The organism is Kitasatospora sp. NPDC057965 (assembly GCF_042887135.1).
Lineage (GTDB): Bacteria > Actinomycetota > Actinomycetes > Streptomycetales > Streptomycetaceae > Kitasatospora.
Window position 1 is genome coordinate 1 of the sequence record NZ_JBHVPZ010000014.1, and the last position, 113601, is coordinate 113601.

The 113601-nt window shown below is 73.8% G+C and carries 94 protein-coding genes, 1 tRNA gene, 2 rRNA genes, 1 other RNA gene, 2 pseudogenes and 1 riboswitch; of the genes and pseudogenes, 72 read left to right on the forward strand and 28 right to left on the reverse strand.

Annotated elements, in window-relative coordinates; translation table 11 throughout:
• Positions 1-93, forward strand: a 23S ribosomal RNA gene (locus ACFVVU_RS19250); the annotation flags it as partial.
• Positions 94-170: 77 nt separating this feature from the next.
• Positions 171-287, forward strand: a 5S ribosomal RNA gene (rrf, locus tag ACFVVU_RS19255).
• A 63-nt stretch (positions 288-350) separates the two neighbouring features.
• Here the strand turns inward: rrf and ACFVVU_RS19260 are convergent.
• Positions 351-485, reverse strand: coding sequence for a hypothetical protein (locus ACFVVU_RS19260; RefSeq protein ID WP_380683077.1), 135 nt, complete (start codon positions 483-485; stop codon positions 351-353).
• Between ACFVVU_RS19260 and ACFVVU_RS19265 the strand changes: the two are divergent.
• Positions 447-677, forward strand: a pseudogene (locus ACFVVU_RS19265) (TetR family transcriptional regulator); the annotation flags it as partial. The gene ACFVVU_RS19260 and the pseudogene ACFVVU_RS19265 sit on opposite strands and share 39 nt — an antisense overlap.
• A gap of 33 nt (positions 678-710) precedes the next feature.
• Here the strand turns inward: ACFVVU_RS19265 and ACFVVU_RS19270 are convergent.
• The 5 genes from ACFVVU_RS19270 to ACFVVU_RS19290 all read right to left on the reverse strand — a co-directional run bounded on the left by ACFVVU_RS19270 (position 711) and on the right by ACFVVU_RS19290 (position 6321).
• Entirely contained in the window at positions 711-2021 is a 1311-nt protein-coding gene (locus ACFVVU_RS19270; RefSeq protein ID WP_387791121.1) for a DUF58 domain-containing protein, read from the reverse strand.
• Between the two features lie 79 nt (positions 2022-2100).
• A complete protein-coding gene (locus tag ACFVVU_RS19275) occupies positions 2101-3021 on the reverse strand; it encodes an AAA family ATPase (protein WP_380683078.1) in 921 nt (306 codons plus the stop codon).
• Positions 3022-3164: 143 nt separating this feature from the next.
• Positions 3165-4430 carry a DUF4350 domain-containing protein gene (locus ACFVVU_RS19280; protein WP_387791123.1) on the reverse strand — a complete coding sequence of 422 codons (1266 nt, stop codon included), beginning with the start codon at positions 4428-4430 and terminating at the stop codon, positions 3165-3167.
• The gene (locus tag ACFVVU_RS19285; protein ID WP_380683074.1) at positions 4427-5098 is read right to left on the reverse strand and encodes a DUF4129 domain-containing protein; all 672 of its coding nucleotides are present in this window, start codon (positions 5096-5098) and stop codon (positions 4427-4429) included. The genes ACFVVU_RS19280 and ACFVVU_RS19285 overlap by 4 nt, the downstream gene beginning before the upstream one ends.
• A 5-nt stretch (positions 5099-5103) precedes the next feature.
• Positions 5104-6321 carry a hypothetical protein gene (locus ACFVVU_RS19290; protein WP_387791125.1) on the reverse strand — a complete coding sequence of 406 codons (1218 nt, stop codon included), beginning with the start codon at positions 6319-6321 and terminating at the stop codon, positions 5104-5106.
• 286 nt (positions 6322-6607) lie between these two features.
• On the opposite strand from ACFVVU_RS19290, the gene mtrA reads away from it, so the two are divergent.
• From mtrA to ACFVVU_RS19305, 3 genes are read left to right on the forward strand one after another with little or no spacing between them, the layout of a single operon-like run.
• Positions 6608-7285 (forward strand): MtrAB system response regulator MtrA, encoded by a 678-nt coding sequence (gene mtrA, locus ACFVVU_RS19295; RefSeq protein WP_380683072.1) that lies wholly within the window; start codon positions 6608-6610, stop codon positions 7283-7285.
• A 1-nt stretch (position 7286) separates the two neighbouring features.
• The gene (gene mtrB, locus ACFVVU_RS19300) at positions 7287-9440 is read left to right on the forward strand and encodes an MtrAB system histidine kinase MtrB (protein ID WP_380683071.1); all 2154 of its coding nucleotides are present in this window, start codon (positions 7287-7289) and stop codon (positions 9438-9440) included.
• Positions 9415-11322, forward strand: a complete 1908-nt coding sequence (locus ACFVVU_RS19305; protein ID WP_387791127.1) for an LpqB family beta-propeller domain-containing protein — start codon at positions 9415-9417, stop codon at positions 11320-11322. The genes mtrB and ACFVVU_RS19305 overlap by 26 nt, the downstream gene beginning before the upstream one ends.
• Before the next feature lie 37 nt (positions 11323-11359).
• On the opposite strand, the gene ACFVVU_RS19310 is transcribed toward ACFVVU_RS19305, so the two are convergent.
• Positions 11360-12127: a ComF family protein gene (locus ACFVVU_RS19310; protein WP_387791129.1), complete on the reverse strand. Its 768-nt coding sequence runs from the start codon at positions 12125-12127 to the stop codon at positions 11360-11362.
• Positions 12128-12493: 366 nt separating this feature from the next.
• Here ACFVVU_RS19310 and hpf point away from each other — a divergent pair, with 366 nt between their 5' ends.
• Both hpf and ACFVVU_RS19320 read left to right on the forward strand, forming a co-directional pair.
• Entirely contained in the window at positions 12494-13186 is a 693-nt protein-coding gene (gene hpf, locus ACFVVU_RS19315) for a ribosome hibernation-promoting factor, HPF/YfiA family (RefSeq protein WP_380683068.1), read from the forward strand.
• 195 nt (positions 13187-13381) lie between these two features.
• Positions 13382-14140: a response regulator gene (locus ACFVVU_RS19320; RefSeq protein WP_387791131.1), complete on the forward strand. Its 759-nt coding sequence runs from the start codon at positions 13382-13384 to the stop codon at positions 14138-14140.
• A 23-nt stretch (positions 14141-14163) separates the two neighbouring features.
• Here the strand turns inward: ACFVVU_RS19320 and ACFVVU_RS19325 are convergent, their stop codons facing one another.
• Both ACFVVU_RS19325 and ACFVVU_RS19330 read right to left on the reverse strand, forming a co-directional pair.
• Positions 14164-15381 carry a winged helix-turn-helix domain-containing protein gene (locus ACFVVU_RS19325; RefSeq protein WP_387791132.1) on the reverse strand — a complete coding sequence of 406 codons (1218 nt, stop codon included), beginning with the start codon at positions 15379-15381 and terminating at the stop codon, positions 14164-14166.
• Positions 15382-15436: 55 nt separating this feature from the next.
• Positions 15437-16030 (reverse strand): GNAT family N-acetyltransferase, encoded by a 594-nt coding sequence (locus tag ACFVVU_RS19330; RefSeq protein WP_380683065.1) that lies wholly within the window; start codon positions 16028-16030, stop codon positions 15437-15439.
• Between the two features lie 251 nt (positions 16031-16281).
• Between ACFVVU_RS19330 and secA the strand changes: the two genes are divergently transcribed.
• The gene (gene secA, locus ACFVVU_RS19335; protein ID WP_355372856.1) at positions 16282-19044 is read left to right on the forward strand and encodes a preprotein translocase subunit SecA; all 2763 of its coding nucleotides are present in this window, start codon (positions 16282-16284) and stop codon (positions 19042-19044) included.
• Between the two features lie 161 nt (positions 19045-19205).
• Here the strand turns inward: secA and ACFVVU_RS19340 are convergent, their stop codons facing one another.
• On the reverse strand, positions 19206-19691 hold the full coding sequence (locus ACFVVU_RS19340) for an Rv3235 family protein (RefSeq protein WP_380685107.1): 486 nt from the start codon (positions 19689-19691) through the stop codon (positions 19206-19208).
• Between the two features lie 427 nt (positions 19692-20118).
• Between ACFVVU_RS19340 and ACFVVU_RS19345 the strand changes: the two genes are divergently transcribed.
• From ACFVVU_RS19345 to ACFVVU_RS19400, 12 genes are all read left to right on the forward strand, one after another.
• The gene (locus tag ACFVVU_RS19345) at positions 20119-21243 is read left to right on the forward strand and encodes a patatin-like phospholipase family protein (RefSeq protein ID WP_387791135.1); all 1125 of its coding nucleotides are present in this window, start codon (positions 20119-20121) and stop codon (positions 21241-21243) included.
• Positions 21244-21363: 120 nt separating this feature from the next.
• A complete protein-coding gene (locus tag ACFVVU_RS19350; RefSeq protein WP_387791137.1) occupies positions 21364-21873 on the forward strand; it encodes a DUF6912 family protein in 510 nt (169 codons plus the stop codon).
• 129 nt (positions 21874-22002) lie between these two features.
• On the forward strand, positions 22003-22659 hold the full coding sequence (locus ACFVVU_RS19355; protein ID WP_380685110.1) for an HAD family hydrolase: 657 nt from the start codon (positions 22003-22005) through the stop codon (positions 22657-22659).
• 166 nt (positions 22660-22825) lie between these two features.
• Entirely contained in the window at positions 22826-24451 is a 1626-nt protein-coding gene (pruA, locus tag ACFVVU_RS19360) for an L-glutamate gamma-semialdehyde dehydrogenase (RefSeq protein WP_380685112.1), read from the forward strand.
• A gap of 346 nt (positions 24452-24797) precedes the next feature.
• Positions 24798-29744: an NAD-glutamate dehydrogenase gene (locus ACFVVU_RS19365; RefSeq protein WP_387791139.1), complete on the forward strand. Its 4947-nt coding sequence runs from the start codon at positions 24798-24800 to the stop codon at positions 29742-29744.
• A 109-nt stretch (positions 29745-29853) separates the two neighbouring features.
• Positions 29854-30483, forward strand: a complete 630-nt coding sequence (locus tag ACFVVU_RS19370) for an RNA polymerase sigma factor (protein WP_380686744.1) — start codon at positions 29854-29856, stop codon at positions 30481-30483.
• Positions 30480-31556 carry a CU044_5270 family protein gene (locus ACFVVU_RS19375; protein ID WP_387791141.1) on the forward strand — a complete coding sequence of 359 codons (1077 nt, stop codon included), beginning with the start codon at positions 30480-30482 and terminating at the stop codon, positions 31554-31556. Before ACFVVU_RS19370 ends, ACFVVU_RS19375 begins: the two co-directional genes overlap by 4 nt.
• A 188-nt stretch (positions 31557-31744) precedes the next feature.
• Positions 31745-31918: a hypothetical protein gene (locus ACFVVU_RS19380; RefSeq protein ID WP_380686749.1), complete on the forward strand. Its 174-nt coding sequence runs from the start codon at positions 31745-31747 to the stop codon at positions 31916-31918.
• 93 nt (positions 31919-32011) lie between these two features.
• Entirely contained in the window at positions 32012-34051 is a 2040-nt protein-coding gene (locus ACFVVU_RS19385) for a B12-binding domain-containing radical SAM protein (RefSeq protein WP_387791143.1), read from the forward strand.
• Positions 34052-34413: 362 nt separating this feature from the next.
• Positions 34414-34884, forward strand: coding sequence for a hypothetical protein (locus tag ACFVVU_RS19390; protein WP_387791145.1), 471 nt, complete (start codon positions 34414-34416; stop codon positions 34882-34884).
• Positions 34885-35203: 319 nt separating this feature from the next.
• Entirely contained in the window at positions 35204-36292 is a 1089-nt protein-coding gene (locus ACFVVU_RS19395; protein ID WP_387791146.1) for a radical SAM protein, read from the forward strand.
• The gene (locus ACFVVU_RS19400; protein WP_387791148.1) at positions 36292-37605 is read left to right on the forward strand and encodes a peptide ligase PGM1-related protein; all 1314 of its coding nucleotides are present in this window, start codon (positions 36292-36294) and stop codon (positions 37603-37605) included. Before ACFVVU_RS19395 ends, ACFVVU_RS19400 begins: the two co-directional genes overlap by 1 nt.
• 167 nt (positions 37606-37772) lie before the next feature.
• On the opposite strand, the gene ACFVVU_RS19405 is transcribed toward ACFVVU_RS19400, so the two are convergent.
• A complete protein-coding gene (locus ACFVVU_RS19405) occupies positions 37773-40598 on the reverse strand; it encodes an FtsK/SpoIIIE domain-containing protein (RefSeq protein ID WP_387791150.1) in 2826 nt (941 codons plus the stop codon).
• Between the two features lie 427 nt (positions 40599-41025).
• Here ACFVVU_RS19405 and ACFVVU_RS19410 point away from each other — a divergent pair, with 427 nt between their 5' ends.
• The 3 genes from ACFVVU_RS19410 to prfB all read left to right on the forward strand — a co-directional run bounded on the left by ACFVVU_RS19410 (position 41026) and on the right by prfB (position 45698).
• Positions 41026-42972 carry a protein kinase gene (locus ACFVVU_RS19410; protein ID WP_380715227.1) on the forward strand — a complete coding sequence of 649 codons (1947 nt, stop codon included), beginning with the start codon at positions 41026-41028 and terminating at the stop codon, positions 42970-42972.
• Positions 42973-43183: 211 nt separating this feature from the next.
• Complete coding sequence (locus ACFVVU_RS19415) at positions 43184-44443, forward strand: serine/threonine-protein kinase (RefSeq protein WP_380688298.1); 1260 nt, start codon at positions 43184-43186, stop codon at positions 44441-44443.
• A gap of 139 nt (positions 44444-44582) precedes the next feature.
• Entirely contained in the window at positions 44583-45698 is a 1116-nt protein-coding gene (gene prfB, locus ACFVVU_RS19420; RefSeq protein ID WP_380688300.1) for a peptide chain release factor 2, read from the forward strand.
• Positions 45699-45874: 176 nt separating this feature from the next.
• On the opposite strand, the gene ACFVVU_RS19425 is transcribed toward prfB, so the two are convergent.
• Positions 45875-46069: a hypothetical protein gene (locus tag ACFVVU_RS19425; protein WP_355372902.1), complete on the reverse strand. Its 195-nt coding sequence runs from the start codon at positions 46067-46069 to the stop codon at positions 45875-45877.
• A 350-nt stretch (positions 46070-46419) separates the two neighbouring features.
• On the opposite strand from ACFVVU_RS19425, the gene ftsE reads away from it, so the two are divergent.
• The 8 genes from ftsE (at position 46420) to ACFVVU_RS19465 (ending at position 55545) form a co-directional block, all read left to right on the forward strand.
• Positions 46420-47109 carry a cell division ATP-binding protein FtsE gene (ftsE, locus tag ACFVVU_RS19430; protein WP_350544679.1) on the forward strand — a complete coding sequence of 230 codons (690 nt, stop codon included), beginning with the start codon at positions 46420-46422 and terminating at the stop codon, positions 47107-47109.
• Positions 47110-47185: 76 nt separating this feature from the next.
• Positions 47186-48097: a permease-like cell division protein FtsX gene (gene ftsX / locus ACFVVU_RS19435; protein ID WP_355372904.1), complete on the forward strand. Its 912-nt coding sequence runs from the start codon at positions 47186-47188 to the stop codon at positions 48095-48097.
• A gap of 133 nt (positions 48098-48230) precedes the next feature.
• Positions 48231-49379 (forward strand): S41 family peptidase, encoded by a 1149-nt coding sequence (locus tag ACFVVU_RS19440; protein ID WP_380715229.1) that lies wholly within the window; start codon positions 48231-48233, stop codon positions 49377-49379.
• A gap of 44 nt (positions 49380-49423) precedes the next feature.
• Positions 49424-49900: an SsrA-binding protein SmpB gene (smpB, locus tag ACFVVU_RS19445; protein WP_350544683.1), complete on the forward strand. Its 477-nt coding sequence runs from the start codon at positions 49424-49426 to the stop codon at positions 49898-49900.
• Between the two features lie 88 nt (positions 49901-49988).
• Positions 49989-50370: a transfer-messenger RNA gene (ssrA, locus tag ACFVVU_RS19450) on the forward strand.
• Between the two features lie 128 nt (positions 50371-50498).
• Positions 50499-52814, forward strand: a complete 2316-nt coding sequence (locus ACFVVU_RS19455) for a HelD family protein (RefSeq protein ID WP_380683568.1) — start codon at positions 50499-50501, stop codon at positions 52812-52814.
• Positions 52815-53232: 418 nt separating this feature from the next.
• Complete coding sequence (locus tag ACFVVU_RS19460; RefSeq protein ID WP_380683569.1) at positions 53233-54705, forward strand: NAD-dependent malic enzyme; 1473 nt, start codon at positions 53233-53235, stop codon at positions 54703-54705.
• A 558-nt stretch (positions 54706-55263) separates the two neighbouring features.
• On the forward strand, positions 55264-55545 hold the full coding sequence (locus ACFVVU_RS19465; RefSeq protein ID WP_030308200.1) for an HU family DNA-binding protein: 282 nt from the start codon (positions 55264-55266) through the stop codon (positions 55543-55545).
• A 75-nt stretch (positions 55546-55620) separates the two neighbouring features.
• On the opposite strand, the gene murA is transcribed toward ACFVVU_RS19465, so the two are convergent.
• The gene (gene murA, locus ACFVVU_RS19470) at positions 55621-56973 is read right to left on the reverse strand and encodes a UDP-N-acetylglucosamine 1-carboxyvinyltransferase (RefSeq protein WP_380683570.1); all 1353 of its coding nucleotides are present in this window, start codon (positions 56971-56973) and stop codon (positions 55621-55623) included.
• A gap of 299 nt (positions 56974-57272) precedes the next feature.
• Here murA and ACFVVU_RS19475 point away from each other — a divergent pair, with 299 nt between their 5' ends.
• The 6 genes from ACFVVU_RS19475 to ACFVVU_RS19500 all read left to right on the forward strand — a co-directional run bounded on the left by ACFVVU_RS19475 (position 57273) and on the right by ACFVVU_RS19500 (position 64741).
• Positions 57273-57857: a YqgE/AlgH family protein gene (locus ACFVVU_RS19475; protein WP_380683571.1), complete on the forward strand. Its 585-nt coding sequence runs from the start codon at positions 57273-57275 to the stop codon at positions 57855-57857.
• A gap of 91 nt (positions 57858-57948) precedes the next feature.
• Positions 57949-58230, forward strand: coding sequence for a DUF3039 domain-containing protein (locus ACFVVU_RS19480; RefSeq protein ID WP_380683572.1), 282 nt, complete (start codon positions 57949-57951; stop codon positions 58228-58230).
• A 94-nt stretch (positions 58231-58324) separates the two neighbouring features.
• Positions 58325-59932 (forward strand): beta-N-acetylhexosaminidase, encoded by a 1608-nt coding sequence (locus ACFVVU_RS19485; protein ID WP_380683573.1) that lies wholly within the window; start codon positions 58325-58327, stop codon positions 59930-59932.
• A 323-nt stretch (positions 59933-60255) separates the two neighbouring features.
• Positions 60256-61122 (forward strand): FAD binding domain-containing protein, encoded by an 867-nt coding sequence (locus tag ACFVVU_RS19490; RefSeq protein WP_350545037.1) that lies wholly within the window; start codon positions 60256-60258, stop codon positions 61120-61122.
• Positions 61119-62417 carry a 2Fe-2S iron-sulfur cluster-binding protein gene (locus ACFVVU_RS19495; protein ID WP_380683574.1) on the forward strand — a complete coding sequence of 433 codons (1299 nt, stop codon included), beginning with the start codon at positions 61119-61121 and terminating at the stop codon, positions 62415-62417. The genes ACFVVU_RS19490 and ACFVVU_RS19495 overlap by 4 nt, the downstream gene beginning before the upstream one ends.
• On the forward strand, positions 62414-64741 hold the full coding sequence (locus ACFVVU_RS19500; protein ID WP_387791154.1) for a xanthine dehydrogenase family protein molybdopterin-binding subunit: 2328 nt from the start codon (positions 62414-62416) through the stop codon (positions 64739-64741). The genes ACFVVU_RS19495 and ACFVVU_RS19500 overlap by 4 nt, the downstream gene beginning before the upstream one ends.
• Positions 64742-64844: 103 nt before the next feature.
• Here ACFVVU_RS19500 and ACFVVU_RS19505 read toward each other — a convergent pair.
• Positions 64845-64916: transfer RNA gene (locus tag ACFVVU_RS19505), tRNA-Cys, on the reverse strand.
• A gap of 244 nt (positions 64917-65160) precedes the next feature.
• Positions 65161-65226, forward strand: a riboswitch (guanidine-III (ykkC-III) riboswitch).
• A 45-nt stretch (positions 65227-65271) separates the two neighbouring features.
• Here ACFVVU_RS19505 and ACFVVU_RS19510 point away from each other — a divergent pair.
• A complete protein-coding gene (locus ACFVVU_RS19510) occupies positions 65272-65586 on the forward strand; it encodes a DMT family transporter (RefSeq protein ID WP_380682512.1) in 315 nt (104 codons plus the stop codon).
• A gap of 99 nt (positions 65587-65685) precedes the next feature.
• Positions 65686-67125 (forward strand): MFS transporter, encoded by a 1440-nt coding sequence (locus ACFVVU_RS19515; protein ID WP_380682511.1) that lies wholly within the window; start codon positions 65686-65688, stop codon positions 67123-67125.
• A gap of 4 nt (positions 67126-67129) precedes the next feature.
• Here the strand turns inward: ACFVVU_RS19515 and ACFVVU_RS19520 are convergent, their stop codons facing one another.
• Positions 67130-68419, reverse strand: coding sequence for a hypothetical protein (locus ACFVVU_RS19520; RefSeq protein ID WP_380682510.1), 1290 nt, complete (start codon positions 68417-68419; stop codon positions 67130-67132).
• 480 nt (positions 68420-68899) lie between these two features.
• On the opposite strand from ACFVVU_RS19520, the gene ACFVVU_RS19525 reads away from it, so the two are divergent.
• The 3 genes from ACFVVU_RS19525 to ACFVVU_RS19535 are packed head-to-tail and all read left to right on the forward strand — an operon-like array spanning position 68900 to position 73436.
• Positions 68900-69505: a class F sortase gene (locus tag ACFVVU_RS19525; protein ID WP_387791273.1), complete on the forward strand. Its 606-nt coding sequence runs from the start codon at positions 68900-68902 to the stop codon at positions 69503-69505.
• Positions 69502-70827, forward strand: a complete 1326-nt coding sequence (locus tag ACFVVU_RS19530; RefSeq protein WP_380682509.1) for an alpha/beta hydrolase — start codon at positions 69502-69504, stop codon at positions 70825-70827. The genes ACFVVU_RS19525 and ACFVVU_RS19530 overlap by 4 nt, the downstream gene beginning before the upstream one ends.
• A complete protein-coding gene (locus tag ACFVVU_RS19535) occupies positions 70824-73436 on the forward strand; it encodes a bifunctional lysylphosphatidylglycerol flippase/synthetase MprF (protein WP_387791156.1) in 2613 nt (870 codons plus the stop codon). Before ACFVVU_RS19530 ends, ACFVVU_RS19535 begins: the two co-directional genes overlap by 4 nt.
• Positions 73437-73535: 99 nt before the next feature.
• Here the strand turns inward: ACFVVU_RS19535 and ACFVVU_RS19540 are convergent, their stop codons facing one another.
• On the reverse strand, positions 73536-73967 hold the full coding sequence (locus ACFVVU_RS19540) for an SsgA family sporulation/cell division regulator (protein ID WP_380682506.1): 432 nt from the start codon (positions 73965-73967) through the stop codon (positions 73536-73538).
• A 328-nt stretch (positions 73968-74295) separates the two neighbouring features.
• Here ACFVVU_RS19540 and ACFVVU_RS19545 point away from each other — a divergent pair, with 328 nt between their 5' ends.
• The 5 genes from ACFVVU_RS19545 to ACFVVU_RS19565 all read left to right on the forward strand — a co-directional run bounded on the left by ACFVVU_RS19545 (position 74296) and on the right by ACFVVU_RS19565 (position 78978).
• Positions 74296-76128, forward strand: a complete 1833-nt coding sequence (locus ACFVVU_RS19545; RefSeq protein ID WP_387791274.1) for a DEAD/DEAH box helicase — start codon at positions 74296-74298, stop codon at positions 76126-76128.
• 266 nt (positions 76129-76394) lie between these two features.
• Positions 76395-76640 (forward strand): TM2 domain-containing protein, encoded by a 246-nt coding sequence (locus ACFVVU_RS19550; protein WP_380682505.1) that lies wholly within the window; start codon positions 76395-76397, stop codon positions 76638-76640.
• A 75-nt stretch (positions 76641-76715) separates the two neighbouring features.
• Positions 76716-77087 carry a DUF2752 domain-containing protein gene (locus tag ACFVVU_RS19555; RefSeq protein WP_387791276.1) on the forward strand — a complete coding sequence of 124 codons (372 nt, stop codon included), beginning with the start codon at positions 76716-76718 and terminating at the stop codon, positions 77085-77087.
• 354 nt (positions 77088-77441) lie between these two features.
• A complete protein-coding gene (locus ACFVVU_RS19560; RefSeq protein WP_270146684.1) occupies positions 77442-78092 on the forward strand; it encodes an IclR family transcriptional regulator in 651 nt (216 codons plus the stop codon).
• Between the two features lie 79 nt (positions 78093-78171).
• Positions 78172-78978, forward strand: coding sequence for a S16 family serine protease (locus tag ACFVVU_RS19565; protein WP_380682503.1), 807 nt, complete (start codon positions 78172-78174; stop codon positions 78976-78978).
• A gap of 40 nt (positions 78979-79018) precedes the next feature.
• On the opposite strand, the gene ACFVVU_RS19570 is transcribed toward ACFVVU_RS19565, so the two are convergent.
• Positions 79019-79594, reverse strand: coding sequence for an Lrp/AsnC family transcriptional regulator (locus tag ACFVVU_RS19570; protein WP_380682502.1), 576 nt, complete (start codon positions 79592-79594; stop codon positions 79019-79021).
• Positions 79595-79895: 301 nt separating this feature from the next.
• On the opposite strand from ACFVVU_RS19570, the pseudogene ACFVVU_RS19575 reads away from it, so the two are divergent.
• Positions 79896-80342, forward strand: a pseudogene (locus ACFVVU_RS19575) (VOC family protein); the annotation flags it as partial.
• 27 nt (positions 80343-80369) lie between these two features.
• On the opposite strand, the gene ACFVVU_RS19580 reads toward ACFVVU_RS19575, so the two are convergent.
• Positions 80370-80927: a hypothetical protein gene (locus ACFVVU_RS19580; RefSeq protein WP_380682501.1), complete on the reverse strand. Its 558-nt coding sequence runs from the start codon at positions 80925-80927 to the stop codon at positions 80370-80372.
• 154 nt (positions 80928-81081) lie between these two features.
• On the opposite strand from ACFVVU_RS19580, the gene ACFVVU_RS19585 reads away from it, so the two are divergent.
• The 4 genes from ACFVVU_RS19585 to ACFVVU_RS19600 all read left to right on the forward strand — a co-directional run bounded on the left by ACFVVU_RS19585 (position 81082) and on the right by ACFVVU_RS19600 (position 86894).
• Positions 81082-81807 (forward strand): response regulator transcription factor, encoded by a 726-nt coding sequence (locus ACFVVU_RS19585; RefSeq protein WP_380682500.1) that lies wholly within the window; start codon positions 81082-81084, stop codon positions 81805-81807.
• A complete protein-coding gene (locus tag ACFVVU_RS19590) occupies positions 81804-83402 on the forward strand; it encodes an ATP-binding protein (RefSeq protein WP_387791159.1) in 1599 nt (532 codons plus the stop codon). The genes ACFVVU_RS19585 and ACFVVU_RS19590 overlap by 4 nt, the downstream gene beginning before the upstream one ends.
• A gap of 215 nt (positions 83403-83617) precedes the next feature.
• Positions 83618-85297, forward strand: coding sequence for a cellulose binding domain-containing protein (locus ACFVVU_RS19595; RefSeq protein WP_387791161.1), 1680 nt, complete (start codon positions 83618-83620; stop codon positions 85295-85297).
• 196 nt (positions 85298-85493) lie between these two features.
• Positions 85494-86894, forward strand: a complete 1401-nt coding sequence (locus tag ACFVVU_RS19600) for a glycosyltransferase 87 family protein (RefSeq protein ID WP_387791163.1) — start codon at positions 85494-85496, stop codon at positions 86892-86894.
• A 146-nt stretch (positions 86895-87040) separates the two neighbouring features.
• On the opposite strand, the gene ACFVVU_RS19605 is transcribed toward ACFVVU_RS19600, so the two are convergent.
• On the reverse strand, positions 87041-87457 hold the full coding sequence (locus tag ACFVVU_RS19605) for an SsgA family sporulation/cell division regulator (protein ID WP_380292894.1): 417 nt from the start codon (positions 87455-87457) through the stop codon (positions 87041-87043).
• 403 nt (positions 87458-87860) lie between these two features.
• Between ACFVVU_RS19605 and ACFVVU_RS19610 the strand changes: the two genes are divergently transcribed.
• The 6 genes from ACFVVU_RS19610 (at position 87861) to mycP (ending at position 94504) form a co-directional block, all read left to right on the forward strand.
• On the forward strand, positions 87861-89288 hold the full coding sequence (locus ACFVVU_RS19610) for an RDD family protein (RefSeq protein WP_387791165.1): 1428 nt from the start codon (positions 87861-87863) through the stop codon (positions 89286-89288).
• 91 nt (positions 89289-89379) lie between these two features.
• Entirely contained in the window at positions 89380-90111 is a 732-nt protein-coding gene (locus tag ACFVVU_RS19615; RefSeq protein ID WP_387791167.1) for an RDD family protein, read from the forward strand.
• A gap of 211 nt (positions 90112-90322) precedes the next feature.
• The gene (locus ACFVVU_RS19620) at positions 90323-91042 is read left to right on the forward strand and encodes an endonuclease V (RefSeq protein WP_387791168.1); all 720 of its coding nucleotides are present in this window, start codon (positions 90323-90325) and stop codon (positions 91040-91042) included.
• Between the two features lie 93 nt (positions 91043-91135).
• Positions 91136-91588: a hypothetical protein gene (locus ACFVVU_RS19625; protein ID WP_380683139.1), complete on the forward strand. Its 453-nt coding sequence runs from the start codon at positions 91136-91138 to the stop codon at positions 91586-91588.
• Positions 91585-93135: a hypothetical protein gene (locus ACFVVU_RS19630; RefSeq protein ID WP_387791169.1), complete on the forward strand. Its 1551-nt coding sequence runs from the start codon at positions 91585-91587 to the stop codon at positions 93133-93135. The genes ACFVVU_RS19625 and ACFVVU_RS19630 overlap by 4 nt, the downstream gene beginning before the upstream one ends.
• Positions 93136-93259: 124 nt before the next feature.
• Positions 93260-94504, forward strand: coding sequence for a type VII secretion-associated serine protease mycosin (gene mycP, locus ACFVVU_RS19635; RefSeq protein WP_387791171.1), 1245 nt, complete (start codon positions 93260-93262; stop codon positions 94502-94504).
• Here mycP and ACFVVU_RS19640 read toward each other — a convergent pair.
• The gene (locus ACFVVU_RS19640) at positions 94495-95064 is read right to left on the reverse strand and encodes a GNAT family N-acetyltransferase (protein ID WP_387791173.1); all 570 of its coding nucleotides are present in this window, start codon (positions 95062-95064) and stop codon (positions 94495-94497) included. The genes mycP and ACFVVU_RS19640 overlap by 10 nt on opposite strands.
• A 72-nt stretch (positions 95065-95136) precedes the next feature.
• Positions 95137-95784 (reverse strand): NAD(P)-dependent oxidoreductase, encoded by a 648-nt coding sequence (locus ACFVVU_RS19645; protein ID WP_380683135.1) that lies wholly within the window; start codon positions 95782-95784, stop codon positions 95137-95139.
• 124 nt (positions 95785-95908) lie between these two features.
• Between ACFVVU_RS19645 and ACFVVU_RS19650 the strand changes: the two genes are divergently transcribed.
• Both ACFVVU_RS19650 and ACFVVU_RS19655 read left to right on the forward strand, forming a co-directional pair.
• Positions 95909-96382 carry a winged helix-turn-helix transcriptional regulator gene (locus ACFVVU_RS19650; RefSeq protein ID WP_387791175.1) on the forward strand — a complete coding sequence of 158 codons (474 nt, stop codon included), beginning with the start codon at positions 95909-95911 and terminating at the stop codon, positions 96380-96382.
• The gene (locus ACFVVU_RS19655; protein WP_387791176.1) at positions 96379-96951 is read left to right on the forward strand and encodes a DinB family protein; all 573 of its coding nucleotides are present in this window, start codon (positions 96379-96381) and stop codon (positions 96949-96951) included. The genes ACFVVU_RS19650 and ACFVVU_RS19655 overlap by 4 nt, the downstream gene beginning before the upstream one ends.
• 104 nt (positions 96952-97055) lie before the next feature.
• Here ACFVVU_RS19655 and ACFVVU_RS19660 read toward each other — a convergent pair whose 3' ends face one another.
• Positions 97056-97553, reverse strand: coding sequence for an RNA polymerase sigma factor (locus tag ACFVVU_RS19660; RefSeq protein WP_387791177.1), 498 nt, complete (start codon positions 97551-97553; stop codon positions 97056-97058).
• 552 nt (positions 97554-98105) lie between these two features.
• The gene (locus ACFVVU_RS19665; protein ID WP_380683131.1) at positions 98106-98873 is read right to left on the reverse strand and encodes a hypothetical protein; all 768 of its coding nucleotides are present in this window, start codon (positions 98871-98873) and stop codon (positions 98106-98108) included.
• 256 nt (positions 98874-99129) lie between these two features.
• On the opposite strand from ACFVVU_RS19665, the gene ACFVVU_RS19670 reads away from it, so the two are divergent.
• Positions 99130-100158 (forward strand): hypothetical protein, encoded by a 1029-nt coding sequence (locus tag ACFVVU_RS19670; RefSeq protein ID WP_380683130.1) that lies wholly within the window; start codon positions 99130-99132, stop codon positions 100156-100158.
• A gap of 27 nt (positions 100159-100185) precedes the next feature.
• On the opposite strand, the gene ACFVVU_RS19675 is transcribed toward ACFVVU_RS19670, so the two are convergent.
• Together ACFVVU_RS19675 and ACFVVU_RS19680 are read right to left on the reverse strand one after the other, a co-directional pair.
• Positions 100186-100776, reverse strand: coding sequence for an isochorismatase family protein (locus tag ACFVVU_RS19675; RefSeq protein ID WP_380683129.1), 591 nt, complete (start codon positions 100774-100776; stop codon positions 100186-100188).
• 253 nt (positions 100777-101029) lie between these two features.
• A complete protein-coding gene (locus ACFVVU_RS19680) occupies positions 101030-102346 on the reverse strand; it encodes a nicotinate phosphoribosyltransferase (protein ID WP_380683128.1) in 1317 nt (438 codons plus the stop codon).
• Positions 102347-102546: 200 nt separating this feature from the next.
• Between ACFVVU_RS19680 and clpS the strand changes: the two genes are divergently transcribed.
• The 9 genes from clpS (at position 102547) to ACFVVU_RS19725 (ending at position 108716) form a co-directional block, all read left to right on the forward strand.
• Complete coding sequence (clpS, locus tag ACFVVU_RS19685; protein ID WP_030308112.1) at positions 102547-102840, forward strand: ATP-dependent Clp protease adapter ClpS; 294 nt, start codon at positions 102547-102549, stop codon at positions 102838-102840.
• A gap of 88 nt (positions 102841-102928) precedes the next feature.
• Positions 102929-103513 (forward strand): DUF2017 domain-containing protein, encoded by a 585-nt coding sequence (locus ACFVVU_RS19690; protein WP_380683127.1) that lies wholly within the window; start codon positions 102929-102931, stop codon positions 103511-103513.
• A gap of 230 nt (positions 103514-103743) precedes the next feature.
• Positions 103744-105201 carry an amino acid permease gene (locus tag ACFVVU_RS19695; protein WP_380683126.1) on the forward strand — a complete coding sequence of 486 codons (1458 nt, stop codon included), beginning with the start codon at positions 103744-103746 and terminating at the stop codon, positions 105199-105201.
• A gap of 54 nt (positions 105202-105255) precedes the next feature.
• Positions 105256-105687 carry a Mov34/MPN/PAD-1 family protein gene (locus tag ACFVVU_RS19700; RefSeq protein ID WP_380683125.1) on the forward strand — a complete coding sequence of 144 codons (432 nt, stop codon included), beginning with the start codon at positions 105256-105258 and terminating at the stop codon, positions 105685-105687.
• Between the two features lie 151 nt (positions 105688-105838).
• Positions 105839-105958 carry a putative leader peptide gene (locus tag ACFVVU_RS19705; RefSeq protein ID WP_310593142.1) on the forward strand — a complete coding sequence of 40 codons (120 nt, stop codon included), beginning with the start codon at positions 105839-105841 and terminating at the stop codon, positions 105956-105958.
• 103 nt (positions 105959-106061) lie between these two features.
• Positions 106062-106340 (forward strand): MoaD/ThiS family protein, encoded by a 279-nt coding sequence (locus tag ACFVVU_RS19710; RefSeq protein WP_355370657.1) that lies wholly within the window; start codon positions 106062-106064, stop codon positions 106338-106340.
• Positions 106341-106425: 85 nt separating this feature from the next.
• A complete protein-coding gene (locus ACFVVU_RS19715) occupies positions 106426-107394 on the forward strand; it encodes a PLP-dependent cysteine synthase family protein (protein ID WP_380686794.1) in 969 nt (322 codons plus the stop codon).
• Between the two features lie 186 nt (positions 107395-107580).
• Positions 107581-107772: a MerR family transcriptional regulator gene (locus ACFVVU_RS19720; RefSeq protein ID WP_380686792.1), complete on the forward strand. Its 192-nt coding sequence runs from the start codon at positions 107581-107583 to the stop codon at positions 107770-107772.
• Positions 107773-107969: 197 nt separating this feature from the next.
• The gene (locus ACFVVU_RS19725) at positions 107970-108716 is read left to right on the forward strand and encodes an MBL fold metallo-hydrolase (RefSeq protein WP_380686790.1); all 747 of its coding nucleotides are present in this window, start codon (positions 107970-107972) and stop codon (positions 108714-108716) included.
• Positions 108717-108737: 21 nt separating this feature from the next.
• Here ACFVVU_RS19725 and ACFVVU_RS19730 read toward each other — a convergent pair whose 3' ends face one another.
• Positions 108738-109655 carry a branched-chain amino acid transaminase gene (locus ACFVVU_RS19730; RefSeq protein WP_387791178.1) on the reverse strand — a complete coding sequence of 306 codons (918 nt, stop codon included), beginning with the start codon at positions 109653-109655 and terminating at the stop codon, positions 108738-108740.
• A 142-nt stretch (positions 109656-109797) separates the two neighbouring features.
• Between ACFVVU_RS19730 and ACFVVU_RS19735 the strand changes: the two genes are divergently transcribed.
• Positions 109798-110826, forward strand: a complete 1029-nt coding sequence (locus ACFVVU_RS19735) for a LuxR C-terminal-related transcriptional regulator (protein ID WP_380686786.1) — start codon at positions 109798-109800, stop codon at positions 110824-110826.
• A 19-nt stretch (positions 110827-110845) separates the two neighbouring features.
• Here ACFVVU_RS19735 and ACFVVU_RS19740 read toward each other — a convergent pair whose 3' ends face one another.
• Positions 110846-112135, reverse strand: coding sequence for an NtaA/DmoA family FMN-dependent monooxygenase (locus tag ACFVVU_RS19740; RefSeq protein WP_380686784.1), 1290 nt, complete (start codon positions 112133-112135; stop codon positions 110846-110848).
• A complete protein-coding gene (locus ACFVVU_RS19745) occupies positions 112132-113187 on the reverse strand; it encodes an LLM class flavin-dependent oxidoreductase (protein WP_387791179.1) in 1056 nt (351 codons plus the stop codon). The genes ACFVVU_RS19740 and ACFVVU_RS19745 overlap by 4 nt, the downstream gene beginning before the upstream one ends.
• Between the last annotated feature and the right edge of the window lie 414 nt (positions 113188-113601).

Here is a 113601-nt window from a genome sequence, read left to right on the forward strand (position 1 = left end):
GGCTCCCAGTAGACGACTGGGTTGATAGGCCGGATATGGAAGCCCTGTGAGGGGTGGAGTTGACCGGTACTAATAGGCCGAGGGCTTGTCCTCAGTTGCTCGCGTCCACTGTGTTGTTCTGAAACAACGACCCCCGCCATTGCGTGCGGGCGGTGACAGTTTCATAGTGTTTCGGTGGTCATAGCGTGAGGGAAACGCCCGGTTACATTCCGAACCCGGAAGCTAAGCCTCACAGCGCCGATGGTACTGCAGGGGGGACCCTGTGGGAGAGTAGGACGCCGCCGAACAAATTTTGAGAAGAACCCCCGCCGGATTACCGGCGGGGGTTCTTTGCGTTCAGGACAGGCCGGTCACCTCCGATACCGCTCGGCCACCGCCGTGAAGGCCTCCTTGGGCTCCCAGTCCATGTCGGGGTAGGTCTCTCCCCGGCGTCCTTCGAGGAGGCGGCGGTTCTCGCCGAACGCCTGGGCGATGCCGGAGTGCACACGGCCCGCGTTCTCGCGGCGAGCGTGGCCGCGGCGGTCCGCATCGCCTTGGAGGGCTGGCTCCGGCCGATCGGGAACGCCGGCGCGGCAGGGTTGGTCGTACCGTCCGGTTCCCCGCCGGAGCAGCTCCGCGCGGCGTTGGCGCCGCTCGCGCCGGCCTTCGATGCCGCCGAGCGGCGTACCGGGCCGTGAACCGGCCTCGGGGGCACGGGCGCTGAGTTGCGGTCAGAGCCGGCCGGCGGCCTTGAGGGCGAGGTAGGTGTCGGCCAGGGCGGGGGCGACGGAGGAGGGCGGGGCGTCGATGACCGTGACGCCGGCGCGGGTGAGGCGGTCGGCGGTGAGGCGGCGGTCGGCGCGGGTCTGTTCGGCGGCCGCGGCTCCGTAGACGGCCTCGACGGTGCCGCGGCCGGCGGCGAGCTCGTCGAGGTGGGGGTCGGAGACGGAGGCGAGCACGACCTCGTGCCGCTTGGTGAGCAGGGGCAGCAGCGGGAGCAGGCCGTCCTCGACCGGGGCCGCGTCCAGGCCGGTGAGCAGGACGATCAGCGAGCGGTGCGGCGCCATCTTGAGCGCGGTGGCGACCAGCGAGCGCATGTCGGTCTCGTAGAGGGCGGGCTCCAGGACGGCCATCGCGTTGGTGAAGGCCGGGAGGATCTCGTTCGGGGAGCGGCCGGCCACCGAGACCCGGGCGCGCCGGTCGTGGGCGAGCAGGTCGACCCGGTCGCCGGCCTTGGTGGCGAGGGCGGTGAGCAGCAGTGCGGCGTCCAGGGAGGCGTCCAGGCGGGGAGCGTCGCCGACCCGGCCGGCCGAGGTGCGGCCGGTGTCGAGGACGACGAGGATGTGCCGGTCGCGCTCCGGGCGCCAGGTGCGCACGGCGACGGTGTGGCGGCGGGCGCTGGCCCGCCAGTCGATGGAGCGGACGTCGTCGCCCGGCAGGTACTCGCGCAGCGAGTCGAACTCGGTGCCCTGGCCGCGGGTCAGGACGGAGGTGCGGCCGTCGAGTTCACGCAGCCGGGCGAGCCGGGAGGGCAGGTGCTTGCGGCTGGCGAACGGGGGCAGCGCGCGGACCGTCCAGGGGACGAGGTGCGAGCCCTGACGGCCGGCCAGGCCGAGCGGGCCCAGCGAACGGATCGTCACCTTGTGGGCGTGGTGGTCCCCGCGCCGGGTCGGGGTGAGGACGGTGGTGACGCGGCGCCGTTCGTGGCCGGGCACGGGCAGGGTGTGCCGGGAGGCGGCGGTCTCGGTGCCGGGCCGCCAGGCGGACGGGGCCCAGGCGTCGCGGATCCGGGCGCGCAGGAGGCGTCCGGACGGATTGGTGACAGTCAGTTCGACGCCGGCGGGCTCCCCGAGCCGCACCTTGGTGTCGCCGCCCCGGACGATCCGCAGACTGCGGACGGGGGCGGCGAGCACCAGGTCGACGACGACGGCGAGCAGGACCGCACCGGTGACGGCGCCGATCCCGGCCCAGGAGGGCAGCAGCAGGCCCGTGACGAGGGCGCCGAGCGCGGCGAGCAGGGCGGTTCGCCCGGTGAGGGCCATGCGGTGCGTTCCTTCGTCGGGGCCGGGGGTGAGCCGGCCAGAGGTGCGGGCGGGCGGGGCGGGCCAGCGTGGGGTGGGCTCAGCGTGGGGCGGGCGTCTGGGCGAGCACCGCCTGGATGACGGAGTCGGCGGTGACGCCCTCCATCTCGGCCTCGGCGCGCAGGGCGACGCGGTGCCGCAGGGTGGGCAGGGCGAGGGCCTTGACGTCGTCGGGGGTGACGTAGTCGCGGCCGGCCAGCCAGGCCCAGGCGCGGGAGGCGCCGAGCAGTGCGGTGGCGCCGCGCGGGGAGACGCCGATGGAGAGCGAGGGCGACTGCCGGGTGGCCCGGCAGAGGTCGACGATGTAGGCGAGGACCTCGGGGGAGACGGTCAGCTTGGCGATCTGCGCCCGGGCGGCCGCGATGTGCTCGGGGCCGGCGACGGGGCGCACGCCCGCTGCGGAGAGGTCGCGCGGGTCGAAGCCGGCGGCGTGCCGGGCGAGGACCTGGAACTCCTGGTCGCGGTCGGGCAGCGGAAGGATCAGCTTGAGCAGGAAGCGGTCGAGCTGGGCCTCGGGCAGCGGGTAGGTGCCCTCGTACTCGACCGGGTTCTGGGTCGCGGCGACCAGGAACGGGACCGGCAGGGGGCGCGGTTCGCCGTCGACGGTGACCTGCCGCTCCTCCATGGCCTCCAGCAGGGCGGCCTGGGTCTTCGGCGGGGTGCGGTTGATCTCGTCGGCCAGCAGCAGGTTGGTGAAGACCGGGCCGGGCTGGAAGGAGAACTCGGCGGTGCGGGCGTCGTAGACCAGCGAGCCGGTGACGTCGCCCGGCATGAGGTCGGGGGTGAACTGGATGCGCTTGGTCTCCAGGCTGAGCGCGGTGGAGAGGGTGCGGATCAGCAGGGTCTTGGCGACGCCGGGGACGCCTTCGAGCAGCACGTGGCCGCCGCAGAGCAGGGCGACGACCAGGCCGGTGACGGCGGCGTCCTGGCCGACGACGGCCTTGGCGATCTCGGCGCGCAGGGCGGTGAGGGCCTCGCGCGCGTCGACGGTCGGAGCGTCGACGGGCCGGGCGTCGCCGAGGCGCGGGTCGCCGGGCGCGCCGGCGCCGGGGGTGGCGGGTGCCGTGCCGGGAGTGATGCGGAGCTGGGTGGTGGCCTTCTCGGTCACGGCTTCCGTACCTGCCTTTCGAGGGCGTCGAGGTCGTCGGCGAGCCGCAGCAGCGCGGCGTCGTCGGTCGGGGGCGGGCCGTACAGGAGGGCCCGTACGTCCCCGGCGGGCCGCTCGGGGAGGCGGTCGGCGACGGCCGCGCAGAGAGCGGTGGGGTCGGGCGCGCCGGCCACGGGCGGGACGCCCAGGGCCGGGGCGATGCGGTGCGCGGCGGCGCGGCGCAGGGCGTCGGCGGCGCGGCCGCGGGCCCTGGCACGGCGGTAGAGCCGGGCGCGGCCCTCGGTGGTCTCGGAGGCGCGGACCACCACGGGAAGGTTCTCGCTGACGACCGGGCCGAGGCGGCGGGCGCGCCAGAGCGCGGCGAGCACGACGGCGACGGCGAGCTGGTAGCCGGCCCAGGTCCAGCCCTCCGGGATGAAGTCCTGGAAGCTCTTGCGCCCGCCCTCGGCGACCGGGGCGGTGTAGTCGGGCAGGTGCCAGCCGATGTGCGGCTGGGCGCCGAGCAGGCCGAGTCCGAGGGCGGCGTTGCCGTCCTTCTTGAGCAGCTCGTTGGTGAGGAACTCGCCGCTGCCGAGGACCACGACGTCGGTGCCGCGGCCGGTGGGGACGGCGACCACGGGGTAGCCGTGGCCGCGCGGGTAGCAGCCCTCGCCACGGCTGCCGGAGGTGTAGAGCAGGCCGCCGACGTGGGCGCTGCCGGCCCGGACCGCCTCCGGCAGCGAGCAGCCCGGGTCGGTGCCGCGAACGCGGGCGTACGGGACGCCGCCGTTCTCGTCGGACATCCGGACGCCGGGGGCGAGCGCGCTGAGCGCGGCGGGGCCGGGGGCGATCAGGACCAGTCGGCTGTGCCGGGCGGCGGCGACGGCGGCCAGCTGCTCGGGGGTGAGCAGGTCGGGTTCGGGCAGTACCAGGGTGTCGGCGCCGGTGGGGCGGCCGGTGGGGTCGGTGATGACGTCGACGGTGAGGCCCTGGCGCTCCAGCAGGGCGACCAGGGCGTGGCCGCCGGTGGCGTCGTAGGAGCGCGGGTCCAGCGGCGGGTACTGGCGTTCGTCGTTGGCGGCGGCCAGGACGACGGCGGCGAGCAGGGCGAGGACGACGGTGAGCAGGTACCAGCGGGCGCGCCGCCACAGGCCGCGGCCTGTGGGGGCGAGGCTGGTGCCGGTCGCGACGGGGTCGGCCGCGACGGGATCGGCCGCGACGGGTCCGGGCGCGGGCCCGGTCGGGTGCGGCGGTGCCGTCGGGACGGGGGTGGCGCTGGTCATGCGGCTCCTCCGGCGGCCGGGGCGAGGACCGGGCGGGCGCGTTCGAGGGTCCGGTCGAGGTCGCGCAGCAGCTGGTAGGCGGCCTGGTCGGCGGTGCGCTCGCCGTAGGCGATGTCGTCGAAGGCCCGGGCGGCCGCGAGCAGCGCGCCGGCGTGCTCGGGCAGTGCGCGGCCGGCTTCGACGGCGGCCTCGTCGGCGGTGCGGCCGGGCCGGGGGTCGAGCAGGGTGCGTTCCTCCAGTGCCCGGACCAGGGCGCGCATCTGCTCGCGGACGGCGTCCGCCCACTGGCCGGCCGCGGCGTGCCGCTCGGCGTCGGTCCGGTGCTCGGCGGCGCTGCGCGGGCCGGTGCCGCCGAAGACGCCGAGGTCGGTGCGGGCGGCCCGCTTGGGCGCGCCGAGGCGCCACCAGAGGGCGGCGCCGATCACCAGGGCGACCACCAGGAAGAGGATCAGCCCGGTGGTGCCGGTGGTACCGCCGCCGGCGAGCGCGCCGAGCGCGTCGTCGATCCGGTCCATGACCCAGTTGACGATCCGCTCCTGGATGCTCGGGTCGTGGCGGTGGTAGTCGGCCTTGACCAGCTCGTCGCGGGCCGCTTCGCGCGCCGCGTCACGCGGCGTCGTGACCGGGGCCCCGCCCGCGAGCACGACGATCTCCCCCCAGGTCGGCATCGGGCTCAGAGCCTTGCCGGGGCGGGGCCGCCCTGACCGCCCCAGCCGGTGCCGCCGTACTCGGGCAGGCCGGCGGCGCGGGCGAGCTCGATGTCGAGGGCCTCGCGCCGGATCCGCTGGTCCACGTAGAGCAGCACGCCGATGGTGGCGGTGAAGGGGAGCGTGATGGTGGACGAGAGGATGCCGCCGATGGCGAGGGTGACCAGCATCGCGGTGGGCATGGAGGTGGAGTCACCGGCGTCGAGCTGGCTGGTGAGGTCGCTCCAGCCGAGCATCATGCCGGCGACGGTGAACGGGGTGCTGATCACGCTGGAGACGACCCAGGCGATGACCGTGCTGAGCAGGGTGATGCCGAAGATCCGCCACCAGGAGCCGCGGACCAGGCGCCGGGAGCGGGAGAGGGCGGCGATGACGCCCTGCTTCTCCAGCATGAGCGCGGGCGCGGCCAGGCTGAGCTGGATGCCGAGCCAGCCGGCCACGGGGAGGCTGAGCGTGCCCACGATGACGAGCAGGGCGGTGATCGCCGGTTCGGCGGCGCCGGACAGCGCGTAGCCGATCAGCGGGGTGAAGCCCAGCAGGATGATGCCGCCGAGGATCAGGGCGTTCAGCAGGGTGAGGCCGATGAGCTGGAGTGTCCGGGGCCGGGCGTCGCGCCAGGCCTCCCCGAGCGTGACGGACTGCCCGAGGATGGCGCGGCTGACGACCATGGTCAGCAGGGCCGAGGCGATCACGCTGAGCAGCCCGGCTAGCGGCAGGCTGACCAGGGAGGTCAGCACCGGGGTGAGCTCGCCGGTGTCGCCCTGGACGGCGAGCTGGGCGCCGAGCGCGACGCCCTGCTGGACCACGGCGACGCCGAAGGACAGGCCGAGCGCGACCCGCCAGTGCTTGCGGACGGTGGAGACCGCGCCGTCGAGGATCTCGCCGAGGCCGAGCGGGCGCAGCGGGATGACACCGGGCTTGGGGCTGGGCGGGGCACCCCACCCGAACTGCCCGCCGGGCGGCCCGTACGGCGGCTGCTGGCCGTAGGGGGGCTGCTGGCCGTACGGCGGCTGCTGCCCGTACGGGGGCTGCGGTGCGCCGGGGGCGGTGCCCCAGGCGGGCGGGGCGTCGTGGGGCGGTGCCGACTGGCCGGGCACGGCGGCGGGCGCGTCGGCCGGGGGCCGGGCACCGTCGCGGGGCGGCTCGGACGAGCCGGGCGAGGCCCAGCCCGGAGTGTCGGTCATCACTGCTCCTCGGAGGGCGTCAGAGTTCGCGGCGCCGGGTGGATCTTCACATGGGCGCAGCGCCCATCGTGCCATGGTGGTCGGACGCGCCCCAGGGGGATCCGGTTGCTGAACGGCAACGGCCGCTCCGTGGACGGCCGGTGGTCCTTCCCGGGGCCTCCGGGGCCGGGTCGGGCCGGGGCTTTCGCCCGGTATGGCCGGAATTCGCCGGGCCGCCAGTTGGCCGTTCTGGAGCAATGGGACTGCTGTGCGGCAGGTCACAATCCGGTAATGAGAAGATGGACCCATGAAGGGACGCGTCCTCGTCGTTGATGACGACTCCGCACTGGCCGAGATGCTCGGCATCGTGCTGCGTGGTGAGGGTTTTGAGCCGTTTTTCGTCGCGGATGGGGACAGGGCGCTAGCCGCGTTCCGGGAGACCAAGCCCGACCTGGTCCTGCTCGACCTGATGCTGCCCGGTCGGGACGGCATCGACGTCTGCCGGCAGATCCGGGCGGAGTCCGGGATCCCGATCGTCATGCTGACCGCCAAGACCGACACGGTGGACGTCGTGGTGGGTCTGGAGTCGGGTGCCGACGACTACGTGACCAAGCCGTTCAAGCCCAAGGAACTGGTGGCCCGGGTGCGCGCCCGGCTGCGCCGTGCCGAGGAGCCGACCCCGGAGCAGCTGACCATCGGCGATCTGGTGATCGACGTGGCCGGCCACTCGGTGAAGCGGGAGGGGCGGGGCATCCCGCTGACCCCGCTGGAGTTCGACCTGCTGGTCGCGCTGGCCCGCAAGCCCTGGCAGGTGTTCACCCGCGAGGTGCTGCTGGAGCAGGTGTGGGGCTACCGGCACGCGGCGGACACCCGGCTGGTGAACGTCCATGTGCAGCGTCTGCGCTCCAAGATCGAGAAGGACCCGGAGCGCCCCGAGATCGTGGTGACCGTCCGCGGCGTCGGCTACAAGGCCGGGCCCAGCTGACGTGAGCGACCAGTCCGACGAGACCCCGGCGGCCGGCGCGACCGACGGGGGCGGCTCCGCCGTGCGCGGGGACGTGCTGAGTTCGACCGTCCGCAACCGCCGGCGGCGCGGCCTCGCGGCCCCGTTCGCGCCGGTGGTCCGTCAGCTGCGCCGCCCCGTGCACCGGGTGGCGGCGCTGTACCGGCGGTCGATCCAGCTGCGGGTGGTGGCGGCGACCTTGCTGCTGTCGGTCCTGGTGGTGCTGGTGCTGGGCGTCGTCGTGGTGGCCCAGGTGCGGACCGGGCTGCTGGACACCAAGCGGGCCGCGGCGCGCGACCAGGCGATCGCGGGCTTCCAGACCGAGCTCAAGAAGATCGACGAGGCGAAGGACCTGCGGGTGCGCACCGGCGCGGCCGCCGACCCGGCACCCGAGGAGCCCGGGACCTGGCTGCTGCGGCAGGTCGGCGAGCTGGCGGCCAGCGGGCAGAACGTCTACTCGGTGATCGCGATGCTGCCGGCCACCGGCCAGACCGTGCCGCCGGCGAAGGACCGGCCCAGCTACGGCCCGCGCTACTCGGGCGACATCTCGCCGGACAGCGTCCCGGCCGCCCTGCGGGCCCGGGTCGCGCAGGAGGCCGGTCAGACCTTCAGCCAGCCCACCCGGATCCAGCGCTCCGCGGAGAGCGGCGGGAAGACCGAGCCGGGCCTGGTCTTCGGCCAGCAGTTCACCGGCCCGGACGGCACCAGCGACTACCAGCTGTACTACGTCTTCTCCTTCGGCCAGGAGACCAAGACCCTCAACCTGATCACCGGCACCCTGGCGACCGCCGGCGTGTTCGTGGTGATCATGATGGGCGGCATCGCCTGGCTGGTGGTGCGCCAGGTGGTGACACCGGTCCGGATGGCCGCCGGGATCTCCGAGCGGCTGGCCGCCGGGCACCTGGAAGAACGGATGAAGGTCACCGGCACGGACGACATCGCCAGGCTCGGCGAATCGTTCAACCGGATGGCCAACGCGCTGCAGGCGCAGATCCGCCAGCTGGAGGAGCTGTCCCGGGTGCAGCGGCGCTTCGTCTCGGACGTCTCGCACGAGCTGCGCACCCCGCTGACCACCGTCCGGATGGCCGCCGACCTGATCTACGACAGCCGCGAGGACCTGGACCCGATGGCGGCCCGGTCCGCCGAGCTGCTCCAGGGGCAGCTGGACCGCTTCGAGTCGCTGCTCGCCGACCTGCTGGAGATCAGCCGGTTCGACGCGGGCGCGGCCGTGCTGGACGCCGAGCCGGTGGACCTGCGCGACATCGTCGGCCGGGTGGTCGAGGCCGCGGACCCGCTGGCGCAGGCCAAGGGCAGCGCGGTGGTGATCCGCGGCGACGGCGAGCCGGTGGTGGCCGAGGTCGACTCCCGGCGGATCGAGCGCATCCTGCGCAACCTGGTGGTCAACGCGCTGGAGCACGGCGAGGGCCGGGACGTCGTGGTCCGGCTGGGCTCGCAGGACGGCGCGGTGGCGGTCGGCGTGCGCGACTACGGCATCGGTCTCAAGCCGGGCGAGGCGTCCCGGGTGTTCCACCGGTTCTGGCGGGCCGACCCGTCCCGGGTGCGGACCACCGGCGGCACCGGCCTGGGCCTGTCCATCGCGGTCGAGGACGCGCACCTGCACGGCGGCTGGCTCCAGGCCTGGGGCGAGCCGGGTGGCGGCTCGCACTTCCGGCTCACCCTGCCGCGCACCCGCGGCGGCGAGATCAATCGGGCGCCGTTCCGGCTGGAGCCGGAGGACTCCCGCAACAACCGGGGGCTGGGCACGTACGGGACGCCGTACCGGCGGGCGATCCGCCCGGGCGGATCGACGGCGCTGAGCGCGGCGGAGGAGACGGCCGTCCCGGAGACCCCGGAGGCCTCCGGCAGCGGTTTCGGCAGCGGGCTCGGCGGCGTGCTGAGCATCGGCCCGGGTCTCGGCCGGCGCGCGCCGGACGCCCCGCGGGCCGACCCGTCGGACGTGCTGCCGGCCGGTGCCGGGTACGGTGCGACCGGCGCGCAGGTCATGGTGGACACGGCGCCGGGCCGGCCGTCGGTGGCGCAGCGCACCGCGGGGCCGGACGAGGCCGCCGGGGTGGACGGCACGGGTGGAACCGACACGGAGGGGTCGCGGGGTGCGAAGGACCAGCGGCAGGACTGAGCCTCGGCTGGCCGGGGTGGCCGGCGCCCTGCTGGGCAGCCTGCTGGCCGGCGGCTGCGCGGCGATGCCGGATTCCGGGGGCGTCACCAGGATCGAGCAGTCCAAGAGCTCGGCGGAGAAGAACCTGCAGGTCAGGGTCTTCCCGGTGGAGCCCGCCAAGGGCGCCAAGCCGCAGGAGCTGCTGACCGGGTTCCTGGACGCGCTCACCGCCGACGACAGCTACGGCACGGCCCGCAAGTACCTGACGTCGGCTGCCGCCGCGCGGTGGAACGCCGAGGCGGGCGTCAAGGTGCTCGGCGGCAAGCCGAGCCAGGCCGACGTGAGCGTGACCGACGCCGACACCGACGTCTCCATCCCGGTCAGCGGGCAGCTGGTGGCCGAGGTGGACGAGCGGCACTCGTACCGGATCAAGCCGACGACCCAGCAGCTCCAGTTCAACTTCTCCTTCGTGCGGGAGAAGGGCGAGGAGTGGCGGATCAACGAGCTCCCCGACGGTTTGATCCTCAACGAGGTCAACTTCCGCAACAGCTACCGCCAGGTCGACCGGTTCTTCTACGCCGCGCCCGACCCGTCCGCGCCGACCGCCACGGCGGCGACCAACCAGGACGTGCTGATCGCCGACCCGGTCTACCTGCGGCGCCGAATAAACCCGCTGGGCTCGGCCGCCGACGCTCTGGTCAGCGGGCCGTCGAGCTGGCTGGAGCCGGTGGTGCGCTCGGCCTTCCCGGCCGGGGCGAAGGTGGAGTCGGTCACCGTGGACGACAACCACACCGGGCACGTGGGGGTCACCGGGGTCGACCTGGGCAGTGCCACCGCCTGCCGGCAGATGGCCACCCAGCTGCTCTACACCCTCGCCGACCAGGGCACCGGGCAGGTGGACAAGCTGGAGCTCAAGGGGCAGCACGGCGGCCTGGGCTGCCTGGCGACCCGCAGCGACGAGCCCGCGATCGGGCCCGGCGCGCTGGCCGGCCAGATGGCCACCCGGCAGTTCTACCAGCGGGAGGACAACGGCGTCCTGTACGAGACGCGCGCGGCCGATGACGTCTCCGATCCGGTGCGCGGTCCGCTGGGGCGCCCGCAGCAGAGCGGCCGGCGGCTGGGCGCGATCGCGGTGGCCCGGGACGGTGAGCGCGCCGCGGCGATCAGCGGGGACGGCCACCAGCTCTACACCGTGCCGTTCGCGGAGAACACGGCGGCGGGCGCGATGCCCCAGCCGGTGCTGACCACCACGGCCCGTCCGGGCGCGAAGGTCGAGGACGGGCTGACCTCGCCGACCTGGGACGGGCGGGGCGACCTCTTCGTGGTGGACCGGGACCCGCAGGGCCCGAGGGTGCTGATGGTCCGCGACAAGACGGTCGTCGACGTGCCGGTGGCGAAGCTGGACGGCCGCTCGGTGCAGGGCATCAAGGTCTCCTCGGACGGGGTCCGGGTGGCCCTGCTGCTCAAGGAGGGCAAGGACGGCAAGGAGCAGAAGCTCTGGCTGGGGCTGTTGGTCCACGGAGGCACCAAGGAGGCGCCGACCGCGCGGATCACCGGCCTGCAGGAGGCCAATCCGGCGTTCCAGGAGGTGGCCTCGGTCTCCTGGGCGGAGGCGGACCAACTGCTGGTGCTGGGCAAGGAGAAGGACAAGCTGCAGCAGCTGCACTACATCAGCACGGACGGGTCCCCGAACTCCGACGCGCGGCTGCAGAGCGGCGGCGAGCTGGTCACGGTGGCGGCGTCGGAGGCGCGGGTGAGCGGCGGGAGCGGCAGTACGCCGCTGGTGCCGCCGGTGCTGGCGCTGCAGGGCGCGGGGGGCAAGCCGTACCGGCTGGTCAACAACCAGTGGCGGGAGCTGGGGGGACTGCTCTTCGGGGTCTCCTCGTTCATCTACCCGGGCTGATCCCCGGCTGATCTTCGGGCCGGTGCCCGGGCCGCTCTCAGAGGTGGTCCCCGGCTCGGTGCTCGGGCGTGTGCGGGACGCCGCGGGGGTGCCGGTCCGCGCCGGCCGCCGCGACGGTCGCGGCCGCGCAGGGCGGCAGCCCGGCGGCCGACAGCGCCCGGGCCGCCTCGGCGAGGCTGGCGCCGGTGGTCACCAGGTCGTCCACCAGGACCGGCCGGAGCGCGGGCGGGCGGTGTGCGAGCGGCCGGACGGTGAGCGCGCCGTGCAGGTTGCGCCGGCGCTCGGCGGCCGGGAGCCCGGCCTGGTCGGCGACCGGGCGGGTGTGCAGCAACAGCGGTGCGGCGCGGGCGTCCAGGCCCTCCCGGCGCAGCACGCGGGCGGCTGCGCCCGCCATCCGCAGGGTCGGGTCGTGGCCCCGGGCGCGGACGGCCGCGCGGGCCGAGGGCACCGGGACGAGCAGCAGCGGGGCCTGCCCGGCCCGCGGGCCGAGCGCGGAGCGCACCGCGCGGGCGAGGACCTCGCCGAGCGGGCCGGCCAGCCGGAGCGCGCCGCGCTCCTTGTGCGCGAGCAGCAGCCGGCGGACCGGGCCGTCGTACGGCGCGCAGGCGTGCACCCAGGGCAGGGCGGCGCAGGGCGCGGGCAGGGCGGTGGCGAGGAGGCGCCGACAGTCCGGGCAGAGCTGGCCGCGTTCGGTGCCGCAGCCCGCGCAGGGCGACGGGACCAGCACGTCGAGCAGACCGGCCAGGGCGTGGGCGAACGGCCCTTGGGCGGACGGCGGTCGGGGCGGTGCGGAGGTCGGCGGCACGGCTGCTCCTCCCGGCTTGCGAACGGAGAGTGAGCAAAGAATGCGCCGTACGGGGGGTGTTGTCCAGGTATTTACCTGTGTTTCACTCGCAGGAGGGTAGACAGGGGGCTACGGCTTGACCGCCACGCCCCATTAGTCCGTCATACCCCAACTCTCCGCTGGGGAGGCGAAAACTCCGTGTGAGGTGTTCGATGAGCCCCAGGGGGTTTCAACCGTCCCTGGTGGGGAGGAAGTGAGGTGAGGGCCAGTCGTTCCCACCGTTGCCGGTGGGACGGAGGGCCGGCGGAAGGATTGGCTGGTCCGGCTGGTCTCAGTCCGGTCCGGTAGCACCCGGACCGGCGACAGAACGAGGGATCGGAGTTCTGCGTGGACATCGTTGTCAAGGGCCGCAAGACCGAGGTGCCCAAGAGGTTCCGGGATCACGTGGCCGAGAAGCTGGAGAAGGTCCAGAAGTTCGACACCAAGGCGATCAGCCTCGATGTCGAGGTGTCCAAGGAACACAACCCGCGGCAGGCCGACCGGTCCGACCGCGTGGAGATCACTCTCCGTACCCGTGGCCCGGTGATCCGGGCGGAGGCCGCCGCCGCGGACCCCTATGCGGCGCTCGACCTGGCCTCGGCGAAGCTCGACGCCCAGCTGCGCAAGTCCGCGGACCGGCGTCGGGTCCACAAGGGCGGCAACGGCCGCACCCCGATCAGCGTCGCCGAGGCGACCGCGGCCCTGGCCGCGCTGCCCGAGACGAAGCCGTCGGAGAGCAGCACCAACGGGGCCGTCCGCAAGACCATGATGGGAACCCTGGAAGTGGAGGGCGAAGGCCCGCTGGTGGTCCGGGAGAAGACGCACCCGGCCGCCCCGATGGCGCTCGACCAGGCGCTCTACGAGATGGAGCTGGTCGGCCACGACTTCTACCTCTTCGTGGAGAAGGACAGTGGCCTGCCGAGCGTGGTCTACCGCCGGCACGGCTACCACTACGGCGTGATCCACCTCAAGGCCGACGGCTCGACCGTCGAGGGTGGTGGCGCCGGCGGCGCGATCGGCGCGGGTGACGACGAGGACTGACCGTCCGAGCAGCGTGGGAGGGTGACCCCGGTGGCCGGTGCCGCCGGGGTCACCGGCGTTCCGGGGCGGGTCGGTGTGCCGTCGGGGCGGCCCGCAGGTCACCCGATGCGGGGCGATCGGCGCCGGAGGGTGACCGGAGGGGGCTCCGGCCGTGGAATGATTGGCGCACGACGACCGGCGACGGGGGAGGAGCGGATGGGGGATCACTTCGGGTTGGGGCCCGTGGCGGGGCCGGTCGCGGGGGGGCCGCCGGGCCCGGAGGAGGACCCCGGCTACGGCACCCGCCGGGGGGAGCCGATCCGCGTCCTGGTGGTGGACGACCACGCGCTGTTCCGCCGCGGCCTGGAGATCGTGCTGGCCGAGGAGGAGGACATCACCGTCGTCGGCGAGGCCGGGGACGGCGCCGAGGCGGTGCTCAAGGCCGCCGACCTGCTGCCGGACATCATCCTCATGGACGTCAGGATGCCGCGCCGCAGCGGGATCGAGGCCTGCACCGCGATCAAGGACGTCGCGCCCAGCACCAAGATCATCATGCTGACGATAAGCGACGAGGAGGCCGACCTCTACGAGGCGATCAAGGCGGGCGCCACCGGGTACCTGCTCAAGGAGATCTCCACCGACGAGGTCGCCACCGCGATCCGCGCGGTCGCCGACGGGCAGTCCCAGATCAGCCCCTCGATGGCGTCCAAGCTGCTCACCGAGTTCAAGTCGATGATCCAGCGCCGGTCCGACGAGCGCGAGTTGGTGCCCGCGCCGCGGCTGACCGACCGGGAGCTGGAGGTGCTGAAGCTGGTGGCCACCGGGATGAACAACCGGGAGATCGCCAAGGAGCTGTTCATCAGCGAGAACACCGTGAAGAACCACGTGCGCAACATCCTGGAGAAGCTGCAGCTGCACTCCCGGATGGAGGCCGTGGTCTACGCGATGCGCGAGAAGATCCTCGAAATAGGGTGAGCGGCGGGCCCCTCGGGGTGCGCTCAGCCGAGCAGCTTCTCCAGTGCCGGGCGGAGCGCCTCGTCGTGCAGGGTCTCGATCCGGACGCTGTCGCAGCCCACCCAGGAGGCCGCCTCGCGCAGCGCCCCGGCCAGCGCCTCCAGGTGCTTGGGGGAGTCCAGCGAGATCTGACGGGCCACCAGTGTCCGTCCCTCGCGGGCCGGATCGACCCGGCCGACCAGCTGTCCGCCGGTCAGCAGCGGCATCGCGAAGTAGCCGTGCACCCGCTTGTGCTTGGGCGTGTAGGCCTCCAGCCGGTGGGACATGCCGAAGATCCGCTCGGTGCGCGGGCGGTCCCAGACCAGCGAGTCGAACGGCGAGAGCAGCGTGGTGCGGTGGCGCCCGCGCGGCGCCGCGGCGAGCGCCGCCGGGTCGGCCCAGGCCGCGCCGGGCGAGCCGTCCGGGCCCCAGCCGGCCACCTGGACCGGGACCAGGCCGGATTCGGGCAGCGCCGCGTCCAACTGGTCGGCGCGCAGCCGGTGGTAGTCCAGCAGGTCGGCCCGGGTCGCCACGCCGAGCGCCGCGCCGGACTGCGCGACCAGGGTGCGCAGGCACTCCGCGTCGTCGGGCTCGGCAGCGAACAGCTCGGCGGGGACGGCCTGTTCGGCCAGCGCGTAGACGCGCTTCCAGCTCCGGCGGTCGGTGCAGACCACATCGCCGAAGGCCAGCGCCCGCTCCACCGCGATCTTGGTGTCCGACCAGTCCCACCAGTCGGCGGTCCGCTTGGCGCCGCCCAGCTCGGTGGAGGTGAGCGGGCCTTCGGCGCGCAGCTTGTCGAGCACGGTGCGGTACGTCGCCGCGTCGACCTGCTTGCCCCAGACGTGGGCCTTGGCGCGGTAGCGCCGGCGCCGGAAGGCGAACAGCGGCCACTCCTCGACGGGGAGCACGCAGGCCGCGTGCGACCAGTACTCGAAGCTCGCGCCGGAGCCCCAGAACGCCGTCTCGACCGCCGGGCGGCCGACCGCGCCGAGCCGGGCGTACGGGACCAGTTCGTGCGAGCGGGCCAGCACCGAGATGGTGTCGAGCTGGACGGAGCCGAGTCGGCGCAGCACCCCGCGCACCCCGCCGCGGCGGTCCGGGGCGCCGAGCAGTCCCTGGGCGCGCAGGGCGATCCGGCGGGCGTCGTCGGCACCGAGGACGGTCACCGGGGCGGGGGTCGCGGGGGCGGGGCCGGCAGCCCGGCGCGGGGTCGAGGCGGTCATGCCGGCGAGCCTAGACGGGGGCACCGACAACCGGCCCGGGCCGCGGCCCGCGCGGTCAGTCGGGGAGGTCCTCGGCGAGCAGCGAGGCGATCCAGCAGTCACGGAACAGCCCGCGCTGCTCGGCGTAGGAGCGCAGCAGGCCCTCGCTGCGGAAGCCGACCTTCCGGGCCACCCCGCGCGAGCCCTCGTTGCCCACGTAGGCGAGCCACTCCAGGCGGCGCAGGCCCAGCTCGCGCAGCCCGTAGCGGGCCACCGCGGCGGCGGCCTCGGTGGTGTACCCGCGACCGCGGGACTCCTTGGTCGCCCACCAGCCGACCTCGGCGGTGCCCGGCCGGCCGGGGCAGGCCATCAGCCCCTGGCTGCCGACCAGCGCGCCGGTCTCGCGCTCGAACACGCACCAGACCAGGTTCTCGCCGCTCTGCCAGCCGTTGGCGGCGAGGTCGTGGACGAAGTACTCGGCGTCCTCGCGGCGGTACGGCGACGGGACGACCGTCCAGCGCTGGATCTCCTCGTCCTGGCAGGCGGCGAAGACCGCGTCGACGTCGCCCTCGGCGGGAGCGCGCAGGACCAGGCGGTCGGTGGTGAGGGCGACGGGCGCCGTGGGGCGCGGGCCGGTCTGCTGCTGCGACTGCTTCGGCTGCTCATCCATGGACGGATTATTCCGTGCAGAGATAAAACGGAGCATCCGATTAACGGACCGGCACGTTCAATCAGCCGGACAACCGCCCGGTTTGCCCCGGTGCGAGGGACTATCGTCGGATGTGCTCGCGCGGGTGACACGGGAATACCGTGCTGACGCACCTCCCGGGGCATTGGGCTCCTCGCATACGATGGCCCGTGCGGTGGGGTGGATCCACCGTGCAGTCGTCCAGTGCCAATACAGGCAAGGAGCCCGCTCACGTGTCCGTCTTCGACAAGATCCTGCGCGCCGGCGAAGGCAAGATCCTTCGCAAGCTGCAGCGGATTGCCGCCCAGGTCAACTCCATCGAAGAGGACTTCGTCAACCTCACCGACGCCGAGCTGCGCGCACTGACCGACGAGTACAAGCAGCGGATCGCCGACGGCGAGAGCCTGGACGACATCCTCCCCGAGGCGTTCGCCACCGTCCGCGAGGCCGCCAAGCGCGTGCTGGGCCAGCGGCACTACGACGTCCAGCTCATGGGCGGCGCCGCGCTGCACTTCGGCTACGTCGCCGAGATGCGCACCGGTGAGGGCAAGACCCTGGTCGGCACGCTGCCCGCGTACCTCAACGCGCTCACCGGCAAGGGCGTGCACCTCATCACGGTCAACGACTACCTCGCCGAGCGCGACTCGGAGTGGATGGGCCGGGTGCACCGCTTCCTCGGCCTCGAGGTCGGCGTGATCCTCGGCAACATGACGCCCGCCGAGCGCAAGCGCCAGTACGGGATGGACATCACGTACGGCACCAACAACGAGTTCGGCTTCGACTACCTGCGCGACAACATGGCCTGGTCGAAGGACGAACTCGTCCAGCGCGGCCACTACTTCGCGGTGGTCGACGAGGTCGACTCGATCCTCATCGACGAGGCCCGTACCCCGCTGATCATCTCCGGCCCGGCGGACCAGGCGACCAAGTGGTACGCCGACTTCGCCAAGCTGGTGCTGCGCCTGAAGATCGACCGCGACTACGAGGTCGACGAGAAGAAGCGCACCGTCGGCATCCTGGAGGAGGGCGTCACCCGGGTCGAGGACTACCTCGGCATCGACAACCTCTACGAGTCGGTGAACACCCCGCTGGTCGGCTTCCTGAACAACGCCATCAAGGCGAAGGAGCTCTACAAGGCGGACAAGGACTACGTCGTCATGAACGGCGAAGTCATGATCGTCGACGAGCACACCGGCCGCATCCTGGCCGGCCGCCGCTACAACGAGGGCATGCACCAGGCGATCGAGGCCAAGGAAGGGGTGGAGGTCCAGAACGAGAACCAGACGCTGGCCACCATCACCCTCCAGAACTTCTTCCGCCTGTACGACAAGCTGGCCGGCATGACCGGTACCGGCACCACCGAGGCGGCCGAGTTCCACCAGATCTACAAGCTCGGCGTGGTGCCGATCCCGACCAACAAGACGCCGCTGCGCATCGACCAGCCCGACCTGATCTACAAGTCGGAGCCGGCCAAGTTCGCCGCCGTGGTCGAGGACATCGCCGAGAAGCACGAGAAGGGCCAGCCGGTGCTGGTCGGCACCGTGTCGGTCGAGAAGTCCGAGTACCTGTCGCAGGAACTGCGCAAGCGCGGCATCCCGCACGAGGTGCTGAACGCCAAGCACCACGAGCGCGAGGCGCAGATCGTCGCCCAGGCCGGCCGCAAGGGCGCCGTCACCGTCGCCACCAACATGGCCGGCCGCGGTACCGACATCATGCTCGGTGGCAACGCCGACCACCTCGCGGCCGCCGAGCTGGCCCAGCGCGGGCTCTCCGCGGTGGACACCCCGGAGGAGTACGAGGCCGCGTTCCCGGCCGCGCTGGAGAAGGCCAAGGCCGCGGTCAAGGCGGAGCAGGACGAGGTCAAGGAGGCCGGTGGCCTCTACGTCCTCGGCACCGAGCGCCACGAGTCCCGCCGGATCGACAACCAGCTGCGCGGCCGTTCCGGCCGTCAGGGCGACCCGGGCGAGTCCCGCTTCTACCTGTCGCTGGGCGACGACCTGATGCGCCTGTTCAAGGCCGGCATGGTCGAGCGCGTGCTCTCGATGGCCAACGTGCCCGAGGACGTGCCGATCGAGTCGAAGATGGTCACCCGGGCCATCGCCTCCGCGCAGACCCAGGTCGAGCAGCAGAACTTCGAGATCCGCAAGAACGTCCTCAAGTACGACGAGGTGCTGAACCGCCAGCGCGAGGTCATCTACGGCGAGCGCCGCCGGGTCCTGGAGGGCGAGGACCTGCAGGAGCAGGTCGGCCACTTCATGGACGACACCGTCGAGGCGTACGTCCGGGCCGCCACCGGCGAGGGCTTCGAGGACGACTGGGACCTCGAGAAGCTCTGGACCGCGCTCAAGCAGCTCTACCCGGTCACCCTGGACCTGGAGGAGCTGGAGGAGGAGGCCGGCGGCACCGCGGGCCTCACCCCGGAGTTCCTCACCAAGGTCGTCCAGGAGGACGTCCAGGCGCAGTACGGCGCCCGCGAGGACCAGCTCGGCACCGAGATCATGCGCGAGCTGGAGCGCCGCGTCGTGCTGTCGGTGCTGGACCGCCGCTGGCGCGAGCACCTCTACGAGATGGACTACCTCCAGGAGGGCATCGGCCTGCGGGCCATGGCGCAGCGCGACCCGCTGGTCGAGTACCAGCGCGAGGGCTTCGACATGTTCACCGCGATGATGGAGGGCATCAAGGAGGAGTCCGTCGGCTACCTGTTCAACCTGGAGGTCCAGGTCGAGCAGCAGGTCGAGGAGGTCCCGGTCGAGGACGCCCAGGTCGTGCTCGACAAGCTGGAGAAGGACGCCGCCCGTCCGGAGATCAAGGCCAAGGGCCTGGAGGCCCCCAAGCCGCAGCGGCTGCACTACACGGCCCCCTCGGACGAGGTCGGCGGCGGTGTGGTCGAGGGCGACTTCGAGGACCTCGGTGCGGAGGACGAGGGCGACGGGCTGACCCGCGCCGAGCGCCGCAAGGCCGCCAAGTCGGCCAAGGGCCGCCGCCGCAAGGGCTGAGACGAGGCCGGGGGCCGGTCCGCGCGTCGGACCGGCCCGGCGCAGGGCAGGGCGCCGCTCCCGTACGGGGGCGGCGCCCCGCGCCGTTTCCGGGGGCGTGCCGAGCGGACCGCGGGTCGGTGGCGCGGCGGCGGGCGGCGGCGCGGGGCGGGCGACGGCGGTCACCGGGCCTCCACGGCGGTGCACTGCCACTGGCCGGAGGGGCCGCGCGGCTCCAGCCGGAACGCCACCATGTGGTGCCGGGCGCCGAGGTCGACCCGGACGCAGGCCTCGACGGCGCCCGGCGAGGGGGAGCGGTCGTGCACCGGGCCGAGCCGGGGCCGCTCGCCGGCCCGCGTCCGGCGCAGGGTGCCGGCCCGGACCAGGGCGGAGAGCTGGCCGTAGCAGTCCAGCGTGGTGTGGCGCAGCAACTGGCCGGACGGCCGGGCGCCGGTGAGCACCTCCACCAGCCGGTGGGCGAACCGGGTGCTGAGGCCGTCGAGCGGCTCGCGGTCCGCACCGCCGGTGCACGCGGTCCGGGGGTGACGGGGCCGGCGCGGGGGCGCCGGGTGGTGGTCCCGGGCGGTGCCGCGCGAGCGGTAGGGGCGCGCGGAGAGCACGGCGGGCGGGGTGAGCGGCGGTGCGGCGCGGTTCGGGCACGTGGTCATGGGCCTTCCTCGGGGGCGGTCGGTGCGGGGCCTGGACGGGGCTGGACGGGGCTGCCGGCGAGGCTGCCGGCGGGGGTGGCGACGGGGCCGGGAAGCGGCTGGTGCGGGTACGGACGGGTCCTTGCTAGTGGCCCCCGTGCGGGGCGGCAACGGGTTTCCCGCGGCCTCCCCGACGGCCTCGAAGTTCACCTATCCGGGTGAGTCGGCCCGTGCGGTGGCAGGCTTCCGGGCACCCCCGTCGGCCCGGGGTTGACGCGCCGGGGAGGCCGGGAGGGCCCGAAAGGGGACGGTCCGTTCGCCAGGACGGACGTTGCGCCCCCGGCCGGTCGGCGCGCAGGATCGAAGGCCGGGCCGTACGCCTCGCGAACTCGTGCGGCGTCCGCCCGGCAGCGCACCAGCACCGCCCCGACGAGGACAGGCGGCCGGTATGACGACATGGGTATCGGGGACGCGTCCGGCACCCCCGGGGGCCGGGGGCGTTCCCCGGCGCGGCCTGGTGCTGGGCGGCGGGGGCATGCTCGGCGCGGCGTGGACCGTCGGTGCGCTGCGCGCCGTCGAGGAGACGACCGGGCGGCCGCCGGGCGATGCGGAGGTGCTGCTCGGCACCTCGGCGGGCGCCATCCTCGGTGCGCTGCTGGCGGCTGGGGCGGACACCGGCCAGCTCCGCGACCACCAGCGCGGCCTGCCGATCGGCTCCGGGCCGCTGGCCGGGATCGAGTTCGACTACGACACGGCGGTCGGCGGCGCGCTGCCGCCGCGGCCCCGGGTCGGCATCGGCTCGCCGGGCCTGCTGCGGGACGCCGTCCGGCACCCGCGCACCTACCCCTGGCTCACCATGGTCTCGGCGATGGCGCCGCACGGCCGGGGCTCGCTGGCGTCGGTCGGCGCGCTGGTCGGCGGCCTGTTCGAAGGGGCGGACGGCACGGACGGCACGGGCAACGTGGGCGGCGCGGACGGCTGGCCGGCGGGCTCGGCGCTGCGCGTCGTCGCGGTGGACTACCGCACCGGCCGCCGGGTGGTCTTCGGCGACCCCGGCGCGCCCCCCGCCAGGGTCGACGAGGCGGTGATGGCCTCCTGCGCGATCCCCGGCTGGTTCGCGCCCGTCCCGGTCGGCGGCACCGAGTACGTGGACGGCGGCTGCTGGTCGGCCACCAACGCCGACCTGCTGCTGGACCGGGGCCTCGACGAGGTCTACGTGCTCGCCCCGATGGCGCTGCGCCCCGACCCGCCCGGGCGCCCGGAGCCCGACGACGGCGCGTCCGCCGCCACGCGCGCCCGGCGCGTGCGGGACCGGCTGCACGCCCCGCGCGAGCGGGACCGTCCGAGCGGGGTGCTCGCCCAGCTGGTCGCCCGCTACCGCCGGACGGTGACCCGCCAGCTGCTGCGGGAGGCCGGACTGCTGCGGGCGGGCGGCGTGCGCGTGCACCTGCTCGCTCCCACCCCCGCCGACCTGGCGGTGATGGGCCCGAACATGATGGACCCGGCCCGTCGCGGACCCGTCCTGGAGAGCGCGCTGGACACCTGCCGCCGCACCCTGGAGGCCGCCCGCTGACCGCCTCCGGAGGGGCCGGCGCCCGGGCCGACGGCGTGCGGGTGATCACGGCCCGCCGTCCGGCGCTTATTCTTGGGGCGCTGGAAGCTGTGCCGCTGGACGAACCGGAGAGTGCCACCGATGCGCGTGTACGTGCCCACCACCCTGACCGGCCTGGCGGCGGCGCACTCGGGCGGCGCGCTGGAGCAGTCCGCGGCGTACGCCGTGACGCCCGCGCTGCGCGAGTGGTACGTCAGCGACGACCTGGAGGAGCTGGAGTACGCGGCGCTGAACCGGGCCGCCCAGTCCTCGCTGCGCCTGCTGGCCGCCGAGCCGGACGCCCCGCGCCGCCGCGTCGTCGTGGCGCTCGACGTCGCCGACTCGGCGGTGAAGCCGTTCCCCGGCGACGAGTACCAGGACCAGGCCTCGCTCGGCCGGGTGGTGCTGGCCGGCCCGGTGAAGCTCGCCAAGGCGGCCTCGGTGCACGCGGACGTCGCCGACGTGGACGTGGTGGCCGACGTGGCGGCGGCCGTCGAGGCGGTGACGGCGGCGGACGCGGGCGACCAGGACGCCCAGTTCACCGTGGACGGCGCCGAGGACCACGACCTGCTCTGGTTCGCCACCCAGGAGATCGCCGCCCTGCTGGCCTGAGGCCCCGCCGGTCCGAGGGGCCGCTCGGCCGAGGCCCTGCTCACCGGTCCGTGCGCGGAGGTCCGCGCGCGGACCGGGGGTGAGCCCCGTCCTACCGGTCCGGCACCGCCCGGCGCTACCGTTCAACACGTGCGCACTCATATCGTCTGGGACTGGAACGGAACGCTCTTCCACGACATGGAAGCGGTGCTCGGCGCGAGCAACGCCGCCTTCGCGACCATCGGCGTCGGCCCGATGACGCTGGAGGAGTACCGCGAGCAGTACGAGATCCCGATCCCCCGGTTCTACCAGCGGCTGCTCGGCCGGCTGCCCTCCGACGCCGAGTGGCTGCGCCTGGACGACGCGTTCCACGACAGCTACCGCGAGCTGAGCACCGCCTGCGGCCTCACCGAGGGCGCCCGCGAGCTGCTGGACGGCTGGCGGGCGGCCGGGCGCAGCCAGTCGCTGCTCTCCATGTACGAGCACGACCGGCTGCTGCCGGTGGTCGAGGGCTTCGGCCTGACCCCCCAGTTCCTGCGGGTGGACGGGCGCAGCGGCCCGGCCGGCGGGCAGAAGGCCGAGCACCTGGTCCGGCACCTGGCCGCCCTCGGCGAGCAGGTGGACCCGGCCCGTACGGTGCTGATCGGCGACGCGGCGGACGACGCGCTGGCGGCCCTGAACGCGGGCGCGCACGCTGTGCTGTACACCGGCGGCTCGCACACCAGGGAGAAGCTGGAGCCGGTCGGTGTGCCGGTGGTGGACAGCCTGGCGGAGGCGGTGGAGCTGGCCGGCCGACTGGCCGGCTGACACGCCGCCGGGCCCGCACGCGGCGCCGGGCGTGTCGCGGACCACGTCCACCGTTGGCGTGTCCGGGCGGGCGAAGGGGCCCGCCGCTGGTCAGGCTGGACGGGTGCCGGGTCCGTCGTCGGAACGGGCCGGCCGCCGTGACGAGGAAGCGGAGCCAGCCATGCCCATCGACGCAGTCACCCAGGTCCCGGTCCCGGGCAACGAGCCGGTGCTCGGCTACGCGCCCGGCAGCCCGGAGCGGGAGCGTCTGGTGCGCCGGCTGGACGAGCTGGCGGCCGAGCAGATCCCGCTGCCGATGACCATCGGCGGCGAGCAGCGCTTCGGCGGCGGCGAGCGGATCGACGTCGTCCAGCCGCACCACCACGCGGCCAAGCTGGGCGTGCTCGGCAACGCCACCCGGGAGGACGCCCGGGCCGCGGTGGACGCCGCGCTGGCGGCCGGGCGGGAGTGGCGGGCGCTGTCCTTCGACGACCGGGCGGCGGTGTTCCTGCGCGCCGCCGACCTGCTGGCCGGGCCGTGGCGGGAGACGCTGAACGCGGCGACCATGCTCGGGCAGTCCAAGACGGCGCAGCAGGCCGAGATCGACTCGGCCTGCGAGCTGATCGACTTCTGGCGCTGGAACGTGCACTTCGCCCGGCAGATCCTGGCCGACCAGCCGGTCTCCTCGCCGGGGGTGTGGAACCGTACCGACCACCGCCCGCTGGAAGGTTTCGTCTACGCGATCACCCCGTTCAACTTCACCGCCATCGCCGGCAACCTGCCGACCGCGCCCGCGCTGATGGGCAACACGGTGGTGTGGAAGCCCGCGCCGACGCAGACGCTGGCCGCGCACCACCTGATGCGGCTGCTGGAGGCGGCCGGGCTGCCGCCCGGCGTGGTCAACCTGGTCACCGGCGACGGTCAGCAGCTGTCCGCGGTGGCGCTGGCCGATCCCGCGCTGGCCGGACTGCACTTCACCGGCTCCACCAAGACCTTCCGCTCGCTCTGGCAGACCGTCGGCGCCAACATCGGCGGCTACCGCACGTACCCGCGGATCGTCGGCGAGACCGGCGGCAAGGACTTCCTGCTGGCGCACCGCTCGGCGGACCCGGAGATCCTCAAGGCCGCCCTGATCCGCGGCGCCTTCGAGTACCAGGGCCAGAAGTGCTCGGCGCTCTCCCGCGCCTACCTGCCGCGCAGCCTCTGGCAGCGGATCAAGGACGACTTCCTGGCCGAGGTGGACGCGCTGGCCGTCGGTGACGTCACCGACCTGTCGAACTTCATGGGCGCGCTGATCGACCGGCGCGCGTTCGAGAAGAACCGGGACGCCATCGAGCGGGCCAAGGCCGACCCGACGGTGGAACTGGCGGCCGGCGGCCAGTACGACGACGCGATCGGCTGGTTCGTCCGCCCGACCGTGCTGGTCTCCTCGGACTTCCGCAACGAGATGTTCCGCACCGAGTACTTCGGCCCGATCCTGGCCGTGCACGTCTACGAGGACTCCCGCTGGGACGACGTGCTCGGCCGGGTCGACGCGGGAGCGCCGTACGGGCTGACCGGCTCGGTGGTGGCCCAGGACCGCTACGCCATCGCGCAGGCGGTGGAGGCGCTGCGGTTCGCCGCCGGGAACTTCTACATCAACGACAAGCCGACCGGCGCGGTGGTCGGCCAGCAGCCCTTCGGCGGCGGCCGGGCGTCGGGCACCAACGACAAGGCGGGCGCCGCGCAGAACCTGCTGCGGTGGACCTCCGCGAGGTCGATCAAGGAGACGTTCGTCCCGCCGACCTCGCACGTTCACCCGCACATGGGCTGAGCGTCCACGCTCCGCACACGGATCCCGCACGCCACTCCGTACGAAGTTTCGGCTTTCGGCGCAAACCGGCAGGCTGATTGGACAAGCTGTCCAGGACGGCTTCATCTTCCTGCAGGTTTGCGCCTGGTTGTCCCCTGACACCTTCGATTGATCCCGTTAGGCTGGCTGGCGTCGTCGGGTGACTCCGCAGGCCGAACGTCTCGTCCTACCCGCTGCAGAGGTGTTCCATGCGTGCCATGGAGCCCTTTCAGCAGGACGGTGCGGCAGTATTTTGCGGGAGACCCGGCGGTGTGAAGCGAGACCACCACCGAGTCACGCAACGGCGCGCGACAGGAGCCAAGAAGTCATGCAGACCAAGCTGGACGCAGCCAAGGCCGAACTGCTCAGGAAGGCAGCAGCAGCCGCTGAGAACAGCCAGGTGGGGGGAGCGGCGCCGGGGGAGGGACTGAGCAACGGCGCTCTGTCCGCGTACCTGCACCACTACTACCTCCACACCGCGCCCGAGGACCTGGTCGACCGCGACCCGGTCGACGTCTACGGCGCGGCCGCCTCGCACTACCGCCTGGGCCTCAAGCGGCCGCAGGGCACCGCCGAGGTGCGGGTGCACACCCCCTCGGTCGAGGAGAACGGCTGGTCCTGCGGCCACACCGTGGTCGAGGTCGTCACCGACGACATGCCGTTCCTGGTCGACTCGGTCACCAACGAGCTGTCCCGCCAGGACCGCGCGATCCACATCGTCATCCACCCCCAGCTGGTCGTCCGCCGTGACATCACCGGCAAGCTGCTGGAGATCCTCGACGTCGACGCCTGCGCCCGCAGCCAGGCCGCCGGCACCGAGCTGCCGGCCGACGCGACCGTCGAGTCGTGGATGCACATCGAGGTCGACCGCGAGACCGACCGCGACGACCTGCGCGAGATCGAGACCAACCTGCGCCGCGTGCTCGGCGACGTCCGCGAGGTCGTCGAGGACTGGACCAAGATGCGCGACTCCGCGCTGCGCCTGGCCGACGAGCTGGCCGAGCAGCCGCCCGTCGGGCTGCCCGAGCAGGAGGTCGGCGAGGCCTGGGAGCTGATGCGCTGGCTCGCCGACGACCACTTCACCTTCCTCGGCTACCGCGAGTACGACCTCGTCGAGCACGAGGGCGAGGAGGTCCTGCGGGCCGTCGCCGGCACCGGCCTCGGCATCCTGCGCTCCGACCCGGTCACCCGCGACGAGCAGCACCACGCCGTCAGCGAGGCCTTCGGCCGGCTCTCCGCGCCGGTGCGCGCCAAGGCGCACGAGAAGAAGCTGCTGGTCCTCACCAAGGCCAACAGCCGGGCCACCGTGCACCGCCCCTCCTACCTCGACTACGTCGGCGTGAAGAAGTTCGACGCCAACGGTGAGGTCATCGGCGAGCGCCGCTTCCTCGGCCTGTTCTCGGCCGCCGCCTACACCGAGTCGGTCAGCCGCATCCCGGTGGTCCGCCGCAAGGTCCAGGACGTCATCGCCGACTCCGGCTTCTCCACCGAGAGCCACGACGGCCGCGACCTGCTGCAGATCCTGGAGACCTTCCCCCGGGACGAGATCTTCCAGACCCAGGCCGACGAGCTGCTCCAGATCGCCACCAGCGTCCTCTACCTGCAGGAGCGCCGCCGGCTGCGGCTGTTCCTGCGCCAGGACGAGTACGGGCGCTACTTCTCCGCGCTGGTCTACCTGCCGCGCGACCGCTACACCACCCGCATCCGGCTGCGCCTCATGGACATCCTGATGCAGGAGCTCAACGGCGCCTCGATCGACTACACGGTCTGGTCGACGGAGTCGGTGCTGACCCGTCTGCACTTCGTCGTCCGGGTCACCCCCGGCAGCGAGTTGCCGCACCTGACCGAGGCCGAGGTCGAGCGGATCGAGGCCAAGCTGGCCGAGGCCGCCCGGTTCTGGATGGACGGCTTCAACGACCAGCTGCACGTCGAGCTGGGCGAGGAGAAGGCGGCCGAGCTCTCCCGCAAGTACGCCAACGCCTTCCCCGACGGCTACCGCGCGGACTTCACCGCACGCACCGCCGTGGCCGACCTCAAGCAGATCGAGTCGCTGCACGGCGAGGGCGACTTCCGGCTCAACCTGTACCAGCCGGTCGGCGCGGGCGACGACGAGCGCCGCTTCAAGATCTACCGGGTGGGCGGCCCGATCTCGCTCACCGAGGTGCTGCCGGTCCTCCAGCGCCTGGGCGTCGAGGTGCTCGACGAGCACCCGTACGCGCTGACCCGCTCCGACCAGACCACCGCCTGGGTCTACGACTTCGGCCTGCGGCTGCGCGAGGCCGTCGAGCTGACCGACGAGGCCCGCGACCGCTTCCAGGAGACCTTCGCCGCCACCTGGACCGGCAAGGCCGAGAACGACGGCTTCAACGAGCTGGTCCTGACCGCCGGGCTCACCTGGCGCCAGGCGATGATGCTGCGCGCGTACGCCAAGTACCTGCGCCAGGCGGGCTCCACGTTCTCCCAGGACTACATGGAGGACGCGCTCCGCAACAACACCCACACCACCCGCCTGCTGGTGAACCTCTTCGAGGCCCGGCTGAGCCCCAGCCACCAGCAGGGCGCGCTGGAGCTGACCGAGGGCATCCTGGAGGAGCTGTCCGGCGCGCTGGACGAGGTCGTCTCGCTGGACGAGGACCGCATCCTGCGTTCCTTCCTGCACCTCATCAAGGCCACCCTGCGGACCAACTTCTTCCAGCACGACGGCTCGGGCGTGTGGCACTCCTACGTGTCGATGAAGTTCGACCCGAAGGCCATCCCGGACCTGCCGGCCCCGCGCCCGGCGTTCGAGATCTGGGTCTACTCGCCGCAGGTCGAGGGCGTGCACCTGCGCTTCGGCAAGGTCGCCCGCGGTGGTCTGCGCTGGTCCGACCGGCGTGAGGACTTCCGCACCGAGATCCTCGGCCTGGTCAAGGCGCAGATGGTGAAGAACACCGTCATCGTGCCGGTCGGCTCCAAGGGCGGCTTCGTCGCCAAGCAGCTGCCGGACCCGTCGGTCGACCGCAACGCCTGGCTGGCCGAGGGCATCTCGTCCTACAAGACGTTCATCTCGGCGCTGCTGGACATCACCGACAACCTGGTCGGCGGCGAGGTCGTGCACCCGGCCGACGTGGTCCGCCACGACGAGGACGACACCTACCTCGTCGTCGCCGCCGACAAGGGCACCGCGACCTTCTCCGACATCGCCAACGGTGTCGCCGAGTCCTACGGCTTCTGGCTGGGCGACGCGTTCGCCTCCGGCGGCTCGGCCGGCTACGACCACAAGGGCATGGGCATCACCGCCCGGGGCGCCTGGGAGTCGGTCAAGCGCAACTTCCGCGAGCTGGGCCACGACACCCAGACCGAGGACTTCACCGTCGTCGGCATCGGCGACATGTCCGGTGACGTCTTCGGCAACGGCATGCTGCTCAGCGAGCACATCCGCCTGGTGGCCGCCTTCGACCACCGGCACATCTTCCTCGACCCCAACCCGGACGCGGCCGTCTCCTACGCCGAGCGCCGCCGCCTCTTCGAGCTGCCCCGCAGCTCCTGGGACGACTACGACAAGTCGCTGATCTCGGCGGGCGGCGGCGTCTTCCCGCGCAGCGCCAAGTCGATCCAGCTGTCGCCGCAGGTCCGGGCCGTGCTGGGGGTCTCCGACACCCGGCTCACCCCCGCCGAGCTGATGAAGGCGGTGCTGCAGGCGCCGGTCGACCTGTTCTGGAACGGCGGCATCGGCACCTACGTCAAGGCCTCCTCGGAGACCAACGCCGAGGTGGGCGACAAGGCCAACGACGCCATCCGCGTCAACGGCGAGCAGGTCCGCGCCCGCGTCGTCGGCGAGGGCGGCAACCTCGGCTGCACCCAGCTCGGCCGCATCGAGTACGCGTCCAACGGCGGCCCCGAGGGTGTCGGCGGCTGGATCAACACCGACGCCATCGACAACTCGGCCGGCGTGGACACCTCGGACCACGAGGTCAACATCAAGATCCTGCTCAACCAGGTGGTCGTCGACGGCGACATGACGGTCAAGCAGCGCAACACCCTGCTCGCCGAGATGACCGACGAGGTCGGCCACCTCGTGCTGCGCAACAACTACGCGCAGAACGTGGTGCTGGCCAACGCGGTCGCCCAGGCGCACAGCATGGTCAACGTCCACTCCCGGATGATCAACCGCCTGGAGTCGGACGGGCAGCTCGACCGGGCCCTGGAGTTCCTGCCCACCGAGCGGCAGATCCGCGACCGCCAGCAGAACGGCCGGGGCCTGTCCCAGCCCGAGATGTCGGTGCTGCTCGCCTACACCAAGATCACCCTGGCCGACGAGCTGCTCGCCACCGATCTGCCCGACGACCCGTTCTTCCGCACCGCGCTGCACGAGTACTTCCCGAGCGCGCTGCGGGCCCGGTTCGCCGAGCAGATCGACCGGCACCCGCTGCGCCGCGAGATCATCACCACGCTGATCGTCAACGACACGATCAACCGCGGTGGCTGCACCTTCGCCTTCCGCCTGAAGGAGGAGACCGGCGCGACCTACGAAGAGGTCGCCCGCACCCACGCCGCCGCCCGGGCCGTCTTCGGCCTGGAGGAGATCTGGTCGGAGATCGAGGGCCTGGACAACCGGGTCCCGGCCCGCGCCCAGACCAAGATGCGCCTGCACGCCCGCCGGCTCGTCGAGCGCGCCACCCGGTGGATGCTCAACAACCGGCGCCAGCCTCTCGACATCGCCGGCACCATCGAGTTCTTCCACGACCGGGTCAACCAGGTCTGGGGCTCGCTGCCCAAGCCGCTGCGCGGCGACGACCTCGTCTGGTTCGAGAAGGTCTACAACGAGCTCACCGAGGCCGGCGTGCCGGAGGAGCTCGCCACCCGGATCGCGGGCCTGTCGTCGACCTTCCCGACCCTGGACATCACCGAGGTCGCGGACCGCTCGGGCAAGGACGTCGCCCAGGTCGCCGAGCTCTACTACGACCTGGCCGACCGCCTGCAGATCACCCACCTGCTCGACCGCATCATCGAGCTGCCGCGCACCGACCGCTGGTCGTCGATGGCCCGCGCCGCCATCCGCGAGGACCTCTTCGCGGCCCACGCGGCGCTGACCGCCGACATCCTCGCTTGCGGTCCCGAGGCCGCCGCCCCCGAGGAGCGCTACACGGCCTGGGCGGACCTCAACTCCACCCTGCTGAACCGCGCCAAGAGCACCCTCGACGACATAAGGGGTTCGGACAACTACGAGCTGTCCAGCCTCTCCGTCGCGATGCGCGTCATCCGCACCCTGCTCCGCACGGGCTCGATGCGCTGACCCCCGGCTGACGCTGTGAACGGCGGGCCCGCGTCCCTGGTGGACGCGGGCCCGCCGTCTTACGCCGTCCGGCTCCGGAACTCCTCCGGGCCCGCGGACAGGTGGAGGTGTGGAACTGTCGCAGCGGGGACGGATACGGGATGGCGATCAGTGGGCGTTCGGGGAGCTGTTCGACGAGGCGGCGGGTGACCTGTACCGGTACGCCGTGCGGGCCACCGGGGACTGGGCGGTCGCGGAGGACGTCGTCCAGCTGACCTTCCTGGAGGCGTGGCGGCTGCGGCACAAGCTGCGCGAGGACGGCGGGGCGGTACGGCCCTGGCTGTTCGGGATCGCCGCCAACGTGCTGCGGAACACCGCCCGGGCGGCGCGTCGGCACCGGGCGGCGATGGAGCGGCTGCCGGCCCGGGACGTGGTGCCGGACTTCGCCGACGAGCTGGTGGGCCGGCTGGACGACAGCGCCCAGTTGGCCGCCGCCCGGCGGGCGCTGGGGCGGCTGCGGAAGGCCGAGCGGGAGGTGTTCGGGCTCTGCGTCTGGGGCGGGCTGGACTACGCGGGCGCGGCCGAGGCCCTGGGGGTGCCGATCGGCACGGTGCGTTCACGGCTCTCGCGCGCCCGGACCAAGCTGCGCGCGCTCGCCGACGAGGAACTGCGCAACGGCCGGGAACCGCGCCCGGCCCCCGGACAGGTACGGGGTGGCCGCGTCGACGCGGCCCGGTCGATACGGGAGACGAACCGATGAACGAGGACGAACGTGTCGAGCTGGACCGGCTGGTGCCGGGTCCGGCGAGGCCCGAGCTCTCCGCCGACCGCCACCGGTTGTTGAGGGGACATCTGATGAGCGAGATCCGGGAGACGAAGCCCGCGCGGGCCCGGCGCGGCCGGCTCGGCTGGGTGGCGGTGCCCGCCCTGGCGGGCGGACTGGCGCTGGCGCTGGTGCTGAGCAACGGCGGCACCGACGGCACGCCGGCGCCGCAGCAGCAGGCCCAGCAGGCGCCGCAGCAGGCGCAGCAGCAGGCCGGCGGCACGCTGAACGCCGCCCCCGTGGGCGCCGTCCAGCTGCTCACCCAGGCGGCCGACACCGCCGCCGGCAAGCCCGACCCCAAGCCGGGCAAGCAGCAGTTCGTGTACGTGGACAGCCTGGTGGCCTTCTCCAGCCTCAACATGAGCACCGGGGAGTCGAAGGTCGACCCCGCGCACCGCCGCCAGATCTGGCTCTCGGTGGACGGCAGCCAGCGGGGCGTCCTCAAGGAGGGGCGGGAGCAGGACGGCAAGCCCAACGCCCCGGAGAAGGCGAAGCCCGGGGAACCGGCGCCGCGCGCCGACGGCGGCATGTGGCTCGACCCGAACCCCAAGCCGGGCCTCAACGCCCCGACGTACGCGTACCTGGCCGCGCTGCCGACCGACCCGGAGGCGCTGCTGAAGAAGATCTACGCCGAGACCAAGGGCATGGGCCCGGGCCCCGACCAGGAGGCCTTCGTGACGATCGGCGACCTGCTGCGCGAGCAGATCGCCCCGCCGGCCGTCAGTGCCGCGCTCTACCGGGCCGCCGCGAAGATCCCCGGAGTCACCGTCGTGGACGACTCCGTGGACGCCTCGGGCCGGCACGGCGTGGCCGTGGCACGCGTGGACGGCGGAATCCGCACCGAGTGGATCTTCGACCCGAAGACCCACGAGTTCCTGGGCGAGCGCACCGTCGTCGCCGCCGAGGGCAACGAGTTCGGCAAGCCGGGCACCGTCACCGGCCACTCCGCCATCCTCGCCCGCACCGTCGTCGACCAGCCCGGGGAGGAGCCCCAGCAGAAGAACGCCTGAGCCGGAAGGGCTCGTACGAGAGACAGGTGACGCTGTGGGGCCCGGTACGAGCGGGCCCCACAGCCGTTTCCGGGCGCCTCGATGCCAGGGGCGTGTCCCGGGGGTGGGCGCGCAACCCGAACGCTACGTTGAGTGGCGGACCGCATGCGAACAGTTAGGATGGGCCTCACCTCGAAAGGAGGCCCGCCATGACGAGTCCCGTCAGTGAGATGAATCTGAAGATCGCGCAACTCCTCAAGGAAGCGCAACCCAGTGACATCGTTGACATCCTGACGAATCCCGATGAGCAAGGACTGCTCAAGGCCGACAACAACCACAACAACGGAACCAACAACAACAACCCCAAGAAGTTGGCGCAGTAACCTCCGGAATGCCCGGGCGTGTCTGCCCCGAAGTGCCGATGGCTCCTGTGCGGTATTCGCGCAGGGGCCGCTCTCGTGAAGGGATCGAAATACGTGCTGGACACGCTCCTCGTCTTCCCGCCGCAGTGGAGTGCCTTTCAGCCCTCCCTTTCCCTGCCGTCGCTCTCCGCCTGGCTGAGGCGCGCGGGCTACGGCGTCCACTCCCTCGACCTGAACGTCCTCTTCTACGACTGGCTGCTCTCCGAGCGGTGCGCCGACCTGCTCGCCAGGGAGGTTGCCGGGCTGGACCAGCCGTCCGACATCAAGGACGCCTACCTGGCGGTGTTCGCCAGTTCCGCGGACTTCCGCGCCGACCTCGCGAGGTTGAGGGGCGCCGACGCCGGCGCCGACGGGGAGGGGGGAGACGAGTACTTCGACCGCCACTACCTGGCAGTGAGGTCCCTGGGGACCTACCTGTACGCGGTCTCCCAGGTCTGCGAGCAGTTCGCGGTCGGGCCGTACAGTTTCCAGCTCGCCGAGGGGAACCTGTCGTCGGCGGCACTGGAGCGGATGGTGGAATCCCCTCCGCCACTGCTCCTGGAATTCGCCCGCGAGATGGTCGAGGAGCACATCCTCGCCCGGCCGGCCCGTTCCATCGGACTTTCCTGTATCGGGCAGGAACAGCTCTACTTCACGCTGCTCCTCGGATCCGTCCTGAAACAGCGGACGGACGTGCCGATCCTCGTCGGCGGCACGATCTTCTCCCGGATCTTCGAGCGTGGCGTCCTCAAGCCGGAGTGGTTCGAGCGGTTCTTCGACGTGGTCGTCCGCAACGAGGGTGAGCGGCCGGCGGAGCACATCCTGCGCAACCTGCGCGACGGACTGCCGCTGACCGAGGGCGTGCCGGGCGTGGTGTACCGCAGCAGCGACGGGCGCGTCGTCTCCGCGAAGCCGAGCGCTCCGCTCCGGCCGCAGGAGATCCCGGTGCCGGACTTCGACGACCTGCCGCTCACCCGGTACCTGTCGGCGGAGACCACCCTGCCGCTGCTCTCCTCGCGCGGCTGCTACTGGGGGAAGTGCGAGTTCTGCCATCACGGGATGGTCTACGGCGAGAAGTACGCCGGTTACCAGGTCGACACGGTCATCGATACCCTCAGGAGCCTCTCCGACCGGTACGGCGTGCGGCACTTCTCGTTCAACGACGAGGCGGTCCCGCCGAAGCTCGCCCGCCTCCTCGGGGAGCGGACCCCGGCCCGGGACACCACCGGATGGCACTTTACCGGGCTCATGAAGTTCGAGGACTTCTTCCAGCGGGAGGACTTCGCCAACCTCCACCGGATGGGCTTCCGGTCGCTCTACGTCGGGCTGGAGTCCGCGTCCGAGCGGGTGCTGGCGCTGATGCGCAAGAACACCCGCCGGGAGGTGATGGTCCGCAACCTCTCCGACGCCACCCTCGCCGGGATCTGGATGCACTGCTTCCTGTTCTTCGGCTTCCCCGGGGAGACCGAGGCGGAGGCCAAGGAGACCTTCGACTTCGTCCTGGAGAACCCGGAGATCATCGGCTCCTTCGGGGCCGGCACCTTCTCCCTGGAGCACAACGCGCCGATCTTCCGCCATCTGGAGGACTTCGGCCTGAGTCTCAAGCGGGCCGCCGGAGAGGACATCGACGTCTACTACGACTACGAGGTCGCCGAGGGGCTGACCCCGGAACGTGCGGCGGATTGGGCCCAGGAGTTGAACGACGCGGCGGCCGACATCCCCGGGTACTACAGCGCGGGCTGGGTGCCGCGGGAACTGCTGCTCGGCCTGCTGTCCCGGATGAGTCCGGCCGAACTCGTCGAGCGGGGGACGAAGCTCCGCCGCGACTCCGGCTTCCCCGCCGCCGTCCCGCTGCGCCACGTGGTCAGCCGCTCCCCGCATCCCGACCGGCCCGACCAGTCGATCGTCATCAACCGGGTCAACGGCAACGTCCTCCTCGTCGGCGGTGGGGCCCGCCTCCTCCTGGACGCCTGCCTGGAGTCCGACCTCGACCTCGGCACCCTGCGGACGCTGGCCCCGGTCCTCCTCGACCGCCTCTGCCCGCCGAAGCCCCCGGCGGCCGATGCGGACATCGACGTGAACGTCCGCGAGCCCGTCCCCGTCGGGGCCGGTTAGCCGCGCCGGGCAGGGCCGGGTCCCGGGTGAAAGCGGTTCACCCCTCACGACACGCGCTGAATCGGTCTCTTCGGTGGGCCCGCGCCTCTGGGTGCGGGCCCCCTGCTTTCCTGCGGCAGCGCGGTGGAAGATCCCGGCGGCTTCGCCACGGCCGGGTGGCTCCGATCGGGGCGCCTGGTGTCAAGCAGCGGTGATCACGCCATCGAAGGCCGGTTTCCGGTCTGATGATCGATCCCCAGGCTGATCGACTGCGGGGCCTTCGCCATGCGTGCCAGAGTAACCGCCATGGCATGGATGAAATGTCATATGTGGCATGTCCATACCGTGGGATTCCGAAGACGGAGCAGAGGAGGAGTAGGACGATGCGAACGAACCGACTCGGCCTGACGCTGGCCGGTGCCGCCGGTGCGGTGGCGATGCTGGCGGCGCCCACCCAGGCGGGTGCCGCCCAGACCGGCGCCGCGAACACGACCGCCACCGCGGAGATCTGCAGCTCGACCAAGCTGCAGGCCGGGCTGGCGACCTGGCTGTGCGCCGAGGTGAACGGCAGCGACGTGCAGTTGGTGGGCTGGATCTACCTGGCCGGCCCGCCGAGCCCGGGCGGCCCGTACCCGCAGCCCGAGGACCTGGTGACCGTGCTGTCCGGTGAGGTGGTGGGCGGCAACTCGCTCGGCTCGCTCAACCGGTGGACGCGTTTCGATCTCAGCAGGACCGCCGTGCGCGGCGTCGGCGGCACCGTGGCGTGCGGCTCCACCGTGCACGGCAGCTTCAGCGTCACCAAGCCCGGCTGGGGATCGACGCCGGTCACCCTCGACGCCGTGGTGCCCTGTTGATCTGACCGGCGGGTCACCGGGGTAGGGGCGGGCCCGGGGGTCGGGGGACTCCGGGCCCGGTCCGGCGGCAGCCCTGTCCGGGCCGGGGTCGCCCGGTCACTCGAACGCCCCTGGCGGATGGCACGTACCGCAGTCCTGCTGTTGACTCGTTCGTACCGGACCCACCTGTCCCGGTGCGGAGGCGACTGCCCCCACCGCACCCGGTCCCTTGGTACCTGCGCGTCATCGGGGCGTTCCTCCCCGCAGCCCGAGGCGGCGGTCTCACCTGCCTGGTCACTCCTCCTGCCCAGGCGACCCTGGAAGGAACGGTCGTACCGCTATGGCCGGAGCCAAGAACGGCGTCTTCGCCGAGAAGATCTCCCCGTACCTGCGCAGGAAGCGCGAGGAGGCCGGTGAACCGCTCCCCTTCCTCGATCTGCAGTACGTCATCGATCCGGCGGAGACGGCCGGGCGCACCTTCGAGGTCGCACGTCATTACGAGTCCGAGATGCACCCCGTCTTCGAGGGGCGCCGGCTGCGCGGCGTCGAGAAGCTGTACCGGCGGACGCTGTTGGTCGAACCCACCACGATCTGTGCCGCGCACTGCCGCTGGTGCATCCGCGGGCAGTACGACACCTTGACGCTCTCCCGCGAGGACCTGGAACTGATCGCCCGCTACTGCGGTACGGCCCCGGAGAACCGGGACGTCCGTGAGGTGCTCGTCACCGGCGGCGACCCGCTGGTCCTGGTCGACCGGATCGAATGGCTGCTGGACGCGCTGGAGGAGCACGCGCCCCAGGTCGAGACCGTGCGCATCGCCACCCGGGTGCCGCTCCAGGACCCGCGCCGGGTCGACGCGCGCATGCAGCGTGCGTTACGGCGCCGCTCGGCGTTCCGGATCGAGATCGCCACGCACATCAACCACAAGGGCGAGCTGTTCCCCGAGGTCAGGGACGCGTACGCGGCACTCCGGGAAACCGGCGCACGCCTCTACGACCAGACGGTGCTGCTGCGAGGACTCAACGACACCCTCGACACCCTCGTCGAACTCTTCGACGAGCTGCGCTCCATGGACATCGAGGCGCACTACCTGTTCCACTGCGTCCCGATCCGCGGCATGAACCACCACCGCACGTCCGTCGCGGAGGGCCTCGAACTGCACCGCCGACTGGGCGCCTCGGGCCTGGTGTCCGGCCGCGTGCGCCCGCACTTCACCCTGATGACGGACGTGGGCAAGGTGCCGCTGTACGAGGGCTCGATCATCGGCCGCGACGAGAACGACCGCCTCCTGATCCGGACCGGCTACCGGTACGCGGAGCGGGCGGCCTGGGTGCCCGGCTGGCGGCTGCCCGACACCGCCCACGTCGATGACGACGGGTTCCTGCGGGTCTGGTACCTGGACGCCGCCGGCGGGAAGGCCGGGTCCTGATGCCGCGCCTCTGGCTCCACAACGCCTGGACCGAGCACATGGTCGACCGCATGGACCTGCTCACACGGGACGACATCGACGACCACCTGTTCGGGACGAAGCGCCTGGTGTGGCTGGCGCGGGACGGGGACGCCCTTGTCCTGCCGGGGCCCGTCCCCGGCGCCTTCCTCGCACACGTCGCGCGGCACACCGGCATCCGCCCGGACCGCGTCCACGTGGTCGCGCCGGACGCGGACATCCTCACCCAGGGGGTGCTGCACTCGGCGCACGTCCTGGGCCGTCTGCGCGAACTGGTGACCCCCGACTGGGAGTTCCGCCCCTACATCCACGACCGGGGCGCCGAGATCCTCGCACAGGAACTGGGTCTCGTCACCGGGTCGCGGTTCATGGCGGAAGGCGGCGCGGAACTCCTCAACAGCAAGGTCGTCTTCCGTGCCCTGGCGGCGGGGGCCGGGTTCGCCGTTCCGGACGGCATCGCGTGCCGCACCAGCGAGGACCTGGTCCGCACCCTGCGCCGGCTCCTCGCCACGCACAAGTCCGTCATCCTCAAACGCGACCGCGCGGTCGGCGGCCACGGCAACACCGTGATCACCACCGAGCCGGGCCTGGAGGGCACCGGGGCCCTGCGCACCATCGTCCTCGATGACGCGGCCGACCACGGTCAGGTCCTCGAGGAGACCGGACTGACCGCCACCCACGCCCCGCTGGGAGAGGTCGTCCTGGAGGTGTTCCACCCCGGCTGCACGTCCGTGTACGTCGAGGTGGACTGCCCGGAGCGCGGCGAGCCCGTCGTCCTCAACGGGGGACGCCTCCGCATCGACCGGCACCCACCGGTCTTCGCCGGACTCGTACTGCCGCCCGGGAGCGTGCCGGGGCCGGCCTGGGAGCGGTTCACCGCCGAGGCCCTGCGGCTGGCCCGCCTCATCCGGGACCTCGGCTATCGCGGCCCGGCCAGCATCGACGCCGTGATCGACCAGGCCGGGGACGTGTGGTTCAACGAGGTCAACGCGCGGATGGGCGCCAGCACCCATCTGCACCACATCGCCGAGACCCTGGTGGGCCCGCACTGGACGGACAGCCATGTCCTGGTCAGCAGGGTCAACGTCCGGGCGCCCGCGCTCGACCGGCTGCTGCCGGCCCTGGGGGAGCGCGGACTCGCCTGGGATCCACGGCGCCGGCGTGGCATCGTCATCGCCTCCGACGCCACGGCCTCCGCCGGGACTCTCGAATACGTCGTGCTCGCCCACGACCACGAGGAAGCCGAACTCCTGGAGGACCGGCTGACCGCCGTCCTGTCTCACCACGACCGGTGACGACCACCGCAGGTTCTTTCCCGGCGGGCCCGGGTCCGTGGACGCGGGCCCGCCGGTGCTGATCCCCTCCTCGACTGCCTCCGCCCCCGCCGTGGTCGCGGCGGGCCGGTCGATGGCTTCTCCCCGATGTCCCTGCGGTCGCCCGGAAAGGAACCGCCCCCGACGCGTCAGCGGGCGGCGGCGCGTTGGAGGGCGCTGGCGAGGAGGGCGAGGTCGGTGGGGCCGTTGCCGAGTTCGCGGACGGGGCGGCGGGCGGGTGGGGCGCCGAGGGCGTGGGGGTCTATGGCGACGACGGTGGGGCGCAGGGTGGCGGTGCGGGGGATGCGGCCGCTGATGCGGGCGGCCTGGAAGGCGGTGACGCCACCGTCGGGGAGGCGGAGGTAGCCGCGGCCGGGGGTGGTGTCGGGGAGGGCGGCGGCGTCGCCGAGGTGGATGAGGAGGTCGGAGTCGGCCGGGTCGTCGGTGCGCAGGGCGATCCGCAGCAGGGCGGCGTCGTCGACCTCGGTGCCGGTGGTCTCGTCGGGGCGCCCGGTGGTGACGGCGAGGTGGATGCCGAGCGGGCCGCCACGGCGGGCGGCGGCGGCGAGGGCGCGGGCGAGGGGGCGGCCGGCCGGGGAGGTGGGGGAGAGCAGGGCGTCGTAGTCGTCGACCACGACGACGAGCCGGGGCGGGCACGGCCCGGCGGCGGGTGCGGCCACCGGGGCGGCGGGGGACTCGGGGCTGCGCGGGTGGATGACGCGGGGCGTGGCCGGGGCGGCCGGGGCGGTCGGGGCGCCGACCACGGCGGGGACCGGGACGGGCTCCCCGTCGAGGATCCGGGCGGCGTGCCAGGAGGCGAAGTCCAGCCCGTCGAACAGCCGCTCGCGCAGCGTCAGCTCGTCCTCCAGCGCCTCGGCGGCGAGCAGCGCGGCCCGCGGGTCGGTGGCGGCGTTGACCCGGCCGGTGACGTGCGGCAGTTCGCTGCACCCGGCGAGCCCGTCCTCGGCGGCCCGCCCCTCGACGATGGTGACGGCGAGGCGTTCGGGCCGCTCGGAGGCGGCCAGCGAGGCGACCAGGGTGCGCAGCAGCTCGGTCTTGCCGGAGCCGCGCGCGCCGCCGATCAGCAGGTGCGGCCCGCCCGGGTCGGGGGACGGCAGGGTGAGTTCGGGGTCGGCGAGGTCGAGGACGCACAGCTCGTCGCGGGTGGTGCCGAGCAGCGCGGTGGCGGCGCCGATGCCGCCGGCGTGGGCGGCCCAGCGGGCGGAGAGCTTGGCCGGGGTGACGGTGTCCAGCTGGAGCAGGTCGAGCAGGCGCAGCGCGTCCGGCAGCGGTCCGCGGTTGGCCGGGGTGGCCTCGCGCAGCGGGGCGAGGACCCGGGCGAGCCGCTCGGCCCAGGCGTCCGAGACGGCGTCCAGCGACACCTCGTGCAGGGTCTCCCGGCCGCGGGCGACCGGGCCCGGGCGGTCGATCGAGAGCTGGGTGCCGACCTCGCCGGTGATCAGCGCGGTGGCGCCGAGGCCGCGCGGCAGCAGTTCGGGCTGTTCGGCGAGGCAGACCGGGAAGATCCCGACCGCCGGGCCCTGGCGCAGCAGCAGGTCGAGCGCGAGCCGGGCGGACTCGGTGCCGGGGCGGCCGTCGACCACGACGACGGTGGCGGGGTGGCCGCCGAGCCCGACCGGGCCGCTGAGCCGGGCGGTGAGCTCGGTGAGCCGGGCGGTGGCCTGCTCGTCGTCGAGGCCGAGCAGCAGCCGGCAGTCCTGGCCCTCGGTGGGGCGCAGGTGGGGCAGCCACAGGGCCCAGGCCCAGGTGTCGGCGCGGTCCTGCGGGGTGCGGAGCGGGTCGGCGTCGACCACCACCAGGCTGAGCCCGGTCGGCGGGTGCAGGGCGGCGAGCTGGGCGACGACGGCGCGGGTGAGCGCGTCGAGGCGCTCGCGCGGGCCGCTGAGGCCGAGGCTGCCGGCGGTCTGCAGGTCGACGGTGACCGGGACGGCGGGCAGCACGGTGCCGGGGGAGGTGCCGGGGCCGCCGGGCCGGTCGGCGGTGCCGAGCCGCAGGGTGAGCGCGTCGGGGTGGCCGGGGCCGCGCTCCCAGAGCCGGGGGCCCGGGCCGAGGGCGTTGAGCAGCAGGGTGGCGAGGTCGGGCCAGCGTTCGCGCTGGGCGGCGGCCTGCCGGGTACGGACGGCGGCGTGGTGGCGCTCGGCGCTCTCCTCGGGCGGTTCGGCGGCGGAGCGGCCGAGGCGCAGCGAGAGCAGGCCGCGCCCGCGCCCGGCGGGCGGCTCGGGGGCGGCCGGCGGTTCCTCGGCGGGCGGGGCAGGACGGACCGGGGCGGGGGCGGCGAGCTGGAGGTGGCCGTGGCCGTCGGGCAGCGCCGCGCGGGCGGGTGCGCCGGAGCCGTCGCGGGGGTGCGGGGCGACGATCCGCAGGGTGGTCTCGCCGATCCGCAGCAGGCCGGTGCCGTCCAGCGGGACGGCCTCCTCGGGCGGGCCGGGCGGGACGATCCGGCCGTCGACCGTGGTGCCGTTGGTGGAGCCGAGGTCGCGGACGGTCACCGTGCCGTCGTCGGCGAGGTGCAGGGCGAGGTGGAGCCGGGAGACGTCGGGGTCGTCGACCGGCACGTCGGCCTCGCCGGAGCGGCCGACCCGGATCTCCCGGCCGTGCAGGCGGTGCACGCCGCCGGCGTCGGGGCCGCCGACGACGCGCAGCTCGGCGGCGGCCGGGGTGTCGTCGGGGTCGTCGGCCGTCGGGTCGGGCTCGTTGAGCGAGAGCACGGCGCCGTCGAGCAGCGGTGGGTGGCCGAGCAGCGTGTGCTCGTCGACCCGGTGCGCCCCGGCGTAGAGGTGCACATGGGTCGCGGCCCGTGGTCCGCGCACGCCCACGGCGCCGGCGAGGGCACCCGCCAGGGAGCCGAGCGCGGTGCCGACGGGGGCGGTGACCAGCACGTCCACGTAGGGGATGGCGGAGCCGGCGGCTGCCGGGCCGCTGCGCGGTCGGAGGACGGTCAGCCGGATCTGCATCTCGCCCGCGGTCCCTTCTGCTGGTGTGACGCCTTGTGCCGTTGTCCGGGGCCGCCGCGGGGTGCGGAGGGTGGCCGCGACACCGCTTGGGCCACAGGAGTGGCGAGTGTCATCCTGCCATCCGTCACGGACAGTCCGCGCACCGTACCGGATTTGACGATCTTGCGATCATCGCCATGGTGGAGGCGACGGGGAATCAGGTCAACCGGCGCCCGTAAGGGCAGACCCCGAGGCTCCCGCGGAACCGTCCGCGAACGCTCCGGGTCTTCCCGTAGGGGATGTCCCCCAACCCGGGCGAAAGCCCCTGCCGGTCGCCCCGAAAACGTCGACGGGCCCCGTTAGAGTGGCCCGAATACACGGGCCCGGCAGGCTCACCGCACCGGCGGAGGAGCGCCCCGCGCGGGCGGCACGACGAGGAGTGCGACAGGTGCGGCCAGTCGGCAGCAAGTATCTGCTGGAGGAGAACCCCCTCGGACGGGGCGCCACCGGCACCGTGTGGCGCGGCCGGGTCCGCGCCGACGTCGAGGTTCCCGGCAGCGCGCCCGGGCAGCTGGTGGCGATCAAGATCCTGCGCGAGGAGCTCGCCGCCGACCCGGACGTGGTGATGCGCTTCCTGCGGGAGCGCTCGGTGCTGCTGCGGCTGACCCACCCGAACATCGTCAAGGTCCGCGACCTGGTCGTCGAGGGCGAGCTGCTGGCCCTGGTGATGGACCTGGTGGACGGCCCGGACCTGGCCCGCTACCTGCGCGGCAACGGCCCGTTCAGCCCGATCGCCGGCGCGCTGCTGATGGCCCAGGTCGCCGACGCGCTGGCCGCCAGCCACGTCGACGGCGTCGTGCACCGCGACCTCAAGCCGGCCAACGTGCTGCTCGCCACCGCCGTCGTCGACGGCACCGAGCAGATGCACCCGATGCTGACCGACTTCGGCATCGCCCGGCTCGCCGACTCCCCGGGGATCACCCGCAGCCACGAGTTCGTCGGCACCCCCGCGTACGTCGCGCCGGAGTCCGCCGAGGGCCGGCCGCAGACCTCCGCGGTGGACGTCTACGGCGCCGGGATCATGCTGTACGAGCTGGTCACCGGCCGCCAGCCGTTCCAGGGCGACAACCCGCTGGCGATCCTGCAGGCGCACCTCGCCCAGGAGCCGCAGCGGCCGTCCACCATGCCGGAGCCGCTCTGGACGGTGATCGAGCGCTGCCTGCGCAAGGACCCGGCGCAGCGGCCGAGCGCGGTGTCGCTGGCGGGCGCCCTGCGGGTGGTCGCGGCCGGGGTGGGCGTGCACGCCTCCCCGGCGGCGGTGGACGCGGCGCTGGCCGTCGGCGCGCTGCTGGTGCCGGACCCGCAGCCGGCCGCGGTGCCGGGCGGGCCGGTGGGCGTGCCCGGGCTGTCGGCGGACGCGCCGTTCGGGGCCGAGGACCGCACCCAGGTGCTCCCGGCCGGCCAGCAGCCCGGTCAGCCGGGCCAGTACGACCCGGCGGCGGCGACCCGGGTGATGGGCACCCAGCCGCCCCCGTTCGACCCGGCGGCCGCGACCCGGGTGATGCCGCCCGCCGCCGTACCGCCGCCGCCCCCGTCCGGCCCGCCGCAGCCCGAGGCTCCGCACCCGTGGCAGACCCAGCTCCGGGCGGCCCGGGACCGCAACCAGCAGACCGAGATCGCGTACTACGGGCCCGAGGACTTCGAGGAACCGCCGGTCGCCCCGCCGCCCTACCAGGCGGGCGGCCGTCCGCCCCAGGGCGCTCCGCAGGGCTACCAGCAGCCGGGGCAGCAGCCTCCGGGCGGCTACCGGCAGGCCCCGCCGCCCGGCTACGCCCAGCGTCCGCCGGTCGCCCCGCCGCCCTACCAGTCCGGCCCGGGCGGCCAGGGCGGCCACGGTGGCGGACCCGGCCAGGCCGGTGGACGCCCGCAGCCGCCCGGCGGCTACAACCAGCCCCCGCAGCCGGCCCCGCCGTACGGCCGCCCGCAGCGGGCGCAGCAGCAGCCCCCGGCCGCCCCGCCCGGCGGCCACCGGCCCGCGCCCGCGCCCGTCCCGCAGCACCCGGCCCCCCGGCAGGCGGCCCCGGCCGCCCCGCCGCGCCGGGCCGAGCCGCCCGCGCCGCAGCACCGCGAGTCCCCGCAGCGCCGCGCCGAGCCGCCGCGCGAGGCACCCCGGGAGGCTCCGCGCCGCGAGCCGCGTCCGCGCAGCCGCAACCGGATGTACATCCCGGGCCTGGGCTGCCTGAAGGGCTGTCTCATGGTGCTGCTGGTACTGGCGGTGGCCGTGCTGGCGCTGTGGAACTTCACCCCGCTGCCGGACTACTGGGCCAACGTCCAGGACTGGTTCTCCACCGCGAAGGACTGGGTGACGGAGCTGTTCGGCAGCACGAAGAACTGACGCGACGGATGCCGGGGGCGTCCGTCGTCGCCCCGCTCGGCAGGATTGACGCTTTGTCGACAATTCACGAGAATTCCCGCCGCCCGGTACCCGTCGAGCGCCCTCAGGCGGCCCGCGGAGGGCGTTCGGGCGCGTAGGTTGGTCGCTGTTGTCCCGCCCCACCGAGCGCTCCGGAGCCTCCCGGAGCGCTCCCGCCGCCCACGGAGCAGCATTGGCACGCAAGATCGGCAGCCGCTACACCGTCCACCAGGTGATCGGCCGCGGCTCGGCCGGGACGGTCTGGCTCGGCGAGGGTCCGGACGGTCCGGTCGCGGTCAAGCTGCTGCGCGAGGACCTGGCCGCCGACCAGGTGCTGGTCGGGCGCTTCGTCCAGGAGCGCGCCGCGCTGACCAGCCTCGACCACCCCCGGGTGGTCGGCGTGCGCGACATGGTCGTGGACGGCAGCGACCTCGCCCTGGTGATGGAGCTGGTCCAGGGCACCGACCTGCGCTCCCGGCTGGAGCGCGACGGCGCGCTGCCCCCGCAGATCGCCGCCTCGGTGATCGCGGACGTCGCCGACGGCCTGGCCGCCGCGCACGCGGCCGGCATCGTGCACCGGGACGTCAAGCCGGAGAACGTGCTGCTCGACCTCACCGCCGCCCCCGGCCCGGGCGGCGCCCCGCGCGCCAAGCTGACCGACTTCGGCGTGGCCCGGCTGGTCGACGCCCCGCGCCGCACCCGGGCCACCCGGATCATCGGCACCCCCGACTACCTCGCCCCCGAGATCATCGAGGGCCTGGAGCCGCGCGCCGCCGTCGACATCTACGCCCTCGCCACCGTGCTGTACGAGCTGCTGGCCGGCTTCACCCCGTTCGGCGGCGGCCACACCGGCGCGGTGCTGCGCCGGCACGTCACCGAGCAGGTGCCGCCGATCCCCGGGCTGCCCGACGGCCTGTGGCGGATCATCGCCGAGTGCCTGGCCAAGGCCCCGGCCTCCCGGCTGCGCGCCGCCGAGCTGGCCGCCCGGCTGCGCGAGCAGCTGCCGGCCCTGGCCGGGCTGCCGGTGCTGGCCGTCCCGCAGCAGGGCCGGGCGCCCGTCGAGGAGCAGCTGACCCCGGGCGAGGCGGTGTACGCCGAGGTGGACGCCGCCCCCGGCACCCACAAGCGCCGCCGCGGCCCGGCCGTCCCGCTGGTGCCCGGCGTCGCCCCGGACTCCACCCGGGACACCCACACCAGCCTGCGCCGCCCCTCGGCGAACGAGCTGGCCTCCTACGCGGCCGAGTCGCGGGCCCAGCGGACCGCCCCGGGGGCGGCCCACCGCCGGGACCGCCAGGCGCTGCTGCGCCGTCGCCGGGTGCTGGCGGTGCTGGTCGCGGTGGTGCTGCTGCTGGCCGGCGCGGCCGCGGCCTGGACCGCCTTCGCCGCCACCGCCCCGGACGCCGGCCCCGGGCCGCGTCCGGCCACCGCCTCCACGGCGCCGCGGGCCCCGTAGCGGGGGCGGTTTCCAGGGGCCGCCCGGGGCCCGCCGAGCCGGTCGTGGACGGGTCATCGGCCGGTCGTGGACGGGTCATGGGCGGGCCGGACGCACCCGCGGTCGTCAGAAGCCTCCCGGGAACCATTACCCTGGGGGCGTGGCAGCCGTCGATCCTTCCGAAGAGCTCAAGAACCTCGAAACGACCATGGGGTCGATCGAGGCCGTCCTCGACCTGGACAAGATCCGGGCCGACATCGCGCGTCTGGAGGAGGAGGCAGCCGCCCCCGACCTGTGGGACGACCTGGCGAACGCGCAGAAGGTGACCAGCAGGCTCTCCTTCCTCCAGGGCGAACTGCGCAGGGTCGAGGGCCTCCGCGGCCGCATCGACGACCTGGGCGTCCTGTTCGAGCTGGCCGAGGCCGAGGACGACGCGGACACCCGCGCCGAGGCCGAGGCCGAGCTGGCGGCCGTCGCCAAGGCGGTCGAGGAGCTGGAGGTCCGCACCCTCCTGTCGGGCGAGTACGACGCCCGCGAGGCGCTGATCAACATCCGCGCCGAGGCCGGTGGCGTGGACGCCGCCGACTTCGCCGAGCAGCTGATGCGCATGTACCTGCGCTGGGCCGAGCGGCACGGGTACCCCACCGAGGTGTACGACACCTCGTACGCGGAGGAGGCCGGCATCAAGTCCGCGACCTTCACCGTCAAGGCCCCGTACGCCTACGGCACCCTCTCGGTCGAGCAGGGCACGCACCGCCTGGTCCGCATCTCCCCGTTCGACAACCAGGGCCGCCGGCAGACCTCGTTCGCCGGTGTCGAGGTGCTCCCGGTCGTCGAGCAGTCCGACCACGTCGACATCGACGAGTCGGAGCTGCGCATCGACGTCTACCGCGCCTCCGGCCCCGGCGGCCAGGGCGTCAACACCACCGACTCGGCGGTGCGCATCACGCACATCCCGACCGGCGTGGTGGTCTCCTGCCAGAACGAGCGCTCGCAGATCCAGAACAAGGCGTCCGCGATGAACGTCCTCCAGGCCAAGCTGCTGGAGCGGCGCCGCCAGGAGGAGCGCGCGGCGATGGACGCGCTCAAGGACAGCGGCAGCTCCTGGGGCAACCAGATGCGCTCCTACGTGCTGCACCCGTACCAGATGGTCAAGGACGTCCGCACCGAGTTCGAGGTCGGCAACCCGCAGGGCGTGCTGGACGGCGACATCGACGGCTTCATCGAGGCCGGCATCCGGTGGAGGAAGCAGCGGGAAACCGCGAGCCAGGCGTGAGGAGGGCGGCCTCGATGAACATCGAGCACAGCATCGAGGCCGGCGTCCGCCGGCGCAAGCGGCGCGAGACCGCCGCGCGGTGAGCGGTCACGCGGGGTAGCCCCGGTATCCCTGTACGACAGAACGAGCGAAGGCCCCCGACCGGTTCACCGGTCGGGGGCCTTCGCTCTCGTCTCTCAGGCCAGCGCCTGCCGCGCGATCAGCGCCACCGCGAGCAGTCCGGCCAGTACGGCCAGCAGCATCGCGGGCGTGAGCGCGGCGAACGGACCCTGCTGCTCCTGCAGCCGGGCCCGGGTGGCACGGCACGCGGGGCAGCGGCCCTCGCTGACGCGGCCGTTGCAGTGGGCGCACACCAGATGGTCGCAGGTCATGCGATCTCCTCCTCGCTGCTACTGCAAACGCACCGGACCGGGCCTTGGTTCCTTGTCGTGCCCTGTGCGGCGGAGCGGTCGGGCCCGACCGCACCCTCCACTGTGCCAGGTTCCCGGCGTTCCGGCCCCCGGGCTGTGAGATGGCTCCCAATTTTCGGGGCATATGCGGTCATTCTCCCCCACTCCCGTGGCGCCGTCGCGGTCCGAACCTGCGGGCCGGGCGCCCGTTCGCGTATGGTCCCAAGCCGGGAGCGGCCGTACCGCTCCCCTCGCCCGCCCCGGGCCGGGCATGCCGAGGGGCGGACCGACCCAGGACTGGCGCCGCCTAGGATGGCCTCCGTGATGCAGCCGTGATCAGATTCGACAACGTCTCCAAGACCTATCCCAAGCAGAACCGTCCCGCCCTGGACAACGTCTCGCTGGAGATCGAGAAGGGTGAGTTCGTCTTCCTGGTCGGCTCGTCCGGCTCGGGCAAGTCCACCTTCCTGCGCCTGTGCCTGCGCGAGGAGCGCCCCAGCAGCGGTGAGGTGCACGTGCTGGGCAAGGACCTGGGCAAGCTGTCCAACTGGAAGGTGCCGCACATGCGCCGCCAGCTGGGCACCGTCTTCCAGGACTTCCGCCTGCTGCCCAACAAGACGGTCGCGCAGAACGTCGCGTTCGCGCTGGAGGTCATCGGCAAGCCGAAGAGCGCCATCAACAAGGTGGTGCCCGAGGTGCTCGACCTGGTCGGCCTCGGCGGCAAGGAGGACCGCATGCCGGGCGAGCTGTCCGGTGGTGAGCAGCAGCGCGTGGCGATCGCCCGGGCGTTCGTCAACCGCCCGATGCTGCTGATCGCGGACGAGCCCACCGGCAACCTCGACCCGCAGAACTCGGTCGGCATCATGAAGCTGCTCGACCGGATCAACCGCACCGGCACCACCGTGCTGATGGCCACCCACGACCAGGCCATCGTCGACCAGATGCGCAAGCGCGTCATCGAACTCGACAAGGGGCTGCTGGTCCGCGACCAGGCCCGCGGCGTCTACGGGTACCAGCACTGACCTTTCGGCGCTGACCCCGTGGGCCGCCCGCCCGCCTCGCCCGACCAGCAGTACCGACCCTGGAGTTGTTGAACGCATGCGCGCCCAGTTCGTCCTGTCGGAGATCGGTGTGGGTCTCCGCCGCAACCTGACGATGACCATCGCGGTCGTCGTCAGCGTCGCGCTCTCCCTCGCCCTCGCCGGTGCCTCCCTCCTGGTCCGCGACCAGGTCAACTCGATGAAGGGGTACTGGTACGACAAGGTCGAGGTGAGCATCTACTTCTGCACCAAGGCCGACGCCCGGAACTCGCCCCAGTGCGACAAGGGCGCGGCCACCGACCAGCAGATCGCCGACATCAAGACCCAGCTGGACAAGATGGACTCGGTGGTCCAGACCTCGACCTTCGAGAACTCCGCCGAGGCGTACAAGCACTGGAAGGAGATGAACCCGGACAACCCGCTCATCTCCGTCCTCGGCCCGGAGGCCATCCCGCAGTCCTGGCGGGTCAAGCTCAAGGACCCGACCAAGTACGACGTCATCCAGAGTGCCTTCGCCGGCAAACCCGGCGTCAAGTCGGTCGAGGACCAGCGGAAGATCCTGGAGAACCTCTTCGGCCTGCTGAACGGCCTCCAGACGGCGGCCTTCGTCATCATGGTGCTGATGCTCTTCGTCGCCCTGCTGCTGATCGTCAACACCGTCCGGGTGTCGGCGTACAGCAGGCGGCGCGAGACCGGCATCATGCGCCTGGTCGGTGCCTCGAACTTCTACGTGCAGATGCCGTTCATCGCGGAGGCGGCGTTCTCCGCGCTGCTCGGCGCGGTGATGGCCTCCGGGCTGCTGCTCGGCGGTCACTTCTTCGTGCAGAACTGGCTCGCCGAGCGGGTGCAGTTCATCCACTTCATCGGCCTCTCCTCGGTGCTGGCGGTGATACCGCTGCTGGTCGTGGTGGGTATGGGCATGGCCGGCATCGCGGCCTTCTTCACCCTCCGCAAGTACCTCAAGGTCTAGGCCCCGACGGCCCGGACGGCCTCGAACGGTCCCGAACGGCCCCGGACGGCACTGCGCCGTCCGGGGCCGTCGGCGTTCCGTCGGCGCCGCTTCGCGGGCCGGGGCGTTTCCGTGAGGTCCTAGACTCCGGACCATGCCAGTCACTCCCCGCGCGGCGCGTCAGGTGGCCACCCTCAGCCTGGTGTTCGGCGTGGTCCTGCTGGCCGGGGCCGCCACCGGCGCCTGGGGCGAACCGGGTACGACGGCGCGTCCGCCGTCCGCCGACACCGCGCAGGCCGCCGCCGCGACCGTCGGCGCCGGCCAGGACCCGGCCGGCGCCGACCTCTCCGAGCAGCAGGCCGAGCGCCTGATCGGGGCCACCGGCGACCGCTGGGGCGCGTACTACAGCGCCCAGGAGTACGCCGAGTTCAGCCAGGGCCTGGACGGCCGCTACCTGGGCGTGGGGCTGTCCGTGGGCCGCGGCGAGGACGGCGTCACCACCGTCTCCCAGGTGCGCGCGGCGGGGCCGGCGGCCGCCGCCGGGATCGCGGTCGGCGACCGGCTGCTGCGGATCGGCGAGGACGAGGCCGACCGGCTGCCGGTCACCGAGGTGGTCGCCCGGCTGCGCGGACGCGAGGGCGCCGAGCGGCAGCCCGGCTCGGAGGTCGTCCTGGCCGTGCGGCGCGACGACGGCGAGGAGCGCGAGGTCCGGCTGCGCCGGGCGCTGCTGGACAGCCAGCAGGTGACCGTCGAGCACCTGGCGGGCGGCGTGGTGCGGATCGCCGTGCGCGCCTTCACCTCCGGCGTGGCCGAGCAGGTGCGCGCCGCCGTGCGCGGCGCGCGGGCCGGCGTGGTGCTCGACCTGCGCGGCAACTCCGGCGGGCTGGTCGACGAGGCCGCCGACACCGCCGGGGTGTTCCTGGACGGCGGCCCGGTCGGCTCGTACCAGGACCGCGGCGGCACCCGGGAGCTGGCCGCCCCGCCCGGCGGCGACCAGCACACCCCGCTGGTGGTGCTGGTCGACGGCGGCACGATGAGCGCCGCCGAACTGCTCACCGGCGCCCTGCAGGACCGCGGCCGGGCCGTGGTGGTGGGCGGGCGCACCTTCGGCAAGGGCACCGTCCAGCAGCCCAGCCGGCTCGCCGACGGCGCGGTGCTGGAACTGACCGTCGGCCGCTACTTCACCCCGGCCGGCCGCTCCCCGGAGGGCACCGGACTGGCCCCGGACGTCCCGGCGGGCGCCACCGAGGACGCCGCCGCGCTCGCCCTGCGGGTGCTGGCCGGTCTCGGCAGCCGCGCGTAAAGGGGCTGCTCGGAACCGGGCCGAGGTGCGAGAATGACCGCGCTATGGCAAAGGAAACCGGACACAAGCTGATCGCGCAGAACAAGAAGGCGCGACACGAGTACACCATCCTCGACACCTATGAGTGCGGTCTCGTGCTCACCGGCACGGAGGTGAAGTCACTGCGCGAGGGGCGGGCCAACCTGGTCGACGGCTACGCCTACATCCAGAACCACGAGGCGTGGATCGACAACGTCTTCATCCCCGAGTACACCCAGGGGACGTGGACCAACCACGCGGCCCGGCGCAAGCGCAAGCTGCTGCTGCACAAGCTGGAGATCCGCAAGATCGAGACGAAGGTCCGGGACGCCGGCCACACCCTCGTCCCGCTCTCGCTGTACTTCAAGGACGGCCGGGTGAAGCTCGAACTGGCCCTCGCGGTCGGCAAGAAGCTGTACGACAAGCGGCAGACCCTGCGGGAGAAGCAGGACACCCGCGAGACCGCGCGCGCGGTGGCGGCGGCGCGGCGACGTCAGCGTTAATCGGCTGGACCCTCGCTGGTCGCCTCGCGTACCATGGGGCCCAGCACCACGGACGGGCTTCCGTCCGCGTTGTTTCTCAACAAAACATGGGGATGATCGGTTTCGACAGGGGATGTTGAAACAGGGGAAGCGAGCCGAGGAACGCGGCAATGATCTCGTTAACCACGTGTCGCAAAAAAATAATCGCCAACTCTAAGCGCGATTCCCAGCAGTTCGCTCTCGCTGCCTAATAAGCACCGATAGCGCTTGGGTGTCAGACCGGGGAGTTCCCGACCCGGACCCTGGCATAATCTAGGGAACTCAACCGTCCACCCGGGCTGCGGGGGTGGAGGGGAAATCAAACAGCAGCTGGGCCTGTTGGCGGCTTGTCCGTGTGACCGCCAGGGCCGAGAAAAGCACAGCGGACTGCGCTCGGAGAAGCCCTGAATTAACTCCACTGGACCCGGGTTCGATTCCCGGCATCTCCACCACCCCATGTTGACAGTGAAGGCCGTCCACCGCGTTGCGGAGGGCGGCCTTCACGTTTGCCCGGGCCGGGGCGTAGGATCGTCCGTCCGCTCGTTTCCCGGAGCCGGATTCCGCCGCAACCACCGAGGCCATGCAGAGCAACACGGACACCAGCACCACGGACACCACCGCCACCGACCACGAGACCGTGCGCGCGCGCGAGATCGCCGGTGAGCAGCGCCACCTCGACACGGTCTACCACCGGCTGGAGGAGAAGCTCGCCGAGGCCGAGTACATCCTGGAGGACGCCGCCAAGCGCGTGCACGTCGGCACCCCCGGCGCGCTCGCCGAGCGCGACGCCCAGGTGTACCGGGCCGGCGCCCACCTCCAGCGGCTCAACAACGAGTTCGAGGACTTCCTGTTCGGCCGCATCGACCTGCAGCGGCCCGACGCCCCGGAGGAGCACGGCATCCCCTCCGACACCCCGCTCGACCCGGCCGACCCGGCCGTCGCCGAGACCCTGCACATCGGCCGGCTCGGGGTGCTGGACGCGGAGTACGGCCCGCTGGTGATCGACTGGCGGGCCCCCGCCGCGGCGCCGTTCTACCGTTCCACCCCGCTGGAGCCCGGCCGGGTCATCCGGCGCCGGGTGATCCGCTCCAAGGGCCGCAAGGTGATCGGCGTCGAGGACGACCTGCTGCGTCCCGACCTCACCCCCACCCTGGACGGCGAGGAGCTGGCGGTGGTCGGCGACGGCGCGCTGATGGCCTCGCTGGGCCGCGCCCGCAGCCACTCGATGCGCGACATCGTCTCCTCCATCCAGAAGGAGCAGGACGAGGTGATCCGCGCCGCCGCGGCCGGCGCCACCCTGGTCACCGGCGGCCCCGGCACCGGCAAGACCGCCGTCGCGCTGCACCGGGCGGCCTTCCTGCTCTACCAGGACCGCCGCCGGTACGCCGGGGGCATCCTGGTGGTCTCACCGACCCCGCTGCTGGTCTCCTACACCGAGGGCGTGCTGCCCTCGCTCGGCGAGGAGGGCCAGGTCGCCATCCGCGCGGTCGGCTCGCTGGTCGACGGCATCGAGGCCGGCACCTACGACACCCCGGAGACGGCCCGGATCAAGGGCTCGGCCCGGATGGTCCAGCTGCTGCGCCGGGCCGCCCGGGGCGCGCTGGAGCAGGGCGCGCCGCAGGAGCTGAAGGTGGTCGCCCGCGGCGAGGTGCTCAGGCTGGACGCGGGCCGGCTGAAGGCGGTGCGCGGCAACGTCATCGGCTCCGGCGGCACCCCGCTCAACCTGCTGCGACCGCGCGCCCGCCGGCTGCTGCTGGACGCGCTCTGGCAGCAGGCCGTCCGCCACCTGCCCAAGCCCGCCGACCACTACGCCCGCGAGCAGCGCCAGGAGGAGAAGGAGGCCTTCGACGACTACGTGTCGGACGAGGCGCCGTTCCTGGACTTCCTGGACGCCTGGTGGCCCGCGGTCACCCCGCGCCGGGTGCTCGGCACGCTGAAGCAGTCCCGGCACATCAACCGGATCGCCCGCCGCGCGGTCACCCCCGAGGAGGCGCGGCTGCTGGCGGCGTCCTGGCGGCACCTGTCGGAGCGCGGCGAGGGCGCCCTGTCGGCGCACGACGTGGCGCTGGTGGACGAGCTGCAGGTGCTGCTCGGCGAGCCGGCCCGGGTGAAGGTGCGCGAGGTGGACGCGGTGGACCTGCTGAGCGGCCTGGAGGAGGTCACCACCTTCGCCGACCGGTCCGCCCGGCAGCGCGAGCGGGTGCCCGTCGAGCGCGTCGAGTACGCGCACGTGATCGTCGACGAGGCGCAGGACCTCACCCCGATGCAGTGGCGGATGATCGGCCGCCGGGCCCGAATGGCCACCTGGACCATCGTCGGCGACCCCGCGCAGTCCTCCTGGCCGTTCCCCGAGGAGGCGCAGGCCGCGCTGGACGACGTGCTGTCCGGCAAGCCCCGCCGCCGCTTCACGCTGACCGTGAACTACCGCAACCCCGCCGAGATCGCCGAGGTGGCGGCCAAGGTGCTGGCGCTGGCCGCGCCGGGCACGCCGTCGCCGAGCGCGGTGCGGCACGTGGGCGTCGAGCCGCGCTTCGCGGCCGTCACCGACCCGTCGCCGGAGGCCTTCGGCGCGGGCGTCCGGGCCGAGCTGGAGCGGCTGCTGGGCGAGGTGGACGGCACGGTGGCCGTGGTGGTGCCGATGGACCGGCGGGCCGAGGCCGCGGGCTGGGCCGAGGGGCTGGGCGAGCGGGTGGTGGCGCTGGGCAGTCTGGAGGCCAAGGGCCTGGAGTACGACGCGACCGTGGTGGCCGACCCGACCGGGATCGCCGGCGAGTCGGAGGCGGGCCTGCGGGTGCTGTACGTGGCGCTGACCCGGGCGACCCAGCGGCTGACCGTGCTGTCCGGTCCGGACGACCTGCCGGACGCGGCCGGGGTGCCCGCGCTGCTGCGCGACTGATCCACGCCGGTGACCCGCGCGGCCGGCCCGCGCCGGTGACCCGCGCCACTGACGGTTCGTACGGCCGGCCCGCCCCGGGCCGGCCGTACGCCGTGACGCACCGCGACCACGGCGAAGGCCCCCCACCCGGCGGGTGAGGGGCCTTCAGAAGCTACGACACCGACCCGCCATGCTCGCCTCGCGGCAAGTGGTCCCTCGAAGGGACGAAGGTTGGGCCCGGGGGCTTGGATCGAGCCGGTGTCCCGTCCAATGTAACGCATCGGGCGGTGGAGGCAAGAAGTTGTCGGGTCCGCACACTCAATGAACGTTATTTCTGACTACGCCCGGATTGGTGCGACCATCGACGTCTAGCAGGCGCACGCGAGAGCTTCAACGGACTGTTGAACTCGCGCACGGACGGACGGAAGAAGGAACGTCGATGGCGACGGTGCCCAGTGTCTCGAACTCGATCACGGTGCGACTGGAGGTGCCGGCCAGCGGCAACGCCGTCAGCGCGATCACCACGGCGGTGGAGTCCTCCGGCGGCTCGGTGACCGGCCTCGACGTGACCTCCTCCGGCCTGGAGGCGCTGCGGATCGACGTCACCGTCGCCGCCGCCTCGGTGGCGCACGGTGAGGAGATCGTCGAGAAGCTCCGGGCGATCGACGGCGTCACCATCGGCAAGGTCTCGGACCGCACCTTCCTGATGCACCTCGGCGGCAAGATCGAGATGTCCTCGAAGCTGCCGATCCGCAACCGTGACGACCTCTCGATGATCTACACCCCGGGTGTCGCCCGGGTCTGCATGGCGATCGCCGAGAACCCCGAGGACGCCCGCCGCCTCACCATCAAGCGCAACAGTGTCGCCGTGGTCACCGACGGCTCCGCCGTGCTGGGCCTGGGCAACATCGGCCCGGCCGCCGCGCTGCCGGTCATGGAGGGCAAGGCGGCCCTGTTCAAGCGCTTCGCCGGGATCGACGCCTGGCCGATCTGCCTGGACACCCAGGACACCGACGAGATCGTGGCCATCGTCAAGGCGATCGCCCCGGGCTTCGCCGGCATCAACCTGGAGGACATCTCCGCGCCGCGCTGCTTCGAGATCGAGGCCCGGCTGCGCGAGGCCCTGGACATCCCGGTCTTCCACGACGACCAGCACGGCACCGCCATCGTGGTGCTGGCGGCGCTGACGAACGCGCTCAAGGTGGTCGGCAAGGAGATCGGCGACATCCGGGTGGTGATGTCGGGCGCCGGCGCCGCCGGTACCGCGATCCTCAAGCTGCTGATGGCGGCCGGTGTCGAGCACGCCACCGTGGCGGACGTGAAGGGCGTGGTCCACGAGGGCCGCGACGACCTCAACGACAGCCTGCGCTGGATCGCCGAGCACACCAACCGCTCGGGCCGCACCGGCAGCCTCAAGGAGGCCGTGGCCGACGCCGACGTCTTCATCGGCGTCTCCGCCCCGAACGTGCTGGACGGCGACGACCTGGCCACCATGGCGCAGGACGCGATCGTCTTCGCGCTGGCCAACCCGGACCCGGAGGTCGACCCGGCGGTGGCCCGGCAGACCGCCGCGGTGGTCGCCACCGGCCGCAGCGACTTCCCCAACCAGATCAACAACGTGCTGGTCTTCCCGGGTGTCTTCCGCGGCCTGCTGGACGCCCAGAGCCGCACGGTCAACACCGAGATGATGATCGCCGCCGCCCGGGCCCTGGCCGCCACCGTCGGTGACGACGAGCGCAACCCGAACTACATCATCCCCAGCGTGTTCCACAAGGACGTCGCCAAGACCGTCGCCGCCGCCGTCCGCGAGGCGGCCCTGGCCGCCGCCTCGGAGGCGCCCGTGCCGTCCCGGCCGACCCCGGGCATCGTCGGCACGCTCGACACCGCCTCCTTCCCCGCCGTGCAGCTCTGACGCCGGACGGCACCGCCGGGCCCCTGCGCCGGGCCCGGCGTCGAGCTTCCACGACGGCCGGTGGCAATGTGTCACGTATCGGTCAAATGGCCGATTAGCGGTCGTACCCGCCCCTTCCCGCCCCGAACCCTTGCGACACAAGGGCGAGGGGCGTGTTTGGGCTTGTCGGACCTAGGGCGTACGGTAGCCCTGCACGGGGCAGGCGTGTCCGACAAGTACGGAACGTCCCCCTGGTCTTCCGGCGCGTCCTCCCGACCGCCGCCCGCGCCCGGTCCGCCGGAGCCGACGGAGCGTCACACCTCCGGCGGGCGGGCGCTGTTCGGGTCGTGCCGCCGGGGCCCGATTGGCATTCTCGGGGCCGGTCGGGGCAGGATTCGTATCCGGGCAGGCAGGCGGGCCTTCGAAGGCACGGCGCGCGGCACTGGGTGCGGACCCGGCTCGCGACCACGCATTGCCTGCATGAGCACAGTGTGCGGACCTGCGGCCCATCCGGGTGCTCCCGGTGGGAGCACCGATGGGCCCCCGCACACCGCAAGCGAACAGACCACAGGAGTACACATGAACCGCAGTGAGCTGGTGGCCGCGCTGTCCGAGCGCGCCGAGGTGACCCGCAAGGACGCCGACGCCGTTCTGGCCGCCTTCGCCGAGATCGTCGGCGAGGTCGTCGCCAAGGGCGACGAGAAGGTCACCATCCCCGGTTTCCTGACCTTCGAGCGCACCCACCGTGCCGCTCGCACCGCCCGCAACCCGCAGACCGGCGAGCCGATCCAGATCCCCGAGGGCTACAGCGCCAAGGTCAGCGCCGGCTCCAAGCTGAAGGAAGCCGCCAAGGGCGCCTGAACCACCCCTTGAACGCCCGAGAGGCCGGGTCCCCGTCGCGGGGGCCCGGCCTCTCGCCGTGGGCGGGGGCGCCGGTCAGACGCCGACCAGCTCCTCGCCGGCCCGCTCGCTCGGCAGCTCGACGTGGGCGCCGAGGTCGCGCAGCTTGTCCATGAAGTTCTCGTAGCCGCGGTTGATCAGGTCGATGCCGTGCACGGTCGAGGTGCCCTCGGCCGCCAGCGCCGCGATCAGGTACGAGAAGCCGCCGCGCAGGTCCGGGATGACCAGCTCGGAGCCCATCAGCTTGGACGGGCCGGAGACCACTGCGGAGTGCAGGAAGTTGCGGGCGCCGAAGCGGCACGGCGTGGCGCCCAGGCACTCGCGGTAGAGCTGGATGTGCGCGCCCATCTGGTTGAGCGCGCCGGTGAAGCCCAGCCGGGACTCGTACACCGTCTCGTGCACGATCGACAGGCCGGTCGCCTGGGTCAGCGCGACCACCAGCGGCTGCTGCCAGTCGGTCTGGAAGCCGGGGTGCACGTCGGTCTCCAGGGCGATCGCGGTGAGCTCGCCGCCCGGGTGCCAGAACCGGATGCCCTCGTCGTCCACCTCGAAGGCGCCGCCGACCTTCCGGAAGGTGTTGAGGAAGGTCATCATCTCCAGCTGGCGGGCGCCGCGGACGTAGATGTCGCCCTTGGTGGCCAGCGCCGCGCAGGCCCAGGAGGCCGACTCCAGGCGGTCCGGCAGCGCCCGGTGGGTGTAGCCGTCCAGCTCGTCGACACCGGTGATCAGAATGGTGCGGTCGGTGCCCAGGGTGATGATCGCGCCCATCTTCTGCAGCACGCAGATGAGGTCGACGATCTCCGGCTCGATGGCGGCGTTGCGCAGCTCGGTGACGCCCTCGGCGAGCACCGCGGTGAGCAGCACCTGCTCGGTCGCGCCGACCGAGGGGTAGGGCAGCTCGATCCTGGTGCCGCGCAGCCGCTGCTGGGCGACCAGGTAGGTGCCCTGCGGGTGCTTCTCGATGGTGGCGCCGAACTGGCGCAGCACCTCGAAGTGGAAGTCGACCGGACGGCCGCCGATGTCGCAGCCGCCCAGGCCGGGGATGAAGGCGTGGCCGAGGCGGTGCAGCAGCGGGCCGCAGAACAGGATCGGGATGCGCGAGGAGCCGGCGTGCGCGTCGATGTCGGCGACGTTGGCGCTCTCCACGTGGGAGGGGTCGAGGATCAGCTCGCCGTCCTCGTCGCCGGTGCGCACGGTCACACCGTGCAGCTGGAGCAGGCCGCGGACCACCTTGACGTCGCGGATGTCCGGGACGTTGCGCAGTCTGCTGGGGCCCTGCCCGAGCAGGGCGGCGACCATGGCCTTGGGAACCAGGTTCTTCGCACCGCGGACGCGGATCTCGCCTTCGAGCGGGTTTCCGCCGTGGACCAGCAGGACGTCGTCGGTCATCGTTCTCGCAATCCGGGGTGCCAGAGGAGTGGGTGCGGCTCGGCGACGAGCCATGCGGTGGAACGGTTGCACGGGCGCGTCGGGCCCCCGGCGTGACCGAATCGGCACCGTGGACGGGCGTCCACCATCAGTAGATGGTAGTGGTCGTGCCGACGGTTCCCGTGAGCCTCTCCCGTGATGGTGCTCTCCCCGGGCCCCGCGGCGCGCGTCGGCGCGTCCGTACGGGTGTTCGCGGCGCGTTCCCCGGCCCGCCGGTCCTCGGGTGTCCGTCGCGGGGGGTTCTGCGGGATCATGTGGGCATGACGGCGGCCCATTCGCACGCAGGCCGGTCCCACACCGGCCGTCTGATCGTCGCGACGCCCGTGCTCACCGACCCGAACTTCGCCCGGGCGGTGGTGCTCCTCCTCGACCACGACGCCGAGGGGGCGCTCGGCGTGGTGCTGAACCGGCCGACCCCGGTCGAGGTCGGCAGCGTGCTGGACGGCTGGGGCGTGCTGGTCGGTCGTCCGGCGGTGGTGTTCCAGGGCGGGCCGGTGGCCCTGGACTCGGCGCTCGGCCTGGCGGTGGCACCGGGGGAGCCCGGCACCGGGGAGCCGCTCGGCTGGCGGCGGGTGCACGGCGCGATCGGCCTGGTGGACCTGGAGGCGCCGCCCGAGGTGCTGGCCGGCGAGCTCGGCGCGCTGCGGATCTTCGCCGGGTACGCGGGCTGGGCGCCGGGGCAGCTGGAGACGGAGATCTCCACCGGGGCCTGGTACCTGGTGGACTGCGAGCCGGGGGACATCTCCAGCCCCGAGCCGGAGCGGCTCTGGCGCGCGGTGCTGCGCCGCCAGCGCGGCCCGCTGGCCCTGCTGGCGAGCTATCCGGACGATCCGACGCTCAACTGAGGGGTGCCGGGGCCGGCCGGCGCGACCGTGACATGTGCAGGGCGCCGCGACACTGGCCCGGTTTCGCGGGGCGCCCATAGACTTGGCACCCATGAGCACTCTTGAGCCCGAGCGCGGCCTCGGCACCGGCACCCTGGTCGAGCCCGTCCCGCAGGTGTCCCACGGGGACGGCGACCACGAGCGCTTCGCGCACTACGTCCAGAAGGACAAGATCATGGAGAGCGCACTCTCCGGATCGCCCGTGGTGGCGCTCTGCGGCAAGGTGTGGGTGCCCGGGCGCGACCCGAAGAAGTACCCGGTCTGCCCGATGTGCAAGGAGATCTACGACGGCATCGGCAAGCCGCAGGGCGGCGACGAGGGCGGCAAGCAGTAGGCGGTCCGTTCCGCTCCCCGCACCGCCGTTTTGCATTGCACGGCGATTCCGGGGTGGTCTATGCCAGTCCTCCGGGCCGGGGGAGGATGTCGCAATGGACCTCATTCCCGCCCCCGTGAGTTCCGTCCGCCTCCCGGACCAGGACTTCCCGCTCGACCGGACGACCACCCTCACCGCGCCGCCCGAGCTGGCCGGGGCCGAACGGTGGCTGCGCTCCTCGCTGACCGCCGCCACCGGCCTGCCGCTCGCCCCCGGACGGCCCGGCGAGGGCGTCGAACTGGTCCACGACGACACGCTGGCCGCCGAGGCGTACCGGCTCTCGGTGCGCCCCGGCCACGCCGTGATCACCGCCGGCGGACCGGCCGGCGCGCTCTGGGGTGCGCAGACGCTGCGCCGGCTGCTCGGCCCGGACGCCTACCGGCGCGCCCCGCTGCGCTCGGAGTGGGTGCTGCCCGGCGTGGACATCGAGGACGCGCCCCGGTTCGGCTGGCGCGGCGCGCTGCTGGACGTCGCCCGGCACTTCCTGCCCAAGGCCGACGTGCTGCGCTTCGTCGACCAGCTGTCCGCGCACAAGCTCAACGTGCTGCACCTGCACCTGACCGACGACCAGGGCTGGCGGGTGGAGATCAAGCGCTACCCGGCGCTCACCGGGAAGGCGTCCTGGCGCGAGCGCTCGATGGTCGGCTACCGGGCCGGCCAGCGCCGCGACGACCGGCCGCACGGCGGCTTCTACACCCAGGCCGACCTGCGCGAGATCGTCGCCTACGCGGCCGAGCGCGGCATCACGGTGGTGCCCGAGATCGACCTGCCGGGCCACACCCAGGCCGTCGTGTCCGCCTACCCCGAGCTGGGCAACACCGACGTGGTGGACACCGCGGCGCTCGGCGTGTGGACCGACTGGGGCGTCAGCCAGAACGTGCTCAACCCCTCCGAGGCCACCCTGCGGTTCCTCGAAGGGGTGCTGGAGGAGGTCCTGGAGCTCTTCCCGTCCGAGTTCATCCACCTCGGCGGCGACGAGTGCCCCAAGGAGCAGTGGAAGGAGAGCGCCGCCGCGCAGGAGCGGATCCGCGAGCTGGGCCTGTCCAACGAGGACGAGCTGCAGAGCCACATCATCCGGCACTTCGACCGCTGGCTGGCCGAGCGCGGCCGTCGGCTGATCGGCTGGGACGAGATCCTGGAGGGCGGGCTGGCACCCGGCGCCGCCGTGTCGTCCTGGCGCGGCTACGCCGGCGGGATCGCCGCCGCGCAGGCCGGGCATGACGTGGTGATGTGCCCGGAGCAGCACGTCTACCTCGACCACCGGCAGGCGCCCGGCGAGGACGAGCCGATCCCGGTCGGCTTCGTGCGCACCCTGGAGGACGTCTACCGGTTCGAGCCGGTGCCGGCCCAGCTCGACGAGGTGGCGGCGCGCCGGGTGATCGGCACCCAGGCCAACCTGTGGAGCGAGTTCATGCACAGCGCCCGGGACATCGACTACCGGGCCTTCCCGCGGCTCGCCGCCTTCGCCGAGGTCGCCTGGTCGGCGCTGCCCGCCGACCCGGCCGCGCGCGACTTCGCCGGCTTCGAGCGGCGGATGGCGGGCCACCTGGAGGTGCTGGACGCGCTCGGCGTCGAGTACCGCCCGGCCGCCGGTCCGCACCCCTGGCAGACCTGGCCCGGCGTGCAGGGCCGGCCGATCGAGGGGCCGCCGCCGGTGGTCTGACGGCGCGCCGGGCGGAGGGACGCAGACGACCCGCGGGAACTTCCGAACGGTCGTCGGACGTCAAGAACAGATGAACATCCGACCCGGTCCGCCTCGGACCGGGTCGGATACCGCCCGGTATCGGTCCCAATCGGGCAGCGCCGTTCACCCGTCCCGAAATGATCATCGAGCATTGTGTGCCAGAGTTGCCCAACCCGGCCCGATCGCCCGTACCCTACGGGCCAGGCCGGGCTGCCGGACGCGGAGACCCGATCCAGGGCCGCGGGCGGCAGGCGATCGATGAGCAAGTGGAGCACGGTGGGACCCAGGTGAACCGGACGATCATGCTGCCGGCCTCCCTCGACGAGGCCGTCGAAGCGCTGGCCGCTCACCCGGCCGCGGTACCGGTGGCCGGCGCCACCGACCTGATGGAGGCGGTCAACGCCGGACGCCTGCGCCCCGCCGCCCTGGTGGGCCTCGGCCGGATCACCGAGCTGCGCGGCTGGCGCTACGAGGACGGCGGCACCGCCGTCCTGGGTGCCGGGCTCACCCACGCCCGGATGGACCGCCCCGACTTCGCCGCGCTCATCCCCGCGCTGGCCGACGCCGCCCGCACCGCCGGCCCCCCGCAGGTGCGCAACGTCGGCACCCTCGGCGGCAACATCGCCACCGCCGCGCCGGCCGGCGACACCCTCCCGGTGCTCGCCGCCCTGGAGGCCAGCGTCACCCTCGCCCGGGCCGGCGCCACCCGCGAGGTCCCGGTCAGCCACCTGCTCACCGGCCTCGACCCGCTGCGCCCCGGCGAGTTGCTCACCTGGGTGCGCGTGCCGCTGCTGCACGCCCCGCAGGTCTTCCTCAAGGCCACCGGCCGCAGCGGCCCGGCCCGCGCCACCGCCTCCGTCGCCCTCGTCCTGGACCCCGCGCGGCGGGCCGTGCGCTGCGCCGTCGGCGCCGTCGCCCCGGTGCCGCTGCGGCCCCTGGAGGCCGAGGCCTGGGTGGCCGGCTGCATCGACTGGGACGGCTCGCGGGAGATCGACCCGGCCGCGACCGCCGCGTTCGGCGAGTACGTGGCCGCCGCCTGCGTCCCCGACGGCTACGGCGCGGAGGGCGCCTGGGAGGCCGTCACCGAGGGGCCGAGCGCGGCCGCCGTCCGTCTGCGGCGTACCGTAGCCGTGCTGGCCCGCCGGGCACTGGGAAGGGCGCTCAAGTGACCACAGACCACCCCATCGAGGCCCTGGACCCGGGGCTGCTCGACCACGCGCACGACCACGCGCCGCAGGTCAGCCGGGAGTTGCGGCCGACCACCTCGTACAGCCTGCGGGTCAACGGCTTCGAACGGCCCGTCACCGACGCCTGGATCGGCGAGAGCCTGCTCTACGTGCTGCGCGAGCGGCTCGGCCTGGCCGGCGCCAAGGACGGCTGCGAGCAGGGCGAGTGCGGGGCCTGCTCGGTGCAGGTCGACGGTCAGCTGGTGGCCGGCTGCCTGGTCCCCGCGGCGCTGGCGCAGGACAGCGAGATCAACACCGTCGAGGGCCTGTCGGCCGGCGGCGGCGCCAGCGACGTCCAGCAGGCGCTGGCCGAGTCCGGCGCGGTGCAGTGCGGCTACTGCGTGCCCGGCCTGGCGATGGCCGTGCACGACCTGCTCCAGCGCAACCACCGGCCCACCGAGGTCGAGGCACGGCAGGCGCTGTGCGGCAACCTCTGCCGGTGCACCGGCTACCGGGGGGCGCTGGCGGCCGTCCAGAGCGTCGCCGACGCGCGCGCGGCGCAGGCCGAGGCGGCGGACGAGGCGGCGGCCGCCGAGGAGTCCGCCAAGCCCGCCAAGCCCGCCAGGACCACCAGGCCCGCTGCGGCCACCGCCCCGGAAGCGGCCCCCGCGGCGCCCGAACCCGTGTCCGCGCCCGCGCCGACGCCCGCCGACGCCCCCGCGACCGCCGCCGACCTGCCGGTGTACACCGACGGCGACGCCTGGATCGAGCACGTCCCGCAGCCGCCCGCCGAGCAGCCCGTCCCCGCGGCCGCCCCCGTCACCGGCGGGTACGCGACCCCGGACGGCCCGGGCGGCTACGACAGCGGCGTGTACGACACCACCGTGCTGGCCCCGATCCGGGACGTCCCGGCGCAGCCGGCCGCCGACTCCACCGGCTTCCACCCGGCCCAGGGCTACCCCGGACCGCAGCCCTACCCGGGTACCACCCCGGCGCACGGCACCTACCTGCCGGGGCCCGGCGGCTACCCCGACGCGAACGGCTACCCGCAGCAGCCCGGCTACGACGGGGCCCAGGCCTACGACGGCCCGGTCTACGACGGCCCCGTGTACGAGACCCCGGCCGGCGGCTATCCGCAGCAGCCCGGCCAGGACGGCGGCACCCCCGCGCACGGCACGCCGTACCTCCCCACGCCCCCGCACGGCGTCCCGGCCGAGGGCACCGCCCCCGCCGGCGTCCCGTACGGCGCCACCCCCGCCCACGGCATCCGGCTCCCCGAGGACGACCACGCATCATGACGTCGCCTACCGACATCGGCGCAGCACTCCAGCAGGACGGCGACGCGGGCGGCACGACGGAGCCGTTCGGGCTGGGCAGCTCCCCGCTGCGCAGCGACGCCCTGCCCAAGGCGCTCGGCATCTACCCGTACGCCGCCGACCTGTGGGCCGAGGGACTGCTCTGGGGCGCGGTGCTGCGCTCGCCGCACCCGCACGCCCGGATCCGCGGCATCGACACCTCTGCCGCGCTGGCCCTGCCCGGCGTGCACGCCGTGGTCACCGCCGCCGACCTGCCGGCCGGCCCGGACGGTGTGCCGGACGGCGCGCCGTCCGGGCCGATCGTCGCCGACCGGCCGGTGCTCGCCGCCGGGGTGGTCCGCCACCACGGCGAGCCGGTGGCCGCGGTCGCCGCCGACCACCCCGACACCGCCCGGCTCGCGGTCGGCCTGATCGCCGTCGACTACGAGCCGCTGGACGCCGTCACCGACCCCGAGCAGTCGTTCACCGCCCCGTCGCTGCACCCGGACGGCAACCTCTTCCGCCACCTGCCGCTGCGCACCGGCGACCCGGAGGCGGCCGGCGAGGTCGTCGTCGAGGGGCTGTACCAGGTGGGCCGGCAGGACCCGGCGCCGCTCGGCGCCGAGGCGGGCCTGGCCGTGCCGCGCCCGGACGGCGGGGTCGAACTGCACCTGTCCTCCACCGACCCGCACCGCGACCGCGACCGCACCGCCGCCTGCCTGGGCCTGGAGCCGGACCGGGTCCGGCTGGTGGTCACCGGCGTGCCCGGCGCCACCGCCGACCGCGAGGACCTCTCCTTCCAGGTCACCCTGGCACTGCTGGCGCTGCGCACCGGCCGCCCGGTGAAGATGACCCTCACCCGCGAGGAGTCCTTCCACACCCACCCCTCGCGGCACCCGGCGCTGCTGCGCTACCGCCACCACGCGGACGCCGAGGGCCGGCTGGTGAAGGTCGAGGCGCAGATCCTGTTGGACGGCGGCGCCTACGCGGACGTCTCGGCCGAGGTGCTGGCCGCCGCCACCGCCTTCTCGGTCGGCCCGTACAACTGCCCCAACGTCTTCGTGGACGCCTGGGCGGTGCGCACCAACAACCCGCCGGCCGGCCGGATGCGCGGCGAGGGCGCGCTGCAGGCGTGCTTCGCCTACGAGTCGCAGCTGGACCAGCTGGCCGCCCGGGTCGGCATCGACCCGGTGGAGATCCGCCGCCGCAACGTGATGGCGACCGGCGACCCGCTGCCCACCGGACAGGCCGTCACCTGCCCGGCCCCGGTGAGCGCGCTGCTGGAGGCGGTCGCCGCCGAGCCGCTGCCGGCCCTGCCGGTGGACGATCCGGACGCCGAGTGGCTGCTGCCGGGCGGGCCCGGCGGCGCCGGTGACCCGGCCGCGGTGCGCCGCGGCATCGGCTACGCGCTGGGCATGGTGCACATGCTGGGCGCCGAGGGCGAGGACGAGGTCGCCACCGCGACGGTGCGGGTCAGCGGCGACCACGCCACGGTGATCTGCGCCGCGGTCGACGCCGGCCAGGGCTTCGCCACGCTGGCCCGGCAGATCGTGCAGAGCGTGCTGGGCGTCAGCGAGGTGTACATCGCGCCGGCCGACAGCGACCAGTCGGTGGCCGGGCCGTCCGCCCGGGGCCGGCACACCTGGGTCTCCGGCGGCGCGATCGAGCGGGCCGCGCTGATGGTCCGCCACCAGCTGCTCCAGCCGATCGCCGCCAACTTCGGCATGTCGGCGGAGCTGCTGCAGATCTCCGACGGCAAGATCACCTCGTACGACGGGGTGCTCGGCATGCCGGTGGCCGAGGCGCTGGAGGGCAAGGAGCTCTGGGCGACCGCGCAGTGCCGGCCGCACCCGACCGAGCCGCTGGACGAGGCGGGGCAGGGCGACGCCTTCGTCTCCATCGCGTTCTGCGCGATGCGCGCGGTGGTGGACGTGGACATCGAGCTGGGCGCCGTCCGGGTGGTCGAGGTGACGGTGGCCCAGGAGGTCGGCCGGGCGCTGAACCCGCGGCAGATCGAGGACCGGATCGAGGCGGGGGTGGCCCAGGGCGTCGGCCTGGCGCTGCTGGAGGAGCTGCGCACCGAGGGCGGCCTGCTGGCCAACCCCTCGCTCACCGGCTACCGGCTGCCGACCGCGCTGGACACTCCGGAGATCCGGGTGGCCGCCCTGCTGGAGGAGCGCGACGTGGTGGCCCCGTTCGGGGCCAAGGCGGTCAGCGCGGTGCCGGCGGTGACGGCCCCGGCGGCGGTGGCCGCGGCGGTGCGGGCCGCCACCGGCCTGCCGGTGGGCCGGCTGCCGATCCGCCCGGAGGACGCCGTCACCGGCTGAGCACCGGCCGGGGAATTCGGCGGGGGGGCCCGCCGAATTCCCCGGAAAATGCATGACGAATTGCCGGGCGGCGCTTTTGCGCCGACCGGCAATTCGCTTTTTGAGGCCATGACGGGAATCGAACCCGTGTACACCGCTTTGCAGGCGGTTCCCTAAACCACTCGGGCACACGGCCGTGGGATGGAACTGCTGGAAGGCTGGACTGCGGGAGCGCGCTCAGGCGCAGCGGCAGCAGCGACAGGCGCGACAACACAGGGGAGCGGGGGCACAGGTGCGGGGCGCGCGGGCCGCCGTCTTCCTGTCCATGCCCGACTCCTGTCGTCGTTCGCCGTGTTGGTGAATTCAGTTTGGCGGAATGCCGGGCGGAACGTCAATATCCTTTTGTAAATTCTGTGTGGCGGGGTGTGCTACCGTCGGAGACAGGTGGCCCTCGGTGGCCATCCCGGACGAGCGCGTCGTACCCGGTGACGACAAGACGGCGCAGTGACAGCGGCAACCCGGCCGCTGCCGACTGCGGAGGTACGACCGTCGTGGCTTGGCTCGTTCTGATCGTTTCCGGTGTCCTGGAGACCGTGTGGGCGGTGGCCCTGGAATCCTCCAAGGGCTTCTCCCGCCTCGTCCCGACCGTGGTGTTCGGCGTCGCGCTGGCACTCTCGATGGGCGGCCTGGCATACGCGATGCGCTCGATCCCGATCGGCACCGGCTACGCCGTGTGGGTGGGCATCGGCGCGGTGGGCACCGCGCTGTACGGCATGGCGGTGCTGGGCGACGCGGTCACCCTGGCCCGGATCGGCTGCCTGCTGCTGATCGTCTCCGGCGTGGTGGGCCTCAAGGTGCTGCACTGACCCGAAGGCGTCGCGGACGGCGCCCTAGGTCCGGAGTCGTAGAAGGGTGGCGACCGGAGTCAGGGGTTATCGGCCCAAGCGCACCTTACGATCATACGTATGACCACTGCCTCCCCCACCTCGGCCGACACCGCCTCCGTTCCGATACCGACCGACCCCGGGGGAGGGGTGCTGGGCGACCGTTTCCGGGCCCTGACCCTGGGGATCGTCTCGGTGGTCCTGGTCATCGCCTTCGAGGCGACGGCCGTCAACACCGCGATGCCGGTGGCCGCCCGCGAGCTGGACGGGCTCGGGCTGTACGCCTTCGCCTTCTCCGGCTACTTCACCACCACGCTGTTCGCGCTGGTCGTCTCCGGCCAGTGGTGCGACCGCAGCGGTCCGTTGCAACCGCTGTTCACCGGGATCGCGGTGTTCGGCGCCGGCCTGCTGGTGGCCGGCTCGGCGCCCGGGATGTGGATCTTCGTGGGCGGCCGGGCGATCCAGGGCCTCGGGGGCGGCCTGGTGATCGTCGCGCTCTACGTGGTGGTCGGCCGGGCCTATCCCGAGCGGCTGCGGCCCGCGGTGTTCGCCGCCTTCTCCTCGGCCTGGGTGCTGCCCTCGATCATCGGCCCGGTGGTCTCCGGGGCGGTCACCCAGCACCTCGGCTGGCGCTGGGTCTTCCTCGCCGTGCCGGCGCTGATCCTGCTGCCGCTGGCGGTGATGGGCCCGGCGCTGCGCCGCTCGGAGAAGGAGCAGCCGGTGCTCCGGGGCGCCGCGTTCGACCGCCGCCGCACCGGGCTGGCCGCGATGGCCGCGCTCGGCGCGGGTCTGCTGCAGTACGCGGGCCAGCGGCTGGACCTGATCGGCCTGCTGCCGGCCGTCGCCGGGGCGGCGCTGCTGCTGCCGGCGGTGCTCGGCCTGCTGCCGGCCGGGACGCTGCGGGCCGGGCGGGGGCTGCCGACGGTGATCCTGCTGCGCGGGGTCGCGGCGGGGGCGTTCTTCGCGGCCGAGGCGTTCATCCCGCTGATGATGGTGACCGAGCGCGGGCTGTCGCCGACGCTGGCCGGTCTGACCCTGACCAGCGGCGGCCTGTCCTGGGCGCTCGGCTCCTGGCTCCAGGGCCGGCCGGGTGCCGAGCGGTACCGCACGCTGATGATCCGCGGCGGCTTCGTGCTGACCGCGGTGGCCATCGCGGGGGCGGCGCTGGTGCTCGTCCCGGCGGCGCCGACCTGGGTGGCGGCGGTGGCCTGGGGCGTCGGCGGGTTCGGCATGGGCCTGACGGTCGCGAGCGTCAGCGTGCTGATGATGAAGCTGTCGACGCCGGAGGACGCCGGGGCCAACTCGGCCTCGCTCCAGGTGAGCGACGCGCTGGGCAACGTGCTGCTGGTGGGCCTGTCCGGGGTGCTGTTCGCGGCGCTGGGCGGCGGCTCGGTGGCCGCCGCCCACGACGGCGCCACGGGCACCGGGTCGACCGGCGCCTTCGCGGTGATCTTCCTGACCATGACCGGGGTCGCGCTGCTCGGCGCGCTGGTCTCCGGCCGGGTCCGCAAGGCCGCCTGAGGACTCAGCCGGCGGCCCCGGCTGCGGCTCCGGCGGGGGCGGGGGACCCCAGGAAGGTCTCCCAGCCCCCGGCCGGGGCCTGGCCGGGGCCGAGGGTCTGCAGCTTGCGCAGCACCGCCGGGTCCTGGGCGTCCAGCCAGTCGACCAGCTGCCGGAAGGACACCAGCCGGACCTCGGGCCGCCCGGCGATCGACTTGAGCACCTCCTCGACGGCGTTCATGTAGATGCCGCCGTTCCACTCCTCGAAGTGGTTGCCGATGACGAACGGCGCGCGGTTGGTGGTGTAGGCGCGCTCGAAGCCCATCAGATAGGCGTCCCGGGCCTGGGTCTGGAAGCCGGGGTGCAGCGCCGGGTCGGCCTTGGTGTTGCTGCCGCACTGGTTGAACATGATGTTGTAGTCCATCGACAGCACCTGGAAGGTGTGCCCGGGGAACGGGATGGACTGCAGCGGGAGGTCCCAGAGCGCGCCGCCCTGGATCTTCTGCGGCCAGATCTGCGTGCCGTTGCCGCTGCTGTCGTAGCGCCAGCCGCGCCTGACGGCGGTGGGCAGCAGGTTGCGTTGCCCTTCCAGGCAGGGCGTGCGGCTGCCGATCAGCTCCTTGCGGTAGTCGAAGGGCAGCGCCGGCAGGTCCGTGAAGCCGGTGTTGGTGCGCCAGTTCATGACGAAGTCCATCGCCTGCTGGATCTCGCTGTCCCACTCCTCCGGGGACCACCGGCCGACGCCGGTGGCGCCGCAGAAGTGGCCGTTGAAGTGGGTGCCGATCTCGTGGCCCTCCAGCCAGGCGGCGTGCACGTTCTCCAGCGTGTCGTGGATGTGCTGGTCGTTGAGGTAGCCGATGTCGGAGGCGCCGGCCTTGTGCTGCGGGGGGCGGTAGAGGTCCTTGCGGGACTCCGGCAGCAGGTAGAGGCCGCTGAGGAAGAAGGTCATCGAGGCGTCGTGCTCGCGGGCGAGCCGGCGGAAGCGGCCGAACAGCCCGTTGTCGAGCTCACCGGCGCCGTCCCAGGAGAAGACCACGAACTGCGGCGGGCGCTGTCCGGGCCGTAGCGCCTCGGCGACCGGCTGGCCCGGCTGCGGGCCGGTGTCCGAGGTGGAGCCGTCGCCGATCAGGGTGACCGGGGGCTTGGCCGCCTCGGTCGGGGCCGGCGCGTTGTCCGCGGCCGGGGTGGTCGGTACCGGGGCCGGAGTGGTCGCCTGCCCGCCGCCCGGGTCCGTCCGGGCCGCGCAGCCGGCGGCGAGGGCGGCGGCGCCGGCCGCGCCCGCGGCCAGCAGGGTGCGGCGGGAGAGAGCGTCCATGGTCACTCCGTTCGTGGGGCGTGCACGGGGGCGGGCACGGCGGGCCGCGGCGCACGGCCGTCCGGGCAGGCAACGGGTGCCCGGTCGGACAAGTGCGGTGATAGGCCTGTGAACGGGGTCAGCATGGCATGCGATCGAGATCGGTCAGTGCTTCACCACGGACGGTCGGAACTCATCGCCCGAAGGATGCAACCGGGACGCCGTTCCTGAGTGTCCGATGAATCGATCGTCGTCATTCCTGGCAGCCGCCGGGTAACCGGAGGGTGACGCGGCGGTGACGTCTCACCCCTTCGGGCCAGACCTTGCCCCTGAGGCCCGCCGATCGGGGGGAGCGAGTACGACCAGCGTATGAATGTGGCATAGGGTCCGATCCGGTTGCATGGTTCTCAGGAACTTCCCAGGAACCGTCAACCGGTTCGACGTCAGCAGAGGGGAGCGCCGGTGGGCGCCCAGCAGAGCAGGAGCCCGTGGCCGGGCACCATGGCGGTCGGTGCCGCGCTCGTGCTCGGCGCGTGGCTGCTGCACGACGGCTCGGCCGCCGTGCTGCCGCCGGCCCCCGGTACCGGGCAGGCCCTCAGCGGCTTCGCCCCGGTCTCCGTGGTACCGCCGCTCGGCCCCTCCCGGCCGACCCGGATCCGCATCCCCGCGGTCCGGCTCGACGCCCCCGTCACCGGCCTCGGCCTCGACCGGGACGGCCACCTGCAGGCCCCGCCGGACGAGGACCGCAACCTCGCCGGCTGGTACCGGGACGGCGCCACCCCCGGCCAGCGCGGTACGGCGATCATCGCCGGACACGTCGACAACGACCGCGGGCCCGCCGTCTTCTACCACCTGGGCGCCCTGCACCGCGGCGACCGGATCGAGATCCTCCGCGAGGACGGCCGGACCGCCGTCTACCAGCTCTACGCCATCGAAGTGCACGACCGAAAGGACTTCCCGGACGACCGGGTGTACCGCCAGGCCGCCGACGCCCAACTCCGGGTGATCACCTGCGGCGGCGGGTACAGCGAGGAGCACGGCTACGACGGCAACGTCGTCGCCTACGGCTTCCTCGCCGACACCACGCGCCCGGGGAAACCCGTATGACCTCCCTCACCACCACCGAACTCGCCGTCCGCTGGAACCCGCTCGACTGGCCGCTCACCCACGGCCCGATCCCGTACGCCGTGCTCGCGGCCGGCTGGGTCGCGCTGGGGCTGCTCGTCCTCTCCCGCGACCGGCGCTGGCTCGGCCTGCGCCCGCTCGGCGCCCTGCTCCTCGCCGCCGCCCTCACCGGCGCGATCAAGGTCGTCGTGGACGGGTGGTGGCACCCCTTCCCCGAGGGCACCCCCGACTACGTGGTCGGCTGGGTCGCGCTCGCCGTGCTCGCGCTGACCCTGGCCGGCTTCCGCGTCCCGCTGCTGCCCGGCCGGCAGCGCTTCCTGGCGGCCGGCGGCGCGGCACTGGTGGTGCTGATGGCGGCCTCGCAGGTCAACCGCGGCTTCGACCAGTACCCGACGGCCCGCGTCATGCTGGCGCCCAGGACCCAGGCGCTGACCACCGGCAAGGCCCCCGAGGTGGTGACCGCGCCGACCGGCAAGGTGCTGGAGGAGGTCTGGCACGCCCCGGCCGACCTGCCCGGGAAGGGCACCGTCTCGACCACCCCGATCCCCGGGACCAAGTCCGGCTTCGACGCCCGCGACGCCTACGTCTACCTGCCCCCCGCCTACCAGGCCAGCCCCCGGCCGATGCTGCCGGTGCTGGTGCTGATGGCCGGCCAGCCCGGCAACCCGTCCGACTGGGTGAACTCCGGCGGCATGCAGGAGCGGCTGGACGCCTTCGCCGCCGACCACCAGGGCCTCGCCCCGATCGTGGTGATGGTGGACCAGATCGCCACCATGTGGGGCAACAGCCTCTGCATGGACTCCAACGTCGCCCGGGCCCAGACCTACCTCGCCCAGGACGTCCCCGACTGGATCCACGGCCACCTCCAGACCGCCACCGGCCGCGGCGCCTTCGTCATCGGCGGCGCCTCGCTGGGCGGCACCTGCGCGCTCCAGCTGGCCGTCAACGCGCCGCAGGTCTACGGCTCGTTCATCGACGTCTCGGGCCAGGACGAGCCCACCCTGGGCAGCCACGACGAGACCGTCGAGAAGGCCTTCGACGGCGACGAGAAGGCCTTCGAGGCCGTCGACCCGGCGCACCTGATGGCCGCCCGCCAGTACCCGGACACCGCCGGCGTCTTCGCGGTCGGGGCCGGCGACGGCGACTTCCGCCCGCAACAGGAGACGATGTACGCCGCCGCACAGAAGGCCGGGATGAAGGTGGAGTTCCAAGCGATCCCCGGCGGCCACAGCTGGACGGTGTTCCGGGAGGCGCTCGACCGGAACCTGCCCTGGCTCGCCCGGCAGACCGGGATGATCCGGTGATCCGGCTCGGCGCCGCGCCCGCCCGGGCCCTGGTCGGCGAGCGGCAACCGCTGCGGGACGGCGGGCAACCGGCCCCGCGGGTCCCCGAACAGTCCCGCGGCGAGTCCGCCCCCGGCTCCGGCGCACCCGCGCCGCGGCCCCCGCAGCGGCTGGCCCGCGCCGCGGCCCGGACCGCCGCCCTCGCCACCCGGCTGGCCGCCCGGCTCGGCGAGGCCCCGCTCACCCTCGTGCTGCTGGTCGGCCTCTGGGCCGTCGGCGCCGCCACCGGCAGCCTCGCCCGCGGCCCGTCCGCCGCCCTGCTGGAGCGGGTCGGCGCCGGCTCCCCGACCCTCGGCGAGGGCCGCTGGTGGACGCCGCTCACCTCGCTGTTCTGGTGCTCCGGCATCGGCGCCTACGTCTTCACCAGCCTGCTGCTGCTCCTGGTCGCCCCGGCCGCCGAGCGCCGGCTCGGCGCGCTGCGGACCCTCGGGGTGCTGGTCGCCGGGCAGCTGGCCGGCGCCCTGGCCGGCACCGGGCTGGTCGCGGCCGGCGCCGTCTCCGGCGAGCAGTGGACCACCTCGGTCGTCGACCAGAGCGCGGTCGGCCCCGCCGTCGGCCTGTTCGCGCTGGCCGGCGTGCTCGGCTACCGGCTCACCGTGCTCTGGCGCCGCCGGCTGCACCTGCTGGTGGTGCTGGTGCCGCTGGTGATGGCGCTGTACGTGGGGCACCTGCAGAGCGTGCAGTGCTTCTCCGGCGCCCTGGCCGGGCTGGCCGCCGGGGCGCTGCTCTCGCGCGGCCGCCCGCACCTGCGCTCGCACCGCTCCTCGCACACCGAGACCCGGGTGCTGGTGGCGCTCTGCCTGGTCGCCGCCGCGCTCGGCCCGCTGATCGCCTCGCTCTACGACAACGCCGCCGGCCCGTTCAACACCTTCTCGGAGATCTACCTCTCGCACCGGCTCAGCCCGGACGAGGTCGCCGACTTCTGCGCGGTCTCGGCCCACGACTGCGCCCGCGCGCACGCCGTCGAGCGGATCTTCGACACCCCGGCCCGGCTGATGGCCGCGCTCTTCCCGGCGCTGCTGCTGGTGCTGGCCGAGGGCCTGCGCCGCGGCCTGCGGCTCGCCTGGCGGATCACCGTCGCCACCGAACTGCTCTGGACCGCCATGCTGGTCTGGCTGTTCACCGAGACCGGCACCGGCTCGGGCGGCGTCGTCCAGTACTTCGTCGAGGCGCTGCTGCTGCCGCTGATCACCACCGGACTGCTGCTGGCCACCCGCAAGCGCTTCCCGCTGCGGCTGCCCGTCGCGGTGCTCGGCCGGCTGGCCGCGGTGCTCGGCGGCGCGCTGCTGGTCGCCAGCGCCGCGTACACCGGGCTGGGGATGCTGGTCGCCGGGCAGTTCGAGCCGGTCGCGAGCTTCCGCGGGCTGGTCGCCGGGCTGCCGGCGCAGTACCTGCCGCCCGCCTACAACGACCTGCTGCCCGACTACCCGGTCGCGGTCGGGCCGTTCGCCCGCGTCCTGGAGACCTACTGCGGACTGGCCTTCTGGGCGGTCGCGCTGGGCGCGCTGCTGGTGGTCTTCCGCCGGCCGGTGGTGCACGTCGACGCCGAGGACGCCGCGCGGGCCCGCACCCTGCTCACCGAGCACGGCGGCGGCACGCTCTCCTTCCTCACCACCTGGGACGGCAACCACTACTGGTTCGACGAGGACGGCCGGGCGGCCGTCGCCTACCGGGTGCTGAACACCGTGGCGCTGACCACCGGCGACCCGTTCGGCGACCCGGAGGCACGCGCCCGCGCGGTGGCCGGCTTCGCCCGGTACTGCGACGCGCGCGGCTGGACGCCCTGCTTCTACAGCGTCACGCCGGAGACCCGGGCCGCCGCCGGGCAGCTCGGCTGGCGCTCGCTGCAGGTCGCCGAGGACACCGTGGTCGCGCTGCCGGACCTGGCCTTCACCGGCCGCAAGTGGCAGGACATCCGCACCGCGCTCAACAAGGCCGGCAAGCAGGGCATCACCGCCGAGTGGTGGTCGTACCACGAGGCGCCGCTCGCGCTGAAGGAGCAGATCCGCGCCATCTCCGAGGAGTGGGTCTCGGAGAAGGGGCTGCCCGAGATGGGCTTCACCCTCGGCGGCCTGGAGGAGCTGGACGACCCGGCGGTGCGGCTGCTGATCGCCGTCGACCAGGACCGCGCCGTGCACGGGCTGACCAGCTGGATGCCGGTCTACGAGAACGGCGAGCCGGTCGGCTGGACGCTGGACTTCATGCGCCGGCGCTCGGACGGCTTCCGCGGCGTCACCGAGTTCCTGATCGCCTCCGCGGCGCTCGGCTTCAAGCAGGAGGGCGCGCGCTTCGTCTCGCTCTCCGGCGCCCCGCTGGCCCGCTCGGAGAAGGAGCCGCCGACCGGGCTGCAGAAGACCCTGGACTGGCTGGGCCGGGCGCTGGAGCCGGTGTACGGCTTCCGCTCCCTGCTCGCGTTCAAGGCGAAGTTCCAGCCGGAGTACCGGCCGATGTACATGGCCTACCCGGACCCGGCCGCGCTGCCCAGCATCACCCGGGCGATCGGCAAGGCGTACCTGCCGCACCTCACCCCGGCGCAGGGCGTACGGCTGATGCGCAAGCTCTCGGCCTAGCGGGCCCGTCGGAGCGCCCCCGGAGGCGAGCGGGCGAACGGCTGCGGCTGCCCGGGCCCCGGTCCCGGGCGGCCGCCGACGTGCGCCCCGCCGGGCCGCTCAGCCGAGCAGCTGGGCGAGGGCGCGGTCGGCGTCCAGGTACAGGTGCTCCTCGCCCTCGGGGACGAGCAGGCGGCTGCGCCACAGGAAGCGCCGCAGGTCGGCGGTGTCGAACTGGACCATCGCGGTGCCCTCGGGCGCGCGCAGCTCGACCAGGGTGCGCCGGCCGAGGCCGGGCCGGACGTGCACGTCGCCGATGCCGGAGGGCACCTCCAGGCCGGAGGAGAGCAGCCGACGGGCGAAGACCCAGACGATGTCGTCGGCCGGCCCGCCGCCGTCGGCCTCGTCGTCCAGCGAGAACTCGGCGGGGAAGGCCATCCGGACGGCGAGCGGGTCCTCCGGGAGGTAGGTCATGGTGACCCGCAGCCGGACGGAGCGGTGGGCGGAGAGGACCAGACGGGCCTGGACGGTCTCTTCGGCGGTGGCGTGCACGGTGATTCCCTTCGGTGGGGGCGAGGCCGGTGACGGCGTGGAGGGTTGGGGCGGCCTCACCCGGAAGAGAGGCGGTGGAGGGGGTTCCGCTTACCGCGCTTTCGCGACTTTCTCCTGTGATCCACCTCACATCGATTTCCGGCCGAACCGGCGGCCCACCGGCCGGGCGCGCGCCCCGCCCGGCCCCGCCGCGGCCGCCCGAACGCCGCCGGGCCCGGTACGCTGGGCGGGTTGTCCGAACGCCGTCCGACCGTGGGACGAGGCCGCAAAATCGCCTCTGACCTGCGATGATCCCCCCTCGGAGACCGTGAGTACTGCCGCCGCCTCGATGCCGCTCTTCTCCGACGCGCAGGAGCCGCACGCGCCCGTCCGGGCCGCCGGCCAAGCCGCGCCGACCTCCTCCCACCACCTGTCCCCGGCTTTCCCCGGCCGCGCCCCCTGGGGCACCGCGGGCAAGCTCCGGGCCTGGCAGCAGGGTGCGCTGGACAAGTACATCGAGAACCAGCCGCGCGACTTCCTCGCCGTCGCGACCCCGGGCGCCGGTAAGACCACCTTCGCGCTGACCCTGGCCTCCTACCTGCTCCACAACCATCTGGTGCAGCAGGTCACCGTGGTCGCGCCGACCGAGCACCTGAAGAAGCAGTGGGCCGAGGCCGCCGCCCGGATAGGCATCCGGCTCGACCCGGCGTACTCCTCCGGGCCGCTCTCCCGGGACTACCACGGCATCGTGGTCACCTACGCGGGCGTCGGCGTGAACCCGATGCTGCACCGCAACCGGACCGAGGCCCGCAAGACGCTGGTCATCATGGACGAGATCCACCACGCCGGTGACTCGAAGTCCTGGGGCGAGGCCTGCTTCGAGGCCTTCGAGCCGGCCACCCGGCGGCTGGCGCTGACCGGTACGCCGTTCCGCTCGGACACCAACCCGATCCCGTTCGTCCAGTACGAGGCGGGGAGCGACGGCATCCGCAAGTCGATCGCCGACTACACCTACGGCTACGGGCACGCGCTCGCCGACCATGTCGTCCGTCCGGTGATCTTCCTGTCGTACAGCGGCAACATGCGCTGGCGCACCAAGTCCGGCGACGAGCTGGAGGCCAGGCTCGGCGAGCCGATGACCAAGGACCTGATCGCCCAGGCCTGGCGCACCGCGCTCTCCCCGCAGGGCGAGTGGATCCCGTCCGTGCTGCAGGCCGCCGACCGCCGGCTCAGCGAGGTCCGCAAGGCGATCCCGGACGCCGGCGGCCTGGTGATCGCCACCGACCAGAACGTGGCCCGCGCCTACGCCAAGATGCTGCGCGAGATCAGCGGCGAGAAGGTCACCCTGGTCCTCTCCGACGAGACCGAGGCCTCCCAGCGGATCTCCGACTACGCGGCCGGGGACTCGCGCTGGATGGTCGCGGTCCGCATGGTGTCCGAGGGCGTCGACGTGCCCCGGCTCTGCGTCGGCGTGTACGCCACCTCGATCTCCACCCCGCTGTTCTTCGCCCAGGCCGTCGGCCGCTTCGTGCGCGCCCGCAAGCGCGGCGAGACCGCCTCCGTCTTCCTGCCGACCATCCCGATGCTGCTGGGCTTCGCCAACGAGATGGAGCTCCAGCGCGATCACGTGCTGGACCGGCCGAAGAAGGAGGGCGAGGGCCTCTTCGACGAGGAGGACCGGCTGCTCGCCGAGGCCGAGCGGGCCAACGACGGCCCGGACGGCGCGGGCGGCGAGGAGTTCTCCTACGAGGCGCTGGGCTCCGAGGCGGTCTTCGACCGGGTGCTGTACAACGCCATGGAGTTCGGCATGCAGGCGCACCCGGGCAGCGAGGAGGAGGAGGACTACCTCGGCATCCCGGGCCTGCTGGAGCCGGACCAGGTGCAGATGCTGCTGCAGAAGCGCCAGCACCGGCAGATCCAGCGGAGCAAGGGCAAGCCGGCCGAGGAGGCCGACCTGCTGGAGCTGCCCGCCGAGCAGCGGCCGGTCGTGACCCACCAGGAACTGCGTGAGCTGCGCAAGGAGTTGAACGCTCTGGTGGCCGCCTGGCACCACCGCACCAGCCAGCCGCACGGGACCGTCCACAACGAGCTGCGCCGTCAGTGCGGCGGTCCGCTCACGGCCCAGGCCACCGCCAACCAGCTGAAGGCGCGGATCGCCAAGATCCGTGAGTGGGCGAAGTAACGGTCCGTCGGCGGCGCGGACGGCAGGACCGTAAAGGTCATGTGACGTTCAGATATACGCGAAGGTTTTGTGGAGACAGCCGGTCAGATGATCGGCTAGTCTTCGGCGTGCTGCGCCGCCTCCGGGCCGCCGACGCCATCCGCCCCCCGTCCGGGGTCGGTCGTCGCAGTTCCCGGTGAACCCGGCCGGCACCTCACCGACCCGGGAGGACGCGACGCTCCGTCGTGCGCTCGGGCCTGTCTGTCTTTCCAAGGAGCACACCCAACGTGTCGTACCAGCAGCCCTACGCCCAGCAGCCCGAGCTCTCCGACAAGTCGAAGGTCGTCGCCGGCGTTCTGCAGATCCTGCTCGGCGGCCTGGGCGTCGGTCGCTTCTACACCGGCCACATCGGCATGGGCATCGCCCAGCTGCTGACCTGCGGTGGTCTCGGCGTCTGGTCGCTGATCGACGGCATCCTGTTCCTCACCAGCAACGACCGCACCGACTCCCAGGGCCGTCTGCTGCGCGGCTGACCCTTGGTCGCATCCGCGAAGGCGCGTCGCCGCCCCGGCCGTCCCGGCCGGGGCGGCTTCGCCGTTCCCGAACGGCTGCGCACGGCCTGGGCGCCGGTCGGGGTGCTGGTCGGCGGCGTGGCGGGCTCCGCCTACCTGTGGTCGCGCAACCCCCACCTGCCCGGGCAGATGCTGCCGTTCTGCCCCTGGCGCAAGGTCACCGGGCTGCAGTGCCCCGGCTGCGGCGGCACCCGGATGGCCTACGACCTGCTGCACGGCGACCTCGCCGCCGCCTGGCACGACAACGCGGCGCTGCTGCTCGCGCTGCCGCTGGTGGCCGTGACCTACCTGGCCTGGCTGCGGCACGGGCTGGCGGGGCGGCGCTGGCAGCCGCCGCTCGGCCGGCGGGGGACGGCCGTGCTGCTCGGCGTGGCGACCGTCTGGACCGTCCTGCGCAACGTGCTCTGACACCACGTCGCTCCGGTACGACGTGTTCCGGCCCGATCCGTCCGGAACTCGGACTGTGGTCGAACTTGCGAACGTCTGGTAGCGGTGTTCTGGGTCGTTTTGACACGGTTTGACGGGGCGTGCGAAATTGATCTTGCCCGAATTTTGGACAAACACTTCCGCCGCCGCATTTCCTTCACTACCTTTCCCACACGCTCTCCCGCCGGGCGACCCCCGCGAGACGGGCGTCGCAGGGCCCCAGGACGTCAAGGACGACTCTCCGCGGCCCGAGCGCGGCCACCCACCTGCGCGCGACCCCCGAGTCCCGGACCGGCCCGCCGATCCGCGACCCGCCGCGGAAAGGAATTGCGCGTCGTGACTGCAGAGACCTCCCAGACCCTGGACCGCGGTGTCCGGGTCCTCAAACTGCTCGCCGACTCGGAGCGCGGGCTCACCGTGACCGAGCTGGCGGCCCGCCTCGCCGTCAACCGGACGGTCGTCTACCGGCTGCTGGCCACCCTGGAACAGCACGGACTGGTCCGCCGGGACATCGGCGGCCGTGCCCGCGTCGGCCTGGGCGTCCTGCGGCTCGCCCACCGGGTCCACCCGCTGCTGCGCGAGGCGGCGCTGCCCGCGCTGCGCAGCCTCGCCGAGGACCTCGGCGCCACCGCCCACCTCACCCTGGTGGACGGCAACGAGGCGCTCGCGGTGGCCGTGGTCGAACCCAGCTGGACCGACTTCCACGTCGCCTACCGGACCGGGCTGCGCCACCCGCTGGGGGAGAGCGCGGCCGGCCGGGCGATCCTGGAGGCCCGGGCCTTCCCGAGCCAGCGGCGGCCGGAGCAGGGCTTCGTCATCACCCGGGCGGAGGAGCAGTCGGGGGCGTCCGGCGCGGCCGCGGCGCTGCTCGGCCTGAGCGGCATCGAGGGCAGCGTCGGCGTGGTGATGCTCAACGGCCTCGTCCCGGAGCGGGTCGGCCCCCGGGTGGTCGAGGCCGCCACCGAGGTCGCCGACGCGCTGCGCTGAGCGCTCCGCCGCGGCGGGCGGGCCGTCCGGGTGGCCGTGTGCGTGCCCGCCGGACGGCCCGGTGTGTTTGGATGCCTCTGTGTCCGACACCAAGCTGCCCCCGGCCCTCACCGCTCCCCGGACCCGGGCCCTCGCGCTCTGCGGCGCCCTGGTCACCGCGCTGTTCGGCGTGGCCGCCTTCGTCCCGCTGCCGTACACGCTGACGTTTCCCGGCGTGACCGCGGACACCCTCGGCAGCTACCAGGACCGGCCGGTGCTCACCATCACCGGCGCGCCGGTCCGCAGCACCCAGGGACAGCTGCGGATGGTGACCATCTCGGCGACCAATCCCGGGGAGCGGACCAGCCTCTGGCGCTCGCTGCAGGCCTGGTTCGACGAGGACGAGGCCATCCGGCCCACCGACACCGTCTACCCGCAGGGCAACCCGGCCAAGGCCGAGGAGGTCAACGCCCAGCAGATGGTGGAGTCCCAGGACGCCGCCACCACGGCCGCGCTGTCCTACCTCCAGCTGTCGCCCGCCCAGGTGAAGGTGAAGGTCGACCTCGGTGACATCGGCGGCCCGAGCGCCGGCCAGATGCTCGCGCTCGGCATCATCGACAAGCTCGCCGGGGACGGCAAGGGCGGCGACCTCACCGGCGGGCTGACCATCGCCGGCACCGGGACCATCGACGACCAGGGCGTGGTCGGCGCGGTCGGCGGCGTGCCGCTCAAGACCCAGGCGGCGGCCCGGGACGGCGCGACCGTCTTCCTGCTGCCCAAGGACGAGTGCGCGGACGCCAAGGTGAACACGCCCGCCGGGCTGCGGCTGGTGCCGGTCGGCACGCTGGCGGAGTCGGTCTCCGCGCTGGAGGCGCTGCGCACCGGCGGGGCCGTCGCCACATGCTGAGCGGCCCCCACCTGCCGAGCCGACCCGGCCGTCGGGCCGGCTACTCGGCGGCGGCCTGGTCGACCAGCGGCAGGATCCGGTACGGCACCGGGTTCTCCAGCGCGATGGCCGTCGAGGAGCGGACGATCCCGTCGAAGCCGACCACCCGGTCGATCACCCGCTGCAGATCGGCGTTGGAGCGGGCCACGATCCGCACCATCATGTCGCCGTGCCCGGTGATGGTGTGCAGCTCCAGCACCTCCGGCACCGCCGCCAGGTGCTCGCGCACGTCCGTGCCCTGGCCCTGGGAGATCTCCAGGGTCGCGAAGGCCGTCACCGGGTAGCCCAGCGCCGCCGGGTCCACCTCCGGGCCGAAACCGCCGATCACCCCGCGCGCCTGGAGCCGGTCCAGCCGGGCCTGCACCGTGCCGCGGGCCACCTGGAGCCGGCGCGAGCACTCCAGCACGCCGATCCGCGGCTCCTCGGCGAGCAGCCGGATCAGCCGGCCGTCCAGGGCGTCGATGGCGTCGTTGGTGCTTCCGGCGAGTCCGCCCGGGGCGGCGGAAGGCCCTTGCCCGGTGGGCGAGTTGGGTGGTCCGGGGGCGACCGGGGGGGTGGCGGCGTGGGCGGGGGGCATCGCGGGGGCTCCGTCCTCCGATGGGCATTCTGTACAGCGGTGCGTCCGATTCTCCCGTCCCGGAGCGCAGCTTGACCAGGAGGAAACGGAACAGTTGCGCGGAAGTCGGCCCGGCGCCACCCTCCAGCCACAACCCCGTGCGCCCGCCCCACCCCGGCGTGCCGGGGGCGACCCGTGGTCCCGCACCCCCACCGGGAGGGCTGACATGACCGACACCACCGTCGAACGCGTGCTGCCGACGGCCGGCCCGGGCCCCGGGGGCCTGTGCGCCGTCGCCCCGGAGGAACCCGGGCTGCTCCCGATGGGCCGCGCCGACGCGGTGGTCTTCGCGGTCGGCGACGCCGAGCGGGCGGCCCACCGGTACGCGGTCGCCCTCGGGCTGCGCTGCACCGCGTACGCCGGGCCCGAGACGGGCGAGCCGGAGACCGTCTCCTACGTGCTGCGGGCGCCCGGGACGCGCTTCGTGCTGACCTCGCTCGTCCAGGCGATCGGCCCGCGCGGCCGGGAGCTGGCCGAGCACCTGGCCCGGCACGGCGACGGGGTGATCGACCTCGCGGTCGCGGTGCCGGACGTCTGTTACGCGTACGACTACGCCGTCGACCGGGGCGCGGCCTCGCTCGCCGAGCCCTACGAGGTGCGGGACGCGTACGGCACCGTGGTGCTCGCCGCGATCGGGGTGCCCGGCGGGACCAGACACACCCTGGTCGACCGCTCCCGGTACCGCGGGCCCTACCTGCCGGGCTACGTGCCCTTCGAGCGCTGGTGACGGCGGCGGTCAGCGGACGGCGAGGTCGACCCTCGGCGGGTAGCCGTTCCAGGAGACGATCACCGAGTTGGCCTGGGCGTCCTTGGTGAAGTCAACTCGGAGCCACCCGGGGCCGTCCCAGACCAGCATCTGCCACCCCGAGTCCGGGGTGGCAGAGACCAGCGAGGCCCGGTCCGACTGGATGTCCAGGGCGACCTTTCCGCCCGGGACGAGGTAACTGTGCACGGAGGACGTGGTGCTGCCGACCGGGGACGGGCGGTGCGAGCTCGGCGCGGCGGCCGACGGGGTGGCGGAGGCCGTCGGCGTCGGCCTGGGCGGGGCCGCCGACGCCCGGACGGTGGACGGCGGCGCGGTCGGCTCGGTACGGCCGGTCGACTGCGGCGGCGTCGCCGAGGGCGTCGGCACGGGTCTCGCGCCCTCGGCCGAGGCCGGCGAGGGCAGCGGCAGCGCGGTGGGCTGTTCGAAGGCGGCGCCGGTCAGCACGGCGTGCACGCCGAACCAGGACAGCGCCACCGCCGCCCCGGTGGCCGCCGCCCAGGCGCCGAGCTGTACCAGTCCGTTCCGCATCGTGCGCACATCCTGCCGTATCCCCCGGTCGCGCAGGTGGGCGCCCCGGTACTTCCACAGGGAACTTGCACAACTGCGGCCCGCGCGCCGCAGACCTGCGCGAACCACCCCGAGGTACAGACCATTCGGGGCCGATGGCGTACCGTGCAGCCCCATGGCAACAGTGCTCGTGGTCGAGGACGACCCCTTCGTACGATCCGCCCTCATCCGCCACCTGACCGACACCGGCCACGCGGTTCGCAGCGTGGGCACGGCACTTGAGGCGCTGCGCGAGGTCGCCCAGGTCGGCTGCGACCTGGTGATCCTGGACCTCGGCCTGCCGGATCTGGACGGCAGCGAGGCGCTCAAGATGATCCGTGGCCTGACCAACGTCCCGGTCATCATCTCCACCGCCCGGGACGACGAGGCCGAGATCGTCCGGCTGCTCAACGACGGGGCCGACGACTACCTGGTGAAACCGTTCTCCGGGGAGCATCTGAGTGCCCGGATGGCCGCCGTGCTGCGCCGGCTCGGCGGTGGGGCGGCCCCGGTCAGCCAGGTGCTGCGGGTCGGCGGGCTGGCGATCGACCTCCAGCGCCGGGAGGCCTCGCTGGACGGCCGGGCGCTGGACCTGACCCGCCGTGAGTTCGATCTGCTGGCCTTCCTCGCCGCCCGGCCGGGCGTGGTGGTGCCGCGCAAGGAGATCCTGGCCGAGGTGTGGCGGCAGACCTACGGCGGGGACCAGACCATCGACGTGCACCTGTCCTGGCTGCGCCGCAAGCTCGGTGAGACCGCGTCGAACCCGCGCTACCTGCACACCGTGCGCGGGGTCGGGGTCCGGCTGGAGGCGTCCGGGCAGGCCGCCGGACCCGGTGCCGTCCCCGTGGAGCGCCGGACATGAGGAGGCTGCGGCACTCGCTGCGCTGGGCCCTGATCAAGGCCGCCGTGGCCGGGACCACCATGGTCGCGCTGGCGTTCCTCATCCCGCTCGGCCTGATGGTCCAGCAGACCGCCCGGGACCGGGCGTTCACGGCCGCCGAGCGGCAGGCCGCGGCGCTCGGCCCGGCACTGGCCATCACCACCGACGAGGACGCCATCGCCCGGGCGGTGGCCTCGACGGACGCGGGTGCGCAGGGGCGGATGGCGGTGCACCTGCCGCCGGCGGAGGGCGCCGTGGCGGCCGGTTCCGCCTCCGGGACGGCCGGCGGTGCGGGCGGGGTGGCCGCAGCGCCGGGCGGGACGGGGGCGGGGACGGTACCGGGCGCGGCCGGTCCGCAGGGGGCGGCAGCCGCCGTGGGGGTGCCGGGGGCCGCCGCCGTACCGGGGACCGCGAGGGCCGCCGCGGGCGCCGCCTCCGCCGACGGGGCGACCATCGGCGAAGTCCGGGCGCTGGACGCCGACGTGGCCACCGCGGGCGGCCAGGGGCGCTCGTTCACCGTGCAGGTGCCGGGCGGCTTCGCGCTGCTCCAGCCGGTCGCCGTGGACACCGTGCGGACCGCCGTGGTCGAGGTCTTCGTGGCCGACGGCGACCTCACCCGGGGCGTGGCCACGGCCTGGCAGGTGCTCTCCGGGGTCGCGCTCGGGCTGGTCGCCATCTCGGTGCTGGTCGCCGACCGGATGGGCGCCCGGATCGTCGGCTCGGCCCGTCGGCTCGCCGCCGCCGCCCGATCGCTCGGCGCGGGCAATCTGACGGTCCGGGTGCCGGTGGACGGCAAGCAGGCCGCGGGCAGCCCGGCGGAGTTGCACGAGGCCGCCCACGCGTTCAACGCGATGGCCGACCGGGTCGTCCAACTGCTCGCCGCCGAGCGGGAGTTGGCGGCCGACCTGTCGCACCGGCTGCGCACCCCGCTGACCGTGCTGCGGCTGAACGCCGCCTCGCTCGGCGAGGGCGACGCGGCCGACGCCACCCGGCACGCGGTGTCGCAGCTGGAGCGCGAGGTCGACCAGATCATCCGCTCGGCCCGCCGGGCGCCCGAGGACGCGCCCGCCGTCACCGTCGGCTGCGACGCCGCCGAGGTGATCCGCGAGCGGGTCGGCTTCTGGTCCGCGCTCGCCGAGGACGAGGGCCGTCCCTGGCAGCTGGCCGGCGCCGAGCGCGAGACGCCCGTCCCGGTCCAGCGCGGCGACCTGGCCGCGGCGGTGGACGCGCTGCTCGGCAACGTCTTCCGGCACACCGCGGTCGGCACCGCCTTCTCGGTGGACGTGCTGCCCACCGAGAGTTCGGTGATCGTGCTGGTCGGGGACGCCGGTCCGGGCTTCACCGATCCGCAGGCCGCGCTGAAGCGCGGCGAGGGCCACGGCGGGGAGGGCTCCACCGGCCTCGGGCTGGACATCGTCCGCAAGCTCGCCGAGGCCACCGGCGGTGACCTCGCGCTCGGTGCCTCGGCCGTGCTCGGCGGCGCCGAGATCCGGCTGCGGCTGCGCACCCGGCAGGACGGCACCGAGCCCCCGCGGGCCGGCAGACGGCGCGGCCGCGGGCCGCTGTTCCCTCGCTGACCGGGGCCGCCGGGCACGGGTGATGAAAGGTTTCGGCGCTTCGTCAGGCTTCGGGAGGGGCGGGGGAGGAGCGGGCTCCCCCTCTTTCTTAAGCGCGCCGTAAGGGAGTTCTACCCCTGGCTCAGCAGGCGGTTTCCGGCCATTGTGCGCCGTTAGCGTCGTCGGCGTCGGTCACCCCCTCGACCGCGCACCTGCCAGCCCCGGAGGTAAGCCCCATGACGACCCAGCAGCCCCACCGCCGCCCCGGCGGCCGCCGCCGGCACAGCCGCAAGGGCGTGCTGATCGGCGCCTCGGCGGTCGCCGCCGCGCTGGTCGCCGGGGGCGTGGTCGTCCTCGCCTCCTCGGCCAGCGCCGCCTCGCTCGGCGCCGTCTACACCCGCACCAGCAGCTGGGACTCCGGCTACACCGGCCAGTACCTGGTCACCAACCCGGACGGCAGCGCCATCGAGGACTGGACGCTCACCTTCGACCTGCCGGCGGGCGCGAAGATCGACTCGCTCTGGAACGCCACCTTCACGGCGGACGGCCAGCACGTCACAGTCCGGCCGGAGGCGTGGAGCAAGCGGCTGGAGCCGGGCAGGAGCGTCGTGGTCGGCTTTGTCGCCCAGGGCGCCGGCGCCGCGCAGGCGGAGCCGGGCAACTGCCTGATCAACCAGAGCGCCTGCAAGCCGGGGGACGGCACCGCGGCCACCCCGTCCGGCCGGCCGACCACCACCGCGACGGCCTCCCCGTCCGCCTCCGCCTCCGCCTCCGTGACGGCGTCCGCCACGGCCACCGCGACCGCCACGGCGAGTGCCACCGCCACCGGCGCGCCGACCACCGGGGCGCCCAGCCCCAGCGCCACGGCGACCACCCGGCCCACCACCCCGGCCCCGACGGCCACCGCGACCGCCACCACCACGGCCGTGCCCACCACCCCGGCGCCCACCACCCCGGCGCCCACCGCGACCGCGACCGGCACCCCCGCCCCGGCCGGCGGTGCCGGCTTCAGCCCGTTCGTCGACACCTCGCTCTACCCGCCCTACGACCTGGTCGCCACCGCCAAGGCGAGCGGCGTCAAGGACTTCAACCTGGCCTTCGTCGTCGCCGCTGGCGGCTGCACCCCGAAGTGGGGCGGCGTGAGCGACCTCGCCGCCGACGCGGTGGCCGCCCAGATCGGCGCCCTGCGCGCGATCGGCGGCGACGTCCGGGTCTCCTTCGGCGGTGCCAACGGCAGCGAGCCGGCTCTCGCCTGCTCCTCGGTCGCCGACCTCACCGCCGTCTACCAGAAGACCGTGGACGCCTACGGTCTCACCAAGATCGACTTCGACGTCGAGGGCGGCGCGATCGCCAACGCGGCCGCCAACACCCGTCGCGCCCAGGCCATCGTCCAGCTCCAGAAGAACGCCGCCGCCAAGGGCAAGGCCCTGGAGGTCTCCTTCACCCTCCCCGTGCTCCCCTCCGGCCTGACCCAGGAGGGCGTCAACCTGGTCGCCGACGCCAAGAACAACGGTGTGGCGATCAGTGCGGTCAACGTCATGGCGATGGACTTCGGTGACGGCGTCGCCCCCAACCCGCAGGGCCAGATGGGCAAGTACGCCATCGCCGCGGCCACCGCCACCCAGGCCCAGGTGAAGAGCGTGCTCGGGCTCGACGACGCGACCGCCTGGCGCAAGGTCGCGGTCACCCCGATGATCGGCGTCAACGACGTCGCCAGTGAGGTCTTCACCGTCGCCGACGCCAAGCAGCTCGCCGACTTCGCCAAGAGCAAGCACCTGGCCTGGCTGTCGATGTGGTCCGGCACCCGCGACAAGGCCTGCGAGGGCGGCGCCAAGCCGTACGCCGACGCCAGCTGCAGCTCGATCGTCCAGCAGCCGCTGGACTTCACCCGGGCCCTCGGCGCCTACACCGGCTGATCCGCCGCAGCGGCTGATCTCCCGCAGCGGCAGATCCGCCTCCACCCACTCCGGCCGTCCGTGCCCCGACCGCAACGGGGCACGGCCGGCCGGCACCACATCCCGGCCCATCACTCTCCGTGATCGATACGATCCGGACCGGCCGCAGGGCATCGGGTATCGTCGCTGGTTGGCCGACCGGCGGACGGAGCGAAGAGTGACAGCGGTGCAAGACGAGCGCGGCGCGGTACGCACCGCACCGGACCGGGCACCCGCCCCTCCGTCGGACCGGCTGCGCACCGCTCTCGGCGCGCCCCTGCGTGCCCTGCGCGAGGCCCCGCGTCGGCCGCTGCTGGCCGCCTCCGCGGTCGCGTTGTTCTCCCTGCTCGGCTACGCGGTGGTCCGGCACTTCGCGCACACCTCGATGGTGGACATGATCGTCTACCGGGCCGAGGGCGCCGCCGTCGCCAACGGCGAGGACCTCTACGGACTGCGCGTCACGCAGTGGGACCTGCCCGCCACCTACCCGCCGTTCGCCGCGATGCTGTTCGTGCCGACGACCTGGTTCCCGATCCCGTTCCTACGGGTCGCGGTCACGCTCTGCAACCTCGGACTGCTCGCGCTGCTCACCCACCTGTCGTTCAAGCTGGTCGGCTGGCCGCGCCGGGACCTGCGGGCGATCGGCGTGATCCTGGTCACCGGCGTCGGCGTCTGGCTCGAACCCGTCTACACCACGCTGCGCTACGGCCAGATCAACCTCGCGCTGGCCTGCCTCATCCTCTGGGACCTCACCCGCCCCGACGGGCGCCGCAGCAAGGGCGTCGCGATCGGCATCGCCGCCGGCATCAAGCTCACCCCCGGCCTGTTCGCGGTCTACCTGCTGCTCACCGGCCGCGTACGGGCCGCGTTCGTGGCCGGCGCGACCTTCCTCGGCACCTTCCTGCTCGGCGCGCTCGTCCTGCCGGACGCCACCTGGGGTTTCTGGACCAAGTACCTCTACGACTCCTCCCGGGTCGGCAAGACCGAGATCGTCGACAACCAGGCGCTCAGCGGCGCCGTCGCCCGGCTGCTGCACACCGCCGACCCCGGCACCGCCGCCACCCTGGCCGCCGTCGTCGTCGCGGTGGCCGGCCTCGGCGTCGCCGTCTGGGCCGCCCGCAGCTCGCGCTGGCTGTCGCGCTCCGAGGCCTGGGGCGTCTGCTGCGCCGCCGTCACCGCCGTGCTGATCTCGCCGATCAGCTGGACCCACCACTGGGTCTGGTGCGTGCCGCTGCTCGTGCTGCTCGCCTGCGAGGCGGCGGTCGAACGGGCCCGTCCGGCCGCCGTCCGGAAGATCCGCTGGCGGGCCGCCTTCGGGGCCACGCTGGTCGCCTTCCTGTCCTTCGCGATGTGGCTCGCCAAGCCGCAGGGCGCGAAGGTGCTGGAGCTGTCGCCGCTCCGCCAGATCCCGACCTCGGTCTATCCGCTCGTCGGGATCGCCTTCCTGCTGGCCGCCGCGCTACGCGTGCGCGCCCGGCGCCTGGCGGCCGGTGTGCCGGCGGCGGCGCTGCCCGGGCAGCGCGACGGCGAACGGCCGGACTCCGCGCGCGAGCGTCAGCAGGCCCCCGCGGCCCGCTGAATCGGCCGGCCCGCCGTGGCCGGGGCGGCTCGTGCGCCCCGTGCGCCCTGCTTGCCCCGCGCTGCTCGCGTACCCCGTGCGCCCTGCTTGCCCCGCGCTGCTCGCGTACCCCGTGCGCCCTGCTTGCCCCGCGCTGCTCGCGCGCCTCACGCGAGCAGCGCGGCCAGCGAGCCGTCCATGTCCAGCGCGGCCATCTCGCTGCCCGGCGGCACCAGCCGGTGCGCCCGCTCCAGCCAGGCGGCCACCGCCGGCAGCGGTGCCTCCAGCAGCGCGTCCCCGGCCGGCGAGCTCAGCGCCAGGCAGAGCACGCTGCGCCGGCCCGAGCGGGTCGGCCAGATCCGCACGTCACCCTGGCCGCAGGGCCGGAAGGTGCCCTCCACCAGCAGCTCACGGGCGAACACCCAGGTCACCGGCGAGCCGGTGTCCAGGTGGAAGGTGATGTGCACGGCGTAGGGGTCGTGGCTCCCGTAGGACAGCCGGGCCGGGACGGGGACGCTGTGCTCGGGGGAGAGCACCAGGTTGAGCTCCAGCTCGTGCTCGACCACGCTCGTCGGGCGCTCCATGATCGGGTTCCTCTCTGCCTGCGGTTGGTGCCCGTTTCCGGGCCCTGTGACCTTGGAGAGCGCGGCCCGGGAGCGCTCTTACACGGGTTTCCGGGTTTTCTCGGGATTCTTTCGCGGAGATCCGTCGGCGGTGGTGTGGGGAGTGGTGAACGCTGGGCGGTGGGCGCGCGGTCGGGCGTGCGCGCCGTCTTCCTTACCGTGGGCGGCCCCGGCCTGTCCGGTGAATGGCCAACTTCGCTCCGCCCGCCCGCCGAGGCACTACCCTTTGTGACTGCCCGGCGACTGTCCGCCTCCTCGGCGGCACCCCTCGCGCCGACGGCGGAGCCACCCGGGTCGCCCGTGCCACCGTCGCGCACCCCCTCGCCGGGCGAGCCGCATCGGCCTGCCAGGAAAGCGAGCCCCCATGACGGACCGGCCCCTCGCCGGCGGCAGCACGGACACGGCCGCCGGCCCCGCGCCGGGCTACTACCCCGACCCCTCCATCCCCGGCTTCGTCCGCTACTGGGGCGGCTCCGCCTGGGTGCCCGGCACCAGCCGGCCCGCCCCGGCCGAGGGCGAGGTGCTCGAACCGCCCCGGTACGCGACCCGTCCGCCGGGGCCGGCGGTGGCCGGCCGGGCCGGGACGAGGCGGTACGTGCCGCCACCGGTGGCCGCCGAACCGGCGGGGGAGCCCGAGGGGGGTGCCGCGGGGGAGGCTCGGCGGCCGTCGTCCGGCGGGGACAGCGGGCCGGTGTACCTGGACCAGACGGGGGGCGGGGCGTCGTTCACCTTCGTGGTGCCGGAGAACGGGCCGGTGTTCCGCCGCGGTGGGGAGCGGGCGCCCGTCGCGGAGCCGGGGCCGGGGCCCTCGTCGGGGCCGGAGGCCGGGGTGGGGGCGGAGCCGGCCGGGTGGCAGGTGGATCACCGGGCGCAGCACGGGCCGATGGAGGCGGGCGGCGCGTCGCGCTGGGTGTCCTGGGGGGTGTTGCCGGAGGAGGTGGAGCAGCCGCCCGTCGAAGCGCCGCCCGTGGAGGCGCTGCCTGTTGAGGCGCTGCCTGTTGAGGTGCTGCCCGTCCCGGAGCGGGCGGGCGTTCCCGAGCAGGCCGATCCGTTGCCCGTCCCCGCCCCGGCGCCGGTGCCGGAGCCGACCCCGGTGGTGGCACCGGCACCCGTCCCGGCACCCGCGCCGGATCCGCCGCTCGTGGTGCTGGAGGCCGCGCAGGAGGTCGTGGAGAAGGCCGAACCCGCCCCGTCCGCGCCCCCGGCCGTCCGTCCCGCCGCCCCCGTCCGCCCGTCCCCGTCGCCGTCCCCGTCCCCCGCCCCGCGCCGCCGTGCCGGGGCGGCGGCGCCACGTCCCGCCGGGCTCGGCCGCCGCCTGGTCGCCCGGCTGGTCGACACCGCCGTACTGGCCGTGGTCGCCGTCGCCGCGGGCGTCCCGCTCGGCCGCTCGGTCGAGGCCCACCTCCAGCGCAAGCTGGACCGGGCGCGGATGGCCAGCCGCCTCGCCCACCGCCAGGTCGACGTCTGGCTGGTCGACGGCACGGTGCTCGGCAAGGCCGCCGTCCTGCTCGGCATCCTGCTGTTCGTCGGCCTGCTCTACGAAGTCCTGCCGACCGCGGGCACCGGCCAGACCTTCGGCAAGCGGCTCGCCCGGATCCGGGTGATCGCGGTGGCCCGCACGCCGGGGGCCGCCGCCCCGGCCCGCCCAGGGCTCGGCCGCTCCCTGGTCCGCTGGCTGGTCCGGCAGGTCTCGATGCTGCTGGTGGCCGGCCTGTTCTGGCCGCTGTTCGACCGGCCGGCCCGGCGCGGCTGGCACGACCGGGCGGCCCGCACCCGGGTCGTCCGGCGCTGAGGTTCCACCGGCCTCCCACCTGCGTGGTGTTGTCTGACAAAACGGTGTCAATATCCCAAATTCATACAATGCGTGATGTTCTACTCGGGGCATGAGCACCTACGACCCCTCAGGCCCCGAGCCGGAGGGGGGCGGCAAGCCCTCCTTCGGCAAGCAGCCCCCGCAGTCGGGCGGCGGCACGCCGGAAGGTACGCCGTCGGACCCGTACGGCACCCCGCCCCCGGACGGCCCGCCACCGAGCGGGGGCCCCGGCGCGTACGGCGGCACCTACGGGGGCGCTCCCGCAGGCCCGCCCTACGGACAGAACCCCTACGGGCAGTCGCCGTACGACCAGCCCCCGCCCGGTTACGGCCCCGCCGGGTACGGCGCGCCCGGTCACGGCCCCGGACCCGTCCCCGGAATGCCCCCGCTCGGCAGCTGGCCCAACCGGATCCTCGCCCGGCTGATCGACTACGTCCTGGTGCAGGCCGTCGCCCTCGTCCTGGTCCTGCCGTTCGCCGGCCACGCCGACCGCTCGGCCTCGGCCGGCGCCTTCTGGGTCGCCTGCGCGATCTACTTCGTCTACGAGGGCCTGATGCTCAGCCGGGACGGGCAGACCCTCGGCAAGAAGGCCATGAAGGTCCGGGTGGCCATGCTCGTCGACGGCAACTCCCCGACCCAGGCGGCCGCCTGGACCAGGGCGGCGGTCTTCATCCTGCCCGCCGTGCTCTGCTGCGCCGCGCTCTGGTGGCTCGTCGACGGCCTGTTCGGCGTCTTCGACAAGCCCTACCGGCAGTGCATCCACGACAAGGCCGCGAAGACCGTGGTGGTCTCCACCGCCTGAGCCGTCGGCCCGGCCGGGGCCGCCCCTCGGTTCCGTCTCTCGCGTCCGCCGACCGGCGTGCGGTGCCTCCGCGCGCCGGTCGGCCGCGTACGGGGCGCGCGGAGGGCGTGCGGGCTCGCGGACTCGCCCCCGGGGCCGTCGGCCCCGCTCGATACGGTGGGCCCGACCGCGCCACCGCTCCGCGCACCGCACCGCACCAGGGGGAACCGCCGTGCCCATCCCTGCCGACTGGCCCACCACCGAGGCCGAGGCGCTCGCCGAACAGGAACGCCTGCGCCCGCTCGTCCTCCCGGACGGCGCGGACGGCGTGGACGGCGTGGACGGCGCCGGTGACGACCGGTTGATCGCCGGTGTCGACGTCGCCTACGACGACGCCCACGACCTCGTCGTCGCGGCGGCCGTGGTCCTCGACCGCGCCACCCTCGCCGTCGTCGAGGAGACCACCGCCACCGGACGCATCGCCTTCCCCTACATCCCCGGCCTGCTCGCCTTCCGCGAACTCCCCGCCGTCCTCGACGCCCTCGCCGCCCTCACCCACCGCCCCGGCACCGTCGTCTGCGACGGCTACGGCCTCGCCCACCCGCGCCGCCTCGGCCTCGCCAGCCACCTCGGCGTCCTCACCGGCCTGCGCACCCTCGGCGTCGCCAAGACCCCGTTCACCTTCGACCACCGTGACCCCGGCCCCGCCCGCGGCGACTCGACCCCGCTCACCGACCCGGCCACCGGCGAGGAGGTCGGCCGCGCCCTGCGCACCAGGCCCGGTGTCAAACCCGTGTTCGTCTCCGTCGGCCACCGCATCGGCCTTGCCGAGGCCGTCGAGACCACCCTCGCCCTCACCCCCCGCTACCGCCTCCCCGAGACCACCCGGCACGCCGACTCGCTCTGCCGCCGCGCCCTCGCCGCGGCGAGCCGGACACCGGACGTGAACTGACGGCCCACCAGGGGCGGCCCGTGTGTTAGACATGACTCACTCACCAGAACCGTCAACGACACACCGGCCGGACGCACGGGGGAGGCGCCGCACGTGGCAACGGGGAACGGAACGGGATCGACCGGCGGGGCGGGGCGCGGCTACCGCGTCGAGGTCGAGCAGCTGCGCGCCTTCGCGGCCCAAGTGCGGCTGCTGCTCCACGAGTTCCAGCGCCATGCCGACGGCACCGCGACGCACGGCCGCAGCGGCATCGGCTCCAGCGCGCTCGGCACCTTCGCGGAGGCCACCGAGCTGCACGGCCGCTACCAGACCATGCGTGACGGCCTGCGCGACGTCCTCAACCAGCTCCAGGAAGCCGTCGACGAGGCCCAGAAGAAGGCCGAACTGACCGCGACCAACTATGAGGAGCAGGAACACCGGACGAAGAAGAAGCTGAAACTCGGGGACGACGGCTGGTCGGTGGCCAACCCGTCCGCCACCAGCACCGCCGCCTACGCCTGGACCGTCGCCCCGGCCCAGCACGACGACGGGAAGGGCGTCCGGTGAGCTACACCGACTTCAGCAAGTACAGCCACGCGGAACTCCGCCGGATGGTCCAGGCCCTCAACCCCGGCGAGGTGATGTCCGCCGCCGACCCCTGGCGCCGCGCCGCCGACACCCTCAAGGCCATCCGCGCGACCCTCACCCGTGCCAGCACCGAGGCCGCCACCTCCTGGGAAGGCAGCACCAGCGACGCCTTCCACGCCCGCATGCTCCAGCTCGCCACCACCATCAACACCACCGCGTCCTACGCCAACGACGCGGCGATCACCCTCAAGGCGATCTCCGAGGCCATCGACAAGGCCAAGCGTGACATGCCCGAGGAGCCCAGCGGCTGGGAGCAGTTCAAGGACGGCGTCGGCGACACCGTCTCCTCCCTCTTCGGCGCCGACGACGAGGACTCCCGCACCGCCGTCGCCAGCCAGAAGAAGGCCGAGGCCGCCACCGTCCTGCAGACGCTCGCCATGCACTACCGGACGGCCACCCCGATGCTTAAGCCTCCGCCGCCTCCCCCGCCTCCGCCGGGGCGCCCGGGCGCCATTCAGGCCGACGACAGGGACCTCGCGGAGGATGGCGCGGGCGCCGGCGGCTACGGAGCCGTGGGCGGCTTCCTCAGCGGCGCCAGTATCGGCAACGCCGGTGCGGGTGCAGCGCCCGTGGTCCGCTCGCGTGAGGGAGCGGTAGCGGATCCTCGGACCGGCGGCGCTGTCCGCTCGAACCCGCAGGGGACAAGCCCGTCGTTCTCGAAGGCACCGCCAGCTCCCTCCGACCCTGGCGTCAAGGGAGGGGTCGCTAGGCCGTCGCCCAAAGCCACGCCGGCGAAATTCGGCGCCGGGACCGTTGTGGATGGCACAGGCGCCCTGCCGGCGCCGGCGGCGTCCGGTGGGCAGTCGCCCTCCGGCGGAGGCGGCACGTCGATCCTCGGTTCGCCGGGGAACGGTGGAAGCCAGTCCCTGCCCCACAGCCCCGTTGCACAGCCCGTCGCGCCGCAGAGTGGCCATGGGGGAGGGGCACCCAACCCGAGCGGGATCCCGCAGCCCTTCGGCGCTGCCGTAAGGCAGGGGCAGGGGCCGGTCCCCGAGCAGAACCGGCAGGTCGGCCCCGAGGCCCTGCGCAGTGGCCGTGAAGGGGCGCCGGGTCGGACCGGAGCCGGACGCAGCGGTGCGATCTTCGGCGCCGAGGGCATGCCGGGCGTGAGTGGCGGCGGGAGCACCGGCGGCGCGGGTTCGACCCGGGGCAGGGGGGCCGTCGAGGGCACGGCCGGTCGAGCCGGCGGCACGGTGGTCGGCGTGGGGGACCACTCCGGCAGGAGCGGTAGCGGCAAGCAGGCTTTCACCGAGGGCGGCTCAGGCGTGGGAGCGCGCGGGAGGATCCGGGCGGAGGCCGGTGCGGGTGCGGGCAGCTCGCTGACACAGGCGCCCATGGTGCCGCTCGGCGGCGCCGAGCGCGGCAGGAAGGACGACGAGAAGAGGAAGCGTCGTCCTGACTACCTCGTCGAGGACGAGGAGACCTGGATGTCGGACGACCCGGTCAATCCGAACGTGGTGGAATGACGCCCGGCCTTCGGGCCCGGGCCGATCGATCGGTTGCCCTGTGGCCGCAGCAGCCACAGGGCAACCTCTGCGCTGAGTGGGGTGGCGGGAGTTGAGGAACTGGCGTCTGAGTCGCGGGGCGGCCGTGCTGGTGGCGGGCGGACTGCTGGCGACCGTGAGCGCTGGTCCGGCCTGCGCCGACAACGTGCGCGATGCGCAGTGGCCGCTTGCGACGTACCAAGCAGAGACCGCGATCTGGCCTGTATCGAAGGGGGAGGGTGTCACGGTCGCCGTCATTGACAGTGGCGTCTTGAAGGAGCATCAGGATCTGACGGGGCAAGTGCTAGCCGGTGCGGATTTCACTGGGGACAACACAGACGGCACGGTGGACAATGACGGCCACGGTACCGGAATGGCGAGCCTCATCGCTGGCCACGGCCATGGCTCCGGGGCCGGCATCAAGGGTCTGGCACCCCAGGCCAAGATCCTTCCCATCCGGATCACCTTGGACGGGGAATCACTCTCGGATCGGTCGGAGACTGCCAAGGCGATCCGCTATGCCGTTGATCACGGTGCGAAGGTCATCAACATGTCCATCGCAGGGCCTTCCGGGGCCGACCCGGACGAGCGTGCGGCGGTCAAGTACGCGAGGGACAAGGATGTGGTCCTGGTCGCGGGTGTGGGCAACAAGGGCGACAAGGGGGGTGCCGTGGAGTACCCGGCCGCCTTTCCCGGGGTCGTGGCGGTCGGCGCGGTGGACCAGAACGGGCTGATCTGGAGCAAGTCGAGCTCAGGCCCCGAGACCACCCTGGTGGCGCCGGGTGCGGAGGTTCCCCACGCGACTGCCAAGGCCACGAACGGGTACGGCATGGGCAACGGCACTTCGGGCGCCACCGCCTACGTCTCCGCCACCGCCGCGCTGATCCGGGCGAAGTACCCGGAGCTCTCCGCCGGGCAGGTCATCAACCGGATGATCAAGAGCGCCGCACCGCCCGCCGACGGCTCGGCGGTGCCGAATGCGCGGTACGGGTACGGGGTGCTGTCGCCGGCGAAGGCGTTGGAGGCGAACCCGGCGGTGGACGGGGGGCCGCGGGACAACCCGCTGGCCGGACGGGCGGAAGCGCAGGCTGCTCCGACCGTGCCGCCGGCCGAGGAGGAGTGGCAGTCCCCGCCGCCGGTGACGGTGCCGGCGAACCAGGAGAACAGCGGCGTGAAGTGGGTGCTGATCGGCACGGCCGGGCTCGCGGGAGTGGTGCTGCTGGGGGTCGTGGCGACGGTGCTGCTGGTGGTGCGGGGGCGTCGTCGGCGGGAGCGGGAGGCTGCCGCCGCCGCTGCGGCGGCGTACCAGGGGTATCCGCCGCAGCAGCAGTGGCCGCCCTATCAGGGGTGAGCGGCGAGCCACTCGGGGCGTAGCGCGGCCATCCGCAGGACGTCGTGGTACTCGCCGGCCCAGTGGTGCGCCTGGCGGGCGCGGCCCTCGTGCTGGAAACCGGCCTTCTCGTAGGCGCGGGCGGCGCGCGGGTTGTAGGCGAAGACCTCCAGGTGGACGCGGTGGAGGCGGACGGTCGCGAAGGCGTGGCGAAGGAGCAGCAGGGTGGCCTCGGTACCGGCGCCGCGGCCGGTGCTGTCGGGGGTGAGGGCGATCCGGTACCCGGCCGAGGCGCTGTCGGGGTCGAGGTCGTTGAGGGCGAGTTCGCCGAGGAAGCGGCCGGTGGCGCGGTCCTCGACGGCGAGGTCGAGTCGGTCGGGCCGGTCGGGGCGGGTGGTGCACCAGTCGCGGATCTCGTCGTGGGTGAAGGCCCGGCGGGTCCCGGTGAGGCGGTTGGTCTCCTCGTCGGAGGTGAACCGCCACATCGGGTCGGTGTGCCGGGCGCTCAGCGGGACGAGGGTGACGGTGGCTCCGGGCAGGGTCGGCTTGTGCGCGAGTGCGCCGGGGTCGAAGGTCGGCATGGTGGCCAGGGTGGACCGGAACGATCTGCTCCGCCAGTGAATTCGCCGGCCCGGAGGGTCACCGCCGAGGTGTCACTCGGCGACGGCGATCTGCTCGCGGTGGCGCGGGTCCGGGCCGGTGAGCTGGTCGGTGACGGCGGCGGCGAGGTCGGCCTGGGCGATTCGCTCGCCGAGGACCTGCGGCCCGCCGGTCCGGTAGCGGCCGGTGCCGGGGGCGGTGCGGTCGAGGTCGAGGGGCGGGGTGACGACGACCCAGTCGAAGGTGGTGGGGGAGTCCCGGAGCAGGTCGAGGGCGGCGGCGTGGCCGAGGGAGAAGGCGCGGTGGGCCGCGGGGAAGCCGGGGTCGTCGTGCAGGGCGACGCCGGGGGCGGTCTCCAGGGTGGTGGCGATGCCGACGTGGACGAGCCGGCGGACGCCCGCGGTGCCGAGGCCGGCGACCAGGGCGCGGATGGCGGCGGGGTAGAAGTCGACGGAGGGGACGTCGGGGGTGTGGACGGTGCTGACGGCGCCGGCGTGGCCACGGGCGGCGTCGGCGACGGCGTCGGGGTCGGTGACGTCGCAGGCGGCGAGGGTGACCCCCGGGCCGGCCAGATCGGCGTGCCGTTCGGGGGTGCGGACGGCGGCGGTGACGGTCAGTCCGCGCCGGCGGGCCTCGGCGACCACGGCGCGGCCGACCTGGCCTCCTGCGCCGAACACGATGACATCGGTGGTGGGGTTCACGGCGGTCTCCGTCCGTCCGGGCGGGGGCGCTGATCGCCGCCCGCCGACGCCGTGACGGTAGAACGGGGGGTGCCGGTTACTTCAACGGTACCGGCGGGCACACCCGTTCGGTTACCTTCGGGGCATGACTCGGACCGTGCCCGCACCGCTGCCGCCGGACTTCTTCGACCCGGACTGCCCGGTGCGGCGGGTTCCCGTGCTGGGGAGCCGGAAGTGGGCGTGGAAGATCGTGCGCTGCCTGGAGGGCGGCCCGCGCCGGTTCTCGGAGCTGCGGGTGCCGCTGGTGGGAATCACGGCGAAGGTGCTGGCCGAGTCGCTGCGGTCAATGGAGTACGACGGCGTTGTCAGCCGGACGGAGTACGCGGAGAACCCGCCTCGGGTCGAGTACGCGTTGACGCCGCTCGGCCGGACGCTGCTGGGGCCGATGGACGCGGTGTGCGACTGGAGCCGCGCCAACCTGTCCGAACTGCTCGCCGCGCGCGAGGCCGCCGAGGCCGTTGAGGTCGCGGAGGGCGGCGGGGCTGGCAGGATTTCGGCGACCGCTGGCGCTGACGCCGCTGGTGGGGGCGGTCAGGGCGCGGCCATCCTGGGGCCATGACCACTTCCGAGGACAACAGCGGCCTGACCGGCGACGACGCGATCGTGCCCGACACCAAGGACTGGACGTGGGTGCTGGAGCGCCCCTGCCCGGACTGCGGGCTGGACGCCGGCGCGGTCGGCCGGGAGCGGGTGGCCGGGATGATCCGGGCCAACGCGGCGGGCTGGGCGGGGGTGCTGGCCGGTGAGCCGGAGGCGCTGCGCCGCCGTCCGCGTCCGGAGACCTGGTCGGACCTCGAATACGCGTGCCACGTCCGGGACGTCTTCCGGCTGTTCCACGTCCGGCTGAACCTGATGCTGGACCAGGACGACCCGCTGTTCGCCAACTGGGACCAGGACGGGACGGCCGTCGCCGAGCGGTACGGCGAGCAGCGGCCGGACGCGGTGGCGGAGGAACTGGTGCGGGCCGCGGAGGTGCTGGCGGGGGCGTTCGAGGGGGTGACGGGCGCGCAGTGGGGGCGCACCGGCAACCGCAGCGACGGGGCGCGCTTCACGGTGGAGTCGTTCTCCCGCTACCTGATCCACGATCCGGTCCACCACCTGTACGACGTCACGGGCGAGCGGGTCTGAGCGGGCCTGACCGCACGCGGCCCCGGGCGGCCCCAGGCGGGCCCGAGCGGCGGCGACGGAGCCGGTGAGGGTGGTTCCGGCTCACGGTCGTCCCGCTCCGGGGCTCACCAGCCGGAGGCCTCGCGGAGCATGGTGCGGCGGAGCCGGCCGGCCACGCTGGCGGTGTCGGTGCCGATGACGTCCGCGATCTCCGGCGCGGCGAGGCCGACGACGTAGTGCAGGATGGCGAGGTCGTCGTCGGCGGGCCGGCCGGGGCGGTCCGCCGGACGGTCCGCGGCGCGCTCCTGGACGCGCTCCTCGGCGTCGGGGCGGTCGGCGGGCCGGCCGCTCCGCCGGGTGTGGTCGCCGACGGTGTCGCGCAGGATCTGCCAGGCGTGCGCGGTGGGGTTGGAACTCCCCAGCAACTCGCGCCACTGGACCGCGATTTCGGCGAAGGCCTGCTGGACGGCGCCGGCCGCGCGGTCCGGGTCGGGCAGCCAGACCCGGGCATAGCTGAGGTACCGCGGTCGGTGCAGCTCGCAGAACGCCGCGAACTCCAGCGGTACGGCGGGTTCGCCGGGCCCCTGGGGCGGCTCGGCGGTGCTGTCATGACGTTGGGTCATCTCGGCTTCTCGGCAAGTGAGATGGGCTTCTGACGGTCGATCATCTGTGCTCACTCTACGGTAGGCGCTCGGTGCGCTCGGTTACCAATCGGCTGGATTGCCCGGAAGGCGCCGCCGCGCGGCCGGTTCCGGCGGTGGCCGGGTGGAGGCCGGCGGGCGGTGCGGCGGTGGCGGACGGGCGGGGAGTGGTGCGCAGTGGTGTCAGAGGCGTGGGTGCGGAGCCGTCGTGGCCGGTCAGCGGGGTGGAGCGGCCGGTGGCGGCGGCCGGTCGGTGCGACATCGCAGAGGGTGTGATGTGCCACCGTAGGCGGTCCGGAGGCTCTCGTCCACGTCTGCGGCGCGAAGCCGCGCCCGCACCACCGGGCGCACCACCGTTCACGCGTCGGCCGGGCCGTGCCGGACCGCTCCGGGCTGCGGCGATGCCGCGCGCGGGCCTGGCTCCGGTGGCCCCGGGAGGGGGGTGGGGTGATGGGCCGGCCCCGTCGCACGCATCCCGCGTGCCCGGCCCTTCGACGGTGGATCGCCGTGTACGAGTTAGAAGTTGACGAACGGTCAGGTGGTGCTGCGGCGGCCCTCGGCCGAGCCGACGCGGTCGTCCGGTGCGGCGCCCCGGGCGAGCTGGGCGGGGAACGCCTCGACCGCCCGGCGGCGGGCGAGCCGCGCGGCCGCCGCAGCCGCGGCCCCTGCGGTCCCGGCCGCTTCCGTGGCGGCGGTCAGTCGCTCCCGCTCGTGCTCCCGGCCCCGGGCGTCCGCGGCCCCGTGCTCGGCGGTCGCGTGCTCCACGTCCGCGCGCCCGGCGTCCGGCCGGACCTGCTGGGTCTGCTGGGTCTGCTGGATCTCGTGGGTCTGCTGGGCCTGTTGGGCCTCCTGTTCCTCGTGGGCCGCGTCGTGCGCCACCTCGTGGACGGCTTCCTGGGCGGCTTCGTGGACGGCCTCGCGCGCGGCCTTGGCGGCGGCCCGCAGCCGGGCGGCTCCGGCGCCCCGCCGGGCCCGCCCGTCGGCGGTGCGCGCCGCGTGTTCCTCGGCCGCCTGTCTAGCCGCCAGGTAGGCCTGGACGGCTGCCATCCCGTAGACGGGCTGGATCAGCTGGTGGCCCTTGAAGAAGGGGCGGGCGGGGGCGAATCCGGCGGCGACCACGAGGTCGCGGATCTCCGCTATCTCCGCTTCGCTGCGCGCGGTGAAGCGGACCTCCCAGCCCTTCTTGTAGGTATGGCCCTGTGCGCCGCTACGGCGGGCCGGGTCCGGCCGGCGGACGTATCCGGGCAGGCGTCCGAGCCGGAGCTGGGCCGCGCGGAGGCCGGCGGTCTCGTCACGTGACATGTACTAAGGGTAGGCAATCCGGCGGGCTGGAGTGACGCCCGGAGGTGACTTCGCCGTATGTGCTTGATCACGCAGGGTCAGACGGCCTGGTGGCTGATCGATGATGATCGAGTATGACAACCAGATGATCACCCATTCCTCCGAATGGGTGAGGGTATGAGGACTTTAGTGCAGCCTGATCCCGGTTTCGCGACGGTTGAGTAACAGTGCGTCAGGCGGCCGGGACTCGCTCCCGGGCGTTGGGGATGGTGTCGGCATGAACTACCGGATTCCCATGCCGCCGCCGTCCCTGGAGGAACTGGCGCGCCGTCAGCAGAACGTCCTCACCGCCGGCCAGCTGCGCGCCCGGGGTGTGCCGGCCCGGATCATCAGCGAGCACTGCCGCCGCGGCGGCCCCTGGCGGCGGCTGCTGCCCCGGGTCTACCTGCTGCAGTCCGGCGACCCCTCGCCGGAGCAGCGGATGTGGGCGGCGCTGCTGTACGCGGCGCAGAACGGCCGGGAGGAGGGGCGCCGCGAGGGGGCGGCGATCACCGGTGCGGCCGCGCTCGCGCTGTACGGCTTCGCCGCGGTGCCCCGGCTGCCCGCCCTGACCGGGGTGGACGTGCTGGTGCCCCGCCAGCGGCGGCTGAAGGACGCCGGTGAGGTGCGGATCCGGCGCACCGGGCGGGAGTTGGTGGCGCGCTCGGTGCACGGGCTGGCCTGCGCGCCGGTGGCCCGGGCGGTCGCCGACGCGCTGGGCGAGTGGATGTCCGGCGAGCGACCCGGCGGGGGAGCGGGCCGGCCGGTGCCGGTCCGGGAGGTGCTCCACGAGGCCGTGCGCCGGCCCGAGCTGCGCTGCCCGGTGCAGGAGCTGGCCGCCGAGCTGGCGGAGTGCGGGCTGGTCGCCGACCCGCTGGTGCGGGCGGTGCTGGACGGTCTGCTGGCCGCCGAGCGGGACCGGGTGCTGGTGCTCGTCGGCGAGCTGGCCGACGAGTGGCTGCTGCCCGCCCCGCTGACCGGCCCGGAGCTGCGGATGCGCGGCGGCACGTACGTCGCCGTTCCGGACCTCTACTGGCCGGAGGCGGGCGTCGCGGTCGAGGTCGACTCGGAGGCGCGCCGCCTCGGCGAGGGCGAGGCGGCCTGGGTGCGCGGCGGCCGGGACCGGATGGAGTACCTGGGGGTGCGGGTGGTGTACGTCTGCGCCGCGCGGCTGGCCGAGGATCCGGACGCGGTCGGCGCCGAGCTGCGCGAGGCGTTCCGCCAGGGCGGCACCGACGTGGTGGAGCTGACGGTCACCGAGCACTGACCGCCCGGCCGGCCGCCGGAGCGGGGCTCAGCCCCCGACGACCGGCGTGCCGACCAGCTCCACCCCGGCCGCCCGCAGCTCGTCCAGCGCGGCGGCGGTGGTGGGCGCGGCCACGCCGGCGGTCAGGTCGAGCAGCACCCGGGTGGTGAACCCGGCCCGCACCGCGTCCAGCGCGGTGGCCCTGACGCAGTGGTCGGTGGCCAGGCCGACCACGTCCACCTCGGTGACCTGCCGCTCGCGCAGCCACTCGGCCGGTCCGCGGCTGTTCTCGTCCACGCCCTCGAAGCCGCTGTACGCCGCCGCGTAGGCGCCCTTGTCGAAGACCGCCTCGATCGCGCCGGAGGTGACGGACGGGGCGAAGTTGGGGTGGAAGCCGACCCCCTCGGTGCCCGCCACGCAGTGCGCCGGCCAGCTGTGCACGTAGTCGGGCTCGTCGGAGAAGTGGTCGCCCGGGTCGATGTGGTTGTCGCGGGTGGCGAGGATGTGCCGGTAGCCGGGCGAGGACTCGGCGATGAGGTCGGTGATCGCGGCGGCCACCTCGGCCCCGCCGGCGACGGCCAGGCTGCCGCCCTCGCAGAAGTCGTTCTGCACGTCGACGACGATCAGTGCCCGGTGCATGGCTGGCATTCCTCGGTCCGGTGGGGTCCTGCGGAGGACTGGTGGCGGGGACGTGAGGGGGCCTCACGGTCCGTACGGGGGAACTCTACGTTCGACTGTAGGCAGTGGCATCCGGGGGCGGAAGGCCCGGGCCCGGTCCGGACCTTCCGCCGTCCACGGAGCGTCCACGAAGCGTCCCCGGGCCGCCGGGCGGCGGCCCGGGAGCTCCTACGGGCGCCGCCCGCCCGCCCGGCAAGCGCCCGCGGGGCGGGCGTCACACGTGCAGTTCGGTCGCCAGCACCGGGTCGCCCTTGGAGAGCTGGGTGGCCGACAGCGGCAGGGCCGCGCGGGCCCGGACGTGCCGCTCGCGCGCGGCCTCCAGGGTCTCCCGGCCGACCACCTCGCCGGCCTTGATCAGCGGCACCTGCACCAGGTGCGGCGCCAGGGCGTCCGGGACGGGGCCGGTGCCGACCACCTCGGCCTCCGCGATGCCGTCCGCGTCCGGCCGGCGGGCCGCCCACTTGCGCCCGCCGATGCTGGTCTTGCCGCCGGCCGCGCGCTTGGCGACCGGGACCAGCGGGCCGTCCGGCCCGGCGGCGCGGGCGACCAGCTTGTAGACCATCGCGCAGGTCGGCTGCCCGCTGCCGGTGACCAGGCTGGTGCCCACGCCGTAGCCGTCCACCGGGGCGGCGGCCAGCGCGGCGATCGCGTACTCGTCGAGGTCGGAGGTGACGATGATCCGGGTGCCGGTGGCGCCGAGCTCGTCGAGCTGGCGGCGGACCCGGTGGGCGAGCAGCGTGAGGTCGCCGGAGTCGATCCGGACGGCGCCCAGCTCGGCGCCGGCCACCTCGACCGCGGTGTGCACGGCCTCGCGCAGGTCGAAGGTGTCGACCAGCAGGGTGGTGCCCCGGCCCATCGAGTCGATCTGCGCCCGGAAGGCGTCCCGCTCGCTGTCGTGGACGAGGGTGAAGGCGTGCGCGGCGGTCCCGGTGGTCGGGATGCCGTAGGTGAAGCCGGCCTCCAGGTCGGAGGTGGCGGCGAAGCCGGCCACGTACGCGGCGCGGGCGGCGGCGACGGCGGCCCGCTCGTGCGCGCGCCGGGCGCCCATCTCGATCACCGGGCGCCCGCCGGCCGCGGAGGTCATCCGGGAGGCCGCGGCGGCGATCGCCGAGTCGTAGTTGAGGATCGAGAGGATCACCGTCTCCAGGATCACCGCCTCGGCGAAGCTGCCCTCGACGGTCAGCAGCGGCGAGCCGGGGAAGTAGACCTCGCCCTCGGGGTAGCCGTGGATGTCACCGGTGAACCGGTAGTCGGCGAGGAAGCGCAGGGTGTCCTCGTCGACGACCCGCTGGTCGGCGAGCCAGTCCAGCTGGGCGGAGGTGAAGCGGAAGTTCTCCACCGCGTCCAGGACCCGGCCGGTGCCGGCCAGCACGCCGTAGCGCCGGCCGGCGGGCAGGCGGCGGGTGAACACCTCGAAGACGGAGCGGCGGTGCGCGGCCCCGCTGCGCAGGGCGGCCTGCAGCATGGTGAGCTCGTAGCGATCGGTGAGCAGCGCGGTCGAGCCGGCCGCGGGCACGGGAGTGGCGTCCATGCGGATGATGCTACTACCCCTTAGCGTCAATGTGACGATTTCTCGGCGCGGAGATCCTTCCAGCGCGTCGCGCCCCCGGGGCGGAATCGCCCGCCGGTCCCCCGGATGGCAGCATGGGGCAGGAGGGGCACGTGGAAGCCACGTGACGGCCGGGTGGGAGCCACCCGGGAACCGAACTGAGCGGCAGGAGGGATCCGGCGGTGAGTGTCGCGCCCGTGGAGATCGAGCGCCCGGAGGTCGAGGGCGTACCGGTGACGGAGCCGGACACCCCGTGGGTCACCATCGTCCACAACGATCCGGTCAACCTGATGAGCTACGTCCAGTACGTCTTCCAGGCCTACTTCGGCTATCCGAAGGACAAGGCCCGGAAGCTGATGATGGAGGTGCACACCAAGGGCCGGGCGGTGGTCTCCAGCGGCTCGCGCGAGGAGATGGAGCGCGACGTGCAGGCGATGCACGGCTACGGCCTCTGGGCGACCCTGCAGCACGACTGACCGCACGACCCGACCGCACGACCGGCCGTACCGGTGGCCGTGCGGACGCGGACCACTGGAACCGACGAGGACGGGCTGACCGATACCGATGGCTGGGTTGTTCGAGAGTGCCGGCGCCGGGGGCGCGGTGCTCGCGCTGGACGAGCTGGAGGCCTCCATCCTGCGCTCGCTGGAAGTGCAGATGCTGGAGCTGATCGGCCCCGGCCCGGGCGGCGACGGGGACGGGGCCGGCGACCCGCTGGCGGCGCTGTTCGCCGAGGGGCCGACCGAGGCGCCCGACGATCCGGCGCTGGCCCGGCTCTTCCCGGATGCCTACGGGGATCCGGACGGGCCGGCCGACCCGCGGTCCGCCGAGGCCTCCGGGGAGTTCCGCCGCTACACCGAGCTGGACCTGCGGGCCCGCAAGCGGGACGACGCGCTGCACGTCGTCCGGGCGCTGGACGGCCTGGGCGGCGAGGGGGGCCTGGTCAGCCTGGACGCCCCCGCGTGCCTGCGCTGGCTGGGCGCGCTCAACGACCTGCGGCTGGCCCTGGGTGTGCGGCTGGAGGTCACCGAGGACGACGAGCAGGGCCTGTACGACCTGCCGGACGCCGACGACCGCAAGCCGCTGGTGATGGCCTACCTGTGGCTCGGCGCGCTGCAGGAGTCGCTGCTGGAGGCGGTCGCCGACTGACGCCCGGGAGGCGCCCCCGAGGGCGCGTCCCACCCGTTCGGGCAAGCCCCGGCCACTCGTCCGCATGCTGGACGGGTGGCCGGGGCTTTTCCGTGCAAAACGGGCGAAAACCTATCGAGTCATGCTCAAATATCGCTCAGATGGACACCGGTATCCGGATCGTGCGTGGTACGACTGCTGCCCCACCCCCGCGAGTGCCACCCGCGACATCCCATCCAGGACGGTGCAGCATGGCCGAACAGCTCTACGACGAGGTCGTCGACGCCCGACCGGACGAAGAGGGCTACCACCGGGGTCTGGGCAGCCGCCAGATCCAGATGATCGCGATCGGCGGCGCCATCGGCACCGGCCTGTTCCTCGGCGCGGGCACCGCGATCTCGAAGTCCGGCCCCAGCCTGATCCTGTCCTACGCGATCGCCGGCGTGGTGATCTTCGCGATCATGCGGGCGCTCGGCGAACTGCTCACCTACCGCCCGGTGGCCGGCAGCTTCGCCGAGTACGCGCGGGAGTTCCTCGGCCCCTTCGCCGGCTACGTGACGGGCTGGACGTACTGGCTCTTCTGGGTTGTCACGGGCATGGCGGAAACCACCGCCGCGGCCGTCTACGTGAAGTTCTGGGCACCCGGGATCCCGCAGTGGCTCTGCGCGCTCTGCTTCCTGGTGCTGCTCTACGGGGCCAACCTGATCTCGGTGAAGATCTTCGGCGAGATCGAGTTCTGGTTCTCCATGGTCAAGGTCACCGCGATCATCGGCATGATCCTGATCGGCATCGGGGTGCTCACCCTCGGGTTCAGCGACGCCGGCGACACCGCGTCGATCACCCACCTCTGGCAGGACGGCGGCTTCTTCCCCAAGGGCATCGGCGCCACCGTGATGACCCTGCAGATCGTCATGTTCGCCTACCTGGGCGTCGAACTCGTCGGCGTCACCGCGGGGGAGAGCGAGAACCCGAAGAAGACCCTGCCACGCGCCATCAACACCCTGCCCTGGCGGATCGCGCTGTTCTACATCGGCGCCCTGGTCATCATCCTGTCGCTGGTGCCGTGGACCGAGTTCCAGCCCGGCGTCAGCCCGTTCGTCGCCACCTTCGGCAAGATCGGCATCCCCGCCGCGGCCGGCATCATCAACTTCGTGGTGCTCACCGCCGCGCTCTCCTCCTGCAACTCCGGCATGTACTCCACCGGCCGGATGCTGCGCGACCTCGCCCTGCGCGGCCAGGCCCCCGGGCAGCTCACCCGGCTCAACGGCCACCGCAGCCCGGCCGCCGCGATCACCGCCTCCGCGCTGCTGATGGGCCTCGGCGTGGTGCTCAACTACCTCGTCCCGGCCAAGGCGTTCGAGTACATCACCTCGGTCGCCACCGTCTGCGGCCTGTGGACCTGGGCGATGATCCTGATCTGCCAGATCCGCTACCGCCGGGCCTGGAAGGGCGGCCACCTGCCGCCGCCCAGCTTCAAGGCCCCCGGCGGCGTCTGGAGCAGCTGGGCCGCGCTCGCCTTCCTGGTGATGGTGGTCGTGCTGATCGCCCTGGACGCCTCCAACCGGATCTCGCTGTACGTCTTCCCGGTCTGGGCCGTGCTGCTGGTCGCCGGCTACCGCGGGCTGCGGCGCCGCACCCCCGCCGCGGTGCACGCGGTCGCCCACGACCACCTGCACGTGCCGGGCGACGGCGGCACCGGGGCCCGCTGACCGAGCCTCGGACGCCCCGGCGGTCCGCCGCCGGGGCGTGGCTATCCTGGCGCCATGCTGACCATCACCCGAGAACTGCGCGACGCGATCGTCGCCCACGCCCGCGCCGACCATCCGGACGAGGCCTGCGGCGTGGTCGCCGGGCCGGAGGGCAGCGGCCGCCCCGAGCGGTTCATCCCGATGCTCAACGCCGCCCGCTCGCCCACCTTCTACGAGTTCGACTCGGGTGACCTGCTCAAGCTCTACCGGGAGATGGACGACCGGGACGAGGAGCCGGTGATCGTCTACCACTCGCACACCGCCACCGAGGCGTACCCCTCCCGCACCGACGTGAGCTACGCCTCCGAGCCGAACGCCCACTACGTCCTGGTCTCGACCGCCGAGGGAAACGGTGCCGAGGACCCGTACCAGTTCCGCTCGTTCCGCATCGTGGACGGCGTGATCACGGAGGAAGACGTCCAGGTCGTCGAGGCCTATCCGGCCTGACCCGCACCCACCTGGGCGAGGCCCGCCGACCGCCCGCGAGCGGTCGGCGGGCCGTTGCCGTTTTCGGGCCCGTCCCGGCATGAGGGACGAACTCATCCGCATCCCGAGACGGGCATGGAGGAGCGGGCCCGGGAATCTATACGATGAGCCCATGCGTTCCGTCGATGTGAGCACTCAGGCCCCGGGCACCCGCCTCGTGGCGCGCCTGCACATCGACCTGTGCCGGCACGCCGGCGCGATCTGTCCCGGTACGCCGGCGCGCTCGCGCTGAGCCGCCCGTCCGGCCCGCCCGCGGAGACCACCGCCCCGGGCCGCAACGCCCTGCCGCGCCCGCTGCGGCCCACCCACCTCACGACTCGCACAGGAGCGCACCCATGGCCATCGAGGTCCGCATCCCGACCATCCTCCGCACCTACACCGACGGCGCCAAGGCCGTCGAAGGCACCGGCAGCAACCTCGGGGAACTCTTCACCGACCTCGACGCCCGCCACCCGGGCATCGCCGCCCGCCTGCTGGACGGCGGCGAGCTGCGCCGCTTCGTCAACGTCTACCTGAACGACGAGGACGTCCGCTTCCTGGAGGGCATCTCCACCGCCGTCGCCGACGGCGACAGCGTCACCATCCTGCCCGCCGTGGCCGGCGGCGCCCGCTGACCACCAGCCCGCCCCGTCCCGCGCACCGCCCGGGACGGGGCGGGCCGTCCGTACCGAACCCCACCGCCGCCCGCCGGAGGACCCCTTGCGTTACGACAGCCCGCTCGAAGCCGTCGGCAACACCCCGCTGGTCCGCCTGCCCCGGCTGTCCGCCGCGGTGCCCGGCAACAGCGAGGGCCTGGTCACCCTCTGGGCCAAGCTGGAGGACCGCAACCCCACCGGCTCCATCAAGGACCGCCCGGCGCTGCACATGATCGAGCGCGCCGAGGCCGACGGCCGGCTCACCCCCGGCTGCACCATCCTCGAACCCACCAGCGGCAACACCGGTATCTCGCTGGCCATGGCGGCCAAGCTCAAGGGCTACCGGATGGTCTGCGTGATGCCGGAGAACACCAGCGAGGAGCGGCGCGAGCTGCTGCGCATGTGGGGCGCCGAGATCATCTCCTCGCCCGCCGCCGGCGGCTCCAACACCGCCGTGCGGATCGCCAAGGAGACCGCCGCCGAGCACCCCGACTGGGTCATGCTCTACCAGTACGGCAACCCCGACAACGCCGGCGCCCACTACACCGGCACCGGCCCCGAGATCCTCGCCGACCTGCCCACCGTCACCCACTTCGTGGCCGGCCTGGGCACCACCGGCACCCTCATGGGCGTCGGCCGCTACCTGCGCGAGAAGGTCCCCGGGGTGCGGATCGTCGCCGCCGAGCCGCGCTACGACGACCTCGTCTACGGCCTGCGCAACCTCGACGAGGGCTTTGTCCCCGAGCTGTACGACGCCGAGGTGCTCACCACCCGCTTCTCGGTCGGCTCCGCCGACGCCGTCCGGCGCACCCGCGAACTCCTCCAGCAGGAGGGCATCTTCGCCGGCGTCTCCACCGGGGCGATCCTGCACGCGGCGATCGGGGTGGGCCGCAAGGCCGCCCAGGCCGGCGAGCGCGCCGACGTCGTCTTCGTGGTCGCCGACGGCGGCTGGAAGTACCTGTCCACCGGCATCTACACCGCCGAGTCCACCGAGGCCGCCGTCGAGGCGCTGCAGGGCCAGCTCTGGGCCTGACCGGTCCGCGGGGCCGGCGCCGGGCCTGACCGGTCCGCGGCCCCGGCCGCGACCACCGGGTTTTGTCCGCATCCTGCTTCCGGTTCGTCACGGTTCGACCACGGTCCCCGCTCCGGGACCGGGGTCGGCCCGGCGCCCGGAAAGGCTGTTCACGAACGTCCCGCCACGCACCAGCGGAGGTGACCCGTGAGCCGCAGCACCGACCTGTGGTCGTACACCGAGATCGCCCGCCACATCAACGTCCGGCCCGAGACCGTGCGCACCTACCGGCGGCACCGCCTGCTGCCCGAACCGGATCTGGTCGACGCCGGCGGGCACCCCCGGTGGTACCCCGACACCATCCGCGGCTGGGCCCGCCGGCGCCCCGGCCACCGCTGACGCGCCACCGCGGCGCCCCCGCCCCCGGCTCCCCGGCGTTCTGGTGATTCCAGCCACAGCACGGCACGGAGACGGGGGCAAAGTGCCGCTCCGCCCTTACCCTCGACAACACGCGCAGGGCAGCGCCTCCGGCCGGCATTCCCGGCCCGCTGTCATGACCAGCGGCAGCCAGGACGTGTCGGGGCGGAGGGGCTCGGATGAAACTGACCGTGGTGGGGTGCTCGGGGAGCTTCCCGTCGGCCGACTCGCCGTGCTCCAGCTACCTGGTGGAGGCCGACGGCTACCGCGTCGTGCTCGACCTCGGCAACGGGGCGCTCGGCGCCCTGCAGAAGTACGTCTCGATCTACGACGTCGACGCCGTGCTGCTCAGCCACCTGCACGCCGACCACTGCATCGACCTGTGCGCCTACTGGGTCGCCCGCAACTACCGGGCCGAGGGCTGTCCGGATCCGATGCCCGTCTACGGCCCGGCCGGCACCGCCGCCCGGATGGCCCGCGCCTACGACATGCCGGAGAACCCCGGGATGAAGGAGGTGTTCGAGTTCCGCACCCTCACCCCCGGCCGCTTCGACCTCGGCCCGTTCCGGATCGGCGTCGCCCAGGTCAACCACCCCGTCGACGCCTTCGCCTTCCGGCTCGAACACGCCGGCCGCAGCCTCGTCTACTCCGGCGACACCGGCGAGAGCGCCGAACTCGTCGAGCTCGCCCGGGACACCGACCTCTTCCTGTGCGAGGCCGCCTACCTGGACGGCCGTGACACCTACCGGGCCGTCCACCTCAACGGCCGCGAGGCCGGCGAGCACGCCACCGCGGCCGACGCCCGCCGGCTCGTCCTCACCCACATCCCGCCGTGGACGGACGCCGAGCTGAACCGGCGGGACGCGGCGGCGGCCTTCTCCGGACCGGTCGACATCGCCCGGCCCGGCGCCGTCTACGAGCTCTGACCCACCGCACCGGCGTCGGGCTCACCCCACGTACGTCAGCCAGTGCCGGTAGCGCCCGTCCACGCCGGTCACCGCCGCCTCGTAGGCCGCCCGCAGCCGCGCGGTCAGCGCTCCCGGGACGGCCGGCAGCTCCCGGTCGTCCAGCGAACGCACCGCCACCACCCCGGCCGCCGTCCCGCACAGGAACACCTCGTCCGCCGTGTACAGGTCCGAGCGCAGCAGCGGCTCCACCCGCACCGGCACGCCCAGGTCGCGGGCCAGCGTGAGCAGGGTGTCCCGGGTGATCCCCTCCAGGGCGCCCGCGCTGGTCGGGGGAGTGCGCAGCACCCCGTCGCGGACGGCGAACACGTTCTCGCCGGTGCACTCGCTCACCGCGCCGTCCGGGCCGAGCAGCAGCGCCTCGTCGTAGCCCGCGTCGGTCGCCTCCCGGCGGGCCAGCACCGAGTTCAGGTAGGGGCCGGTCGCCTTCGCGGCGGGCGGCACCGCGTTCGGGTCGGTCCGCCGCCAGCTGCTCGTCTTCAGCCTGATCCCGCCCTCGGCGTCCGGGAGTTGGGAGTGCCACGGCCAGCTCGCGATCGCCGTGCCGGTCGGCGCGGACCGCATGTCCAGGCCCATCGTGCCGTAGCCCAGGAAGGCGAAGTGCCGCAGGTAGCAGGAGGGGTGGCCGTTGGCCCGGACCAGGTCGAGGGTGGCCACGGCCAGTTCGTCCACGTCGTACGGCAGTTCCATCCGCAGCATGCGCGCGCTGCGCTCCAGCCGGCGCAGGTGCTCGGGCAGCCGGAACACCGCCGGGCCGTCCGCCGTGGCGAACACCCGGGTACCCTCCAGCACCCCGGTGCCGTAGTGCAGGCCGTGGGAGAGGACGTGCGTGGTCGCCGCGTGCCAGGGCACCAGCGCGCCGTCCAGCCAGATCGTCGAAGCCTCGGGAAGAGCGGTCATGGGCGCCATCCTGCCCACCGGACCGCCGCCGGTCAGCGCTCGGAGCGCTGCCGGAACCGGCCATGACCGGGAGCGGAAGCGGCCCGTCTCGCAGGGTGGAAACCCCGGGCGCACGGACCCGGGCCGTCACTAGGCTGCGCCGATGGAGAGCCCCGCCGACCGGGACGCCACCCGGCTCTACGCCCTTCTGCTCGCCGAACCCGGCCGCCCGCCTGCCGGATTGCTCCCCGACTGGGACGAACACCGGATCGCCGCCGCCACCGCCGAGCTCCTCGCCCTCGGCCTGCTCCAGCCCGCCGCGGCCGGCCGCGCCCCGGACCAGGCCCGCGACCACGCCCGCGACCACGCCGGCGGCGAGGCCGCAGTGTCCGTGGACACCGCCGTCCGGCAGCTGCTGCTCGACGCCGACCGGCAGGTCGCCGAGCTGGTCGGGGCCCTGCACCGGGCCCGCGACACGGTGGACCGGCTGCACACCGGCTACCTGCCCGTCCAGGAACGGCACCGCGCCGGCACCGCGCTGGAAGTCGTCCGCGGCGCCGAGCGGATCGCCGCCCTGCTGGAGGACGCCGCCCGCGGCGCCCGCGCCGAGGCGCTCTCGCTGCGCCCCGGCCAGGACCTCTCCGGTCCGGCGCTGGCGGGCAAGCTCGCCCGCGAACGCCTCGCCCTCGCGCACGGCGCCGCGCTGCGCACCATCCACCCGGTGGCCGCGCTGCGCCGTCCGGCCGTGCTCGGGCACGTCCGGGAGCTGACCGCCGCCGGGGCGCGGATCCGGGTGGCCCATTCGCTGCCGCTCTGGCTGATCGTGGTGGACGCCCGGCTGGCGATCCTGCCGGCGCCGGGAGCCGGCCCGGGCGGGGACGCCCCGGTCGCGGAGGCGGCCGTGGTGGTGCGTGAGCCGGCACTGGTGGCGCTGGTCGCCGAGCTGTTCGAGTATTTCTGGTCGGCGGCCTGGACGCCTGCCGAACTCCTGCCCGAGGGCGATGTGATGACGGAGCGTCAGAGTGAGGTGCTGCGGCTGCTGGCGGCCGGGCGGACCGACGCGGCGATCGCCCGCAAGCTGGAGCTGTCCGAGCGGACGGTGCGCCGGCTGGTCGCCGAACTGACCGCCGGCCTGGGCGCGGAGAGCCGCTTCCAGGCCGGCGTGCACGCCGCCCGGCTGGGCCGGGTCTGACGGTTCCCGCCGGGCGGGGTCAGCGCCGTCCGGGGACCGGCAGGCCGAGGTGGTCGCGCAGCGTCGTGCCGGTGTACTCGGTGCGGAACACCCCGCGCTCCTGGAGCAGCGGCACCACCTTGTCGACGAACTCGTCCAGCCCGCCCGGGGTGAGGTGCGGGACGAGGATGAAGCCGTCCGCGGCGTCACTCTGGACATGCCGGTCGAGCTGGTCGGCGACGCTCCGCGGGGTGCCGATGAAGCTCTGCCGGCCGGTCACCTCGATCACCAGCTCACGGCTGCTGAGCTTCTTCTCGGCGGCCACCGCGCGCCACTTGGCGGCGATCTCCAGCGGGTCGCCGAGCGAGGTGCGGCCCTGGACGAGGCCGGAGTCGCGGACCGGGTCGACGGCCGGCAGCGGGCCGTCCACGTCGTGGTCGGAGAGGTCGATGCCCCAGACCTGCTCCAGGTAGTTGATCGCGGTGGCCGGGCTCACCTGGGCGCGGCGGATGGCGGCGGCCCGTTCGACGGCCTCCTCCTCGGTGTCGCCCAGCACATAGGTGACCCCGGGCATGATCTTCAGCTCGTCCGGCTTGCGCCCGTACCCGGCGAGCCGCCGCTTGACGTCCGCGTGGAAGGCCTGGCCGGCGGCCAGGGTGGAGTGCCGGCTGAAGATCACGTCGGCGGTGGCGGCGGCGAACTCGCGGCCCTCGTCGGAGTCGCCGGCCTGGATCACCACGGGGTGGCCCTGCGGCGGCCGGGGTACCGAGAGGGTGCCCTCGACGTCGAACTGCGGCCCCTGGTGGCGGACCGGCCCCTCGCCCGCCGCGTCCCAGAACGCCCGGGCCAGCGCGACGGACTCGGCGGCCCGGGTGTAGCGGTCGGCGCGGTCGAGGTAACCGCCGCGGCGGAAGTTCTCGCCGGTGAAGGCGTCGGAGGAGGTGACCACGTTCCAGGCGGCGCGGCCACCGGACAGGTGGTCCAGGGAGGCGAACCGGCGGGCCAGCTCGTAGGGCTCGTTGAAGGTGGCGTTGACGGTCGCGGCCAGCCCGAGGTGGGTGGTGACGGCGGCGAGCGCGCCGAGCACGGTGATCGACTCGGGGCGGCCGACCACGTCCAGGTCGTGGATCCGGCCCTTGACCTCGCGCAGCCGCAGGCCCTCGGCGAGGAAGAAGAAGTCGAACCGGCCGCGTTCGGCGGTCGCGGCGAGGTGGCGGAAGGAGTCGAAGGCGATCTGGCTTCCGGAGGCCGGGTCGCTCCACACGGTGGTGTTGTTGACGCCGGGGAAGTGCGCGGCGAGGTGGATCTGCTTGAGCGGGCGGTCCGTCATCGGGTCACCTCGGCGGTCACGGGGGTTGCGGGGGAGGCGGGCGTGGGGATGGTCGCGGCGAGCGCGTAGCGGCTGGCGGGGCGGGCCAGGCCGAGGTGCTCGCGCAGGGTGCGACCGGTGTAGCCGGTGCGGAACAGGCCGCGCTCGCGCAGCGCCGGTACGACGCGGTCGGCGATCGCGGCGAGGTCGCGGGCCGGGTCGGCGGGCACCAGGTGGAAGCCGTCGACCCCGCCGCCGCCCTCGGTGACCTCGGCGATCAGGGCGGCGGTCGCGGCGTCGTCGGGGAGCGCGGCCGGGATCCGGGCCAGGATCCGCAGCGCCTCACCGCCGCGCAGCCGCAGTTCGGTGGCGGCGGTGAGCCGGGTGGCCCGGTCGGGGGCGTCCAGCAGGACGACGTCGGCGTAGCGGGCCGCGGTGGTGACCCGGGCACGGCCGCCGGGGCCGGCGTCCGGGGCGAGGTCGGCGGCGGTGACGGTGACCGCGACGACCGGGCGGCCCTGTGGTGGGCGGGGGGTGGTGGAGGGGCCGCGGACGGAGAAGTGCGGGCCCTCGAAGTCGATGTGGTGGAGCTTGGCGCGGTCGACGAACCGGCCGGTGGCGGTGTCCCGGATCTCGGCGTCGTCCTCCCAGCTGTCCCAGAGCCGGGTGGCGACCTCGGCGGCGTCGGCGGCCTCGGCCCAGAGCTCGTCGGCCGGGGCGGTGCCCTTGCGGCCGAAGGCCCTGGCCTCGGCCTCGGTGTCGGAGACGCCGACCAGCCAGCCGGCCCGGCCCTCGCTGACCCAGTCCAGGGTGTTGACCGAGATGGAGGTGTGGAACGGCTCGGTGTGGGTGGTGGTGACGGTCGGGACCAGGCCGAGGCCTTGGGTGACCGGGGCGAGCCGGGCGAAGGTGGCGAGCGCGTCGAGCCGCCGCGGTTCGGGGGCGTAGGAGTCGTCGAGGGTGACGAAGTCGAGGGCGGCCCGTTCGGCGAGCCGGGCGAGGGCGGTGAAGTGCGCGGCGTCGACGTGGCCGGGGCTGTCGAGGGCGGCGGAAAGGTGCAGCTGGCGGGGCATGGGCGGCCTTGACTTTCCTGGGACGGAAGCGGGGCGTGCGGTGGTCGCGGAGCGGCCCGCGGTCCTGGGGACGGTCCCGGGGACGGGGCGGGCGGGTGTGCGCGGGCACGGGCCGGCCCGCCCGGGGTGCGGGCGGGCGCGGGTGACGGGGTGGTGCGGGGGCCGGGGCGCGGCGGGGACGTCAGCCGGGCGGCGGCGGGGGGAACGCTCGGGTCAGCCGCGACACGCCGCGGACCACACGCGACCGAAGTCGATGTGGCTGCGGGTCACCAGCGGACGGGGGGCGTTCACCGCTTCAGTTGACCAGCGGGTCCGTGGATCCGTCAACCACCGTCTCAGCGGGCGGCTGCCGCGGTGGACACCCGGGGAGCCGGTCGCGGGCCCGCGGACCGCCTCGGCCGGGCACGCGAACGG

Bases quoted from the DNA above. Each gene is read 5' to 3' on its own strand.
- ACFVVU_RS19345 (WP_387791135.1), top strand. From the start codon at position 20,119: ATGACGACATGGGTATCGGGGACGCGTCCGGCACCCCCGGGGGCCGGG.
- ACFVVU_RS19650 (WP_387791175.1), top strand. From the start codon at position 95,909: ATGACTCGGACCGTGCCCGCACCGCTGCCGCCGGACTTCTTCGACCCG.
- ACFVVU_RS19615 (WP_387791167.1), top strand. From the start codon at position 89,380: ATGAGCACCTACGACCCCTCAGGCCCCGAGCCGGAGGGGGGCGGCAAG.
- ACFVVU_RS19670 (WP_380683130.1), top strand. From the start codon at position 99,130: ATGAACTACCGGATTCCCATGCCGCCGCCGTCCCTGGAGGAACTGGCG.
- ACFVVU_RS19695 (WP_380683126.1), top strand. From the start codon at position 103,744: ATGGCCGAACAGCTCTACGACGAGGTCGTCGACGCCCGACCGGACGAA.
- ACFVVU_RS19365 (WP_387791139.1), top strand. From the start codon at position 24,798: ATGCAGACCAAGCTGGACGCAGCCAAGGCCGAACTGCTCAGGAAGGCA.
- ACFVVU_RS19460 (WP_380683569.1), top strand. From the start codon at position 53,233: ATGGCGACGGTGCCCAGTGTCTCGAACTCGATCACGGTGCGACTGGAG.
- ACFVVU_RS19530 (WP_380682509.1), top strand. From the start codon at position 69,502: ATGACCTCCCTCACCACCACCGAACTCGCCGTCCGCTGGAACCCGCTC.
- ACFVVU_RS19705 (WP_310593142.1), top strand. From the start codon at position 105,839: ATGCGTTCCGTCGATGTGAGCACTCAGGCCCCGGGCACCCGCCTCGTG.
- ACFVVU_RS19655 (WP_387791176.1), top strand. From the start codon at position 96,379: ATGACCACTTCCGAGGACAACAGCGGCCTGACCGGCGACGACGCGATC.
- ACFVVU_RS19380 (WP_380686749.1), top strand. From the start codon at position 31,745: ATGACGAGTCCCGTCAGTGAGATGAATCTGAAGATCGCGCAACTCCTC.
- ACFVVU_RS19640 (WP_387791173.1), bottom strand. From the start codon at position 95,064: ATGCCGACCTTCGACCCCGGCGCACTCGCGCACAAGCCGACCCTGCCC.
- ACFVVU_RS19700 (WP_380683125.1), top strand. From the start codon at position 105,256: ATGCTGACCATCACCCGAGAACTGCGCGACGCGATCGTCGCCCACGCC.
- ACFVVU_RS19525 (WP_387791273.1), top strand. From the start codon at position 68,900: ATGGCGGTCGGTGCCGCGCTCGTGCTCGGCGCGTGGCTGCTGCACGAC.
- ACFVVU_RS19330 (WP_380683065.1), bottom strand. From the start codon at position 16,030: ATGGATGAGCAGCCGAAGCAGTCGCAGCAGCAGACCGGCCCGCGCCCC.
- ACFVVU_RS19285 (WP_380683074.1), bottom strand. From the start codon at position 5,098: ATGCCGACCTGGGGGGAGATCGTCGTGCTCGCGGGCGGGGCCCCGGTC.
- ACFVVU_RS19730 (WP_387791178.1), bottom strand. From the start codon at position 109,655: ATGACCGCTCTTCCCGAGGCTTCGACGATCTGGCTGGACGGCGCGCTG.
- ACFVVU_RS19270 (WP_387791121.1), bottom strand. From the start codon at position 2,021: ATGGCCCTCACCGGGCGAACCGCCCTGCTCGCCGCGCTCGGCGCCCTC.
- ACFVVU_RS19290 (WP_387791125.1), bottom strand. From the start codon at position 6,321: ATGACCGACACTCCGGGCTGGGCCTCGCCCGGCTCGTCCGAGCCGCCC.
- ACFVVU_RS19440 (WP_380715229.1), top strand. From the start codon at position 48,231: ATGCCAGTCACTCCCCGCGCGGCGCGTCAGGTGGCCACCCTCAGCCTG.
- ACFVVU_RS19660 (WP_387791177.1), bottom strand. From the start codon at position 97,553: ATGACCCAACGTCATGACAGCACCGCCGAGCCGCCCCAGGGGCCCGGC.
- ACFVVU_RS19735 (WP_380686786.1), top strand. From the start codon at position 109,798: ATGGAGAGCCCCGCCGACCGGGACGCCACCCGGCTCTACGCCCTTCTG.
- ACFVVU_RS19320 (WP_387791131.1), top strand. From the start codon at position 13,382: ATGGGGGATCACTTCGGGTTGGGGCCCGTGGCGGGGCCGGTCGCGGGG.
- ACFVVU_RS19605 (WP_380292894.1), bottom strand. From the start codon at position 87,457: ATGGAGCGCCCGACGAGCGTGGTCGAGCACGAGCTGGAGCTCAACCTG.
- ACFVVU_RS19455 (WP_380683568.1), top strand. From the start codon at position 50,499: ATGCAGAGCAACACGGACACCAGCACCACGGACACCACCGCCACCGAC.
- ACFVVU_RS19570 (WP_380682502.1), bottom strand. From the start codon at position 79,594: ATGCCCCCCGCCCACGCCGCCACCCCCCCGGTCGCCCCCGGACCACCC.
- ACFVVU_RS19675 (WP_380683129.1), bottom strand. From the start codon at position 100,776: ATGCACCGGGCACTGATCGTCGTCGACGTGCAGAACGACTTCTGCGAG.
- murA (WP_380683570.1), bottom strand. From the start codon at position 56,973: ATGACCGACGACGTCCTGCTGGTCCACGGCGGAAACCCGCTCGAAGGC.
- ACFVVU_RS19475 (WP_380683571.1), top strand. From the start codon at position 57,273: ATGACGGCGGCCCATTCGCACGCAGGCCGGTCCCACACCGGCCGTCTG.
- ACFVVU_RS19590 (WP_387791159.1), top strand. From the start codon at position 81,804: ATGAGGAGGCTGCGGCACTCGCTGCGCTGGGCCCTGATCAAGGCCGCC.
- ACFVVU_RS19395 (WP_387791146.1), top strand. From the start codon at position 35,204: ATGGCCGGAGCCAAGAACGGCGTCTTCGCCGAGAAGATCTCCCCGTAC.
- ACFVVU_RS19350 (WP_387791137.1), top strand. From the start codon at position 21,364: ATGCGCGTGTACGTGCCCACCACCCTGACCGGCCTGGCGGCGGCGCAC.
- ACFVVU_RS19375 (WP_387791141.1), top strand. From the start codon at position 30,480: ATGAACGAGGACGAACGTGTCGAGCTGGACCGGCTGGTGCCGGGTCCG.
- ACFVVU_RS19740 (WP_380686784.1), bottom strand. From the start codon at position 112,135: ATGACGGACCGCCCGCTCAAGCAGATCCACCTCGCCGCGCACTTCCCC.
- ACFVVU_RS19280 (WP_387791123.1), bottom strand. From the start codon at position 4,430: ATGACCAGCGCCACCCCCGTCCCGACGGCACCGCCGCACCCGACCGGG.
- ACFVVU_RS19400 (WP_387791148.1), top strand. From the start codon at position 36,292: ATGCCGCGCCTCTGGCTCCACAACGCCTGGACCGAGCACATGGTCGAC.
- ACFVVU_RS19690 (WP_380683127.1), top strand. From the start codon at position 102,929: ATGGCTGGGTTGTTCGAGAGTGCCGGCGCCGGGGGCGCGGTGCTCGCG.
- ACFVVU_RS19515 (WP_380682511.1), top strand. From the start codon at position 65,686: ATGACCACTGCCTCCCCCACCTCGGCCGACACCGCCTCCGTTCCGATA.
- ACFVVU_RS19745 (WP_387791179.1), bottom strand. From the start codon at position 113,187: ATGCCCCGCCAGCTGCACCTTTCCGCCGCCCTCGACAGCCCCGGCCAC.
- ACFVVU_RS19500 (WP_387791154.1), top strand. From the start codon at position 62,414: ATGACGTCGCCTACCGACATCGGCGCAGCACTCCAGCAGGACGGCGAC.
- smpB (WP_350544683.1), top strand. From the start codon at position 49,424: ATGGCAAAGGAAACCGGACACAAGCTGATCGCGCAGAACAAGAAGGCG.
- ACFVVU_RS19580 (WP_380682501.1), bottom strand. From the start codon at position 80,927: ATGCGGAACGGACTGGTACAGCTCGGCGCCTGGGCGGCGGCCACCGGG.
- ACFVVU_RS19545 (WP_387791274.1), top strand. From the start codon at position 74,296: ATGCCGCTCTTCTCCGACGCGCAGGAGCCGCACGCGCCCGTCCGGGCC.
- ACFVVU_RS19665 (WP_380683131.1), bottom strand. From the start codon at position 98,873: ATGTCACGTGACGAGACCGCCGGCCTCCGCGCGGCCCAGCTCCGGCTC.
- ACFVVU_RS19680 (WP_380683128.1), bottom strand. From the start codon at position 102,346: ATGGACGCCACTCCCGTGCCCGCGGCCGGCTCGACCGCGCTGCTCACC.
- ACFVVU_RS19585 (WP_380682500.1), top strand. From the start codon at position 81,082: ATGGCAACAGTGCTCGTGGTCGAGGACGACCCCTTCGTACGATCCGCC.
- ACFVVU_RS19595 (WP_387791161.1), top strand. From the start codon at position 83,618: ATGACGACCCAGCAGCCCCACCGCCGCCCCGGCGGCCGCCGCCGGCAC.
- ACFVVU_RS19490 (WP_350545037.1), top strand. From the start codon at position 60,256: ATGCTGCCGGCCTCCCTCGACGAGGCCGTCGAAGCGCTGGCCGCTCAC.
- ACFVVU_RS19480 (WP_380683572.1), top strand. From the start codon at position 57,949: ATGAGCACTCTTGAGCCCGAGCGCGGCCTCGGCACCGGCACCCTGGTC.
- ftsX (WP_355372904.1), top strand. From the start codon at position 47,186: ATGCGCGCCCAGTTCGTCCTGTCGGAGATCGGTGTGGGTCTCCGCCGC.
- ACFVVU_RS19465 (WP_030308200.1), top strand. From the start codon at position 55,264: ATGAACCGCAGTGAGCTGGTGGCCGCGCTGTCCGAGCGCGCCGAGGTG.
- ACFVVU_RS19520 (WP_380682510.1), bottom strand. From the start codon at position 68,419: ATGGACGCTCTCTCCCGCCGCACCCTGCTGGCCGCGGGCGCGGCCGGC.
- ACFVVU_RS19725 (WP_380686790.1), top strand. From the start codon at position 107,970: ATGAAACTGACCGTGGTGGGGTGCTCGGGGAGCTTCCCGTCGGCCGAC.
- ACFVVU_RS19425 (WP_355372902.1), bottom strand. From the start codon at position 46,069: ATGACCTGCGACCATCTGGTGTGCGCCCACTGCAACGGCCGCGTCAGC.
- mtrA (WP_380683072.1), top strand. From the start codon at position 6,608: ATGAAGGGACGCGTCCTCGTCGTTGATGACGACTCCGCACTGGCCGAG.
- ACFVVU_RS19390 (WP_387791145.1), top strand. From the start codon at position 34,414: ATGCGAACGAACCGACTCGGCCTGACGCTGGCCGGTGCCGCCGGTGCG.
- ACFVVU_RS19485 (WP_380683573.1), top strand. From the start codon at position 58,325: ATGGACCTCATTCCCGCCCCCGTGAGTTCCGTCCGCCTCCCGGACCAG.
- ACFVVU_RS19710 (WP_355370657.1), top strand. From the start codon at position 106,062: ATGGCCATCGAGGTCCGCATCCCGACCATCCTCCGCACCTACACCGAC.
- ACFVVU_RS19405 (WP_387791150.1), bottom strand. From the start codon at position 40,598: ATGCAGATCCGGCTGACCGTCCTCCGACCGCGCAGCGGCCCGGCAGCC.
- ACFVVU_RS19340 (WP_380685107.1), bottom strand. From the start codon at position 19,691: ATGACCACGTGCCCGAACCGCGCCGCACCGCCGCTCACCCCGCCCGCC.
- ACFVVU_RS19325 (WP_387791132.1), bottom strand. From the start codon at position 15,381: ATGACCGCCTCGACCCCGCGCCGGGCTGCCGGCCCCGCCCCCGCGACC.
- ACFVVU_RS19610 (WP_387791165.1), top strand. From the start codon at position 87,861: ATGACGGACCGGCCCCTCGCCGGCGGCAGCACGGACACGGCCGCCGGC.